97 protein-coding genes (2 of these 97 cut by a window edge) are annotated in these 115343 nt (G+C 66.2%); 48 read left to right on the top strand and 49 right to left on the bottom strand.

What is annotated here, in order from left to right; genetic code table 11:
* Positions 1 to 97, top strand: the final stretch of a protein-coding gene (locus ACZ1I2_RS22160; protein WP_465172027.1) for a pyridoxal phosphate-dependent decarboxylase family protein. Its footprint begins 1313 nt before the window's first position; only the last 97 of its 1410 coding nucleotides appear in the window; the start codon falls outside the window, past its left edge; it ends in the stop codon at positions 95 to 97.
* Positions 98 to 230: 133 nt separating this feature from the next.
* On the opposite strand, the gene ACZ1I2_RS22165 is transcribed toward ACZ1I2_RS22160, so the two are convergent.
* A complete protein-coding gene (locus ACZ1I2_RS22165; protein ID WP_465175823.1) occupies positions 231 to 2420 on the bottom strand; it encodes a penicillin acylase family protein in 2190 nt (729 codons plus the stop codon).
* 48 nt (positions 2421 to 2468) lie between these two features.
* On the opposite strand from ACZ1I2_RS22165, the gene ACZ1I2_RS22170 reads away from it, so the two are divergent.
* Entirely contained in the window at positions 2469 to 3725 is a 1257-nt protein-coding gene (locus ACZ1I2_RS22170; RefSeq protein ID WP_465175822.1) for a metal-dependent hydrolase family protein, read from the top strand.
* Positions 3726 to 4234: 509 nt separating this feature from the next.
* Here ACZ1I2_RS22170 and ACZ1I2_RS22175 read toward each other — a convergent pair.
* The 3 genes from ACZ1I2_RS22175 to ACZ1I2_RS22185 all read right to left on the bottom strand — a co-directional run bounded on the left by ACZ1I2_RS22175 (position 4235) and on the right by ACZ1I2_RS22185 (position 6379).
* Positions 4235 to 5050 (bottom strand): alpha/beta hydrolase family protein, encoded by an 816-nt coding sequence (locus ACZ1I2_RS22175; protein ID WP_465172024.1) that lies wholly within the window; start codon positions 5048 to 5050, stop codon positions 4235 to 4237.
* A gap of 101 nt (positions 5051 to 5151) precedes the next feature.
* Complete coding sequence (locus tag ACZ1I2_RS22180) at positions 5152 to 5580, bottom strand: GlcG/HbpS family heme-binding protein (protein ID WP_465175821.1); 429 nt, start codon at positions 5578 to 5580, stop codon at positions 5152 to 5154.
* A gap of 55 nt (positions 5581 to 5635) precedes the next feature.
* On the bottom strand, positions 5636 to 6379 hold the full coding sequence (locus tag ACZ1I2_RS22185) for a glycine zipper domain-containing protein (protein ID WP_465172022.1): 744 nt from the start codon (positions 6377 to 6379) through the stop codon (positions 5636 to 5638).
* A 326-nt stretch (positions 6380 to 6705) separates the two neighbouring features.
* Between ACZ1I2_RS22185 and ACZ1I2_RS22190 the strand changes: the two genes are divergently transcribed.
* From ACZ1I2_RS22190 to ACZ1I2_RS22210, 5 genes are all read left to right on the top strand, one after another.
* Positions 6706 to 7866 carry an aminotransferase class I/II-fold pyridoxal phosphate-dependent enzyme gene (locus ACZ1I2_RS22190; protein ID WP_465175820.1) on the top strand — a complete coding sequence of 387 codons (1161 nt, stop codon included), beginning with the start codon at positions 6706 to 6708 and terminating at the stop codon, positions 7864 to 7866.
* A gap of 20 nt (positions 7867 to 7886) precedes the next feature.
* On the top strand, positions 7887 to 7976 hold the full coding sequence (locus tag ACZ1I2_RS22195) for a hypothetical protein (protein WP_465181533.1): 90 nt from the start codon (positions 7887 to 7889) through the stop codon (positions 7974 to 7976).
* A gap of 15 nt (positions 7977 to 7991) precedes the next feature.
* Entirely contained in the window at positions 7992 to 8393 is a 402-nt protein-coding gene (locus ACZ1I2_RS22200; RefSeq protein WP_465175818.1) for a GFA family protein, read from the top strand.
* Between the two features lie 195 nt (positions 8394 to 8588).
* A complete protein-coding gene (locus tag ACZ1I2_RS22205) occupies positions 8589 to 9035 on the top strand; it encodes a hypothetical protein (RefSeq protein ID WP_465175817.1) in 447 nt (148 codons plus the stop codon).
* 153 nt (positions 9036 to 9188) lie between these two features.
* Entirely contained in the window at positions 9189 to 10772 is a 1584-nt protein-coding gene (locus ACZ1I2_RS22210; RefSeq protein ID WP_465175816.1) for an ABC-F family ATP-binding cassette domain-containing protein, read from the top strand.
* Between the two features lie 15 nt (positions 10773 to 10787).
* Here ACZ1I2_RS22210 and galE read toward each other — a convergent pair whose 3' ends face one another.
* The 9 genes from galE to ACZ1I2_RS22255 all read right to left on the bottom strand — a co-directional run bounded on the left by galE (position 10788) and on the right by ACZ1I2_RS22255 (position 25039).
* A complete protein-coding gene (galE, locus tag ACZ1I2_RS22215) occupies positions 10788 to 11789 on the bottom strand; it encodes a UDP-glucose 4-epimerase GalE (protein WP_465175815.1) in 1002 nt (333 codons plus the stop codon).
* 108 nt (positions 11790 to 11897) lie between these two features.
* A complete protein-coding gene (locus tag ACZ1I2_RS22220) occupies positions 11898 to 12275 on the bottom strand; it encodes a hypothetical protein (protein WP_465172015.1) in 378 nt (125 codons plus the stop codon).
* A gap of 397 nt (positions 12276 to 12672) precedes the next feature.
* Positions 12673 to 13914, bottom strand: coding sequence for an NHL repeat-containing protein (locus tag ACZ1I2_RS22225; protein ID WP_465175814.1), 1242 nt, complete (start codon positions 13912 to 13914; stop codon positions 12673 to 12675).
* Positions 13915 to 13952: 38 nt separating this feature from the next.
* A complete protein-coding gene (locus ACZ1I2_RS22230) occupies positions 13953 to 15134 on the bottom strand; it encodes a YncE family protein (RefSeq protein WP_465175813.1) in 1182 nt (393 codons plus the stop codon).
* A 13-nt stretch (positions 15135 to 15147) separates the two neighbouring features.
* Positions 15148 to 16017, bottom strand: a complete 870-nt coding sequence (locus tag ACZ1I2_RS22235) for a cupin domain-containing protein (RefSeq protein ID WP_465175812.1) — start codon at positions 16015 to 16017, stop codon at positions 15148 to 15150.
* A 75-nt stretch (positions 16018 to 16092) separates the two neighbouring features.
* The gene (locus ACZ1I2_RS22240) at positions 16093 to 19023 is read right to left on the bottom strand and encodes a TonB-dependent receptor domain-containing protein (protein WP_465175811.1); all 2931 of its coding nucleotides are present in this window, start codon (positions 19021 to 19023) and stop codon (positions 16093 to 16095) included.
* 602 nt (positions 19024 to 19625) lie between these two features.
* On the bottom strand, positions 19626 to 20735 hold the full coding sequence (locus ACZ1I2_RS22245; protein WP_465172010.1) for a hypothetical protein: 1110 nt from the start codon (positions 20733 to 20735) through the stop codon (positions 19626 to 19628).
* 83 nt (positions 20736 to 20818) lie between these two features.
* Positions 20819 to 21997, bottom strand: a complete 1179-nt coding sequence (locus ACZ1I2_RS22250) for a YncE family protein (protein WP_465172009.1) — start codon at positions 21995 to 21997, stop codon at positions 20819 to 20821.
* Between the two features lie 36 nt (positions 21998 to 22033).
* Entirely contained in the window at positions 22034 to 25039 is a 3006-nt protein-coding gene (locus ACZ1I2_RS22255) for a TonB-dependent receptor domain-containing protein (protein ID WP_465175810.1), read from the bottom strand.
* 807 nt (positions 25040 to 25846) lie between these two features.
* Between ACZ1I2_RS22255 and ACZ1I2_RS22260 the strand changes: the two genes are divergently transcribed.
* A complete protein-coding gene (locus tag ACZ1I2_RS22260; RefSeq protein ID WP_465172007.1) occupies positions 25847 to 26776 on the top strand; it encodes an RraA family protein in 930 nt (309 codons plus the stop codon).
* A gap of 231 nt (positions 26777 to 27007) precedes the next feature.
* On the opposite strand, the gene ACZ1I2_RS22265 is transcribed toward ACZ1I2_RS22260, so the two are convergent.
* Positions 27008 to 27883 carry a YncE family protein gene (locus tag ACZ1I2_RS22265; protein ID WP_465175809.1) on the bottom strand — a complete coding sequence of 292 codons (876 nt, stop codon included), beginning with the start codon at positions 27881 to 27883 and terminating at the stop codon, positions 27008 to 27010.
* Positions 27884 to 28340: 457 nt separating this feature from the next.
* Between ACZ1I2_RS22265 and ACZ1I2_RS22270 the strand changes: the two genes are divergently transcribed.
* From ACZ1I2_RS22270 to ACZ1I2_RS22305, 8 genes are all read left to right on the top strand, one after another.
* Positions 28341 to 28979: a GntR family transcriptional regulator gene (locus tag ACZ1I2_RS22270; protein WP_465181534.1), complete on the top strand. Its 639-nt coding sequence runs from the start codon at positions 28341 to 28343 to the stop codon at positions 28977 to 28979.
* 316 nt (positions 28980 to 29295) lie between these two features.
* Positions 29296 to 30438: a fumarylacetoacetate hydrolase family protein gene (locus tag ACZ1I2_RS22275; protein WP_465175808.1), complete on the top strand. Its 1143-nt coding sequence runs from the start codon at positions 29296 to 29298 to the stop codon at positions 30436 to 30438.
* Positions 30439 to 30506: 68 nt separating this feature from the next.
* Positions 30507 to 31892, top strand: a complete 1386-nt coding sequence (locus tag ACZ1I2_RS22280; protein WP_465175807.1) for an amidohydrolase family protein — start codon at positions 30507 to 30509, stop codon at positions 31890 to 31892.
* Positions 31889 to 33199, top strand: a complete 1311-nt coding sequence (locus tag ACZ1I2_RS22285; RefSeq protein WP_465175806.1) for an MFS transporter — start codon at positions 31889 to 31891, stop codon at positions 33197 to 33199. The genes ACZ1I2_RS22280 and ACZ1I2_RS22285 overlap by 4 nt, the downstream gene beginning before the upstream one ends.
* A gap of 185 nt (positions 33200 to 33384) precedes the next feature.
* Complete coding sequence (locus ACZ1I2_RS22290; protein ID WP_465172001.1) at positions 33385 to 34239, top strand: 4Fe-4S dicluster domain-containing protein; 855 nt, start codon at positions 33385 to 33387, stop codon at positions 34237 to 34239.
* Positions 34236 to 34919: a hypothetical protein gene (locus ACZ1I2_RS22295; protein ID WP_465175805.1), complete on the top strand. Its 684-nt coding sequence runs from the start codon at positions 34236 to 34238 to the stop codon at positions 34917 to 34919. Before ACZ1I2_RS22290 ends, ACZ1I2_RS22295 begins: the two co-directional genes overlap by 4 nt.
* Positions 34920 to 34936: 17 nt before the next feature.
* A complete protein-coding gene (locus ACZ1I2_RS22300) occupies positions 34937 to 35209 on the top strand; it encodes a hypothetical protein (RefSeq protein WP_465171999.1) in 273 nt (90 codons plus the stop codon).
* A 16-nt stretch (positions 35210 to 35225) separates the two neighbouring features.
* Positions 35226 to 36401 carry a cupin domain-containing protein gene (locus ACZ1I2_RS22305; RefSeq protein WP_465175804.1) on the top strand — a complete coding sequence of 392 codons (1176 nt, stop codon included), beginning with the start codon at positions 35226 to 35228 and terminating at the stop codon, positions 36399 to 36401.
* Positions 36402 to 36479: 78 nt separating this feature from the next.
* On the opposite strand, the gene ACZ1I2_RS22310 is transcribed toward ACZ1I2_RS22305, so the two are convergent.
* Positions 36480 to 37814, bottom strand: coding sequence for an FG-GAP repeat domain-containing protein (locus ACZ1I2_RS22310; RefSeq protein WP_465175803.1), 1335 nt, complete (start codon positions 37812 to 37814; stop codon positions 36480 to 36482).
* 256 nt (positions 37815 to 38070) lie between these two features.
* On the opposite strand from ACZ1I2_RS22310, the gene ACZ1I2_RS22315 reads away from it, so the two are divergent.
* On the top strand, positions 38071 to 38559 hold the full coding sequence (locus tag ACZ1I2_RS22315; RefSeq protein ID WP_465175801.1) for a cupin domain-containing protein: 489 nt from the start codon (positions 38071 to 38073) through the stop codon (positions 38557 to 38559).
* Here the strand turns inward: ACZ1I2_RS22315 and ACZ1I2_RS22320 are convergent.
* Positions 38553 to 39728: an acyl-CoA dehydrogenase family protein gene (locus tag ACZ1I2_RS22320; protein WP_465175800.1), complete on the bottom strand. Its 1176-nt coding sequence runs from the start codon at positions 39726 to 39728 to the stop codon at positions 38553 to 38555. The genes ACZ1I2_RS22315 and ACZ1I2_RS22320 overlap by 7 nt on opposite strands.
* A gap of 226 nt (positions 39729 to 39954) precedes the next feature.
* Between ACZ1I2_RS22320 and ACZ1I2_RS22325 the strand changes: the two genes are divergently transcribed.
* The 4 genes from ACZ1I2_RS22325 (at position 39955) to ACZ1I2_RS22340 (ending at position 43157) form a co-directional block, all read left to right on the top strand.
* Positions 39955 to 42153 (top strand): beta strand repeat-containing protein, encoded by a 2199-nt coding sequence (locus ACZ1I2_RS22325; protein WP_465175799.1) that lies wholly within the window; start codon positions 39955 to 39957, stop codon positions 42151 to 42153.
* A 178-nt stretch (positions 42154 to 42331) separates the two neighbouring features.
* Complete coding sequence (locus ACZ1I2_RS22330; protein ID WP_465171993.1) at positions 42332 to 42553, top strand: hypothetical protein; 222 nt, start codon at positions 42332 to 42334, stop codon at positions 42551 to 42553.
* A 40-nt stretch (positions 42554 to 42593) separates the two neighbouring features.
* Positions 42594 to 42860 carry a hypothetical protein gene (locus tag ACZ1I2_RS22335; RefSeq protein ID WP_465175798.1) on the top strand — a complete coding sequence of 89 codons (267 nt, stop codon included), beginning with the start codon at positions 42594 to 42596 and terminating at the stop codon, positions 42858 to 42860.
* A 45-nt stretch (positions 42861 to 42905) separates the two neighbouring features.
* The gene (locus ACZ1I2_RS22340; protein WP_465175797.1) at positions 42906 to 43157 is read left to right on the top strand and encodes a hypothetical protein; all 252 of its coding nucleotides are present in this window, start codon (positions 42906 to 42908) and stop codon (positions 43155 to 43157) included.
* Positions 43158 to 43175: 18 nt separating this feature from the next.
* Here ACZ1I2_RS22340 and ACZ1I2_RS22345 read toward each other — a convergent pair whose 3' ends face one another.
* The 3 genes from ACZ1I2_RS22345 to ACZ1I2_RS22355 form a co-directional block, all read right to left on the bottom strand.
* Positions 43176 to 44333: a tetratricopeptide repeat protein gene (locus ACZ1I2_RS22345; protein WP_465175796.1), complete on the bottom strand. Its 1158-nt coding sequence runs from the start codon at positions 44331 to 44333 to the stop codon at positions 43176 to 43178.
* Between the two features lie 168 nt (positions 44334 to 44501).
* Complete coding sequence (locus ACZ1I2_RS22350) at positions 44502 to 46259, bottom strand: vWA domain-containing protein (protein ID WP_465175795.1); 1758 nt, start codon at positions 46257 to 46259, stop codon at positions 44502 to 44504.
* A gap of 103 nt (positions 46260 to 46362) precedes the next feature.
* Positions 46363 to 46908, bottom strand: coding sequence for an RNA polymerase sigma factor (locus tag ACZ1I2_RS22355; RefSeq protein WP_465175794.1), 546 nt, complete (start codon positions 46906 to 46908; stop codon positions 46363 to 46365).
* A gap of 226 nt (positions 46909 to 47134) precedes the next feature.
* On the opposite strand from ACZ1I2_RS22355, the gene ACZ1I2_RS22360 reads away from it, so the two are divergent.
* On the top strand, positions 47135 to 47971 hold the full coding sequence (locus ACZ1I2_RS22360; RefSeq protein WP_465175793.1) for an HpcH/HpaI aldolase/citrate lyase family protein: 837 nt from the start codon (positions 47135 to 47137) through the stop codon (positions 47969 to 47971).
* A 50-nt stretch (positions 47972 to 48021) separates the two neighbouring features.
* Here the strand turns inward: ACZ1I2_RS22360 and ACZ1I2_RS22365 are convergent, their stop codons facing one another.
* A complete protein-coding gene (locus ACZ1I2_RS22365) occupies positions 48022 to 48417 on the bottom strand; it encodes a DUF3597 domain-containing protein (protein WP_465175792.1) in 396 nt (131 codons plus the stop codon).
* Between the two features lie 176 nt (positions 48418 to 48593).
* Between ACZ1I2_RS22365 and ACZ1I2_RS22370 the strand changes: the two genes are divergently transcribed.
* Positions 48594 to 49157, top strand: coding sequence for a DUF4142 domain-containing protein (locus tag ACZ1I2_RS22370; protein ID WP_465175791.1), 564 nt, complete (start codon positions 48594 to 48596; stop codon positions 49155 to 49157).
* A gap of 43 nt (positions 49158 to 49200) precedes the next feature.
* On the opposite strand, the gene ACZ1I2_RS22375 is transcribed toward ACZ1I2_RS22370, so the two are convergent.
* Positions 49201 to 50142 carry an alpha/beta hydrolase gene (locus ACZ1I2_RS22375; RefSeq protein ID WP_465171984.1) on the bottom strand — a complete coding sequence of 314 codons (942 nt, stop codon included), beginning with the start codon at positions 50140 to 50142 and terminating at the stop codon, positions 49201 to 49203.
* A gap of 130 nt (positions 50143 to 50272) precedes the next feature.
* On the opposite strand from ACZ1I2_RS22375, the gene aac(3) reads away from it, so the two are divergent.
* Both aac(3) and ACZ1I2_RS22385 read left to right on the top strand, forming a co-directional pair.
* Positions 50273 to 51085 (top strand): aminoglycoside 3-N-acetyltransferase, encoded by an 813-nt coding sequence (aac(3), locus tag ACZ1I2_RS22380; protein ID WP_465171983.1) that lies wholly within the window; start codon positions 50273 to 50275, stop codon positions 51083 to 51085.
* Positions 51082 to 51849 (top strand): hypothetical protein, encoded by a 768-nt coding sequence (locus tag ACZ1I2_RS22385; RefSeq protein WP_465171982.1) that lies wholly within the window; start codon positions 51082 to 51084, stop codon positions 51847 to 51849. The genes aac(3) and ACZ1I2_RS22385 overlap by 4 nt, the downstream gene beginning before the upstream one ends.
* A 16-nt stretch (positions 51850 to 51865) precedes the next feature.
* Here the strand turns inward: ACZ1I2_RS22385 and ACZ1I2_RS22390 are convergent, their stop codons facing one another.
* Positions 51866 to 53617 (bottom strand): DUF885 domain-containing protein, encoded by a 1752-nt coding sequence (locus ACZ1I2_RS22390; RefSeq protein ID WP_465175790.1) that lies wholly within the window; start codon positions 53615 to 53617, stop codon positions 51866 to 51868.
* Positions 53618 to 53741: 124 nt separating this feature from the next.
* Entirely contained in the window at positions 53742 to 54608 is an 867-nt protein-coding gene (locus ACZ1I2_RS22395) for an aldo/keto reductase family oxidoreductase (protein WP_465175789.1), read from the bottom strand.
* Positions 54609 to 54704: 96 nt separating this feature from the next.
* Here ACZ1I2_RS22395 and ACZ1I2_RS22400 point away from each other — a divergent pair, with 96 nt between their 5' ends.
* The 3 genes from ACZ1I2_RS22400 to ACZ1I2_RS22410 all read left to right on the top strand — a co-directional run bounded on the left by ACZ1I2_RS22400 (position 54705) and on the right by ACZ1I2_RS22410 (position 58270).
* Positions 54705 to 55607: a LysR family transcriptional regulator gene (locus tag ACZ1I2_RS22400; protein ID WP_465171977.1), complete on the top strand. Its 903-nt coding sequence runs from the start codon at positions 54705 to 54707 to the stop codon at positions 55605 to 55607.
* A 128-nt stretch (positions 55608 to 55735) separates the two neighbouring features.
* Positions 55736 to 57154 carry a succinylglutamate-semialdehyde dehydrogenase gene (gene astD, locus ACZ1I2_RS22405; RefSeq protein ID WP_465181535.1) on the top strand — a complete coding sequence of 473 codons (1419 nt, stop codon included), beginning with the start codon at positions 55736 to 55738 and terminating at the stop codon, positions 57152 to 57154.
* Between the two features lie 15 nt (positions 57155 to 57169).
* On the top strand, positions 57170 to 58270 hold the full coding sequence (locus ACZ1I2_RS22410) for a pyridoxal phosphate-dependent aminotransferase (RefSeq protein WP_465171976.1): 1101 nt from the start codon (positions 57170 to 57172) through the stop codon (positions 58268 to 58270).
* Positions 58271 to 58473: 203 nt separating this feature from the next.
* Here ACZ1I2_RS22410 and ACZ1I2_RS22415 read toward each other — a convergent pair whose 3' ends face one another.
* Both ACZ1I2_RS22415 and ACZ1I2_RS22420 read right to left on the bottom strand, forming a co-directional pair.
* Positions 58474 to 59022, bottom strand: coding sequence for a hypothetical protein (locus ACZ1I2_RS22415; protein WP_465171975.1), 549 nt, complete (start codon positions 59020 to 59022; stop codon positions 58474 to 58476).
* A gap of 117 nt (positions 59023 to 59139) precedes the next feature.
* Positions 59140 to 60441: an Hsp70 family protein gene (locus ACZ1I2_RS22420; protein WP_465175788.1), complete on the bottom strand. Its 1302-nt coding sequence runs from the start codon at positions 60439 to 60441 to the stop codon at positions 59140 to 59142.
* Between the two features lie 212 nt (positions 60442 to 60653).
* On the opposite strand from ACZ1I2_RS22420, the gene ACZ1I2_RS22425 reads away from it, so the two are divergent.
* The 4 genes from ACZ1I2_RS22425 (at position 60654) to ACZ1I2_RS22440 (ending at position 63655) form a co-directional block, all read left to right on the top strand.
* On the top strand, positions 60654 to 61289 hold the full coding sequence (locus ACZ1I2_RS22425; RefSeq protein ID WP_465175787.1) for a PepSY-associated TM helix domain-containing protein: 636 nt from the start codon (positions 60654 to 60656) through the stop codon (positions 61287 to 61289).
* A 19-nt stretch (positions 61290 to 61308) separates the two neighbouring features.
* Entirely contained in the window at positions 61309 to 61827 is a 519-nt protein-coding gene (locus ACZ1I2_RS22430; protein WP_465175786.1) for a DUF2271 domain-containing protein, read from the top strand.
* Positions 61828 to 61853: 26 nt separating this feature from the next.
* The gene (locus tag ACZ1I2_RS22435; protein WP_465175785.1) at positions 61854 to 62666 is read left to right on the top strand and encodes a DUF4198 domain-containing protein; all 813 of its coding nucleotides are present in this window, start codon (positions 61854 to 61856) and stop codon (positions 62664 to 62666) included.
* A 101-nt stretch (positions 62667 to 62767) separates the two neighbouring features.
* A complete protein-coding gene (locus tag ACZ1I2_RS22440) occupies positions 62768 to 63655 on the top strand; it encodes an FAD:protein FMN transferase (RefSeq protein WP_465177099.1) in 888 nt (295 codons plus the stop codon).
* Between the two features lie 301 nt (positions 63656 to 63956).
* Here the strand turns inward: ACZ1I2_RS22440 and hutU are convergent, their stop codons facing one another.
* From hutU to hutI, 4 genes are all read right to left on the bottom strand, one after another.
* Entirely contained in the window at positions 63957 to 65621 is a 1665-nt protein-coding gene (gene hutU, locus ACZ1I2_RS22445; RefSeq protein WP_465175784.1) for a urocanate hydratase, read from the bottom strand.
* A gap of 188 nt (positions 65622 to 65809) precedes the next feature.
* A complete protein-coding gene (gene hutG, locus ACZ1I2_RS22450) occupies positions 65810 to 66613 on the bottom strand; it encodes an N-formylglutamate deformylase (protein WP_465175783.1) in 804 nt (267 codons plus the stop codon).
* A 127-nt stretch (positions 66614 to 66740) separates the two neighbouring features.
* Positions 66741 to 68288: a histidine ammonia-lyase gene (gene hutH, locus ACZ1I2_RS22455; RefSeq protein ID WP_465175782.1), complete on the bottom strand. Its 1548-nt coding sequence runs from the start codon at positions 68286 to 68288 to the stop codon at positions 66741 to 66743.
* Complete coding sequence (gene hutI / locus ACZ1I2_RS22460; RefSeq protein ID WP_465175781.1) at positions 68285 to 69496, bottom strand: imidazolonepropionase; 1212 nt, start codon at positions 69494 to 69496, stop codon at positions 68285 to 68287. The genes hutH and hutI overlap by 4 nt, the downstream gene beginning before the upstream one ends.
* Before the next feature lie 58 nt (positions 69497 to 69554).
* On the opposite strand from hutI, the gene ACZ1I2_RS22465 reads away from it, so the two are divergent.
* From ACZ1I2_RS22465 to ACZ1I2_RS22475, 3 genes are read left to right on the top strand one after another with little or no spacing between them, the layout of a single operon-like run.
* Positions 69555 to 70898 carry a formimidoylglutamate deiminase gene (locus ACZ1I2_RS22465; protein ID WP_465171966.1) on the top strand — a complete coding sequence of 448 codons (1344 nt, stop codon included), beginning with the start codon at positions 69555 to 69557 and terminating at the stop codon, positions 70896 to 70898.
* Positions 70895 to 71584, top strand: coding sequence for a UTRA domain-containing protein (locus tag ACZ1I2_RS22470; RefSeq protein ID WP_465171965.1), 690 nt, complete (start codon positions 70895 to 70897; stop codon positions 71582 to 71584). The genes ACZ1I2_RS22465 and ACZ1I2_RS22470 overlap by 4 nt, the downstream gene beginning before the upstream one ends.
* Positions 71585 to 71615: 31 nt before the next feature.
* Positions 71616 to 72089 (top strand): low molecular weight protein-tyrosine-phosphatase, encoded by a 474-nt coding sequence (locus tag ACZ1I2_RS22475; protein ID WP_465171964.1) that lies wholly within the window; start codon positions 71616 to 71618, stop codon positions 72087 to 72089.
* Positions 72090 to 72149: 60 nt separating this feature from the next.
* On the opposite strand, the gene ACZ1I2_RS22480 is transcribed toward ACZ1I2_RS22475, so the two are convergent.
* Positions 72150 to 72422 (bottom strand): hypothetical protein, encoded by a 273-nt coding sequence (locus ACZ1I2_RS22480; protein ID WP_465171963.1) that lies wholly within the window; start codon positions 72420 to 72422, stop codon positions 72150 to 72152.
* Positions 72423 to 72509: 87 nt separating this feature from the next.
* Positions 72510 to 75611 carry a bifunctional proline dehydrogenase/L-glutamate gamma-semialdehyde dehydrogenase PutA gene (gene putA, locus ACZ1I2_RS22485; RefSeq protein WP_465175780.1) on the bottom strand — a complete coding sequence of 1034 codons (3102 nt, stop codon included), beginning with the start codon at positions 75609 to 75611 and terminating at the stop codon, positions 72510 to 72512.
* Between the two features lie 108 nt (positions 75612 to 75719).
* On the opposite strand from putA, the gene ACZ1I2_RS22490 reads away from it, so the two are divergent.
* Positions 75720 to 76199 carry an Lrp/AsnC ligand binding domain-containing protein gene (locus tag ACZ1I2_RS22490; protein WP_465175779.1) on the top strand — a complete coding sequence of 160 codons (480 nt, stop codon included), beginning with the start codon at positions 75720 to 75722 and terminating at the stop codon, positions 76197 to 76199.
* A 60-nt stretch (positions 76200 to 76259) separates the two neighbouring features.
* On the opposite strand, the gene ACZ1I2_RS22495 is transcribed toward ACZ1I2_RS22490, so the two are convergent.
* From ACZ1I2_RS22495 to ACZ1I2_RS22545, 11 genes are all read right to left on the bottom strand, one after another.
* Positions 76260 to 76712 carry a hypothetical protein gene (locus ACZ1I2_RS22495; RefSeq protein ID WP_465175778.1) on the bottom strand — a complete coding sequence of 151 codons (453 nt, stop codon included), beginning with the start codon at positions 76710 to 76712 and terminating at the stop codon, positions 76260 to 76262.
* A 64-nt stretch (positions 76713 to 76776) separates the two neighbouring features.
* A complete protein-coding gene (locus ACZ1I2_RS22500; protein ID WP_465175777.1) occupies positions 76777 to 77418 on the bottom strand; it encodes a hypothetical protein in 642 nt (213 codons plus the stop codon).
* 7 nt (positions 77419 to 77425) lie between these two features.
* Complete coding sequence (locus ACZ1I2_RS22505; RefSeq protein ID WP_465171958.1) at positions 77426 to 77626, bottom strand: hypothetical protein; 201 nt, start codon at positions 77624 to 77626, stop codon at positions 77426 to 77428.
* Positions 77627 to 77710: 84 nt separating this feature from the next.
* The gene (locus tag ACZ1I2_RS22510) at positions 77711 to 78049 is read right to left on the bottom strand and encodes a hypothetical protein (RefSeq protein ID WP_465181536.1); all 339 of its coding nucleotides are present in this window, start codon (positions 78047 to 78049) and stop codon (positions 77711 to 77713) included.
* A gap of 46 nt (positions 78050 to 78095) precedes the next feature.
* Positions 78096 to 78482: a GFA family protein gene (locus ACZ1I2_RS22515; RefSeq protein ID WP_465171956.1), complete on the bottom strand. Its 387-nt coding sequence runs from the start codon at positions 78480 to 78482 to the stop codon at positions 78096 to 78098.
* 83 nt (positions 78483 to 78565) lie between these two features.
* Positions 78566 to 81643, bottom strand: coding sequence for an efflux RND transporter permease subunit (locus ACZ1I2_RS22520; protein ID WP_465175775.1), 3078 nt, complete (start codon positions 81641 to 81643; stop codon positions 78566 to 78568).
* Positions 81640 to 82677 carry an efflux RND transporter periplasmic adaptor subunit gene (locus ACZ1I2_RS22525; protein WP_465175774.1) on the bottom strand — a complete coding sequence of 346 codons (1038 nt, stop codon included), beginning with the start codon at positions 82675 to 82677 and terminating at the stop codon, positions 81640 to 81642. The genes ACZ1I2_RS22520 and ACZ1I2_RS22525 overlap by 4 nt, the downstream gene beginning before the upstream one ends.
* Positions 82674 to 84020: a TolC family protein gene (locus ACZ1I2_RS22530; RefSeq protein WP_465175773.1), complete on the bottom strand. Its 1347-nt coding sequence runs from the start codon at positions 84018 to 84020 to the stop codon at positions 82674 to 82676. The genes ACZ1I2_RS22525 and ACZ1I2_RS22530 overlap by 4 nt, the downstream gene beginning before the upstream one ends.
* Positions 84017 to 85363 carry a HAMP domain-containing sensor histidine kinase gene (locus ACZ1I2_RS22535; protein ID WP_465175772.1) on the bottom strand — a complete coding sequence of 449 codons (1347 nt, stop codon included), beginning with the start codon at positions 85361 to 85363 and terminating at the stop codon, positions 84017 to 84019. Before ACZ1I2_RS22535 ends, ACZ1I2_RS22530 begins: the two co-directional genes overlap by 4 nt.
* On the bottom strand, positions 85356 to 86033 hold the full coding sequence (locus ACZ1I2_RS22540) for a response regulator transcription factor (RefSeq protein ID WP_465177098.1): 678 nt from the start codon (positions 86031 to 86033) through the stop codon (positions 85356 to 85358). Before ACZ1I2_RS22540 ends, ACZ1I2_RS22535 begins: the two co-directional genes overlap by 8 nt.
* Before the next feature lie 107 nt (positions 86034 to 86140).
* Complete coding sequence (locus tag ACZ1I2_RS22545) at positions 86141 to 87202, bottom strand: YncE family protein (protein ID WP_465175771.1); 1062 nt, start codon at positions 87200 to 87202, stop codon at positions 86141 to 86143.
* 281 nt (positions 87203 to 87483) lie between these two features.
* Here ACZ1I2_RS22545 and ACZ1I2_RS22550 point away from each other — a divergent pair, with 281 nt between their 5' ends.
* Entirely contained in the window at positions 87484 to 88635 is a 1152-nt protein-coding gene (locus ACZ1I2_RS22550; RefSeq protein WP_465175770.1) for a ComEC/Rec2 family competence protein, read from the top strand.
* Between the two features lie 103 nt (positions 88636 to 88738).
* Here ACZ1I2_RS22550 and ACZ1I2_RS22555 read toward each other — a convergent pair whose 3' ends face one another.
* Positions 88739 to 89986 carry a mandelate racemase/muconate lactonizing enzyme family protein gene (locus ACZ1I2_RS22555; RefSeq protein ID WP_465175769.1) on the bottom strand — a complete coding sequence of 416 codons (1248 nt, stop codon included), beginning with the start codon at positions 89984 to 89986 and terminating at the stop codon, positions 88739 to 88741.
* Between the two features lie 307 nt (positions 89987 to 90293).
* Between ACZ1I2_RS22555 and ACZ1I2_RS22560 the strand changes: the two genes are divergently transcribed.
* The 9 genes from ACZ1I2_RS22560 to ACZ1I2_RS22600 all read left to right on the top strand — a co-directional run bounded on the left by ACZ1I2_RS22560 (position 90294) and on the right by ACZ1I2_RS22600 (position 103910).
* Positions 90294 to 93044 (top strand): TonB-dependent receptor domain-containing protein, encoded by a 2751-nt coding sequence (locus ACZ1I2_RS22560; RefSeq protein ID WP_465171948.1) that lies wholly within the window; start codon positions 90294 to 90296, stop codon positions 93042 to 93044.
* A 134-nt stretch (positions 93045 to 93178) separates the two neighbouring features.
* Positions 93179 to 95839, top strand: coding sequence for an outer membrane protein assembly factor BamB family protein (locus tag ACZ1I2_RS22565; RefSeq protein ID WP_465175768.1), 2661 nt, complete (start codon positions 93179 to 93181; stop codon positions 95837 to 95839).
* Positions 95836 to 96801: an amidohydrolase family protein gene (locus tag ACZ1I2_RS22570; protein ID WP_465175767.1), complete on the top strand. Its 966-nt coding sequence runs from the start codon at positions 95836 to 95838 to the stop codon at positions 96799 to 96801. The genes ACZ1I2_RS22565 and ACZ1I2_RS22570 overlap by 4 nt, the downstream gene beginning before the upstream one ends.
* A 258-nt stretch (positions 96802 to 97059) precedes the next feature.
* Entirely contained in the window at positions 97060 to 98496 is a 1437-nt protein-coding gene (locus ACZ1I2_RS22575) for a class I SAM-dependent DNA methyltransferase (RefSeq protein WP_465175766.1), read from the top strand.
* On the top strand, positions 98496 to 100055 hold the full coding sequence (locus ACZ1I2_RS22580; protein ID WP_465177097.1) for a restriction endonuclease subunit S: 1560 nt from the start codon (positions 98496 to 98498) through the stop codon (positions 100053 to 100055). The genes ACZ1I2_RS22575 and ACZ1I2_RS22580 overlap by 1 nt, the downstream gene beginning before the upstream one ends.
* The gene (locus tag ACZ1I2_RS22585; RefSeq protein ID WP_465175765.1) at positions 100052 to 101653 is read left to right on the top strand and encodes a restriction system-associated AAA family ATPase; all 1602 of its coding nucleotides are present in this window, start codon (positions 100052 to 100054) and stop codon (positions 101651 to 101653) included. The genes ACZ1I2_RS22580 and ACZ1I2_RS22585 overlap by 4 nt, the downstream gene beginning before the upstream one ends.
* A gap of 62 nt (positions 101654 to 101715) precedes the next feature.
* Positions 101716 to 102738: a hypothetical protein gene (locus ACZ1I2_RS22590; RefSeq protein ID WP_465175764.1), complete on the top strand. Its 1023-nt coding sequence runs from the start codon at positions 101716 to 101718 to the stop codon at positions 102736 to 102738.
* A gap of 228 nt (positions 102739 to 102966) precedes the next feature.
* Positions 102967 to 103332, top strand: a complete 366-nt coding sequence (locus ACZ1I2_RS22595) for a PadR family transcriptional regulator (protein WP_465175763.1) — start codon at positions 102967 to 102969, stop codon at positions 103330 to 103332.
* On the top strand, positions 103329 to 103910 hold the full coding sequence (locus ACZ1I2_RS22600; protein ID WP_465175762.1) for a hypothetical protein: 582 nt from the start codon (positions 103329 to 103331) through the stop codon (positions 103908 to 103910). The genes ACZ1I2_RS22595 and ACZ1I2_RS22600 overlap by 4 nt, the downstream gene beginning before the upstream one ends.
* Positions 103911 to 104375: 465 nt before the next feature.
* Here ACZ1I2_RS22600 and ACZ1I2_RS22605 read toward each other — a convergent pair whose 3' ends face one another.
* The 6 genes from ACZ1I2_RS22605 to ACZ1I2_RS22630 form a co-directional block, all read right to left on the bottom strand.
* Positions 104376 to 105641 carry an MFS transporter gene (locus ACZ1I2_RS22605; protein WP_465171940.1) on the bottom strand — a complete coding sequence of 422 codons (1266 nt, stop codon included), beginning with the start codon at positions 105639 to 105641 and terminating at the stop codon, positions 104376 to 104378.
* A gap of 102 nt (positions 105642 to 105743) precedes the next feature.
* Positions 105744 to 106604, bottom strand: coding sequence for an IclR family transcriptional regulator (locus ACZ1I2_RS22610; protein ID WP_465171939.1), 861 nt, complete (start codon positions 106602 to 106604; stop codon positions 105744 to 105746).
* A gap of 54 nt (positions 106605 to 106658) precedes the next feature.
* The gene (locus ACZ1I2_RS22615; protein ID WP_465175761.1) at positions 106659 to 107573 is read right to left on the bottom strand and encodes an NHL repeat-containing protein; all 915 of its coding nucleotides are present in this window, start codon (positions 107571 to 107573) and stop codon (positions 106659 to 106661) included.
* The gene (gene dmpG / locus ACZ1I2_RS22620; RefSeq protein ID WP_465175760.1) at positions 107573 to 108631 is read right to left on the bottom strand and encodes a 4-hydroxy-2-oxovalerate aldolase; all 1059 of its coding nucleotides are present in this window, start codon (positions 108629 to 108631) and stop codon (positions 107573 to 107575) included. The genes ACZ1I2_RS22615 and dmpG overlap by 1 nt, the downstream gene beginning before the upstream one ends.
* A complete protein-coding gene (locus ACZ1I2_RS22625; RefSeq protein WP_465171936.1) occupies positions 108628 to 109557 on the bottom strand; it encodes an acetaldehyde dehydrogenase (acetylating) in 930 nt (309 codons plus the stop codon). The genes dmpG and ACZ1I2_RS22625 overlap by 4 nt, the downstream gene beginning before the upstream one ends.
* 66 nt (positions 109558 to 109623) lie before the next feature.
* Complete coding sequence (locus ACZ1I2_RS22630) at positions 109624 to 111654, bottom strand: outer membrane protein assembly factor BamB family protein (RefSeq protein ID WP_465175759.1); 2031 nt, start codon at positions 111652 to 111654, stop codon at positions 109624 to 109626.
* 322 nt (positions 111655 to 111976) lie between these two features.
* Here ACZ1I2_RS22630 and ACZ1I2_RS22635 point away from each other — a divergent pair, with 322 nt between their 5' ends.
* Together ACZ1I2_RS22635 and ACZ1I2_RS22640 are read left to right on the top strand one after the other, a co-directional pair.
* Positions 111977 to 112303: a hypothetical protein gene (locus tag ACZ1I2_RS22635; RefSeq protein ID WP_465171934.1), complete on the top strand. Its 327-nt coding sequence runs from the start codon at positions 111977 to 111979 to the stop codon at positions 112301 to 112303.
* A gap of 123 nt (positions 112304 to 112426) precedes the next feature.
* A protein-coding gene (locus tag ACZ1I2_RS22640; protein WP_465175758.1) for a TonB-dependent receptor domain-containing protein crosses the window boundary here: on the top strand, positions 112427 to 115343 show its 5' portion. Its footprint extends 8 nt past the window's final position; 2917 of the gene's 2925 nt are visible here — the first part of the coding sequence; the start codon lies at positions 112427 to 112429; its stop codon lies off the right edge, out of view.

Raw genomic sequence — 115343 nt, forward strand, 5'->3', positions numbered from 1 at the left:
TTCGGTCTCCTCGGTGGCGACGACGATGGCGGAGGCGGATGTCACGGTTGATGCGGTGGTGGATGCGTGGGAGCAGACCAGAGCGGGCGAGGCCTGAAAGGGTCTTCCCCGGCGAAGGCCGGGGTCCAGTTGGAGAGGTTGTAGTAACGAAGGGCACCTTCTCCAATCCAAGTCCCCCAACTGGACCCCGGCCTTCGCCGGGGAAGGAACATAATTGCTGACACCGCGCCTTACTCCCCCGGCTGGTATTTCCGCTCCACATGGCCGGTGAGGTCCTGCGGGTAGAAATAGACCGGTCGGAGATTGCCGTCGGCGTAGCGTTGGGCCTGGTCGTTGAAATGGGGTGACGCGGGGTTGCCGCTTTCGCCGCCCGCGGTGACCGCCCAGGCCTTGAGGCGCGGGCCGAATTCCACCACCGCGACGAAGCTGTTGCCGCTGGTGCCGTAATAATTCTTCGTGTTCGGATACGCCTTCGCCCCATAGCTCGCCAGCGACCCCCATTGGCCGGAGACGAATGGCACGGCGATGCTCGGCTTTGAATCGTCGAACCGGGCGTCGATCGAATCGTCGAGGCGCTGGAAGCGGTTGATCCGGCCCCAGGCCACGCGCCAGTCGCCAAAGTCGCGGGTCAGGCGGTCGACCGCCTGGACGAGCGCGTCGAGCTTCGCCCCGGGCGTCACTTTCGCGCCGATATAGTCGGGCACGTTCATGCGCTCGGCACGGGCGAAGCCGCCGACATCCTTCCACAGCGTATCGCCCCAGAAGATGGCGAGCGAGGTCGGTTCGGACGCGGCGCTCCAGCGATAGTCCCAGCCCATGAGCGCGGCGATCGGCGCGGCGAGTTTGGCGCGGCGGGCGTCGCCTGCGGGAAGCGCCTGCCAGGCGGACACCAGTTGCGGGATCAGCTTGGCGAAGGCGGGGAGATAGGAGTCATAGGCTGCGGCGCGCAGCCCTTCGGGCGTGAAGCCGGTCTTGCCGGTCAGCAGCAGATCGGAATGGGTGCCGCGCGCATTCGGCCCGGCCTGATCCATATATCTGGGATAGTCGGCCGCCTTCGGGCTGTCGGGGCCGGCCGACTGCCAGGGCCAGTCGTTCGAGTTCTTCGCCCAGCCGACCGGGGGGTTGATCGCATTGGGCAGGGTCGCGATGGCATGCAGCCCCTTCCAGTCCGTCGCGGGATCAGACCCGTCGACCGCGCGGGTATAATCGAAGCTGTCGTTGCGGATCGGCACGAATTGCGGGTGAAGATAGGCGATCGCGCCCTTGCTGTCCGCGAACAGCGTGTCGTTCGAGCTGTTCGCCTGGCGCTCCGCCACCGCCATGTAGGAAGCGAGATCGGTCGTCTTGGTGCGCAGCCAGCTTTGTTCGAGCGCGGGGATCGGTTTCCACATCAGCGACATGGCGATCCATTTTCCGTCGCGCTTGGCGACGATCGGGCCATGATGCGTGCGCTGCACGGTGAAGGCGCGGGTGCCCATCGTGCCGTCGGGCTGGCGATAGGAAATCGAGATGCGGCTGCGCTCGACCGGACGCAGCTTGTCGCCATAGCGATAGGAGAGCTTGCCCGACTGGAACACGAAGGTCTCGGCGAACTCGTCGACATTGTCGACGCCCGAGGAGGTGTGCATCCACCCGGCGTTCGCGTTGAAGCCCTGATAGATGAAGAACTGCCCCCAGGTGGAGGCGCCATAGGCGTTGAGCCCCTCCCCGCTGGTCATCTGCAGTTCGGAACGGAAATAGAAGCTGGTGTGCGGGTTGATCAGCAGCAGGGCATGGCCGTCGGCGGTGTTCTTCGGCGCGATGGCGATGCCGTTGGAACCGCGCGGCTCGCGGGGGATGCGGCCCAGCTCCTCGTCGGTCATCGCGACCTGGCGCGTGCCGTAGAGGCTCTCCAGTTCCGACAGCGAGATACGCTCGATATCGCCGCCGATGCTGCCTTCGGTGAAGGAGAGCGCCATCCACGGCTCGAAGCGCGTCAGCACCTTGGGGTGGGTGTCAGGGTGCGTGGCGAGATAATAGTTCAAGCCATCGGCCCAGGCCCGCATCAGGGTGCGCAGCCAGGCCGGACTTGCCTTGTACTGCTTCTGGAGGTCGACCGGATCGACATAGAGGCGCTGGCGCAGATCGGCCCAGATCGCCTTCTCACCCTGTGCCTCGGCGGTGCGGCCGAGCGCGGTGAGGTAATTGGCCTCGACCCGGCTGAAATCGTCCTCCGCCTGCGCATAGATCGCGCCGAACACGGCATCGGCGTCGCTCTTGCCGACGACATGGGCGATGCCCCAATCGTCGCGCGTGATGGTGACGCGGGCGGCCTGGGCCTTCCAGCCGGCCTTCTCGTCCGGCGCCGCATGGGCGATGCCGGGGACGAGCAGGACAAGCGCGAGGAGCGGGTTGCGAAGGCGGCGGCTGAGTCTATCCATGCGACAAGGGCTATCCGGCGCATCGTGGCGCGGCAAGGAGAACGGGCGATGAAGTGGTTGCTGGCGCTGACCTTGTCGATCGCCGGGCCGGTAGCAGCGGCCGAGCCATCCATCCTGCTCCGCCCCGCGCAGGTGTTCGACGGCGTCGATCCGAAGCCGCATGCGGGCTGGGACGTGCTGATCGAGGGCGGCAAGATCGTCGCGGTCGGGCCGAATCTGACCGCGCCCGCCAGCGCGCGCACGATCGACCTGCCGGGCCAGACCCTGATGCCGGGCATGATCGAGGGGCACGGCCATCTGTTCCTGCATCCCTATAACGAGACGAGCTGGGACGATCAGGTGCTGCACGAGCCGCTGGCGCTGCGCACTGCGCGCGCCGTGGCGCAGGCACGCGCGACGCTGATGGCGGGCTTCACCAGCGAGCGCGATCTCGGCACCGAGGGGGCGGGCTATGCCGATGTCGGGCTGCGTCAGGCGATCGAGCAGGGCGTGGTACCGGGGCCGCGCCTGAGCGTGGCGACGCGCGCGATCGTCGCGCTCGGGGCGTACGGCCCCAAGGGGTTCGAGCCGGGCGTCGTCATCCCGCAGGGCGCCGAGGAAGTGAGCGGCGTCGACGGCATGGTCCGCGCGGTGCGCAGCCAGATCGCGGCGGGCGCCGATGTGGTGAAGCTGTACGCCGATTACCGCTGGGGACCGGGCGAGCAGAGCCGGGCGACCCTGTCGCTGGCCGAGATCACCGCGGCGACCGAGGCGGCGCATGACGCGGGGCGCACCGTCGCGGTCCATGCCTCGACCGCCGAGGGCATGCGCCGGGCGATCGCGGCGGGGGTCGATACGATCGAGCATGGTTATGGCGGCACGGCCGAGATCTTCAAGGCGATGGCGGCGAAGGGGATCGCGCTGTGCCCGACGCTCGCTGCCGCGGATGCGGTGGCGCGCTATCGCGGCTGGAACGGCGCCGATCCCGCGCCGGCCAGCGTGAGCGAGAGCCGGAAGTCCTTCGCGCTGGCTCGCTCGGCTGGTGTGCCGATGTGCATGGGCGGCGATGTCGGCGTGTTCGCACATGGCGAGAATGCGCGCGAGATGGAATTGATGGCCGCGGGCGGCATGCCGGCGGCGCAGGTGCTGATCGCCGCGACGTCGGGCAATGCGCGGGCCTTCCATCTCGACGGCAGGGTCGGTGCGGTGAAGCGGGGGCTGCTCGCCGATCTGATCGCGGTGGGTGGCGACCCGACCCGGGACGTGGCGGCAGTGCGCGACGTGCGGCTGGTGATCAAGGGCGGCGTGGTGGTGAAGGGGCCCTGAGGCAGGGGGCTGCGACCACAAGTAATGGTGTTGGAGTCGCACGGAAACCGCCCAGTATTCGTCGAATTTTGCGACCCACCTGCGAAGGGGCGGAATCGCGGCGCTATTATGCGCTTGCAGCGGGTTTAGTTGGGGCGGCTGACGCGGTGTTGGAAGCGCAAGAAACGCGTCGCGAAAAATCGCGCGAGCCGCATTTGACGAATAGTTGCCGAATTCCGCGAGGGGTATCGGGAGTTGTTCGCGCTCTTCTTGGGGATAGTTGGGGTCTGGAATCTCTACTGCCACAGGTTGCGTCTCTCTCGGGCTTCGGCGTGGAGCGCCGGGCGTGAGACGATAGCGGGCGGTGCGAGAGATTGAATCGGGGCGCTAGGCGCCCTCACCCTCTTCCCTTCCCCGGCGAAGGCCGGGGCCCAGTTGGGGGACGCACATGGCTGGCGCTGCGCATAGTTACATCAGCCTTCCCGACTGGGCCCCGGCCTCCGCCGGGGAAGAAGATAGGGGGAGTCCCCCTACTGGCCGAACGGGTACAGATGCACGGTTTCCGGCAACGTCACCTTCACCGTCGCGCCATCCCCGTCGAGCTTCGCCACGATCGCCCGGAGGATCATCGCCACAACAGCGCCATCGGGCGCATGGCCCGCATCCTTGATGACGAAGGCAGCGCCGGGCTTGTGCGCCGCGCCGGCCGCCTTGGCGAGTTGTTCCCCCATCTGCCACGGCACGGTGTCGTCGGCGGTGCCCTGGATGAGGTAGAGCGGCTCGTCGAGCTTCGGGATCGCGGCCACATTGTCATACTCTTTGGGCACGGCGGCGCGGAGGAGTTTCGACACCATGTCGCGCAGGCGGGTGAAGGCGCCGATGGTGACCAGCGCATCGACATGCTGGCGCGTGGCGAGCCCGAAGGCGACACCGCCGCCCAGGCTGTGGCCGACAATGATCAGCTTGCCGCTGCCCGCCAGGCTACGGGCGCGGGCGTAAAAGGCATCGGCGTCGGCGGCGAGGCCGGCTTCGCTCGCCTTGCCCGGGTTGCCGCTATATTCGCGGTACTCCGCGGCGACGATGCCATAGCCTTCGGCGATCAGCGGGGCATACCATTCCACCGACCGCATCGCGCTCGAGCCGTTGCCGTGGAAAGCGAGCAGGGTCGGCTTGCCGTCACGCGGGGCGATCTCGATGCCCTTGAGCGACAGGCCATCGGCGGTTTGCACCGTATCGATCGTCGCGGTGGCAGGCAGGCCGGCGGTGCTCAGCGGCGCCTTGGGGGCGGGATAGATGCGGCCATGGACCTGCGCTGTCGCCGGGGTGGCGATGAGAAGGGCGGACAAGATTGCGGGAATCAGCGCGAAAAACAGCCTTTGGCCAGCGAGACGGGTCACTACTAATCCTCCCCAACTGGACCCCGGCCTTCGCCGGGGAAGCAGACTGATTATGATTGCGCGGTCAGCCCCGCGGCGGCGATGCCGGCCAGGGCGCAGGCCTCGTCATTGTCCGAACTGTCGCCCGTGATCCCGACCGCGCCGATCGGCAGGCCTTCCCCGTCCACCACGATCACCCCGCCCGCCGCGGGAATGATGCCGTGCGTCGCCAGCGCGCCGAGCGACGCGACGAAGCTCGGCCGGTCCGCTGCCATCTCGCCGATCTTGCGGCTCGAGACGCCGAGGGCGAGCGCGCCGGCCGCCTTGCCCGAGGCGATCCTTTCGCGCAGGCTCGACGCGCGGTCCTGGCGCTGAAAGGCGATCATGTGGCCGCCCGCATCGAGCACCGACACGCTCAGCGGCTTGAGGCCGAGTTCGGCACCCCGGGCCAACGCCGCCTCGATGATCCTGTTGGCCTGTTGCAGGGTGATCCGGGACATGGGCGTTCCTATTCATTGGCGTTGGGCACGCCTTTAGAGGGGACGGCCCCGGCCGTCACCAGCGGCGATGGCGATAATAGCCCCGGCCATAGCCGCGATACTGATAGGGCCGGGCATAGCCGTAGTGGCGGTAATACCAGGCGTGATAGGGATAGGGCCGATAGCTCCAGCGGCCTTCATAATAGACCCAGGGCCGGTACCAGCCCGGCGCGGCGTAAGTATAAGGGCCGTCATAATAAAAGGCCGGCGCGTCGTTGCGCACGACGAAGCCGGGCGGGCAGCCGGGGCTGGTGTCGTAGCGGCTCTGGTCGCCGAGCGCGGCACCGCCGGCGGCACCCGCGACGCCGCCGATGATGGCGCCCGCGCCGCGATCGTGCCGGCCGGCGATGCTCGACCCGAGCAGCGCGCCGAACACGCCGCCGATCACTGCGCCGGCAGTGGAGTTGCTGCGGGCCTGGATGCAGTTCCTCGCCGACCAGTCCTCGGCATAGGCCTCGTAGCGGCGGTCCTGGTCGTACTGCGCCGCGTCGGCCTGATCCGCCACATAGCCGGGCGGCGGCGGGGGCGGTTCGGACCCGTCATAGCCGGGCGGCGGCGCGTCATCCTGCTCGTCATAGCCCTGTTCGGGCGGCGGCGGCGGATCCCGATAACCTTGCTGCTGTGGCGGCGGGTCGCGATAGCTCGTCTGGGGCGGTGGCGGCGGATAATCCTGGGCGGAGGCCATCGAGGCCGAGATCGGGGAGATCGCCGTCACCAGAGCGACCAGGGCACAGGCAGTTCGCCGAATCGACCGGGACATTCAACCACATCCTTTTCACCACAGCGCCAGCGCCGATGCGCCTTTTCGGGTGAATGATTGCTGACCGGATGCCCGCATGGCGAGGTTCGGGACGATCGCGCATTTCGCCCTTCTCCCCTCCCGCTTGCGGGAGGGCCTGTAAGAAGGAATGCACCGTTTGCGGACACGCCCTCCCCTAACCCAGCGGGCGGTCTGACGAGGTCAATCATGCCCCCAGCATGATTGAGGGATTGCCGGGGGCAATCCCGGCCTCGCCGGACCGCCAGCTCGCAAGCGGGAGGGGAATTGTAGATTGTGCCCGCCCGCCCAGGCGCTAAGCGGGCAGCATGTCAGCCGAGATCGATCCCTTCCACGCCATCGCCGTCAGCCGCCTGGCGCACCGCCTGTCGGCCGAGGGCCGGTCGGTGATCCATATGGAGTTCGGCCAGCCCTCGACCGGCGCGCCGGCCGCGGCGATCGCGACGGCGCAGCATGTGCTCGCGACCGACGGCATGGGCTATTGGGAGAGCATGCCGCTCAAGGCGCGGATCGCGCGTCATTATGACGAGGCCTATGGCGTGGCGATCGACCCCGAACAGGTGGTGCTGACCTGCGGGGCCTCGCCCGCTTTCGTGCTGGCGCTGTCCTGCCTGTTCGCGCCGGGCGACCGAGTGGCCTTCGCGCGGCCGGGTTATGTCGCCTATCGCAACACGGTGAAGGCACTTCACCTGGAGCCGGTCGAGATCGGCTGCGGCGAGGCGGAGCGGTTCCAGATCACAGCCGCCGCGATCGAGCGACTCGACCCGGCGCCGCAGGGGCTGATCCTCGCCAGCCCGGCCAACCCGACCGGGACGATCATCGCGGCGGACGAACTGGCGGCGATCGTCGCGGTGTGCCGCAGGCGGGGCATCCGCATCGTCTCGGACGAGATCTATCACGGGCTGAGCTATGTCGGCCCGGCGCGGTCGGTGTTGCAGGAGGATTCCGACGCGCTGATCGTCAACAGCTTCTCCAAATATTTCAGCATGGCCGGTTGGCGGCTCGGCTGGCTGGTGGTGCCGCCGGCGCTGATCGATGCGGCGCGGGCGCGGATGGGCAATCTGTTCCTGACGCCGCCGTCGCTGGCGCAGCATGCCGGCCTGGTCGCGTTCGATTGCCGCGACGAGCTGGAGGGCCATGTCGAGAGCTATGCGCGCAACCGCGACCTGTTGCTCGCCGCCCTGCCCGCGCTCGGGCTGAAGCGGATCGCGCCGCCGGACGGGGCCTTTTATATCTGGGCCGATATCGGCCACCTGACCGATGACAGCATGGACTTCTGCGTGCGCCTGCTGGCCGAGACCGGGGTGGCGACGGCGCCGGGGATCGATTTCGATCCGGTGGAGGGGCGGCGGTTCATGCGGTTCAGCTTCGCGGTGTCGACCGACCGGGTCGAGGAGGCGCTGCGGCGGATCGAGCCGTGGTTCGCGGCGCAGGTGGGCGCCAGCGCTGGTGTGGCCAGCCTGAGCTAACCTATATGGCGTTGTTCGCGATGATCGGGAACGATGATGGCGGAGACGGTGAATCGACCTTCGCCGCGCCCGATCTGCGCGGCAAGGTGATCGTCGGCCCGGCCGGCTGACCATAGGAGCAGAGCATGACCGACGAGAGGATCGCCCAGTGCATGTGCGGTGCCCTGAGCGCGACCTGCCGCGGGGAGCCGGTGCGCGTTTCCATCTGCCATTGCCTTGACTGCAAGCGGCGGAGCGGCAGCGCGTTCGCGTATACCGCGACCTATGACGCAGCCCAGGTCTCGACGCATGGAGAGCATGGCACCTATCGCCGGACCGGCGACGAGGGCCGCTGGGCGGATTTCCATTTCTGCCGCGGGTGCGGGACATCGGTATTCTACGAGATCGAGGTGCGGCCGGGCATGGTCTCCGTGCCGGCGGGCGGCTTTGCCGACCGGGATTTCCCCGAGCCGTTCGTCGAGGTTTTCGCAGAGCGGCGGCCGGATTGGTGCGTCATCCGCCCGACGGGGTCGCTGGCGGAAGAGTGACCATACCCGAGGGAGCGAAGTGCTGAAATTCGCGGGTCGCCTGGCGATCGACGGGCATGGGAGCTATGCGGAGGGTGTCGCCAATCCTACCGGGGCCCGCGGCGGATAGCGTGCCGCTTCCGCCCTTCCTGCCGGATGCTGTCGCATGGTAGGGAAATCCGCTACCGCGTCGGAACGGAACAGGACCGATCACCGATGCTGAGCCAGCCCGAACAGGCCATACAGAATCTGGAAGAGGCGCGCGGCCTGCGCGCCGCCGGTACGCCTTATCGCGAGATCCGTCGCCGGCTCGGACTCAGCGCCGGCCAGCTCGGCCATATTCGCCGGGCGCTGAAGCGCGAAAAGGGCGCGCGCACCCGGCTGCGTTCGACCAGCCCGGAGTCGACCGACCGCGACCTGCCGGTCAGCCAATCCGTCCTGCCTCCCGGCTTGCGGCAAAGGCTGACCGCATCGGGATACCGAACGCTCGGCGACCTAGCGGACAGGCTGGCCGATCCCGACTTTCCCGGCCTGGAGACGATGCCCGGCATCGGCCCGCACCGGGCGCGGCTGTTGAAAGGGCTGCTGGATCATTTCGGCCTGCTCCCTGGCCCGAGTGACTTAAAGGCCGACATCGAGCGGCTTTTCCCGGAGTTCCGATAGGGCGACCGATACAAGGGGGCTTCTTGCAACGCGCCGCCACCGCCTTTACCTCAAGCCTATCAGGCCGCTGACACCGGCCCTCCGACCGGATGTGCGCCACGACCTTGTCCCCGACCGCAACGCCAGTTCGCCTTGCCCTCGGGGACCTTCATCATGCCTGCCATATCCATTTCCCATCTTTCCTGGTCGACGCCTGACAATCGTCCGGTCCTGACCGATCTCGACCTGAGCTTCGGTGCCGAGCGCGCCGGGCTGGTCGGGCGCAACGGCGTGGGCAAGTCCACGCTGCTCAGGCTGATCGCCGGGCAAATACCGGTCCAGTCGGGCCGCATCTCGGTCAGCGGCACGATCGGTGTGCTGCGCCAGACCGTGCAGCTCTCCGGCGAGACGGTCGCGGACCTGTTCGGTGCGACCGAAGCGCTCGCGCTGCTACGCCGTGCTGAACAGGGAATCGCCCGCATCGACGAGCTGGGCGAGGCCGACTGGACGCTGGAGGATCGCATCGCCGCGGCACTCGGCCGGGTCGGACTCGATACCGGGCCGGATACGGCGCTGACCGCGCTGTCCGGCGGGCAGCGCACGCGCGCGAGTCTGGCCGGCGCGATCTTCTCGGAACCCGATTTCCTGCTGCTCGACGAGCCGACCAACAATCTCGACCGGGAGGGGCGCGACGCGGTGATCGGCCTGCTCGCCGGGTGGCGGGCGGGGGCGATCGTCGTCAGCCATGACCGCGCGCTGCTCGAAACGATGGACGCGATCGTCGAGATGACCGGCCTGGGCGCGACGCGCTATGGCGGCAACTGGAGCCGCTATCGCGAACGCAAGGCGATCGAGCTGGCGGCGGCGGAACGCGACCTGGCCGAGGCCGAGCGCCACGTGACCGAAGTGGCGCGGGGCGCGCAGGAGACGGCCGAGCGCAAGGCACGCAAGGACGGTGCGGGCAAACGCAAGGGCGCGAAGGGCGACATGCCGCGCATCCTGATCGGCGCGCGCAAGGACCGGGCCGAGGATAGCGGCGGCGAGAACCGGCGGCTGGCGGCGCGGCAAAGGACCCAGGCCGCCGAGGCCGCGACGGCGGCGCGCGAGCGGGTGGAGGTGCTGCAGCCCTTTTTGGTCACGCTCGCCCCGACCGGGCTGCCGGCGAACCGGATCGTGCTGGAAATCGATCGCGTGACGGCGGGATATGCGCCGGGCAACCCGGTACTGCGCGACCAGTCGCTGACGATCAGCGGGCCGGAGTGGGTCGCGCTGACCGGGCCGAACGGATCGGGCAAGACGACCCTGCTCGCGCTGATCACCGGCACGCTGCAGCCGTGGCGCGGGACGGTGCGGGTGCCGGTCGATCTGGCGATGCTCGACCAGCGGGTGAGCCTGCTCGATCCGGACAGGTCGATCCGCGACAATTATGCGCGGATCAACCGATCGACCGACGAGAATGCGTGCCGGGCGGCGCTTGCCCGGTTCATGTTCCGGGCGGAGGCGGCGTTGCAGATCGTCTCGACGCTCAGCGGCGGACAGATGCTGCGCGCCGGGCTCGCCTGTGTGCTGGGCGGTCCGAAGCCCCCTTCCCTGCTGATCCTGGACGAACCGACCAACCATCTCGACCTGGAGTCGATCGAGGCGGTGGAGGCCGGATTACGCGCTTATGACGGCGCGCTGCTGGTGGTGAGCCATGACGACGCCTTTCTCGAGGCGATCGGCATCACGCGGTGGGTCGAACCGGGCGGACCGTCCTGACGCGCGGCGGCGGCGCTATTGCTGGCCGCGCTGTTCCAGCAAGCGCTCCCAGGCGAGCGCATCCTTCACGATCGTGTCGAGATCGTCGAGCGCCGGCTTCCAGTCGAGCGTGGCGAGGATCGCGCGGTTGTCGGCGACCAGTTCCGCCGGGTCGCCGGGGCGGCGGCCTTCGAGGCGGCGCTCGATCTTCATGTTGGTGACGCGGTCGACCGCATCGAGCACCTGCTGCACCGAGAAGCCGCGGCCATAGCCGGCGTTGAGGAAATGATTGCGCCCCGGCTCGGCGATAAGCAGGTCGAGCGCGGCGACATGCGCCGCCGCAAGATCGCTGACATGGATATAATCGCGCACGCCAGTCCCATCGGGCGTGGCGAAATCGGTGCCGAACACCGAGACCCCGTCGCGCTTGCCGGTCGCCGCCTCGACCGCGACCTTGATGAGATGGGTGGCGCCCGCGGTCGACTGGCCGCTGCGGCCCTTCGGGTCCGCGCCGGCGACGTTGAAATAGCGCAGCGCCGCGAAATTGATCGGGTGCGCGGCGGCGACGTCGCGCAACATCGCCTCGGTCATCAGCTTCGACATGCCATAGGGATTGATCGGCGATTGCGGATCGCCCTCGGCGATCGGCACTTTTTCGGGTGTGCCATAGGTCGCTGCGGTCGAGGAGAAGATGAAGTGGCGCACGCCGCACACCACCGCGCTTTCGAGCAGCGCGCGGCTGGCCGCGGTGTTGTTGCGATAATATTTGAGCGGATCGCTGACCGATTCGGGCACCACGACCGAGCCGGCGAAATGCATCACGGCGCGCACGTCATGCGCGCGCATCGCCGCGCGGACCGGGCCGTCCTCCTCGATACCGGCCCGGACCAGGGTGGCGCGGGGATCGACCGCCCAGTCGAAACCGGTGACGAGATTGTCGACGACCACCACGCGGTGTCCGGCGTCGAGCAGGGCGAGGACCGCGTGGCTCCCGATATAGCCTGCTCCACCCGTTACCAGCACCGCACCGTTCAGCATCATGATCTCCCGCAAGGACGGAAAATCGTTAGGGCCTGCCTCCGACCTCCGCAACATCAGGAGGCTGGAGGCAGGCCCTTGGTGCGACCCGACTTTGTTAGTGCGCGCTCAGCAGCGGGCGAGGAAATCCTCCATCGCCTCATAGGCGGTGGTGGTCAGGCGGAGATAGGAGCGTCGGCCGTCATAAGGATCGGCCTCCCGGACGACCAGCGAGCGCTCGATCAGCAGCTTGACCCAGCGCAGGCCGGTCGACATCGGCTTGCCCGAGCCGATCGCGGCGCTCGTCACCGAGACGCGCTTGCCGCTGGCCTGGGCGATGTAGAGATCGAGCATCAGGTCCCAGCCCGGATCGCCGAACAGCTCGTTGCCGAGCACTTCGTCGCGCAGACGGCGCTGGTTGTGAATGTGGCGCGCCTTTTCGATCAGACCGAATTCGGTACGCAGGCCGACCCGCATATGAGCGATCGGCAATTCCTGGATCAGCATATTGTTTTTCCCCGCTCCCCGGCGACCCGTCAACTATAAGGAACAATGCGGGAATACACGTTATGCCAAAGCCGGAACACCGTGTTCCACGGGGACATGTCATTCCCCTGGCGTGCGCCGGGCGTGAGGACGGGAAATCGGGCGCGGAAATAACGAAAATTGGCGGTAATAATCGGTGGAATTCCGCCATTTATTCAATATTGGCGCGGTAAATGCCGATACCGGGATGCGCCATCCCCGATGGTCGGGTGCGGTGGAACACCCAGGATGGAACACCTTCCGGGCAATGTGGAACACCGCGGGAGGCTGTTTGGAACACCTTCCGGCCGGGTGTTCCACGGGCCGGCGGCCTTGCCGGTCCGCCCGCGCCGCGCGCGGACGGACCGGCCCAGCCGCTTTACTTCGCGATGCGGGTCACGCGGCCGACGCTGGTGTCGCCCGCCCACATGTTGTTCTGCTTGTCGAACACCCAATAGCTCGCCTCGATGAACTGGCCCTTGCCGATGCCCATGCCGTTGCCGGTGGCGCCGACGACCTTGCCGGTCTTGCGATCGAGCTTGAGGAACTGGCCGTCCTGGCCGCTCGCCATCCAGGGTTCGCCATTATGGTCGAACTGGATCGCGCAGACCAGATTCTCGGTCGCGATCTGGCGGAGATACTCGCCTTTGCTATTGAAGATGATGATGCGGTAATCCTCGCGGTCGCCGACCCAGACATCGCCGGTCCTGGGATCGACGCCCAGCCCGTGCGCGTTCTGGAACTTGCCGCGGCCGGTGTTGTGGCCGAACCACTGGCCGATATAATTGCCGGCCTTGTCGAGGTGAAGGACGCGGGCCGCGCCGATATTGTTGGTGGGATCGTCCGAATCCACCACGTTCGGGCTTTCGTTGCCATGGCCCTGCGCGATGTACATGTCGCCATTGGGGCCGAAGGCGATCATCACCGGCTCCCACAGCAGCCGCTGGCCCTTGCCTTCGTCCCAGTCGCCCGGATGGCCGGAGGTCCCGATCGTCTGGAGCAGCTTGCCGTCCGGGCTGACCTTCTTGACCGTCGCATTGGCGGTATCGATGACATAGACATTGTCCTCGGCATCGATCGCCATGCCATGCGCCTTGTCGGCATGGCCGATCACGTCGTCACCGACCGTCATGGTCAGCTTGCCGGCGGGCGAATAGCGCATCAGCTGCGGGCTGCCGGCGGGCTTGCGCTGGAACACCCAGAGATTGTTCTTCGAATCGAGCGCGACCGCCGGCACGCCGCCAATGCCCGGCGGCAGCTGGATCGGATAGCTGAACTTGTAGCCGAGCTTCTGTTCCCACTGGACACGCTGCAGCTGGCCGCGCTGCGGGCCGTTGCGGTTCTGGCAGGCGGTCGAGTGCCGGCAGCCCTGGATCGTGTTGGGCCGCGCGCCCGCCGCGAAGGGCGCCCCCTCCGGCCGCGGCAGCACCGTCACCACGCCGTTCGCGTCGACCGAGGTGCGGCCGCCCGGATCGGGGGCGGACCCTTGCAGGAACCAGGCCGGCGTCGCGCCGTCGGCCGGGCCCCGGGTCGGCGGCACGGTCTGCGCAAACGCACCCGTGACGAGCAGGATGGCGCCAAGCGTCGCGCTGGCGATCACGGGCAGGGTAGGTCGGATCATGTCACTCTCCTGGGTAGAAACGGGTGTTGACGAAAGATTTAGCGGCTTTGCGCGGTGCTGATCGCGCCGGGGCGGGTATCGAACTTCAGGGTGGCTCCCATATCCCGCTTCAGCGACGTGCCGTCGAAGCGATACACCTCGATCTCGCGTGCGACGGCGCCCTGCAATAGGATTGTTCGGCTATCCTTGCTCCAGGTCGCGCCCTGCCCCCATTGGCCGGTCTGCGCCTGGGCGACGAGCGTCAGCATGGGGCCGTTCAGGCGATAGACCTGCAACAGGCCGAACGGGCTGAACTGCGCCGAGGTCGGGTTGGCGGAGGAGCCGTTGACCACCGTCACCTCGAGATAGCGCCCGTCAGGCGAGATCGCGACATGCTCGGGGGTCGGGCCGACCTCGACCCGGTTGACGACCTTGTCGGTCTTGAGGTCGATCACGCTGACCGTGCCGATCCGCGGTCCGCGCTGCGGCGGCGTGCCCTCGGGCGGGAGCGTGCCGAGCAGGTTGGTGTTATAGGCGTAGCGCCCGTCGCGGCTGAACACCGATGCGTAGGGGTTGCCGCCGGTCGCATACATCGTGCCGGTGTCGGTGACCTTGGTGCCGTCGATCGCGAGGCGCCAGATGCCGTTGCCGCGCCGCTGCGTGACGAGCGCGGTCTTGCCGTCGGGCGAGATCGCGACGTCGACCGGCCCGGCCCTGGCGTCGAGCTGAAGCTTGCCGACGAGCGTCAGCGTCTTGTTCGCGATCGAATAGACCGAGATCGTCCCCTCCCCCGTCGCCGCGACCAGCGCGAGCGTGCCCGCGCGGTTGATCGCCACGCCCGAGGCGCCGTCGCCGGCCTTGATCGTCTGGATCACCCTGGGATTGGTCGGGTCCTTCAGGTCGATGACCGAGACGGTGTCGTCGAGGACAAACTTCGAATTGTCGGCCGGATCGAACTTCTGGCCGTTGGTGACGATCGCGAAGCTCGCATCGCGGGCGACGCCGACGATGGTCGGCGGGCCGATCATGCTCACCGGCACCTCGACCTTGCCGATCACCCTGGGCGGATAGCTGTTCAGGTCGATGACGGTGACATTGTCGGGCTTCACGTCGCCCGGCTTCTGGCCGAGGCGGGGCTGCTTGCCGTCATTGGCGGAGATCGCGAGCTGCGCGCGCGCGCCGCTCGCACCAAGGCCGAGCGCGAGCCCGGCCAGAGTCAGTGCGATGGAAGGTCGTTTCATCATTTCGGCTCCATCACTTGGGCGGGGGCATGTTGGAGCGCACGGCGAGGATGCGCGCCGGTTTCGGGCTGGGCGCCTTGTCGTTGTAGAAACCGACCGTCGTATTCGCCCGGTAGTAATAAGCGTCGCCGGGTTTCGCCGGGAACTTGCCCTCGATCCCGTCCATCCCGCTGCCCGCGACCATCTGCCCCTTGCCGTCGAGCATGAGGTAGATCTCCTCCTGCGTCTCGTGATGGTGCGGGAAGTTGGTGGCGCCGGGCGCGAACTCCATGACGAACAGGCTGATCATGACATGCCCGGTCGAGAGCTTGTCGCGCGTGCTCTTGGTGTCGCCCATCATCAGCCGGTAGAGCGTGTCGAGCGGATGGCCGCCGACATTGACCAGGGGCACATCGGCGATGTTCGCGATCTTCAGCGTGTCGGGGATGGTCAGCGGCATCGCCTCGGGGATCCTGAAGCCCATGAAGGCGGCCTTCACGCCCTTTGGCCCGCCGTTCAGGCCGAACGCGACGGTCGGCGGCAGATAGAGGAAATCCTCCTTCTTCACCGGGAAGGTCTTGCCGCCGTACGAGATGGTGCCCTCGCCATCGAGGATCACGAACATATGCTCCTCGCGCGGATAGCGGACGAGGCTGCTCCTGCCGTTCGGATCGACGCTGAGCTCGCCGAAGCGGCTCATCGCGCGGAGCAGCTTGGCGTTGGCATCGCCCTCCCCGAACAGCGCCTTATAATGCGCGGTGGGGCTGCTGATCGGCACCGTCACCGGCTTCACATCCGGCACGAAGCGGTGGAGGAAGGTCGGATCGACGGTGCGATGGGGATCGGTCTGCGAGACCGCCGGCGTCGCGCACAACAGCAATAGTGGAACCCAGATCTTCTTCATGACTATTTCCCGAGATTCGGAGAAAACCGGCGCCCTCCCGCGAGAGGGGATGCGGGAGGGCGCCGCGGGGGGACCTCAATATTTCATGCGCAGGCCGACGCTGATGACGCGGCCGAGCGGGTTGGACCCGAACGGATCATAGCCATTGGCGGTGTTCGTGAAGGGCGGCGCCTTGTCGAAGATGTTGTTGACGTCGACATAGATCTCGCTGTCGCCGAGCATGCCGCCCTTCGAGAATTTATAACCGGCGTGGCCATCGAAGGTGGTCCAGGACTTCACGATATCGCCGCCGCCCGCGACGTTGCCGGCGGCGTCGAGGACCAGCGGGTTGACCGTGCCGCTTGCCCAGTTCTTGTAGGATCCGACATGGTTGGCGAAGAATTCGAGCGACGCGCCCTCATAGTTCCAGCCCATATTGAACCGCGCCTGGCGTGCGATCGACGGGAAGGTCGAATTGACGCCCACGGTGTTCAGGATGTCGAACTTCGCCCCGCCGACATAGCCCTGCTTGAACTTCAGGAACTCGGTCCACGAACCGCCGAGGTCGAACTTGCCGATCCCGGTATTGAACGCGTAGCTCGCCGAGATATCGAGGCCGGTGAGATCGAGATCGAGCGCATTCGATTGCGGACGGCGGAAGACATAATAGGTCGTACTTGGCAGCGCGGTGGTGATCGGCACGTTGTTGAACTGCGCGGCGAGCTGCGCCGGTGTGGCGCCGGTCGGATAGATCGTCAGCAGATAGTTCAGCGCGCCATTGTTCAGGATGCAGCCCGGCGCGCAGGGTGAGGTGATGCCGCCGCGCAACTGGTTGTTGAACAGGGTGACCGACGCCCGGAAGCCAGGCAGGAAGGTCGGTGCGAGATCGATACCGTACGACCAGGTCGTGCCTTTTTGCGGGCCGACATTCGGGTTGCCGGTATCGACCACCACGCCCTGGATGTTGCTGCCGCCGATCGTGCAGAAGCCGTTCGAGCAGGGGATGCCCGGGATATTGGCAATCGTCGGGAAACGGGCGACCGACACCTGGGCGGTCGCGTTGGTCAGCGATACGGTCGAGTTGCTGTAGGTGCCGAACTGGTCGCCGACCGAGCGCATCGACGGCGCCACGAACGAACGGGCCCAGTTGGCGCGCAGCTTGATGCCCTGGACGATCTCCACATTGGCCGCGAATTTCGGGTTAAAGGTGCCACCGAAATCGCTGTAATGATCGTACCGGCCCGATGCGCTGAGGTCGATCCGGTAGACGAAACTGTCCATGTCCGGCGAGACGACCGGGACCAGAAGCTCGCCATAAACCGACTGCACCTGACGATCGAGCGGGAAATAGCGCTGAGTCGATCCCAGGCTGGCCGGTCCCGAATTGAGCGGCCGGACGACGGTCGTGTTCAGCACCCAGTTCTGCAACTCGCCGCCGACCGCGATCTTCACCGCACCGGCGGGCAGATTGAACAGTGACCCATCGATGCCGGCGCGGAATTGCCGGATCGTGCTGACATGGCTGGTCGAGCTGCGGCTGTCGGTAAGCAGGGCGCGCACCGCCGCCGATGTGCGGTTGGTCGCCGCGGGGTTCCACACGTCCAGCGCATTGGCCGTGGTGAGCGGCAGGTTCAGCGGGATCAAATTGGTGCCCGCAACCGGCGTCGTCATGCTGCCGTTGGTCTGCACCGTGCCGTTGAGGGCGAGCGTCGCGCAGCTCGTGCACAGGCTGCCGTCCTGCACCTGCGCCGTGCGATCCTCGCCGAACAGCGCCATGGCGGTGAAGCGGAAATTCTCGGTGAAATTCCATTCCGCATTGGCCGTCGCGATATAGGTCTTGGCGCTGTTGTCGGTATAGGCGCCCGGCCCGAGCAGATCGTCGGCATTCCAGCGGATCGTCTGGGTCGTAGCGGCGCCGGTATAGCCCGTCTGGGGGACGTAGAAGGGATTGGCCTGCGGACCCGTGCTGAACACCGTGGCCTGGATGCCGCCGCGGGCATTGTTGGTGAAAGTATCGCGATCCGAATAGACGAAGTCCCCGGACAGGGTCAGCGTGTCGGTGATGTCCTGCGACACCTTGATCATCGCATTATAGCGCCGTTCCCGGCCAAGGCGGTCGCCATAAGGCTGATTGTCGCACGGCGCATTGGCGGTCGTGTTGGCGACCGACGTCGCCGAGCCCGGCGCGAGGTAGATATTGCCGCTGCCGCCCGGCTGGATGGTCGCGGGCGAGCAGTTGTAGCTCTGAAAATTGGTACCACCCTCATCGATGTGGTTGGGCTGCAGATAGGGGCGGTTGTTATAGTCGTACGGCACCGCGCTCGAGCGCGAGAAGCCGAGCCCCAGCGTGATATATCCGCTGTCCCAGCTCTTCCCGCCCAGCAGGCCGAGGGCCACGGTGCGGTAACTATGGCCGAAGCCGACCTGCGCCGTGCCCATCACGCCGTCATAGCGTTTGCGGGTGATGAAGTTGACCACGCCGGCGACCGCGTCCGACCCGTAGGTCGCGGACGAGCCCTCGGCGAGGACCTCGACGCGTTCGATCATGATCGGCGGGACGATCGACGGATCGGGCAGCGCCAGCGAGGTATGGCCGAGCGGGATGCGATGGCCGTCGATCAGCACCAGCGTCGAGTTCGATGCCGAGGAACCGAGGCTGTGGATGGTCGGCGCATAATAGGAATTGCCGGCATTCTGGCCGACGCCGCCGCTGCCGATGCCGGTGATCGCGGGCACGGTCTTGAGGATCTGCTGCACGTTGATCGCGCCGGTCTGATCGATCGCCTCGCGACCGACCGAGACCAGATTGCCGCCGACCGGGGGCGCGCCGCGGATACTGGTGCCGGTGACGATGATGTCTTCCGGGTTCGAATCCGATGTGGATGGGTCTGCCGCCTGCTCGGTCTGGATGGTTTCCGGCGTGGTCGCCGGTGTCACCTGCGCCCAGGCCGTGGCGGACCACGACGTCGCTGTCAGAAGGATGAGTTTGGATGCGCCAAACAACAGGCCGCTATAGGTTTTCGCCATTTTCAGTCTCCCCTTTTAGATTTTTCCGGGCCATTTTTAGCCTCGGATTCGGTGGTAAATTCTCCGTGTTATCCGCGCCCTACCGTCGCGTATGGATGAATTCTGCCGGCCCTCATCGGCAGCTCTGTCATAATGCATACAGATTGAGTTGCGTGCATGCATCTTCCCATTCGCCAAAGCTGTCAATGGGATTCCTGGGCCCGTTACGAGGTGGGAAGGGGGCGGCTCTCACCATCGGAGCGACGCGCGCTTTGGCGCCGGTAAAAGGCGTTTGTTCGATGTACGGATGCGCCCCTCAGCCTCGGATAACCGCCCTTGCCGCGCTGCCTCCCGGCCCGACGCGTCCCCACAATAATCGGAACTGACCGCCGATCGCGGCGTCATTGTTCCGGCGGTCGCTCCATTTTCGCGAGCCGGGCTTTGGCGTCGGGGTTGGCCGGGTTCAGACGGAGCGCATGGCGATACATTTTGCTGGCAGGTCTGAACACTCATCCGAACGCGCGGGGATTCGGCGCCGGCCGCCCGCGTTCGAATCGATGCAGCCCAAAAAATAGGGCCGCCCGTTACGGGCGGCCCCTTCAGGCACGTTCGAGGCCGATCGCTCAGACCGGCATTTTGCGCTTGGTGAATTCGCGGCCCATGATCGCGACGTCCTCTCCGCCCTGACCCGCCGCCACGACCATGCAGCCGTCCTTGATCTGCTGGATCACATTGTTGTGGCCCGGCTCGGTCTCGGCGGCGTTGAGGAACATGACCTTGTTCTTCTTGCACTCGGCCAGCACCTTGGCGCGGACCGCCTCCATATTGGGGAGCGCCGAGACGTCCTCGACTACCTTGCCGGCGGCGTCGCGGACCACCGGATGGCCCGACAGGCCGCCATCCTCGACACCGTGATAGCCGTTCAGCCAGAGATTATGGTCGCCCGGGCCCCATTCGGCCATCGCCATGCCGGGGATCGCGAGGGTCTGCGCGACGGTCTCGTCGGCATAGGTATCCTCGATCTTCACCCCGAACATGATCTCGCCGCGCGGGTTAAGCGGCCAGAGATCGGCGATATGCTGGTAGGTGCCGCCCGACACGCCCCATATATCCGCGGCATAGCTGGCGCTGTTGCCGCGCAGGCCCCGCATCTTCACCTTGGGTGTGTTGGGAAAATCGGGGAAAGGATAGCGCGCGCCCATATGCATATAGGTCTCGATCGCCTTGGGGTCGCGCGCATGGCAGATGTGGATGCCCATCACGCCGCAGCACAGCAGCTGCTCGATCACCCAAGTGTTGGCGCGGGCATAGGGCTCGTCGAGGCCGATGATCGGCGGCGAGACGAAGACGGTGGGGAGGCGATGGCCGGATTTGGTGCCGCCGCCGTCCTTCAGCCCGCGCATGAATTCGCGCAGTTCCTTCAGGTCGAAACAGCCATGCTCCATCTCATAGCTGATCGCGTCCGCCCAGGTCTTGCACATCTTCTTGCCCTGTTCGTACGGATCGACGTTCGGGCCGACGCCTGAGCCGGTGTAATAGATGGGCTGGCCGTCTTCCCACAGCTCGATGCATTTGTTCAGCCGGCGCGGCTTGTAGTTCATGTCGACCGAGGAGGGCTGCTTGCCGGTGTTGATCGGGCGGGCGGCGCGCGTCTGCGCCACGGCCTGAGTGGCGGCGATGCCGACGCCGACGGCGGCACCGGCCATCAGGAGTTCGCGCTTGTTGATATCCATGAGCTTCCCCTTTGTTGCTGGAGGTGGATCGGAAAGGGCGTGTCCAGCGGCGCCGCCCCCCCGAATCTTCAGTGCATCTCTGGTCAGCGGCTGGTCGCGACCGCGATCGCGCCTGGCCGGGCATCGAACTTCAGGGTCGCGGCGGCATCCTGAGTCAGGCCGGCCTTGCCGTCGAAGCGATAGACCTCGATCGCCCGGGTCATCGCGCATTGCAGCAGCACGGTGCGGTTGTTCGCGCTGAACACCGCGCCCTGGCACCAGGCGCCGCTATGCGCCTCGGCGACCCGGGTCAGGCTGGTGCCCCGCACGCTGTAGATCTGGAGCAGGCCGTAGGGATGATAGCCCGGTGCGGTCGCCTGCGCCGCCGAACCGTTGGCCACGACGACCGCGAGATATTGGCCGTCGGCCGACAGCGCGACATGTTCGGGCGTCTGGCCGACATCGACATTGACGACCGTGCCGGTCTTCAGGTCGACCGCCGCGACGGTGCCAATCCGGGGTGATCCGTCGCGCGCGGGCGGCGCGGCGCCGGGCGCGAGCGGCCGCCCGCCGAGATTGGTGTTGTAGGTGTAACGGCCATCGGGGCTGTAAACGACGCCGTAGGGCTGTTGCCCCGCGTCGATCGTCGCGCCGGCCAGCCCGACCTTTTTGCCGAGGACCGAAAGCAGGATCAGCTTGTTCGCCCCCTGGCCGACGACCATCGCGGTCTTGCCGTCGGGTGCGAAAGCGACATCGGTGGGCCGGGTCTTGGCCTCGAGCTGGAGCTTGCCTTCCGGCGTCAGCCGATTGCCGGCGATCGAGTAGATCGAGATGGTGTCGTCGCCGGTGCTCGCGACCAAAGCGAGCGTGCCGGCATGGTTGATCGCCACCCCGCTCGCGCCCGGCCCCGCCTGCACGGTCTGCACCACGCGCGGCGAGGCCGGTCTGGCGAGATCGATCACCGATACCTGATCGTTCAGCTCGATATCGGCCGCCGCGTTCAGCCGCTGCGCCGCCGTCACCAGCGCGAAGCGGCCACTCCGGGCGACCGCCACCGCCGCCGGCGGGCCGATCATGCTCGCCGGCACGGGGATGGTCGCCAACGTCTTCGGCGCCGCCCCGCGCAGATCGATGATCGACACCGTATCGGGCGTGCGCGTTTCCTTGCCCTCGTTCGGACGGAGTTGCTTGCCGTCATTGGCGGAGACGGCGATCTGGGCGTGAAGTGGAGGGGCGCCCGCCAGCAACAGTGCGGCGACGATCAGGCTGGATGCGGACTTCATTGGCTCCCCTCTTCCTTTCATGACGTGGATGCGTGCTTAGAAGTTCGCGCGGAACCCGACCGAGACGAGGCGGCCGAGCAGGTTCGAGGTGAAGCCGTTGAAGCCCCACGCGCCGACGCCGCCGGCGCCGGTGGTGTTGCCGTTGTAGAAGGGCGGATTCCGGTCGAAGAGGTTCTTCACATCGACATAGATCTGGCTGCCGTTCAGGAAGCTGCCGTTGAAATTATAGGCAGCGTGCAGATCGACCGTGAAGTCGGGCTTCACCCGGTCGCCACCGCCGGTCGGGTTGCCGTTGGAGCCGAGCGTCACCGGCTTGACCGAGGTCTGGATCCAGTTGCGATAGGCGCCGGTGTAATTGCCGAACAGATCGAGCGAGAAAGCGCCCATCTCCCAGCCGAGCTGGCCGCGTCCCTTGGTCTGGATAGACGGGAACTGGGAATTATAGCCCGAGGTATTCAGGATGCTGAACGGCTGATCGCCGAAATCCTGCATGAAGCGGGTGAAATAGGTGATCGACCCGCCGATGCTGAAGGTGCCGGCGCCCGCTGTCGGCAGGCGATAGTTGAACTGCGCGTCGATGCCCTGGACGTTGAGGTTGAGCACGTTGCCGACGTCGCGGTTGATTAGGAAATAGACCGTCGACGGCAAGGTCGCCGCGGTGGTCGCGCCGTTCGCCACATTGGTGAAGGTGCGGATCTGGTCGGCGGTGCAGCTGGTCGGGCAGATCGTCAGCCGGTCGTGCAGCGCAGCCGAGTTGATGATCAGCGGCTGGGCCGGGGATGCGACGCCGCCCTTGAACACGTTCGCCCAATAGGTGACGTTCGCGGTGAAGCCGGGGATGAAATCCGGATTCAGGTCGACGCCCACCGACCAGCTGCTGCCGGTCTGCGGCACGACCCCGGCGAAGCCCGCGCCGAGCGAACGATCGAGACCCTCGCGACCCGTATTGGCGCCGACCCGGCAGGTGACCGTCGCGGTCTCGCAACCCGGCAGCTGCTTGACCTCGGGATAGGCCGCGACGGGCACGTCGAGCACGGCACTGGCGCCGGTGCCGGTCGCCCCGCGCAGATAGCCCTGGCGCGCGTCGCCGATCTGGTTGAGCGGCGGCGCGACGAAGGATTCCGCCCAGTTGCCGCGGATCTTGATCCAGTCGTTGATCTGCCAGTTGGCCGCGACCTTCGGGTTGGTGGTCGATCCGAAGTCGCTGTAATGGTCGATACGGCCGGAGATGCTGAGGTCGAACTTCTTGACCAGCGGGACATCCATGTCCTCGCCGACCACAGGCACGTACAGCTCGATATAGCCCGACTTCACGTTGCGCGGGCCGAGGTTCATGATGAAATTGGTGTAGCCCGTGCCCGTGCTGTTCGGGTTGAGGCCGTACACGTCCTGCGTGACGTGCATGAATTCGCCGCCGGCCGCCATGCGCAGCGCGCCGCCGGGCAGGTCGAACAGTTCGCCCTGCGCCTCCAGCTTGAGCTGGTACATGTTGTTCTGGTGTTCGTTGTTGGTGTTGTTCGTATAGAGATATTGCCACACCGCCGCCGAGGTGCGGTTGTTGCCGAGCCCATTCCAGACGTCGAGCGCGTTGGCGGTGGTCAGCGCCTGGCTGACCGTGGCGGCCTGGCCCGGCTGTGGCAGGACGCTCGATATCGTGCCGTTCAGCGCCGGCGATCCGTTGAGCGCCAGGGTGGCGCAGGTGCTGCAGAAGGTGTTCTTGCCGCGCTGATAGCTGTTGGACCGCGCAAGCGCGCCACTGGCCGTGATCGACCATTTGTCGGTGACCTTATAGTCGACCACGCCCGTCGTGTAGAAAGTGGTGTTCTGGTAATTGTTGGTGCCGTAATTCCCGTCGGGCGTGAGGGCGAGCCAGTTGACCAGTTCCTGGGTGAAGCCCGATCCGGCCGGCGCGCGGAAGAACGGGTTGATCTGCGTGCCCTTGCCCGACCCGGCGCCGAAGGTCTGCGCATTCGACAGCGTGCCGGGCGTGCCGGTCGAGAAATGCTGCAGATGATTGAACACGAACTTGCCGGTAAAGGTGATCCGGTCGCCCAGTTCCTGGTTGACCACGACGAGCACGCCCTCGCGCTGCACGCCCGGCACCGCGCTGCCATAGATCGAGGTATTGCACATGCCGTTCGCCGCCTGGTTGTTCGGCAGGGTCGTGGTGGCATCGGCGCTGGGATAGATGACGGTCGCGGCGGAGCTGCCACGGATCGTGGCGGGTGAGCAGTTATAGGTGTTGGTGTTGCTGCCGCCGATGTCGCGATAATCGCCGCGGCTCAGGAACGAGCGTTTGTCGTTGGTGATCTCCTGCTGCTTCAGGAACTGGCCGGCGATATAGACGCCGCCGGTATCCCATTTGGTGCCCCAGATGCCGTTGAGGTCATAGCTGCGATATTCATCCGCGAAGCCGACGCGGCCATTGACCTGAAGGCCCTCGAACGTCTTGCGAGTGATGAAGTTGACCACGCCGGCGACCGCGTCCGAGCCATAGATCGACGACGCACCGTCGGCCAGGACCTCGACCCGCTGCAGCGCCGGAGTCGGGATGATGTTCGGATCGGTCTGGGCATATTGCAGGCCGCCGCCGGGCATGCGCAGCCCGTCGATCAGCGCAAGCGTGGTGTTGCTGCCGGAGCCCGCGAGGCTGTGGATCTGCGGCGCGTAATAGGAATAGGAGCTCTGCGCCTGCGGCGTCGAGCCGGCGGTGGTGATCGCTGGGACCGTGTTGACCAGTTCGGTGGTCGAGGTTGCCGCGGTCTTGGCGAGCGCCTCCTGCCCGACCGAGACGAGGTTCGAGCCGACCGGCGCGACGCCGCGGATCGCCGAGCCGGTGACCACGATGTCGGCGGCCGGATCGGCGGCATCCTCGTCAGGCGTCTCCTGGCCCGAACCGGCCGAGGGCGGCACCGGTGAGTTCTGCGCCACTGCCGCCGCCGAGGCCTGTTCCTGCGCTTCGGCCACCGGACCGAACATGAACATGGCTGCAAGGGCGATCGTCGAACCGCTCAGCTTGAGCGTGGGCAACAATTTGGTCACTGTCTCTTCTCCCCGGTTAATTCTTGTGGGTCGCGATCAGGACGCTCCGGCACAGCGCGGCGCGGCAATGAGGGCGGCATGGGAGGTGTCGTGGCTGAACGGCGCAGCGTCGCGGCCTTCGGATTCCCGGCAAGCGGGCACGAGGCTCCGGCAACGGGTCGCGATGCGACTCCCGGTCAAGGCATTCTCCCCTTTTATGTCGCCGCGGCTTTTGCCGTTGACGTCGCTGGCACGGTCGTCCCGTTACCCGCCTGCCTCCCGAGTCCGGGCGGCAGTACACTTGGATACAATTCTGATCGTTGAATACAAGATGATATTTTGTGCTGCGTTGCGACACGAAAAATACGATTTATTTGGCGGCTATTGGTCTCGGCTAGTTCGACTGCGGTCCATTGCAGCTAGAGGCGCGTGAGCGATCCGACGGCATTCGCGATTTTCGCTTTAACCTTGCGCAACTTACTGGATCAGGTCTTGAGCGCTTCAATCCGCGGGCGCCGCTCGTCGGTGGCGTAGGCGACAGCCCAAATAGCCGATTCATGCGGTGATCGTTCACGCAATAAAGTACAACCGGATTCAACGGCTTATTTCAATCGACATGCTGAGCCTGAACTCGGCCTGATCGCTCACCAAATGTATTGAACTCCTGATAATTGTATGCAAATTTTGCCGGGTGCCCGAGCTGGTACGACCATCGCTCCGGGCCGAGGCAAAGGGGGAATCGAAGCAGCGGAAAATGCGTGCCCCGCCGAGCACGGACGAGCACAGCTCCGGCGAATGCGACAATCACAAGAACAAGGGAGAGATGCAGTGAGAAAGCTATTACTGGCCCTCGCGATGGGCGCGTCCGCGCTTGCGATGGCGATGCCGGCCCAGGCCCAGACCCAGGCGACGAAGGAAGAAATCCTGTTCTACACCTCGGACTGGACCGGGGAGCGTTTCCCGGACGGCCGGCCCAGGGTATCCGACGCCATCCTCAAGCGCCTGCTCGACGTGAACACGGAGGAAGCCTGGGGCATCCTGCGCCAGGCCGGGTACAACAACCAGTTCGAGGGCGGCTTCCAGATGGTGCATAACGACCGGCCGTTCGTCGGCCGGGCGCTGACCGTCCAGTATCTGCCGATGCGCCCCGACATGAACAAGGCGATCAGCGCGCTCGGCGTGAAGGAGAAGCGTTCCGGCGGCCATAACAGCTGGCCGATCGACATGCTCCAGGTCGGCGACGTCTATGTCGGTGACGGCTATGGCAAGATCGTCGACGGGACGCTGATCGGCGACAATCTGGGCAATTCGATCTACGCCAAGTCGAAGACCGGCGTAGTGTTCGATGCGGGCGTGCGGGACGTGGCCGGGCTCGCCGCGATCGACGGGTTCAACGCCTTTACCCGCGGCTACGACCCCTCGGCGATCCGCGAGATGGAGATGGTCCGGATCAACGGCCCGATCCGCATCGGCCGCGCCACCGTCCTTCCGGGCGACCTGATCCTCGCCAAGCGCGAAGGCGTGGTGTTCATCCCCGCGATCATGGCCGAGAAGGTCGTGAAGGGCGCCGAATATATCGCGATGCGCGACGGCTTCGGTCACCAGATGTTGCGCGAGCAGCGTTTCACCCCGGGGGAGATCGACCAGAAATGGACGCCGGCGATCAATGCCGCCTTCCTCAAATGGGTCGACGAGCATCCCGACCAGATGAAGATGACCAAGGCCGAACTCGCCGAGATGATGAAGGGGCGCGAATAGCCCGAACGGCATTCTGCGAAAGAAAAGGGGCGGCCTCGCGGCCGCCCCTTTTTCGTTACACTGCCGTTCGTCCTGAGTAGCCGCTGAGCTTGTCGAAGCGGCGTATCGAAGGACACGCGCGCCCGCATTCCAACATGCTTCGATACGGGCCTTCGATACGGCTTCGCCTACTCAGTCCCTACTCAGCACGAACGGACGGGTGTCGGTCCGCCCGACACCCCGCTTGGCGCCTCAGATAAACTCAACCCGGAAGATCTTCCCGCTCGATCTGCTCGCCCGGTCCGGCCAGCCGGGATGGATGCCGGCGTCGCAGCCATACATCACCCCGTCCTTGAAGGTCAGGCCGTGCGGATCGGCGCTGCCGGGCACGAACTCGGCGGTCTCGAGCAGCCGCCCGGTGGCGAGCTCATATTTGGCGAGGCCCGGCTTGAAGTTGGGATCGGTGTTCGAATCGCCGGTGACGATCCAGATCGCGTCGCCGTTCACCGCGAGCCCATGCAGGCGCGGTGCCTGGCAGGGGATGAACAGCTCGGGCGCCCAGCTCTTCGGGTCGACCCTGAGGATGCCGCGCATGCGCAGCGCGGTGATGTAGAGCTTGCCGCCGGCATAAGCGACGCCGTGGCAGCCCCCGCCATTGTCGGCCGGCCCCAGCGGGATCTGGCGATGACTGACGGTGCGCCCGTCCAGATCGGTTTCGTAGATGCCGTTGGGCGCGGCGTTGGCGCCCATCCAGAGATGCCCGCCGCCGAACGCCATGCCGCTGGTGTTCTTTGACTCGGTCTTCACCTTGCGCAGTATCTTGCCGTTCCAGTCGACCAGATAGCAGTCGTTCGACACGCCGACGCCCTCGGCGGTCAGCTGTTCGGCGACCCATAGCCCCTCGGGCTGCGAATCGATCGCATTGGGATAGCCTTCCGGGCTGGAGAACAGGTCGGTGGTGCGGACCTTGCGGTGGGGCACGGTGGGCGCCGGGCGCGTCTCGCGCGCGATGCGGGCGGCGTCCCGTTCCTTCCTCGCCTGATCATTGTCCTGTGCCGAGGCGATCCCGCCCAGCCCCAGGCCGAGCCCGACACCCAGGCCCGCCCGCAGGAATGCGCGTTTGTCCATCAATCCTCTCCCCTTTTTTCGTGTACGCACGGTGCGTACCGATCGTTCACCCCCGACTTTAGTCGTGTCTTTTTTTATCGAATTTGCATGTAAAATATAGCGTTACATACAACTTGCATGCAAGTTGCGTTAGAGCGCTGATCGGGTTAGGTTATTTGTACAACCAGAAAAAGACGAGGGGGAAGGATGACGGGATCGTCCGCAAAATCCGATCGGGAAACCGGGTCCAGGGCCGGGCACATCAGCTTGATAAGTCCGATTCCGGCCTTTAGGTAAACGCTGTCTCACGACGTTACCCCCCAAAAAATCACAATTAGGCGCTGAGATGATGAGCCGACCTGTAAAAACTGGCCCCAAGACCAAAGCCGTTCGAGCCAAGGCTCCGGCAAAGAACGCCGCCAGTGCTGGACCCCGCAAGGGCAGGCTTCGTCTTGATGCGGTGAAGACAATTCGGAAAATGATTCTGCTCGGCGAATTGCCGCCGGGCGAACGCCTGCGCGAAGTCGCGTTGAGCGAAGCGCTGGGCATGTCGCGCACCCCGATCCGCGAAGCATTCCGTACGCTCGCCGCCGAGGGGCTGATCGATCTGTTGCCCAATCGCAGCGTGGTGGTCAGCGTGCCGGACAAGTCGGAAGCCGCCGACGTGTTCACGGTGCTCGGCGTGCTGGAAGGCCTGGCCGGGCAACTCGCCTGCCGGCGCATGACGCCCGAGCAGATCGAGATCCTCGACGAGCTCCAGGCTGATCTCGCCGCCTATTTCGAAAAGTCGGACCGGCTGAGCTATCTCGAGGCGAATCGTCTGATCCACGAACATATCGTGCAGGCGGCGGAGAGCCCGTCGCTGATGCTCGCCTGGCGGCTGCTGCTGCCCCGCGCCGAGCGCGCGCGCCACGTCACCACGCTCGACCATGATCGCTGGGCCGAGGCGTTCGCCGAGCACCAGGAAATCAACGCGGCGATCCAGGCACGCGACGAGAAGCTGCTCAAGCAACTGCTCGAAAGCCATTTCGCCAAGGGCGTCGAGAGCATGAAGAAGAACGAAGCCCGCGAACGCGCCAGCCGCCGCGCCGAGATCTATGCGGGCGTTACGAGCTAGGCGCGGCTGGCATCGCACCACATCCGTTCGTCCTGAGGAGCCATTGAGCTTGTCGAAATGGCGTATCGAAGGACAGGCGTCACGCGCTCCAACTGTCCTTCGATACGGGTCTTCGTCTTCGCGCAGCCTCTACTCAGGACGAACGGATGGGCAGGCCTCCTCACGGCGTGAGTGGCCTGACACTGGTCGGCTGGCGCGGCAAACCCCGACATGGGTATAAAATCCAGCGATACCCGGTTGTCTGTATGCAAGATGGTTGATATGCATACAGGAAATCGGGCGCATTCACGCGACCCGGAGTCGGGGAGAATGACGAGTGCGCGACCTGCTTCCAACAGACAGCCAGGACGCGATACTGGTCGGACGATTGGCGACCGATCAGGGCCCGATACCCATCTCCATCATCGACGGCCACGTCTTCGACCTGTCGGCTGACGCGAGCACCGTCTCGGGCCTGCTCGAGTCGATTGCGCCCGGCGGCGCACTGCCCGCGGGCCGCGCCATGGGCCCGATCGAAGCGCTCGACCTGACAGCGGCCTGGGAAGGCGGCCCCGGCCGCCTGCTCGCACCGATCGACCTGCACTGCGTCAAGGCATCGGGCGTCACCTTCGCCGTCTCCGCGCTGGAGCGGGTGATCGAGGAGCGCGCGCGCGGCGACTCGGCGGGCGCGGCGCAGTTCCGCGCGGAGATCCAGGAAAAGATCGGCGGCGACATCCAGTCGGTCCGTCCCGGCTCGCCCGAGGCGATGAACCTCAAGGAAATGCTGATCGCGAGCGGCGCCTGGTCGCAATATCTCGAGGTCGCGATCGGGCCTGACGCGGAGATCTTCACCAAGGCGCCGGTGCTCTCCGCGGTCGGATCGGGCGCCTGGGTCGGCATCCGCAGCGATTCGCACTGGAACAATCCCGAGCCCGAAGTGGTGATCATCGTCGATTCCGCCGGCAATGCGCGCGGCGCGGCGCTGGGCAACGACGTCAATCTGCGTGACATCGAGGGGCGCAGCGCACTGCTGCTGGGCAAGGCGAAGGACAATAACGCGTCCTGCGCGCTGGGGCCGTTCATCCGCCTGTTCGACGACAATTTCACCATGGACGATATCCGCGGCGCCGAAGTCTCGCTGCTGATCGAGGGCGAGGACAATTATCGGCTCGAAGGGCGGTCCAACATGCGGCTGATCAGCCGCGATCCGCTCGATCTGGTCGGCCAGACGCTCAACAAGAGCCACCAATATCCCGATGGCTTTGCGCTGTTCCTCGGCACGATGTTCGCGCCGGGCGACGATCGCGGCGAGCCCGGCCGGGGCTTCACCCACAAGATCGGCGATACCGTGAAGGTGTCGACGCCAAAGCTCGGCACGCTGACCAACAAGGTGTGCCACTGCGAGGATGCGCCGCCCTGGACCTATGGCATTTCGTCGCTGATGCGCGATCTCGCCCGCCGCGGCGCGATCCGCGCCTGATCGATCGAAGACTGACCGTCAGCACGACGCGCCCGCTTCAGACGGGACGGTCCAACAGGAGAGTGATTATGGGGAACGCCTTTTCGCCGAAAACCGACACCGCCACGCGGCGCCGCCGCAAGGCGCGGCTGACCGGCCGCCTGATGGCCGCGACCGCCGGCGCGATCGGCCTGTTCGCCGCCCTGCCCTCGCTGGCGGAGACGCTGGTGGTGAAGAATTTCACCCTGATCGACGGCCGCGGCGGCGCCGCCGAGCCCAATTCCGCGATGGTAGTCGAGGATGGCCGCATCGTCTGGGTCGGCCCGTCCGCCCAGGCGCCGGCCGCCGCCGACGCGGTCGACCTGACCGGCAAGTACGTGATCCCCGGCCTGATCGACACCCATATCCATATGGGCAACGTCCATGACCTGACTCAGGACGAGCGTTTCTACACCACCGAGAATGTCGAGGCCGACCTGAAGACCTATGCGTCCTACGGCTTCACCACCGTCGCGGTGATGGGCACCGACAAGGATTCGGTCTTCGCCGTGCGCAATGCCGAGCGGGCCGGACGCCCGACCATGACCCGGCTGTTCACCGCCGGCCAGGGCATCGTGTTCCGCGGCGGCTATGGCGGCGTGCCGGGCATCAACCGCCCGGTGACCAACGCGAAGGAAGCGGCGATCGAAGTCGATGCCCAGGCAGCCAAGGGCGCCGATTACATCAAATTCTGGCTCGACGACGAGCTTGGCACCATGCCCAAGATGCCGCCCGAGATCAGCAAGGCGGTGATCGACGCGGCGCACCGCAACGGGCTGAAGGTCTTTGCCCATATCTTCTATCTCGAGGACGCCAAGCGGCTTGCCGCTCAGGGCGTCGACGGGTTCGTGCACAGCGTGCGCGACCAGCCGATCGACAAGGCGCTGACCGATGCCATGAAGGAAAAAGGCATCGTGCAGGTCGCGGCGACGCTGAGCCGCGAGGCAGCGATGTTCGCTTATGGCAAGCCCGCGCCGCAGCTGGGCGATCCCTTCTTCCAGCAATCCCTGTCGCCCGAGGCGCTGCGGCTGCTGGCCAGCCCGGAGCGGCAGAAGGCCGTCGCGTCCGCGCCAGCCTTTCCCAAACTGCCGAGCTTCTTCGAAACCGCGATGGGCAATCTCAAGCGTGAATCGGCGGCGGGCGTGCATTACGGCCTCGGCACCGATTCGGGCCCTCCGGGACGCGTCGCCGGCTATTCGGGCCATTGGGAAATGGAGCTGATGGTCAAGGACGGCTTCACCCCCGGCCAGGCGATCCAGGCAGCGACTGAATATGGCGCCGAAGTTCTCGGCGCGAAGGATCTGGGCACGCTGGAACGGGCCAAATGGGCCGATTTCGTCGTGCTTGACGCCAACCCGCTTCAGGACATCAAGAACACCCGCAAGATCAATTCGGTCTATATCGCGGGCCGCAAGGTGCGCTCGGTCGCGCAATGACCATGGCCGCGAACGACACGATACCGGCGCGGCGGCGGCCGACCCGCGTCCGCCACGCCGTGCTGTGGCTGACGGTGCTCGCCTATATGATCACCTATATGGACCGGGTGGTGATCTCGACCGCGGCGCCGTCGATCCAGCAGGAGTTCGGCTTTTCCGCGATCACCATGGGCTGGATCTTCAGCACCTTCCAGATCACCTATGCGATCTTCCAGATCCCGGGCGGCTGGCTCGGCGACCGGTTCGGGCCACGCCGCGCGCTGACCTGGATCGTGGTGTGGTGGTCGAGCTTCACGGCATTGACCGCGATGACCTGGTCGGCCGGATCGATGCTGGTGTGCCGCGCCCTGTTCGGCGCGGGCGAGGCCGGCGCCTTCCCGATCGCGACCCGGTCGCTGTCGCGCTGGATGCTGCCCGCGGAGCGCGGCTTCGCGCAGGGCGTCACCCATGCCGGCGCGCGGCTCGGCGGCGCGGTCACCCCGGTGTTCGTCGTGCTGCTGATCGCCGATTTCGGCTGGCGCGCGCCCTTTTTCGTGTTCGCCTGTGTCGGCCTGCTCTGGGCGGGGTTCTGGTTCTTCTTCTACCGCGATCTGCCGAGCGAGCATACAAGCGTGAACGCCGCCGAGCTGGCGCTGATCACCGACGCGCTCGGCTCCGCGCCGAAGCCGAGCCGCGCGGTCAAGGTGCCGTGGTCGAAGCTGCTCGGCAACCGCCAGATCTGGACGCTGTCGGCGATGTATTTCTGCTACGCCTACAGCATCGGCATCTTCCTCACCTGGTTCCCGACCTATCTGAAGGAAGCGCACGAATTCAACCTGACCAAGATGGGTCTCTATGCCAGCCTGCCGCTGATGGCGGGCGTGGCGGGCGACATCGCCGGCGGCTGGATCTCGGACCGGATGGCGCACAAGTCGGGCAACCTCGCCATGTCGCGGCGGGTCGTCGCGATGACGGGCTTCCTGATCGCCGCGGCGACCATCCCGATGGCGGTGCTGTCGGCCGATCCGATGACCAGCGTCGCCTGGTTCTGCCTCGCCGTGTTCGGGCTGGAGCTGACGGTCGGCGTGTCCTGGGCGGTGACGCTCGACATTGGCGGCAATTATGCCGGGTCGGTCTCGGCGGTGATGAACAGTTGCGGCAATATCGGCGGCGCGATCGCGTCGTTCGCGACGGGCTATATCGTCACCTATGCCGGCTGGAACCCGGCCTTTTTCGTGCTGGCGGTGCTGTGCTTCGCGGCGGCGCTGCTGTTCCTCGGGATCGACGCGTCCAAACCGCTGTACCGGGGCGATCCGGTGCCGGCGTGACGACGCGGTTTCGTCTCCCAATTTGAGAGCTTTGGTCGGAATTGGAACATGAAGACCTTGACACATTCGGCCAATGGCTTGATGCATACAAACGAGTATTTTAGTATGCAACATGCAGCGAGAGCGGTGGGCAAAACATCGGGGGAAGCAATTTCACCCGGGTGTCTGGGGAGGTCAGGCAGGGCATGAAAATCAGTGAGGAAAAATGCGTCGGGTGCGGCAATTGCACCTACGCCTGCACGATGGGGGCGATCTATATCGACCCGAAGACACGCAAGGCGACCGTCAACAGCGACGAATGCGTGGAATGCTATGCCTGCTATAACGGGCTGAGCAAGGAGCATCTGCCGCCCAAGACCGTGCGCTTCACGCGGCGCATGATGTCCAAGCTGTGGCTCCGGTTCGAGCCAGATCCCGATATCTGCCCGACCGATGCGCTCGTACCCGACGAACTGAGCTGGCCGCGCGTCGTGCGCCGCGCTTTCTCCGATCCGCGCGTGCCGCACGAATCGACCGGCGTCACCGGCCGCGGCACCGAGGAAGTGAAGACCAACGAAATCTCCAACCGCATCGCGGTCGGCATGGTCGGCTTCACCATCGAATTCGGCCGGCCGGGCGTTGGCGTGCGTTTCCACCAGATCCAGGAAATGAGCATGGCGCTCTCCGCCCTGGGCGTGAAGATCCAGCCCAAGAACCCGGTCACCGCGATGATGAGCGATGTCGAGACCGGCAAGATCCGCGACGACATCCTGAACGAGAAAGTGCTCTCCGCGATCCTCGAGATCACTGTGCCGGTGGAGCGGACCGAGGAAATCATCCGCACCGTCTGGGCGGTCGAGAAGAAGATCGACACCATCGTCGTGCTCGGCGTCGGCACGCGCTGCGACGAGGATGGCGAGGAACGCGTCGTCGCCCCAATCCTGGAAAGCCTCGGCTACACGCTGAAGCGCGCCAAGACCAATCTCGGCCTGGGCAAGCTGCAGATTCGAGAACTCTCCCATGAACCCGCAGCGTCGACCAAGGAGGCGGTGACAGCATGACCAACACCCTGCATCGCTACGGCACAGCCGAGAGCTTCAAGGACGATTATGTGATCTTCGCGCTGCCGGCCAAGGGCGGCGCGCAAAAGGGCGATCCGAAGCCGGCGCTCAAGCGCTTCCTCGAGATCGCGATGGAATATAATCCCGTGAACATCGGCGACGCGATGCACGGCGGCGCCACCCGCCCGACCGAGCACACGCACGCGCTGGAGCATTTCGCCAAGCGCCCGACCAACCCCGATTTCCAGCAGGTGATCGACGGCGCTGGCGATCCGACGACCTTCTCCGCCGTGTTCGCCACGCGCGAGGATGCCGAGGCGTTCGTCACGCGCATCGTCGAGGAGGATCTGGGCCTGAGCATCAACATCTCCTCCTCGATCGGCAATGCGCTGAACTGCTGCAAGGCGGCCGGCATCACCCGGCACAGCGTCGGCTATTCGCTGGGGTTCGAGGGCATCCAGGACAATGCGCCCAACCGGCACGTCCTGTCGCTGTCGACCATGTGCGGGCACGGCATGATCAGCCAGTCGCTCGCCAAGAAGATGATCGACATGGTCAAGGAGAACCGCCTCTCGCCCGACAAGGCGACGGCATCGCTCAGCCGCTTCTGTTCATGCGGCATCTTCAACCCCGTACGCGCCAAGCGGATCATCGAAGAGGCGCGCGGGAAGATCTTCTAGCCCCACGGAGCAAATTTGTGAGCATCTCAGCAATGGACCGCCGGCCCGACACCAAATCCCCGCTCGGAGAAGGCATGATCCCCGCCGGCCGCTCGGGCCGGGCGCAGCTTTGCTACGTCCATCCCGACCTGGTCCGCAACGCCCGCGACCGGCTGCGCGCGCAGACCGCGGATTGCGTGATGGAGACCTTCGGCATCAGCGTGAACACCTGGGTCAAGATGCGCGACGGCAAGCCGATCCGCATGTCGGTCGCCGAGCGCTTCGTGCAGCGCGTGGGCACCGCGCGCTGACCAGCCTGCTCCCGGCATGACCTTCGACGACGTCATCGCCCCGCTGACACGACAGGCATTCCTGTCCGACCATTGGGGCAAGGGCTTCACGCGTATGAAGGGTGAAGCCGGGCGCTTCACCGGCCTGCTGACCTGGGACGACCTCAACGCGATCCTCGAACGGCACCGGCTTTCCCCGCCCCGCTTCAAGCTCGCCCAGGACGGCCGCTCGCTCGACCCCGCCCGCTACCTCTCGCCCGGCCTGGGCGGCACGCCGCGGCTCGATTCGGGCAAGTTCGCGGCCTGCCTGGCCGGCGGCGCCACCCTGATCCTCGACGCGGTGGAAGAGCTCGCGCCGCGCGTGCGCGACCTGTCGGACTCGTTTCGCGAAGTGCTGCGATCGGGCAATTACGTCAATCTCTATGCCGGCTGGCACAGCCAGAACGGCTTCGACCTGCACTGGGACAGCCAGGATACGGTGATCCTGCAATTGTCGGGCAGGAAGCGCTGGCAGGTCTACCAGCCGAGCCGGCTCCATCCGCTGCAGGATGATATCGAGGCAACGCCGCGCCCGACCGGCCCGCCCGTGTGGGACGGCCTGCTGGAGGATGGCGACGCCATCTATATCCCGCGCGGCTGGTGGCACATGGCCTATCCGGTCAACGAACCGAGCCTGCACCTGACCGTCGCGACGATCCCGCCCACCGGCATGGACCTGCTGCGCTGGATGATCGCCAAGCTCCCGCGGCACGAGGCCGTTCGCCAGGATCTGCCCGCGCTCGACGATGAAGCCGGCCAGACGGCCCATCTCGAGACGCTGCGCGCCTTGCTCGCCGACGCCATGGACGAGGACCTGATCGCTGCCTTCCGGCGCGAATGGGAGGGCGACAGCTTCCCCCGCCCGCACATCAACCTGCCGGGCGCGCCCTATGCGCAATTGGGGCCGATCACCGATAACAGCGTGATCCGGCTGACCGCCGGCCACCGGCTGGCCTTCGCCGCCGCCGGCACCAATGTGGAATTCAAGGCGAACGGCAAGCTCTACGTCCTGCCCGCCGATCTGGTGCCCGCGCTGGAATTGCTGCGCGACACGCAAGCGGTGCCGGTATCGGAACTAACCGCGCGCCTGACCGGCGATACCGCCATCGCCAATCTCAGGAAGAGCCTCGCGGTGCTGGCGAAGGCCGGCATCCTGCTGGTGGAAAGAGGCTAATGGCCTGGAACTGAAGGTCGCTTGATCAATATTTGAATGACGGCAGATTTGTAAAGGAACCAACGTCCGGCCGCACCGTCATTTCCCGACATATTCATACCAGGTCAGGTTGTTCGGCGCCGTTCCGCTCAGGCAGATCACGTCGCGCTTCCTGCCGTCGCCCTTCAGGTCGGCGGTGACGCAGTCCTGCACCGCCATGCTGGTGTCCATCAGCATCTTGCTCCAGGTCCGTCCGCTCGGGTCGGTCGCCTTGTACAGGAAGGTGTTGGCCAGGCTGCTGCCGCCGCCCGCGACGATCTCGGTCATGCCGTCGCTATCGACGTCGACCATGGTGATGCCGTGGCCGCGCTTCAGCTCGTTGTCGATCACATTGCGCTGGTATCTGCCCTGCGCGTCCTGCGTATAGACCACGACGAGATTGCCGTGGAACGGTTCGATCGCGGCGAAATAGGGCCTGGCGCCGAGCTTGCCGAAACCGACATCGCTCGCCCCGTTATCGGGCCAGGGCGCTGGATTGCCCCTGGCGATCAGGAAGCGTTTCCACTTCCCGTCCTTGCCATAGCTATGGCCGTAAATGCCGCTCTGCCCGCCGGTGATTGCCTCCTGCCGGCCGTCGCCGTCCCAGTCGAACGGGCGCAGCGCATGGACCTCGCCGATATTCTCCGCGCTGACCAGCTCCCGCTTCCAGTCGGGCGCGTAATAGGCATAAAGCGGGGTCGGCAGGCGATCGGGATCGTTGCTCGGCACCGGCTGTGCCCTGGCGTTGAGGATCGGCGCGACCAGCAACGCCAGCGTGCCGCTCCCGTCGAGATCGGCGAAGCGCACGCGATGCGGCGCCGGCACCTGATCGACCAGCTTCATCGTCCAGGGCGCGGTCGCATCGCCGCCGCTATGGTGCAGGATGGCGATGTTGCCGATGCTGAGCTTCGGGTCGGCGTTGAACGCATAGGTCACGGCGATCTCCGGGATGCCGTCGCCGTCCATATCCGCCGCATCCATATTGACCATCTGCCCCAGCGGAACGGGCGTGCGGATCTCGTGCGGCGTCCAATAGGGGTTCTCGTACCAGACCAGATACTCCTCGCGCTGGCCGAGCGCGATGACGTCGGTCTTGCCGTCCCTGTTCATGTCGGCCGCGAGGACGACATACGCGCCGCGGATATTCTGCGCGATGATGTGCCGCGCAAAGGGCGCGGTGATCAGCGGCGCCGGCGCGGGCGACGCTGGAGCGGCCGGCGTCGCGCTGGGCATTGGCGTCACCGAGGGCGGCGCGAAGCCGACATAGCTGGCGGGGTCGGTGATCGGCGGCAAATCCCGCGGCGCGACCTGCGCCGGTAACGACGCCGCCAGCGCAAAGGCCGCCGCCATGGCGGACGCGGTGGCGCACAGCACGGTGCGCGATGCACTTCGCATGATCATCCTCCCCCGGCTTTCCCGACGGACGATGTCAGCGAGAGAAGCGGCCCATCACTCGACCTCACCATCGTTCCGCGCCCGAACGGGTACCGGTCCCGCGCGGGTTATGCTGGTCCGGATACACCAGCCGGCGGCCCGCCACAACAAGTTGTATACATCTTGGCTGTTTGTGTGCAATAAAGTGCACGGCACAAAGGCGCTGGTCCGGGTGCGTCATTCTCCCGGCAATGGACGCCAGGCCAGGGGAGGATCCATGAACCGTCATTTCTGCGCGGGCATCGCGCTGCTCACGCTCGCCGCACCCGCCTTCGCGCAAACCGCGCCCGCACCCGACAGGACCTATGTGCCCGCCGCCGAGATCGCGGCGATGATCGCCAGGGCCGAAAGCGACCCGCGCGCCGCGACCACCGTCATCACGCAGCCGCTGCTGCAACTCACGCCCTATCGCCCGATCATCCACCGGCGCATGGCCCAGGCGGGTGCCGACATCCATGAGAAGCAGGCCGAGTTCTTCTTCGTGATCCGGGGCAGCGGCACCCTGACCACCGGCGGCAGGATGGTCCGGCCTGCCGCCGCGCCCGGTGCACCGCCGCCGCCCGCGACGATCGAGGGCGGCACCGAGCAGAAGGTCGCGAAGGGCGATTTCTTCGTCGTGCCCGAGAACACGCCGCACCAGTTCACCGCGATCGACGGCGAGCTGGTGCTGATCTCGATGCACGTTCCCCGCGCACCCGCTCAATAGGAGCGCGGCATCCCGAGCACATGTTCGGCGAGATAGGACAGGATCATGTTCGTCGAGACCGGCGCGACCTGGTACAGCCGCGTCTCGCGGAACTTGCGTTCCACGTCATATTCCTCGGCAAAGGCAAAGCCGCCGAATGTCTGGACGCAGGCTTCGGCCGCGGCCCAGCTCGCCTCCGCGGCGAGCAGCTTGGCCATATTCGCCTCCGCCCCGGCATTGGCCCCCGACTGGTGGAGCGTGGCCGCCTCATGCACCATCAGCTCGGCCGCGCGCATCTGCGCATAAGCGCGTGCGATCGGGAACTGCACGCCCTGGTTCTGCCCGATCGGCCGGCCGAACACTTCACGCTCGCCGGCATAGGCCACCGCCTTTTCGATGAACCATTTGGCGTCGCCGACGCATTCGGCGCCGATCAGGATGCGTTCCGCGTTCATGCCCGACAGGATGTAGCGGAACCCCTGCCCTTCCTCGCCGATCAGACTCGAGGCGGGAATGGCGAGCCGGTCGAAGAAGATCTCGGTCGTGCCATGGTTCATCATCGTGCGGATCGGACGGATCGTCATGCCGTTGCCCAGCGCCTCGCGCATATCGACCAGGAAGACCGACAGCCCTTCGGTCTTCTTCGTCACCTCGTCACGCGGCGTGGTGCGGGCGAGCAGCAGCATCAGGTCGGAATGCTCCGCGCGCGACGTCCAGATCTTCTGTCCGTCGACAATGTAGCGGTCACCCTCGCGCACCGCCTTGGTGCGCAGCGCCAGCGTGTCGGTGCCCGACTCCGGCTCGGTCACGGCGAACGCCTGGAGACGGAGGTCGCCCGCCGCGATCCCGGGCAGATACGCCGCCTTCTGCGCCGCGCTGCCATGGCGCAGGATCATGCTCATCACATAGATTTGCGCGTGGCAGGCCGAACCATTGCAGCCCGCTGCCTGGATCTCCTCCAGAATTACCGCCGCGTCAGCGAGCGTCAGCCCCGATCCTCCGAGCTCTTCGGGAATCAGCGCGGCAAGGAATCCCGCCCGGGTGAGCGCCGCGACGAACTCGGTCGGGTAGGCCCGGTCGCGGTCCCTGGCGCGCCAATAGTCGCCGGGGAATCCGGCGCAGAGCCTGCGCACCGCGCGGCGGATTTCGCTCTGCTCGCGCGAATCGCGCGCGCCCCGTTCGAACAGCATCCGTCTCTCCGTTTTCCCGGTCATAGCACCGGAAGCGGCGCGGGCGATCGCCGGGCGGGATCGGTTCCGCCAGGGAATCGAAAGAACCGCCGATTCCGCACCGCAAAAAAGGCGATCTACTGATTTACAACAAGGTGCGAATCATTATCACTCGCTATAATGCTGCGGCGCACATGACATAGTCGATCGGACCATGGGGGGCCGGTTGAACCGGGGGGACATTAGCATGGCCAACACGGGTCCGACACTCGACCTCAACGGCGCCGAGAGCGGCGCGAATATCACCACTTATTATGCGGCGGGCTATGCGCCGACGGTGATCGTGCCGGCCGGGCTCGTGACCGATCCGGACTCGGCCGATTTCGACACCGGAAGGTTGACGATTCAGCCCCTGAGCGGACAGACCAGCGACCAATACGGCATCCTCAACCAGGGCAATGGCCTCGGCCAGATCGGCGTGTCGGGCAACGCGGTCAGCTATGGCGGCGTCCAGATCGGCACCTTCAGCGGCGGCACCGGGCCGAGTGCGTTCATCGTCACGTTCAACGCCAGCGCGACGCCCGTCGCGGTCCAGGCGCTGTTGCACGCGATCACCTTCTTCAATCCCAACGCCGCCCCGGCGACCGTGACTCGTATTTCCCAGTGGACGCTCACCGATGGCGACGGCGGGAGCAGCGCCACGCCCAACATGACCTTGACGCTCGATCACGCGGCAGTGGCCGATCTCAATAGCGGCACGGCGGGAACGGGCGACTCGCTCTTTTTTACCGAAGGTCAGGCCTCGATCCCGATCGGCACCGCGATCACGATCACGGACAGTGATGGGGGCGACAGCGTCCATGGCGCCCGGATCACCATCACGGACGCGGCGGCAGGCGATGCGCTGCTGACGACCCTGCCCTTGCCGCCCGGCATCACCATCGACCCGGCGAGCACCGCAACGACGATCATCCTGACCGGTACCGCCAGCGCGGCGAATTATGCCGCGGCCCTCGCTCTGATCGGCTTCACCAACAGCGGCGACAATCCGACCGAGTTCGACACGCATCTCACCCGCACGGTCACGGTCACCGTCAATGACGGCCATGTCGACGGCCCCCTGGCGACGGCGACGATCCAGATTTCGGCTGACGACGATCCGTCGTCGAACGTCGTGCCCGTGTCGGTCTCGGGCACGGAGGACACCGCGCTGGTGTTCGCCGGCGCCACCAGGATCTCGGTCCATAATGACGATCCGGGCGCGGTATCGATGACGCTGGACGTCTCGCACGGCACCTTGACGCTGTCCGGCGTCACCGGGCTCACCGTCACCGGCAATGGCACGGCGAACGTCACGCTGGCCGGCTCCCTGACGGACATCAACGCCGCGCTCGACGGGCTCACCTATCTCGGCGATCCCAATTATCACGGCACCGACGAGCTCTATGTCCACCATCAAAGCGGCGTGACCGCCGATACCGACGTCATCCCGATCACGCTCGCCGCCGATGGCCATGTCGATGGCCGCGCCGGCGACGACATACTGACCGGCACCGGCGGGGCCGACATGATCCTGGTCAGCCAAGGCGGGGCCGACCATGTCACCGCGGGCAATGGCAACGACTTCATCTTCTACGGCGACGCGTTCGACGGCAACGACACCAATGACGGCGGCGCGGGCACCGACACGGTCGGGCTTCTGGGAAATTACGACCTGACCTTCGGTGCCGACAGCATGGTCGGCATCGAGCGGCTGGCGCTCTATGCCGGCAATTACAACGATCCCGCCGGGGGCCTGGTCAATTACCGGATCACCACCATCGACGCGACCGTGGAAGGCACGGACCTGCTGGCGGTGAACGCCAGATCGCTGCGCGCGGGCGAGACATTGACCTTTATCGGAGTCGCGGAGACCACCGGGTCCTTCCATGTCGAAGGCGGCGCGGGCGACGACATCATCGCGGGCGGCGCAGGCAACGACATGCTGATCGGCGGAGCGGGCAATGACGCCCTGTACGGTCAGGGCGGCCGGGACATTCTGAACGGCGGGCTCGGGGCTGACCAGTTGCGCGGCGGCGCGGGTATCGATCAGTTCTTCTACGCGTCGGCCGCCGACTCCACCTCGTTCAACTATGATACGATCGCCGTCTTCGATGCGCGCGAGGACAAGATCGACCTTGCCGAAACCGTTGCCGGGTGGAGCGGCACCATCACGCATGGCGCGCTCTCGACCGCCAGTTTCGATATCGACATGGCCAGCGCCGTCGACGCGACATTGCAGGCGCACTCCGCGGTGTTGTTCACCGCCGATTCGGGCACGCTGGCCGGCACGACCTTCGCCATCGTCGATGCCAATGGCGACGGCGCCTATACGGCGGGCAACGACTATGTCTTCGCGATGAGCGGGCTGTTCATCGCGCCGACCGGATACGACATCTTCGTCTGAGGTGACCTGCGGGCAGCGATCATGGCGGCATCGCAACTGGTAAAGCGGCGACGGGCACCCCATATCCTGTCCATCGCCCCGCTTCATCACGAGCACGGACGCGACTGAGAGATGCTTCATGCTCCCGCTCTGACCGGGAGCCCGCGTCGGTGGCGCGGCCCGTAATGGAGAGCACATCATGTCTCGCGCCATCAATGTCGACGCAACGCACGACGAAGTCGTGGCCATGGCCGCCAAGCACGGTGCCGTCATCAGCGCGATCGAAAAGCTGCAACCGAGCGGGACTCGCGTCGTGTTCATGAACGCGGACGGAAGCGCCCTGATCGCAAAGGCGTTTGGATCGCGGGTGATCAAGGGCCCGGTGACCCGCACACCCTGGGGCAGCGCCTCGTCGCGCTGAGCCGCGCCGGTACGCGACAAGCTCTCTGAAAGGACGATATATGCAGCCCACCGCCCTGTTCTGCCGGACCCAGGAAGCGCAGCAGCATTCGCGCGCGGCCGAGGCCCGTCTCGACAATGTTCGGCATATCGCCACCAGCGCCGCGAACGCATGGGGCAAGGAAGCAGTCCTGGCCGAGCGTCGCGAGGCGCGACAGCTTGCGGGAACAGTCCCCGCCATCGACCCGGATATCGGGTCCCTTTCCTCGGATCGAACGTTGAGCGAAAACCCGGACCGGGGATTTGCGGGGCAGCCCGGTCGCGCATGATCGGTTGGTCCGCGGTGGAACTGCCGGTTGAACAGGGAGAGCGCCATGGATCGAAGCGTACCATCGGACACCGTGGAGCAATGGATGACTCATCTCCGCCTGCAGCGCACCCGCGCGCGTGACATGGTGTGGCTGATCGAGGGCGGCGCCACCTTGCATGACGGGCGTGAAGGCGATCCGATGACTGACGCCACCCAGCGGTGGCTGACCGAGCAGAAGGAGGTCATCACTGAAACCGACCGCCTTCTCGCGCTCTATGAGAGCATCAATCTCCGCGATCATATTATCGGCCGATAGCGCCCGGCCATCCGCTGCCTATTCGATCACCGCCTCATAGCGCGCATCCAGATCGAGCGCGCGCTCCGCATCGGCATCGGCGCGGCGGGCATCGCCGCGCTGTCGAAACAACAGGCTGCGATTGTAATAAACCCGCGCCGTGCCCGGCGCATAGCGCACTGCCTTGTCGAGATCGGCCATGGCATGCGGAAGGTCACCCTTGCGCTCATGGGCAAGGCCCCGGTTGAGCCACGCGATGGCGAGTTTCGGCGCGATCCCGATCGCCTGATCGAACGCCGCGATCGCGCCGTCGGTGTCGCCCCGCCAGGCCAGGGACAGACCGTCGGCGACATGCGCTGACGCGCGCCCGGTAGAGCCCGGCGCGGCGGGGTCGACCAGCTTCCGGCAGGCAGCGAGGTCGCGGCCGGGGTCGTTGATGGTGCAGGCGTTCCAGTCGCCCCGTCCGCTCGCGTTGCGCGCACGTCGCAAGGCCGCGGGCGAGCGCATTGCCGTGCCCGTCACGACGATGTCGTCGCGGGCGGACGCGCGCTGCTCCGCCATTGCCGCCGGCGCGGCCATCATGGGCACCGGCTCAGGCGGCGGCGGAGGAGGTGGTGGCGGCGGTGCTGGCGCCTCGGCGCGATCGAACGATGCGACCCGGCCGGCCACGCTCCCCATCTGCTTCATCTGCATCGCCTGAGGCGACGCATCGTTCTGCGTCGATTCCGCTGCACGAGACGCCGCGATCTCTTCCGTCCGGCCATCGGCCTTGTCGGCATTGCTCCTCGCAGCCGTGGCGGTCGCGGGGAGAAGCGCAGTCCCCGGCGTCGGCGCGACCGGCGGCAGCGATGCCGGACGCGGAGTCGCCGCCGGCTGCGGCAAGCTCGGCTGACCGGCCACCGCTCCGGGCGTCGCGGGAGCCGGCGCCTGCCGTTCGGGCGCGGCGAGACGGTCGCTGGTGGCCATCCAGACCGGCAGGCCGATCGCCGCGACCAAGGCCGCGGTGACCAGCGCGCCCATCTGCGGACGGCCGATGCGCCACGGGGCCGCCCTGGCCGCGCGAGGCCGCTCGGCGCCTGCCGGGTCAGCCGCGCCGTCGAAGCGCCGCATCGCCGCCTCGATCGCTGCCTCGCGCCGGTCGGGCCGGGGCGGCGGCGGATCGGGCAGCGATACCGAGAGGTCGCTATCGCTGGCCATTCACGGCGCCCCGTCGGCGGAGCGGATCACGCGGCAATCCGGCAGGAGCCTGAAGCAAGGGGACGAAGGGAACATCTGCCGGCCTTATAGCCTCAATTGCGGGCTGGTCGAATGCACGATCGCCCACGGCCTGGCGGGTGCGGCGGGCGTCGCCGCACCCGCCGGGTCCTAGCGGTCGAGCCGGGCGAGCGCCCCGGCCGACTTCGCCGTGCGGACCATCTGGACGAACTCGGCGCGATAGCCGAAATCATCCTCGCCGCGCGTCGCGGTGACGATGCGCAGCACATCGTCATAGGTCATCGACCCATTATTCTTGCCGCCGCGCAGCAGCTCGGCAAAGGCGGCAACGCCGGTCGCGAAGCGCGCATCGCGTGGCGCGTCCTCGAACCGCAATGCCTCGGTCGTGCGGTCGATCGGCGTCGAGATCAGCCGGCTCGTGTCCGACTTGGGCAGCTTGTAGCGGATCTTGACGAAGCCATATTCGCTGCCCCGCGACGGCGCCGCCACCGGCGCGGGACGGGCATAGCGCAGGTCGCCGATGCTGCGCGGGCCGCCGACCGGCACGATCTCGTAGATCGCGGTCACCGTCTGGCCCGATCCGACATCGCCCGCATCGACCTTGTCATTGTCGAAATCCTCGCGGGCGAGCATGCGCGTCTCGTATCCGATCAGGCGATATTCGGCGACGGTCGCCGGGTTGAACTCGACCTGGATCTTCACATCCTTGGCGATCGGGAACAGCGTCGAGCTCGCTTCGTCGACTAAAGTCTTCCGCGCTTCGCTGACCGTGTCGATATAGGCGGCGGCGCCATTGCCGTTCTGCGCCAGCGCCTGCATCAGCGCGTCGTTGTAATTGCCCATGCCGAAGCCGAGCACGGACAGGAACACGCCCTTGCCGCGCTCCCGCTCGATATAGCCCTTCAGCTCGTCCTGGTTGGTGATGCCGACATTGAAATCGCCGTCGGTCGCCAGGATGACGCGGTTGACGCCCCTGGGATCGAGATTGGCCTCGGCCAGCGCATAGGCCTGGCGGATGCCTTCCGCCCCCGCGGTGCTGCCGCCCGCGCCGAGCCGCTCGATCACCGCCAGGATCCGGCCCTTCTCGCTTGCCGGGGTCGGCTCCAGCGCGGTACCGGCCGATCCGGCATAAGTGACGATGGAGACCTTGTCGTTGGCGTCGAGTTGTTCCAGCAGCATGGCCAGCGACTGCTTGACCAGCGGCAATTTATTGGGGGCGTTCATTGATCCCGAGGTGTCGATCAGGAAGACGAGATTGGCGCGCGGCCGGGTCGCGCGCTGGATCTCATAGCCGCGGATGCCGATCCGGACGAGCTTGCGACCCTCCGTCCACGGGCTCGGGAAAACGGCGACATTGGTGCTGAACGGCTGGTCCGCGGAGCGCGCGCTCGCATAGCTATAGGGGAAATAATTGACCATCTCCTCGGTCCGCACTGCCGCCGGCTGGGGCAGGACGTTGCGATTGAGCGACGCGCGGACGAAGGAATAGGACGCGGTGTCGACGTCGATCGAGAAGGTCGAGACCGGCTCCTCGCGCACGACCTTGAAGGGATTCTCCGTCGTCGCGGTGAATTTGTCGCGGCCGACATCCTGATAATAGGAAGGCATGCGAACACGCTCCTCCGCCATCGGGGCATAAGCGCGCGCGGCCATCATCTTGCCCGCCATGAACGGCACCGGCTCGGGAGGCGGCGGCGGCGGGGCCGGCGGTGCGTTCACCATGGACCGATCGGCCATCATGACCGGGCCCTGCTGGGCGAGCGAGGGGGCGTCGGAGCGCGTGCCGGTGACGACGATATCATTGGGCGGAGGCGGAGGCGGCGCTGCCTCCTCGATGCCTGACCTGGCGCAGGACGCGAGGAGCATGGCGGTCAGGCCGATGGTGGCGGCCGGGTGAAGGCGGGGCATGGAAACTCTCCCTGATGACAGCGGCGCACGATCGTCCGCATGTCCCTTCGACGCCGGTCGCCGGGATATCCTTGGGAGCCGCTGAAAATATTTCTCGAGGGGGTCAGCCGCCTTCCGCGCCGTCGGACGCGAGCAGCCGGCGGACTTCATGCATCCGCCAGGAAATGGTCGATTCCGCCACGCCCAATATCTCGGCCGCCTCGGCATGGCTGAGCTGCTGGCCGGCGACCAGCACCACGGCATCGCGGTACGCCGGTTTCAGGCGCGCGACCGCGCTCTTCACCCACATCGCATCGTGAAGGTCGCGTCCGTCCGGGCCGCGCGTCAGCCCGGTCAGCACGCCGAGCCGTTCGGTGAAACCCAGGAACGACCGCCGCCGCCGCTTCTGGTCGCGACAGGCATTGACCACGATGCCGCACAGCCAGGTGGTGAACTTCGCCTCGCCCCGGAAGCCGCCGATCTTCTCGACCAGGGTGCAGCACACATCCTGCGCGATGTCGTCGGCATCGGCGCGCGATCCGGTCAGCTGCCAGGCGAGGCCATGGATTCTGTCATAGTGGCGACGGAGCAAGGTGCCGAACGCGTCGCGGTCGCCGGCCATGGCGGCGGCGACCAGCTCATTGTCCGGATCATCCGCGATATCCGCCACGGATCAGCGCCGACCGCAGCGGGAGCGGACGCGACCGCGCGTCGCCCCTGGCCAGACTGTCGCCCTGTCTCCCACAGCGGCTATGTGCATCATTCATGCTGCGGATGCCATCGCGGAGCGGGCCGAAGCGTACCGCAATCGACCGTTTCGTGACTCAAGCCGCGGTGGACGGGATCGTCACGCCTGTGCCAGAGCGTCAGCGAGGATGTGTCGGGAAGGTGAGACAATGAAGCTCCGGTCGCTGCTGTTCGTCCCCGGTGATCGCCCCGACCGCTTCGCCAAGGCGGCGGCAAGCGGGGCCGACGCGCTGATCCTCGATCTCGAGGATTCGGTCGCGGTCGAGAAGAAGCCCGAGGCGCGAACGGCGATCGCCGCCTGGCTGAAGGACGGGCGCACCCTGCCCTGCTTCGTGCGGGTCAATCCGCTCGGTGGCAACGAGGTCCGCGCCGATCTCGACACGATCCTGCCCGCCGGACCCGACGGGATCGTGCTGCCAAAAGCCGAAGGCGCCGCTTCGGTCCGTGCGCTGATCGAGCTGGCCGGCGGCTCGATTCCGCCGATCCTGCCGATCGCCAGCGAAACCCCCGCCGCGGTGTTTCAGCTCGCCACCTATGGTGAGGTCGCGGCTCATCTGGCCGGACTGACCTGGGGCGCGGAAGATCTGCCCGCCGCGATCGGTGCGACCAGTTCGCGCAACGAGGACGGCAGTTACACGGCGCCGTACGAGATGGTCCGTGCGCTGACCCTGTTCGGCGCGCACGCCGCCGCCGTGCCGGCGATCGAGACGGTCTATCCCGACATCGCCGATACTGGTGGCCTGGCCGCCTATGTTGGGCGGGGGCGTCGCGACGGCTTTACCGGCATGATGGCGATCCATCCGGCCCAGGTCGCCGCAATCAATGCCGGCTTCAGTCCGAGCGAGGCGGAGATCGCCCATGCCCACGCGGTGGTCGAGGCATTTGCCGCGAACCCGGGGGCGGGCGCGCTGAAGCTCGACGGCAGGATGATCGACCGCCCGCATCTCGCTCAGGCACGCAGGCTGCTTTTGCTGGCGGAGGGCTGACTCCGTCGGGACGATAGCCGGCAGCGATCCCGCCGCCGGCCATCTATGGCTTAGTTGCGCAGGCTGTCCGGCACGACGCCGCCATTTTCGGCGAGCTTGGCCATCACTGCCTTGTGAAGCGCGATATTCTTCTCGGCGCTGCCATCCTCGCCGCTCACGCCGAGTTCCGTCGCCAGTTCCTTTCTGGCGGCAAGGCTCGAATCGAGATCGAGCAGCTTCAACAGGTCGACGATCGATGTCTGGTAGTTGCCGCCGCCGCCCTTCATCGACGCCATCTCCGAAAGCACGGCACCCACATCGACACTCTGCGGCGCCGCAGCGGCCGGCGCGGCGGGAGCCTGGGCCGGAGCGGCGGCGGGCGCTGCGGCGGGCGCGGCAGTCGCAGCCGGCGCGGCGGCCGGCTTGTGATGAAAGATCTTGTCCATGATGCTGCCGAAAATGCCCATAGCTCTTCTCCTGGTTGCTGTGTTTCGCCCCGCCGGAAGGACGTGTCGGTAGAACGGCAGGCGGCCCGAAAAGGTCCGCCACGGTCCGTCCGATAATCGACATGGCGCGGAACGTTCGGCCTCTGCCGGCAGTTTGTGCGCGGGGCGCCTTCTGGCGCGATCAACAGGAGAGGTTTATGCGCTACACACTCATCGCGCTGCTGTCGGGAAGCGCGCTCGCGCTCGCGGCATGCGGGCCGAAGACCGAAACCACCACGACGACCAACAGCGTCACGACCGAGGAAAGTTCCACCAACGTGACCGTGCCCGCGCTGAGCCCGGGCCAGGCCTTCGCCAACGCCGCCGCATCCAGCGATGCGTTCGAGATCGCGGAATCGCAGCTTGCCCAGACCGTCTCGAAATCCGCGGCGATCAAGGCGTTCGCGCAGAAGATGATCGACGCGCATACCGGATCGACGACCAAGCTGAAGGCCGCGGCCGCCAGCGCCACGCCGGCGATCACGCCCGATGCGACCCTGACGGCCGAACAGCAGCAGAAGCTCGACGCGCTCAAGCTGAAGACGGGCGCCGATTTCGACACCGGCTATGCGGCTGACCAGGTCGCGGCGCACCAGGCGACGCTGGATGCGCTGAAAAGCTATTCGGTGGCGGGCGACGTGCCCGAGCTGAAGACCTTCGCGACCGGGCTGATCCCGACCGTGACGGCCCATCTCAACATGGCCAAGGGCCTGAAGCCCTGACCGGATAGCGGGGCGGCACCGCCGCCCCGTTTTTCCGCGCCGATCAGTCGATCCACTGCCTGATCGCCCGCGCCACGTCCGCGACCGCATCCCGCGCGATCGCCACGTCGCGTGTCATCTGCAGGAAGCCGTGCACTGCCCCGGGCCACAGCGTGAGCGTCGCCGGCACTCCAGCCTGCTCCAGCCGCTCCAGCAGCAACCGGCTGTCGTCCGCCACCGGATCGGCCTCCGCGACGCCCAGGAATATCGGCCCCAGCCCCGCCAGATCGGCATGGAGCGGGGCTGCCTCCGCCGGCGGCGGGTCCCCCGCCGCGCCGAGATATTTTTCCCAATACCAGGCCATGCGCTCGCTCGTCAGTCCCTGCGGCCCAGCGCCAAAGACCCGCGCGCTTTCGGTATCGAGCCCCGGCGCAAAACAGCCATAGATCAGGGCACATCCGGCCGGCAGCACGCGCCCCGCATCGCGTAGCCGGATCGCCAGCGCCAGCGCCAGGTTCGCCCCGGCGCTGTCCCCGGCAAAGGCGAAACGGGCGGGATTGAGCGCGTATCGGCTGGCGCGGCGCTCGATCCAGTCCCATGCCGCGAGGCAATCGTCGAGCGCCGCGGGATAAGGATGCTCCGGCGCCAGGCGATAATCGACGCCGAACAACACCGCGCCGCTCTGCTCCGCCAGCAGCCGCAACAGGCGATCATGCGTATCGACATTGCCGGCGAACCAGCCGCCGCCGTGCAGATAAAGGATCGCGCCCCGCGCCGTCGCAGCGATCGGCGTATGGATGCGCAGCCGGATCAGGCCGTCCGCGCTCTGGATCCGGCAATCCTCCACCCCGCCCATCTCGGGCAGGCCATCGTTGAGCCAGACCGACGCGGCGTCCATCCGCGCCCGCGCCTCGGCTGGCGGCAATGCGGTGAGGTCGAACGCCGGGAAGCGCGCGGCCTGGACCGCACGGGTGACGAGGATTTCCGGGTCGATGGGTGCCGCCATGGCGCGCGACTATCATGTGGCGCGTTCTTCGCAACAAGAACGAACTGCCCTGTGTCCCCAAACATGGCACCAACAGTTTTTGGGCCGGGCAGGCGTTGACCGTGCATCGTCGAAACGCGACGATGGCCGAATGGACGAACCGCCGGCGTTCCTGACCCGCGCGCATCTGCGCGACGATCTCAAGCGTCTCGGCCTTCGTGCCGGCGACACCGTGATGGTGCACGCCGCGATGAGCAGGGTCGGGCCGTTGCTGAACGGACCGGATGCGCTGATCCAGGCGCTGACCGATGCGCTCGGCCCGGACGGTACCCTGCTGGTCTATACGAGCTGGGACAGCCGCCACGACGACCTGCTCGACGCGCATGGCCGCGTTCTGCCCGAATGGCGCGATCATGTGCCGGGGTTCGACGCGGCCCGATCGCGGGCGGTCAGGATGAACGGCATCATCGCCGAGTTCGTCCGCACCACCCCGGGCGCCCGGCGCAGCGCCAATCCCGGCGCGTCGGTCGCCGCGCTCGGCAGGCTGGCCGACTGGATCACCGCCGACCATCTGCAGGATTATGGCTATGGCGAGAATTCGCCGCTGGCCAGGCTGGTCGAGGTCGGCGGGCGGGTCCTGATGGTCGGCGCACCCTGGGACACGATGACGCTGCTGCACCTTGCCGATCATCGCGCGCGCCTGCCGGGCAAGCGCGTCCTCCGTTATGAGGTGCCGTTCGCGACGCGCGGCGCGACCGAATGGCGGTTCATCGAGGAGTTCGATACCAGCGAGCCGGTTCTCGACGCGATCCCGGACAATTACATCGAACGGATCGTGGGGGATTTCGTCGCGGCCGGCGGCGGGCGACAGGGATTGGTGGGCCGGGCGCCGTCGTTGCTGGTCGATGCCGGCCCCGTCCTCACCCATGGCATCGCATGGCTCGAGCGGGGCGGCTGGACATGACGTCGCCCCTGCCGAGGGACGATCGACCAACGCTCTGGTCGATCGGCGCGGCGGTCGCGATGGTCGCGTCGCTTGCCCATGAAGTGTTGGGGCATGGGCTCGGCTGCCTCGCCGATGGCGGCTCGATCACGCTGGTGACGTTTCTCGTCTTTCGCTGCGCCGGGGCGGGCGTGCTGGGCGACGGCGCCGGGCCCTTTGGTGCGTTGCTGATCGCTGTGGTCGCGCTGGCGCTGTTCCGGCTCTCCCGGCCGAAGGTCTCGGCGTGGCGGCTGTTCCTGCTGACCCTGGGAATCCTCATCCTGTTCTGGGTCTGCGCGCAGATGGTGCGCGAGGCGCTGGACCAGAGTGACGACTGGGGACATGTCGCGCGCGATCTCGCCTGGCCGCCGCTGTGGCGCCCGGTCATCGGTGCGATCGGCATCGCCGGCTATATAATTGCCTTCCGCATCGCCGCGCGCCTGACCCGGGGCTTTGCCGATGCGAACCCGGCGCGGCTGGCGATCCCCTGGCTCGCCTGCACCGTCTCGGCGGTCTTTCTCGGCGCCCTGTGGCACGGCGACCGGGCCGGATCGGCGCTGGACGCGTTCATGACCTTCGGCCTCGCACCCCTGGGCTATCTTCCGGTCATTCTCGCGCTCGGTCGTCAGCCACCGTCACGGGACCAGGAATGGATCAAACGGAGCCCCGCCTGGCTGGCCGTCACGATCGCGTTGTTCGTCCTTTTCGCCATCACCATTGCGCCCGGTATTGGTCCGCTGGCCTGACGGTTTCGGCTTCTCGTCACTTCGCCAGTTGCGCCGGCACGAACTGCTCCGCCACGGCCTTGGCCAGCAGGTCCGGCGGCAACAGACCCTGATCGAGCAGGAAATTGTTGAACGCCAGCCGGTCGAACTTCGCGCCCAGCGCCAGCTCGGTGTCCATGCGGATGCGCAGGATGCGGGTGTAACCGTAGAAATAACTGCCCGCCTGGCCCGGCGCGCGCGAGGTGTAGCGTTCGATCTCCTGCTTCGCCATCGCTGGCGAGGAGACGATCTGTTCGAGCAGGATGCGCCGCGCGTCCTCCTTCGAAATCAGGCCGAGATTGAGCATCGGGTCGAGCATCGCCCGCCCTGCCCGCAGCAACCGCGCCTGCAATGCCATCAACTGCCCGTCGAGCGGGTGATAGGGCAGCGCCTCGGCTTCGGCATAGAGCGCCCAGCCCTCCACATTGACGCTGTTGAACGCGAAATAGATGCGCGCCTGCGACACGCCGCGCTCGACCAACGCGGTGAATTGCAGCTCATGCCCCGGCCGTCCCTCATGTGCGGCGACGGTCCACTGCGCCGAGGGGAAGTTGAAATCGTCATAGGCCGAGTCCGGCCCCGAGGACGCCACGCTCAGCGGCAGCACGAAGGTGCCGCGCTCGCCCTTGTTGCCGATCAGCGGCGGCGGCTCCATGTGCGGCGCGGGCGATGCGGCGGACTCGGCCTCGCTCGCCAGCCGCATCTGCATTGGCCGGTCGGGCAGGTCGACGATATGCTCGCGCTTGATCGCGGCCTCATTGGCGCGGATCACCGCGGCATAGCTCGCCTCGAGCTTGTCGTTGGGGATCGTCGCCTGCTTGAGCTGGCGGATGACATCGGCATAGCTGCCGGCCTTCAGCCCCTTTTCCTTCGCGACCAGAGGCGCGAGCGCGGTCATTGCCGCGCGCGTCTCGGCGAATTCGATCTGGGCTTGCTGGATCAGCAGGCGCGGGTCGATATCGATGCCGAACTGCTTCAGCCGGTACGCATAGACTTCGGGCGGCAGGCGGAAATCGGTGCGGGCCAGCGGCAGCACTTCCGCGCGCTCCCACGCCGTATAATCCGCGATCTGCTTGTCGAGCTTCGCGAGCGCCGCGTCGGCACCGGTGATCTTGTATTTGGCGAACAGCTTGCGGATGCCCTCGGCATAGGTCCCGGCATTGCTCAGCGCATTGTCCAGAGCGACCTTGTCCGGCCCGAGCAGCCCGGCCTTGCGCGTCTCGGCGAAGCGCGCCCGGGCGAGATCGGTCAGCGACGTGGTGCCGGGATAATCCCCGACATAGCGGCGCAGCAGCTCGACTGCCTTTTGCCGCCGCTCCGGCACGACCTGGTCGTCGAGCAAGCCCTTGATCCCGCCGAAGATCGCGCGCGGCGCGTCGCTCCAGGACAGGAAATATTTGCGCCGCAGGCGCGTCCCCTCGAGATCGGACTCGATCGACCGGATCAGTATCTCCAGGTCCTGCCGGACATTGGCATCCTTCTCCGCCGCCAGCCGTCCACGGAGATCGACAAGAACCTTGCCCATCGCCTCGGCGGTGCGCTCGTCGAGCCTGGGCCCGAGATCGGTCGCCAGCCCGTCATAGGCGGTCATGCCGTTCTGCGAGGCCGATTCCGGATCGAATTTCGCCTGCGCCTCGGCCACCAGCTTCGCATTCCGGTCGCTGACCGCGACCCAGCTCTTGTCGGGCATGGCGGCCGACAGGGGTGACGCCGCAACCAGCATCAGGGACAGGAGCACGAAACGGCGCATAAGCTCTTTTCCGGAAAAATGGCCGCTGAACCCCCCCGCGGCCTTCCGCACCGTCTAGGCCCGGTACGGCGCCGGCCGCAAGCCGGCGCGTCACGGGAAGCGCTCCCGCGACGCGCCTTCGCCATCACGCCGTGGTCGTGCCGATCCGATTCAGCTCGGCAATCACCTCATCCGACAGCACCAGGTCAGCTGCGGCAAGGTTTTCGCGCAGATGCCCGGTCGAGGAAGTGCCCGGGATCAGCAGGATGTTCGGCGCCCGCTGCAGCAGCCAGGCCAGCGCCACCTGCATCGGCGTCGCGCCCAGTCGCGCCGCGACATCCGACAGCGAGGAGGATTGCAGCGGCGAGAAGCCGCCCAGCGGGAAGAAGGGCACATAGGCGATGCCCTTGGCCGCCAGCTCGTCGACCAGCGCATCGTCCTCGCGGTGGACCAGATTATACTGGTTCTGAACGCACACCACCGGCGCGATCGCCTGCGCCTCGGCGACCTGGGCCGATGTCACGTTGCTCAGGCCGAGATGCCGGATCAGCCCCTGGCGCTGCAGCTCGGCCAGCGCGCTGAACTGCTCGGCGATTGAGCCCTCGCTCGGCCCATGGATCGCCCCCATCGCGCGCAGATTGACGACATCGATCGCCTCGACGCCAAGGTTGCGCAGATTGTCGTGCACGCCCTGAGTCAGCTCGGCTGGCGACATCGCGGGCAGCCATGAGCCATCCGCGCCGCGCACCGCGCCGACCTTGGTCACGATCGTCAGCCCCTCGGGATAGGGATGCAGCGCCTCGCGGATGATCTGGTTGGTGACGTGCGGGCCGTAGAAATCGCTGGTGTCGATATGGTTCACGCCGCGCGCAATGGCTTCGCGCAGCACGGCAAGCGCTGCGTCATGGTCCCTGGGCGGGCCGAACACGCCCGGGCCGGCGAGCTGCATCGCGCCATAGCCCATGCGGTTCACGCTGCGGTCGCCGAGGTGGAAGGTCGTGGGAATCGGCATGTCGGGTCTCCGGGGTTTCAGTGCGCAGGATATGCGTCCGCCGGCATCGCGCGATAAGATATGGCAATCGGCACAGGTCGTGCGTTATTATGCACAATGGCCACGGAACTCGACGATCTCGCGACCTTCGCCGCCGTGGTCCGCGCAGGCGGCTTTCGCGACGCGGCGCGCGCCGGCAATGCCTCGGCCTCGGGCCTGAGCGAAGCGGTGCGCCGGCTCGAAACGCGTCTCGGCGTCCGCCTGCTCAACCGCACCACGCGCAGCGTCACCCCCACCGAAGCCGGCGCGCGCCTGTTCGAACGCCTCGGCCCGGCGCTGGGTGAGGTCGAGGCGGCGGTGGATGTGGTCAACGCCTTTCGCGACCGGCCCGCCGGCACCTTGCGCCTCAACGTGCCCGCCAATGTCTCGCGCGCGGTGCTGCGGCCGATCGTCGTGCCCTTTCTGAAGGCCTATCCCGATATCCGCCTCGAAGTAACCGTCGAGGACGGTTTCGTCGACGTGCTGGCGGCGGGCTTCGATGCCGGCATCCGCTATGACGAACGGCTCGAGCAGGACATGATCGCGGTGCCGATCGGCCCGCGCACCCAGTGCCTCGCGACCGGCGCCTCGCCCGCCTATCTCGCCGCTTATGGCCGGCCGGAACATCCGCGCGACCTGCTCGACCATGCCTGTCTGCGTGGCCGCTTTTCGAGCGGCAGGACTCCGATCTGGGAGTTCGAGCGCGACGATGAGATCATCCGCATCGATCCGGCCGGCCCGCTGCTGATCCAGCCGGGCGCCGCGTTCGACCTGGCGGTGGACGCCGCTGTCGACGGGCTCGGCATCATCCATCTGTTCGAGGACTGGCTGAAGCCGCATTTCGACAGCGGCGCGCTGGTGCCGGTGCTCGAACCCTGGTGGCAGCGTTTCTCGGGGCCGTTCCTCTATTATGCCGGCCGCCGCTATCTCCCCGCGCCGCTGCGGGCGTTCATCGATTTCATCAGGAGTCAGCCGGGATGATGTCGCGGTGGCGGCGATAGCCACATCGGGCTATTGCCCATTTTCAACCTGCCGCGCGGAAGCGGACATCGCGCGGGAGCGCATGAACGAGACCCGCAACGCGATGCTGAGCGAAATGGCGACCTGACATGACCACCCTGTTCCACTCCCAAGATCCCGCCACCGGTGAGGTGATATGGTCCGGCCCCGAAGCAACGGCGGAGGACTGCGCCGCCGCGGTCGCCACGGCGCGCGCCGCCTTCGACACCTGGTCGGCGACGACGGTGGAAGAGCGCATCGCCTTCGTCCACCGCTACCGCGACGCGCTGAAGCAGGATGCCGAGCCCATCGCGACGGCGATCTCGCGCGAGACGGGCAAGCCCTTCTGGGAGACGAAGACCGAGCTCGCCTCGATGGTCGGCAAGGTCGACCTGTCGATCGCCGCGCATGCCGAACGCACCGGCAGCCGCGAGCAGGAGGCCCCGTTCGGCCGCGCCGTGCTGCGCCACCGCCCGCACGGCGTGATGGTCGTGCTCGGCCCGTATAATTTCCCGGGCCATCTGCCCAACGGCCATATCGTCCCCGCCCTGCTGGCGGGCAACACGGTCCTGTTCAAGCCGTCCGAGGAAACGCCTCTGGTCGGCGAGCTGATCGGCGCGGCGATGCGCAAGGCGGGCCTGCCCGAGGGCGTGTTCACGGTCGTCCAGGGCGGCCGCGACACCGGCGCCGCGCTGCTCGCCGAGGATATCGACGGCCTGTTGTTCACCGGATCGGCCGGCGCTGGCGCGCATTTCACGCGCATCTTCGCCGAACGCCCCAAGGTGATCCTCGCGCTCGAGCTGGGCGGCAACAATCCGCTCGTCGCGTGGGACGGCGATCCGCACGCGATCGCCTCGATCGTGGTCGGCTCGGCCTTCATCACCACTGGCCAGCGCTGCTCCTGCGCGCGCCGCCTGATCGTGCCCCGGGGCGCGAAGGGCGACGCGATCGTCGCCGCCGTCGCCGCCCTGTCCGACCGGATCACCATCGGCGCGTGGAACGATATGCCGGAGCCGTTCATGGGTCCTTTGATCTCCCCCGCCGCGGCGGCGCGCGTGTCCCTGCAGGCCGAGGAGCTGATGACGCTCGGCGCCCAGGCGATCCGCCGGTTCGAGGCACGCCCCGGCTCTTCGACCGCGTTCGTCGGCCCGACGATCCTCGACGTGACCGGCCTCGCCGTGCCTGACCAGGAGATTTTCGGCCCCGTGCTCCAAGTGACTCGCGTCGCCGATGTCGACGCCGCCATCGCCGCCGCCAACAACACGCGCTTCGGCTTGTCGGCCGGGCTGATCAGCGACGATGACGCGCTGTGGGACCAGTTCCAGCGCCGCATCCGCGCCGGCGTCGTCAACCGCAACCGCCCGACCACCGGTGCTGCCGGCTCGATGCCGTTCGGTGGTCTCGGCGCCTCGGGCAATCACCGCCCCAGCGCTTATTATGCCGCCGATTATTGCGCCTATCCGGTCGCCAGCTTCGAGGCCGACCGGGTCGCCGACCAGCTGCACGACCTGCGGGGTATCCGCGCCTGATCCAGGGAGAACCCGATGCGCTATGTCCGGATGCCGATCGAAGTCGAGTCGCCCGAGGAATTCGGCTATGGCCGCATCCGCTATAATCTTTCCGAAAGCTCGGTTGCCGACCGCAGCATCGCCGGCCTCGGCCTGACGATCCCCGATCTCACCCTGCTTTATGGCGAGCATCGCGGCGGCGCCGGGCTGCGCCGCCTGATCGCCGAGGCGAGCGGCGGCGTCGAGGCGGACGACGTGCTCGTCACCGTCGGCGCGGCCGGCGCGCTGTTCATCATCGCCACCACGCTGCTCGGCGCCGACGACCATCTCGTCGTGGTCCGCCCCAATTACGCGACCAATCTGGAGACGCCGCGCGCGATCGGCTGCGCGGTCACTCATATCGAGCTGGATTTCGAAAGCGGCTTCCGCATCGATCCCGCCGCCATCGCCGCCGCGGTTACGCCGCGGACCCGGCTCATCAGCATCACCACGCCGCACAACCCGACGGGCACGATGCTGGCCGAGGCGGAACTGCGCGCTCTGGTCGATCTCGCGAAGCAGCGCGGCTGCGTGCTGCTGGTCGACGAGACCTATCGCGACCTGTCGCTTAACGGCACGCTGCCGCTCGCCGCGTCGCTCGGCGAGCATGTCATCAGTGTCGCCTCCCTGTCCAAGGCGTACGGCGTGCCCGGCATCCGCATCGGCTGGATCATCAGCAGGGACCCGGCGCTGCAGGAGCGCTTCCTCGCCGCCAAGGAGCAGATCAGCATCTGCGGCAGCGTGATCGACGAATGGGTCGGCGAGCAGATCCTGTCACGCCGCGACGAGATCCTCCAGCCCGTCCTGGACGAGATGCGCCGCCGCCGCGCCCGGATCACGGCCTGGATGGCGGGCGAGGAGCTACTCGAATGGGTGGCCCCGATGGGCGGCGTCGTGTGCTTCCCCCGCATGCGCCGGGAACCGCCGGGCGGTACCCACGCCTTCTACAAGCGCCTGCTCGAGGACCATGGCTGCTATGTCGGGCCTGGCCACTGGTTCGAGCTGCCCGACAGCTATTTCCGCCTCGGCTATGGCTGGCCCACCACCGAGGAACTCGAGGGTGGGCTCAAGGCTATTTCGGCGGCACTGCGCGGTTAAAGCGTTTTTGAGCTGGATTGATATCCCCCGTTCGGCCCCGGACTTGATCCGGGGTTGTCGAAGCCCTGCCCTTCTCTTCCTCGGAAGAAAGAACAGCCCTTCGACAAGCTCAGGGCGAACGGGGAGAGGTAATTTCAGCCAACTAAGCTTCGCCCGGCACCTCCCCGCGCCTTGGCGGCGAGGACGACCGCCAGGCCGGCCAGTCACGCGTCGGCCAGCTCCCGCACGGCGGGGATTTCGGGAAACGCGACGACATGGTCGGCCGAATCGCCCGCGTCGAACCGATGACCGCTCGGGTCAAGCGTCAGCCTGGCTAGGCTGGCCAGCCGGGTTCCGCCAGCGTCCGTGTCCGCATCGGCTTCGACCGATGCGATCGACGGCAACCAGTCGATGCCGGTATCGTCGCCGAGGCGATCATGAACCTGATGGACATGGCCCTGCGCGACGAAGCGCAGATCATGACCATCGAACAACGCCTCGAGCGCGCGCCGCGTATCGCGGGACACGGCGCTGTCGGTCGCCTTGAACCAGGGCTTGTGCAGGAACAGGCCGACCGGGCCCGTGCAGCCGTCGAGCATGTCGCGCAGCCAGGCGACCTGCGGGCCGTCCGGATCGGTGTCGAACCACGCAGGGTTCACGCCGATCAGCGTCCAGCCGCTGGTGCGATGCGCCCAATGGTCCTGCCCGAAGGTGGCATGGAACCGGGTCAGCATGTGAGTCCGGTCAGCCGTCATTTCGCCGAGGTGAATCATGCGCTCGCTCCCGTACAGGTGATCGCGGCTTCGCACCTGACGAAGCGCTTGCGATCGACCCGGCGAGCGTACCGGCGGTCGGTGCAGCTTTGATGACGCTGATGTTGCGGTTCGGTGTCAGGCCGACCAGGCGGCGATATCGTCCTGCTGCCCGATCAGCGCGAGGCCGTGCGCGATCGAGGTGAGCTCGCCGCCCGAGCTGATCGCCGCCTCGCCGAAGCGGCGCGAGAAGAGCGCGCGCACCGCGGGGATCAGCGAGGAGCCGCCGGTCAGGAACACCCGGTCGATCCCGTCCGGCCCGAGCCCCGCGACCGACAGCGCGCGATCGACCGTCGCATCGATCCGGCGCAGATCGTCCGCGATCCATGTCTCGAACGCGCTCCGGGCAACCTCCGCCTCGATCTCGAGCCCCGCGCCCGAGAACTGGAAAGGCGCCTGCTCCCCGCTCGACAGCGCTCGCTTCAGGCGCCCGACCGCATCATAGAGCGGGAACCCAAGCTCATTCTCGATCAGCGCGATCATCCGCCCGATCGCGACGGGGTCGATCGCCGAGCGCTGCAGCCGGTGCAGCTCCTCCAGCGTCCGGCGATTGCGCATCAGTGCCAGCCGCGACCAGTCGGCGAAATCGGCGAAATAGCCGCCGGGAATATCGAGGATCTTGTCGAACGAGCGATAGCTGCCGCCCTTGCCGAGCATCGGCAATACCAGCCGGTCGACGATGCGCTGGTCGAAGCGATCCCCGGCAATGCCGATACCGGCATGGCCAAGCGGCACGCAGCGCTTCGCCGCACCCGGTTCGGCGACACGCACCACCGAGAAGTCGCTGGTGCCGCCGCCGAAGTCCGCGACCAGGATAGTGGCCGGCTCTTCCAGCCGCGTCGCATAGCTGAACGCGGCGCCCAGCGGCTCATAGACATAATGGATCTCGGCGCCGAACCTCGCGAACATCGCGTCGTAGCGCTGGCGCGCCAAAGCGGCATCGGGCCGCGCCCCGGCATATTCGACCGGCCGCCCGACGACGACCCGCTTCGGCCGCGCCTTCAGGCCCTCGCCGGCGTGGGCCGAGAGCTTGTCGAGGAACAGCCGGCCGAGATCCTCGAAGCGGTAGCGCTTCTCGAACACCGAGGCATGCTCGAATACCGGGCTGGCCGCGACTGACTTGAACGACTGGATGAACCGCGTGTCCTGCGGATAATCGAGATATTCGGCGATCGCCCAGGGCCCCGCCTCGACCGCCATGCCGCCGCGCACATCCTCGTCGTGCCAGAAGCACAGCGCCGACCGGAACACCGCGCCGCGTTCCTCCGGCCCGTCGAACTCGACCAGGGTCGCGCCGCCGTCCGCACCAGTGCGCGCCAGCACGCTGTTGGTGGTGCCGAAGTCGAGGCCGATCGCGGTGCCTGCGGCAACATCTTCCATTGCCGACCTCCGACACAGCTCAAGGGCGCGCGCTATGCCGCCTCGCGCCGCATCAGCGCAAGCCCTGTTCTCCAGGTTCTCCGGCGGCCTGGTTCGTTGGAGCCATGACTTCCTCGCCGACACCGGCGTATCGCCCGTTCATCGCGTTGCAATTGCGAATCGTTTGCGTTATCGCGAATCATTCTCACTTCTACCGGGGCCTTCCGCCAGCGATGACTAACCAGGCCGCGCGGCAAAAGCCTCGGCGCAAGACCTTCTGGCTCAAGCAGCTCCATACCTGGCACTGGATAAGCTCAGCGGTGAGCCTTGTCGGGCTGGTGCTGTTCGCCGTCACCGGCTTCACCCTGAACCATGCCGCCGACATCGAAGCCAAGCCCGCCGTCACGTCGAAAGCGGCGACGCTTCCCGCACCCCTGCTGAAGACGGTCGCGCCCGACGAGGCACCCGATACCAAGAAGCCCCTGCCGCCGCGGATCGCGACCTGGGTCGAGGCCAATTTCCCCCCCAGCGCGCGCGGCGATGCCGAATGGTCCGCCGACGAGATCTATCTGCCCCTGCCCCGTCCCGGCGGCGACGGCTGGGTGTCGATCGATCGCGCCTCGGGGGCGGTCACCTCGGAATTCACCGATCGCGGCTGGGTCTCCTACCTCAACGATCTCCACAAGGGCCGCAATTCGGGCGCCGTGTGGAAATGGTTCATCGACGTCTTTGCCTTTGCCTGCCTCGTCTTCGCGCTGACCGGGCTGTTCCTGCTCTGGCTCCATTCGGCCAAGCGCCCGACCACCTGGCCCATCGTCGCCCTCGGCCTCGCCATCCCGGCGGGGCTCGCCATCTTCTTCATCCATTGATCCACCGGGAGCCTAATCCATGCAGCTCAATCACCGCCTGATCCTCACCGGCCTGCCCATCGCCGGCCTGGCCGCGGGCACGCCCGCCTTCGCCCAGACGATGGACGTCGCGGTCACCGTGCCGCGCCTGTCGGTCGCCGAATATCACCGGCCCTATGTCGCGATCTTCGTCGAGGGCAATGGCGCGCCGGCCAAGACCCTGTCGGTCTGGTACGATGTGAAAAAGGCCAAGAACGAAGGCCGCAAATGGCTGAACGAAGTGCGGTCCTGGTGGCGCGCCTCGGGCCGGACCAATGCCTTTGTCGCCGACGGCACCTCGGGCGCGACGCGTGCGCCGGGCGTCCAGTCGCTGAGCTTCAGCAGCGCGAAGCTCGGGCTCAAGCCCGGCCAATATACGCTGGTCGTCGAGGCCGCGCGCGAGACCGGCGGGCGCGAAGTGCTCCGCGTGCCCTTCACCTGGCCGGCCAAGCCCGGCCAGAGCGCCCGCGCCGCCGGCAAGACCGAGCTCGGCCCGGTCGTCGTCACCTTCAAGCCCTGATCATTTTGCGCGAGAGGATCCGCCCCATGAAGACCCTTCACAAGCTGCTCGCCGCCGCGGTCTGCACCGCCGCTATCGCCGCTCCGCTCCACGCGCACCGCCTGTGGATGCTGCCCTCGACCACCATCGTGTCGGGCGATGACGACTGGATCACCTTCGACGCCGCCGCGTCGAACGACCTGTTCTTCCCCGACCACCAGCCGCTGCGCGCCGAGCCCGCCGTGGTCCAGCCCGACGGCACGCCGGGCAAGGTCGAGCATATGAACATCGGCCAGTACCGGGCGAACTTCGACCTGCACATGACGCAGAAGGGCACCTACAAGATCGTCATCCGCAATGGCGGCGTGATGGGCAGCTTCAAGGTGGGCGGCGTCGAGCAGCGCCTGCCGCGCGGCACGACCGCGGACAAGCTGGCGACCGCGATCCCCGCCGGCGCCACCGATGTGAAGCTGGGCGAAATGCTCAGCCGCAACGAAGTGTTCGTCACCTCCGGCGCGCCGACCGACACGGTGTTCAAGCCGACCGGCGAAGGCCTGGAGCTGTTGCCGGTCACCCACCCGAACGATCTGGTCGCGGGCGAAGCCGCGACCTTCAAGCTGATCGCCGACGGCAAGCCCGCCGCCAATATCGAGGTCACCGTGATCCCGGGCGGCAGCCGCTACCGCACCTCGGTCAACGAAATCGCGCTGAAGACCGATGCCCAGGGCCAGGTCTCGATCACCTGGCCAGGCGCCGGCATGTACTGGATGTCGGCCACGACCAGCGCGCCGAGCACGACCATCCCCAATGCCGAGAAGCGGATGAGCTACACCACCGTGCTGGAAGTCCTGCAACCCTGATGCCCGGGGCGCCTCGCGTCGCGGTGCCGCTGCACGTCTCGGTGGAATCGTTCCGGCGGCGTGACGCCGGGGCGACCGTCGAGCTGTTCGGTGGCGAGACGATGGGCACGAGCTGGTCGGCGCGGATCGTCTCCACCCGGCCGGCGGCTGAGGTGCGCGCGGCGATCAGGCGCGCGCTCGACGGTGTGATCGCCGAGATGAGCAACTGGGAGGCGGAATCCGATCTCTCCCGGTTCAATCGCGCCCCGCTGGGCGCGTGGCAGGACCTGCCCGCCGATCTTGCGCAGGTGCTGGATGCCGGGCTGGGTGTCGCGCGCGCCAGCGGTGGCGCGTTCGATCCGACGGCGGGCTCGCTGGTCGATCTCTGGGGCTTCGGCCCTTCCGGCCGGGGCGACCTGCCCGCTGAAGCCGATCTGACTGCCGCACCGGTCGGCTGGGCGAAGATCGAACGGTCCGGAACGCGTGCGCGGCGCACCGCCGATGTGCGGCTCGACCTGTCAGGTATCGCCAAGGGCTTCGGCGTCGACGCGGTGGCCCGCGCGCTGCGCGGCCTCGGCATCGACGATTTCCTCGCCGAGATCGGCGGCGAGCTGGTCGGCTCCGGGGTCAAGCCCGGTGGCGAACCCTGGTGGGTCGAGCTGGAGCCGCCGCCCGGCGCCCGGATCGCGCCCTTGCGGGTCGCGCTGCACGACCTCGCCGTCGCGACCTCGGGCGATTATCGCCGCTTCTTCGAAACGGGCGGTCGTCGCTATGCCCATACCATCGATCCACGGACGCGCCGCCCCGTGGCCAACGGCATCGCCGCCGTCACCGTGCTGCATCCGAGTTGCATGCTGGCCGACGCCTGGGCGACCGCGCTGACCGTGCTCGGGCCGGAAGAAGGTCTGGCGCTCGCTGCCGATCAAGGCCTTGCCGCGCGCATGGTCGTGCGCGACCGGTTCGGCTATCGCGAGATCCTGTCCCCCGCGCTCACCGGAATGCTCGGCTAGGATTTTTTCCAGCCGGAACGCCTTCGATTCAACAAAACGTCGAAACGCCTTAGGTCGCCCGGCGCGGAATCAGTGACGCTGTTTGACATTGTCGAGGATCGGTTCGCCCGGACAATTCCCTGTTCCGTCGGAAAACTTCGCTGTTATCGAAGAACAGGGAAACGCCATTAACAAATTGATATTAAACGATTAATTCAAGAACTCGAGGCAATTCGGGCTCAATAAAAAATATCTTCCCTGTTCTTCCCTGTTATCGCGACGGAACAGCGAAAAGCGCGACCGCTCATGGCCATCCTCTCCGTCACCGAAGCGATGGCAGATCGAGCCCCTTCTCGCGCGCGCAGTCGACCGCGATGTCATAGCCCGCATCGGCGTGGCGCATCACGCCGGTCGCCGGATCGTTCCACAGCACGCGTTCCAGCCGCCGCGCCGCCTCGTCGGTGCCGTCGGCGACGATCACCATGCCGGCATGCTGCGAATAGCCCATGCCCACCCCCCCGCCATGGTGCAGCGACACCCAGGTCGCGCCCGACGCGGTGTTGAGCAGGGCGTTGAGCAGCGGCCAGTCGGATACCGCATCCGACCCGTCCCGCATCGCTTCGGTCTCGCGGTTTGGGCTGGCCACCGAGCCGGAATCGAGATGGTCGCGGCCGATGACGATCGGCGCCTTGAGCTCGCCGCTCGCCACCATTTCGTTGAACGCCATGCCGAGCCGGTGGCGGTCGCCGAGCCCGACCCAGCAGATCCGCGCGGGCAGGCCCTGGAAGTGGATTCGCTCGCGCGCCATGTCGAGCCAGGTGTGGAGCGCCTTGTTGTCGGGCAGCAGCTCCTTCACCTTGACGTCGGTCCTGTAGATGTCCTCCGGATCGCCCGACAAAGCGACCCAGCGGAACGGGCCGATGCCGCGGCAGAAAAGCGGGCGGATATAGGCCGGGACGAAGCCGGGGAAATCGAACGCGTTGGCCACGCCTTCGTCCTTGGCGACCTGGCGGATATTGTTGCCGTAATCGACCGTCGGCACGCCCGCGGCCTGGAAATCGAGCATCGATCGCACATGCACCGCCATCGACGCTTTGGCCGCATCGATCACGGCCTGCGGATCGCGCTCGCGGCCCTGCGCCCACTCCTCCAGCGACCAGCCTTTGGGCAGGTACCCATTGAGCGGGTCATGCGCAGAGGTCTGGTCGGTCAGCAGATCGGGGCGCACGCCGCGGGCGAACAGCTCCGGCAGGATGTCCGCCGCGTTGCCGAGCAGACCGACCGAGACGGGTTTCCCAACGGCCTTTGCCTGGTCGATGATCGCCAGCGCCTCGTCGATCGTGTCGGCGGATCGATCGAGATAACCGGTGCGCAGCCGCATCTCGATCCGGCTCGGCTGGCATTCGATCGCGAGGCAGGAGGCGCCCGCCATGACCGCGGCGAGCGGCTGCGCGCCGCCCATGCCGCCGAGCCCGGCGGTCAGCAGCCAGCGGCCTTTCAGGTCGCCGCCATAATGCTGGCGGCCCATTTCGACGAAGGTCTCGTAGGTGCCCTGAACGATGCCCTGGGTGCCGATATAGATCCACGAACCGGCGGTCATCTGGCCGTACATCGCCAGGCCTTTGCGATCGAGCTCGTTGAAATGCTCCCAGGTCGCCCAGTGCGGCACGAGGTTCGAATTGGCGAGCAGCACGCGCGGCGCATCGCGGTGGGTGCGGAACACCCCGACCGGCTTGCCCGACTGGATCAGCAAGGTCTCGTCATCCTCCAGCCGGGTCAGCGCCGCGACGATCCGGTCATAGCTCTCCCAGTCGCGCGCGGCCCGGCCGATACCGCCATAGACGACCAGCTCCTCGGGCCGCTCGGCGACGTCGGGATGCAGGTTGTTCATCAGCATGCGCAGCGGCGCCTCGGTCAGCCAGCTCTTCGCAGTGAGCGTCGTGCCGGTGGCGGGGCGGATGATGCGGCTGTTGTCGAGGCGAGTCATGAATTGCGTCCTTGAGGGTGCGGTCGAGGATCCACCCTCCTTCCGTCGTCATGCTGAACTCGTTTCAGCATCCATGCGCGGTCGTCTGACTCAGGAGCGCGGCTCCTGCGGGTCCTGACCGCGCATGGACCCTGAAACGAGTTCAGGGTGACGGATTGGGAAGGGTGGCGTTACAAATCTCCAATCGTTCAGGTCGATTCGGCGAAGGCGAGGCACGCCTTCAGGATGCGAGCGAGCGGCACGCGGAGCGGCGCGGCGCGGTCGAGCGCGGTGGGCCAGTTGTCGGGCGTCGGCGCCTCGGGCTCGGCCATGTAACCACGCATCGCCAGCTCCATCTGGATCGCGTGCACGCCGTTGCTCGGTCGCCCATAATGGCGCGTCGTCCAGCCGCCCTTGAAGCGGCCGTCGCGGACATGGCTCAGGCCGGACGCCGCGCATTCCGCCGCGACCGCGTCGGCCAGCGCGGGGTCGCAGCTTGCGCCCGAGAAAGTCCCGATGTTGAACTGCGGCAGTTCGCCGTCGAACAATCGGGGGATGCGACTCCGGATCGAATGCGCGTCGTAGAGCACGACCCTGGGATGCGCGGCACGCAGCCGGTCGAGTTCAGCCGCGAGCGCCTGGTGATAGGGATCGAACCACAGCGCGCGGCGGCGGGCGATCTCTTCGCCATCGGGTTCCTGGCCGTTGCGGTAGAGCGGCTCGCCGTCGAAACTCGTGGTCGGGCACAGTTCGGTCGTCGCCTGCCCAGGATAGAGCGACGCGCCCGAGGGATCGCGATTCACGTCGATCGCGCTGCGGGAGATGGTGGTGCGGACGGTAGTTGCGCCGAGATCGGCGGCGATGTCGTAGAGTTGGTCGATCCACCAATCGGCATCGCGGCGCGCCAGCCAGGGGGAGACGAAGCCGGGTTCGATCTCGGCGGGGATGTCAGTGCCGGTATGGGGGAAACTCACCACCAACGGTGCGGTACCGCGCCGGACTTCTACGCTCATGCGCGCCCTCTCCATCCGTCATGCCGGACTTGTTCCGGCATCCATCGTGCGGCAGGCGACGACAGCGCATGTGGAGAAATGGACCCCGGAACAAGTCCGGGGTGACGGCAGGTGGTGGGCGCGGCACTCATGTCGCGACGCCTGGAAGAGCGACGTTCACCGCCTCGACCAAAGCCCCCGAGCGGATGATCGCGTTCGCCGCCTCCATCTCGGGATGCATATGGCGGTCATGGTCGAGCCAGGGCACGTCCTGCCGCAACCGTGCTCGCGCCGCCTCCAGCGCATCGGACGAGGTGAGCGGTGCGTGGAAGTCGCAGCCCTGCACCGCGGCGAGCAGTTCGATGCCGATCACTGCGCCGAGATTCTCCGCCATGTCGAGCAGGCGGCGGGCGCCGTGCGCGGCCATCGACACATGGTCTTCCTGATTGGCCGAGGTAGGGATCGAATCCACGCTCGCAGGATAGGCGCGCTGCTTGTTCTCCGAGACCAGCGCGGCCGCGGTGACTTGCGGGATCATGAAGCCGGAATTGAGCCCGGGCTGCGGGGTCAGGAAGGCCGGCAGCCCGGACAGCGCGGGATCGACCAGCATCGCGATGCGGCGCTCGGCGATCGAGCCGATCTCGCACAGGGCGAGCGCGATCATGTCGGCGGCGAAGGCAACGGGCTCGGCGTGGAAATTCCCGCCCGACAGCGCCTCGTCGGTTTCCGGGAAGATCAGCGGATTGTCGGAGACGCCGTTCGCTTCGTCCTCCAGCGTTACGGCGGCCTGGCGCAGCAGGTCGAGCACCGCGCCCATCACCTGGGGCTGGCAGCGCAGGCAATAGGGATCCTGCACGCGTTCGTCGCCCGTCGCGTGCGAGGCGCGGATCGCCGAGCCCGCCATCAGATTACGGAGCGCCGCCGCCGTCTCGATCTGACCGGCATGGCGGCGAAGCGCATGGATGCGCGGATCGAACGGCGTATCCGAACCCTTGGCCGCCTCGGTCGACAGCGCGCCGGTGACAAGGGCCGACTGGTGCAGCCGCTCCGCCTCGAACAGCCCGGCCAGGGCGTTGGCGGTGGAGAATTGCGTGCCGTTGAGCAGCGCCAGGCCCTCCTTCGGCCCGAGCGTCAGCGGGACGAGGCCGGCTACGGCGAGCGCGTCGGCCGCGGGCAAGCGCCGGCCATCGACGAGCATGTCGCCGACACCGATCATCGTCGCGGCCATGTGCGCGAGCGGGGCGAGATCGCCCGAGGCGCCGACCGAGCCTTGTCCAGGGATCACTGGCGTGAGCCCCTTCACCAGCATGGCCTCGAGCAGGGCGACCGTTTCCGGCCGCACGCCCGAGGCGCCCTGGGCGAGGCTGGCGAGCTTCAGCGCCAGCATCAGCCGGACGACCGGCACTGGCGACGGCCCGCCCGTCCCGGCCGAATGGCTCAGCACGATGTTGCGCTGGAGCGTCGCCAGATCGCATGCCTCGATCCGCACGCTGGCGAGCTTTCCGAAGCCGGTGTTGATGCCATAGACCGGCTCGCCCCGGGCGAGGATACGCTCGACCGCGGCGGCGCTCGCGGCGATCGTCCCGGCGGAGGCGGGATCGAGCCGAACGTCCGCGCCGCGATAGATCGCGCGCCACTCAGCCAGCGGCACGGCCCCAGGTTTCAAGGGGCCGGGCTTCAGGATGATCGCGCTCATTGGCCGCTCCAGATACGGGCATGGAGCGGGTTGAAGCCCATGCGATAGACGAGTTCGGAGGGGTGCCCCACATCCCAGATGGCCAGGTCGCAGGCCTTGCCTGCTTCGAGCGTGCCGACCTCGTCCTGCAGGCCGAGCGCGCGGGCGGCGTTGATCGTGACGCCGCGCAGGCATTCCGTGGCGGTGAGCCGGAACAGCGTCGCGCCCATGTTCATGACCAGCAGCAGCGACGTGAGCGGCGAGGTGCCGGGGTTGCAGTCGGTCGCCAGCGCGATGGGCACGCCGGCGGCACGGAGCGCCGCGATCGGCGGCAGCTTCGTCTCGCGCACGAAGTAGAAGGCGCCGGGCAACAGAGTCGCGACGGTGCCGCTCTGCGCCATCGCGGCGATGCCGGCTTCGTCGAGATATTCGAGATGATCCGCCGACAGCGCGCCGTAGCGCGCGGCGAGTGCGGCGCCGTGGAGATTAGACAATTGCTCGGCGTGGAGCTTGACCGGCAGGCCGTGCGCGGCTGCGGCGGCGAAGACGCGTTCAGTCTGCGTGGCGGTGAAACCGATGCCTTCGCAGAACGCGTCGACCGCATCAGCGATGCCGGCGATAGCGGGGATCATCGAGTCGCAGACCAGGTCGATATAGCTCTCGGGGTCGTCGGCATATTCGGGCGGAAGCGCGTGGGCGCCGAGGAAGGTGGTGCGGATGCGGACCCGGCGGGCCTCGCCCAAGGCCTTTGCCGCACGCAGCATCTTCAGTTCGTCGTCGAGCGTGAGGCCGTAGCCCGACTTGACCTCGACCGTCGTGGCACCCTCCGCGATCAGCGCATCGAGACGGGGCAGCGCGGTCGCGACCAGGTCGGCCTCGCTCGCGGCGCGGGTCGCCGCCATGGTCGATCGGATACCGCCACCGGCCCGGGCGATCTCCTCATAGGTCGCGCCGTCGAGCCGCATCTCGAATTCGCGCGCGCGGTCGCCGGCATGGACCAGATGGGTGTGGCAATCGATCAGGCCCGGGGTGATCCAACGACCCGCGCAGTCGTCCGTCTCGGCCGCGTCGAAGGCCAGGGCTCCGCTGGCGGGCCCGGCATAGGTGATCCGACCATCGCGCGCCGCGACCACGCCGTCCTCAACGATGCCGAGGCCCCCGTCGGCGCACGTCATCAGTCGGGCATTGTGCCACAGCCGATCGCAGCGGGGATGGTCCGGAGTCGTCATGCGATACAGACTTGGCCAAAGCGGTGAATATGTCTAGACATATTCGCAGGAGGTGCCGATGTCCGCTTTGTGGTTCGAGACCGCGCTGGTCGGCACCGACTGGGCCGATCATGTCCGGCTGGAGATAGTCGACGGGCTGGTCTCCGCCATCGCGACCGACGTCGACCCCGCGTCGGGCGACGAGCGCCACCGGATCGGCCTGCCCGGCCTGCCCAATCTCCACAGCCACGCGTTCCAGCGCGGCATGGCCGGCCTGGCGGAACAGCGCGGCACGACCGGCGACGATTTCTGGTCATGGCGCGACCTGATGTACCGCTTCCTCGACCGGCTCGGCCCGGAGGATGTCGAGGCGATCGCGGCGCTCGCTTATGTCGAGATGCTCGAGGCCGGGTTCACGCGCGTTGGCGAGTTCCACTATCTCCATCATGACGTGGACGGACGGCCCTATGCCGACCCCGCCGAGATGGCGGCACGGATCGCCGCGGCGGCCGAGACGAGCGGGATCGCCCTCACGCTGTTACCGGTCTTCTATGCCCATGGCGGTTTTGGCGGAGCGGTGCCCGGCGCGGCACAGCGGCGTTTCCTGAGCGACCCCGACAGTTTCGCGCGGCTGGTCGAGGGCGCGCGCCGCGTTGCTGGTCCGGACGCGGTGGTCGGCATCGCGCCGCACAGTCTGCGCGCGGCGATGCCCGAGGAGATCGCGGCGATCCTGCCGCTGGCGGCGGGCGGCCCGGTCCACATCCATATCGCCGAGCAGCTCAAGGAGGTGGCCGATTGTCTCGCCTGGAGCGGCAAGCGCCCGGTCGACTTGCTGTTCGACGCAATGCCGGTCGATGAACGCTGGTGCCTGGTCCATGCGACTCATGTCACCGATGCCGAACGCGCGGCCATCGCCGGGAGCGGCGCGGTCGCTGGCCTGTGCCCGATCACCGAGGCCAATCTCGGCGACGGGATCTTCCCGGCCGCCGCCTATCTTGCCGAAGGTGGCGCGTTCGGGATCGGCAGCGATTCCAATGTGCTGATCTCGGCGACCGAGGAACTGCGCCTGCTCGAATATGGCCAGCGGCTGACGCGGCGCGAACGCTGCGTGCTGGCGGGTGCGCGGGCGTCGATCGGCGCGACGCTGTTCAACGGAGCATTGGCGGGCGGATCGCGCGCGCTGGGCGTCGAAGGCGGGATCGCGATCGGCCGGTCCGCGGACCTGGTGTCGCTCGACGCGAACGATCCCGCCTTTGCCGCGCGATCGGGCGACCGGCTGCTCGACAGCTGGATCTTTGCGGCGCGAGACGGGATAGACTGTGTCTGGCGCCGGGGTATCCGGCTGGTGGAGGGCGGCAGGCATGTGCGGGGCGATGAGATCAGACGGCGCTATACGGCCGTGCTCGCCCGCCTGATCGGATGACGATCGAGGCGCGCATCCGGCGCGAGATCGAGGAGCGCATCCGCTCCGGCGAATGGGCGCCCGGCACGCGCATCCCGTTCGAGCATGAGCTGGTCGTGACCTATGGCTGCGCCCGCGCGACCGCGAACAAGGCACTGAGCCACCTCGCGCGCGAAGGCCTGATCGAGCGGCGGCGACGCGCCGGATCGTTCGTCGCGCATCCGCGCATCCGCTCCGCCGTGGTCGGCGTGCCCGATATCGGCGCGCTGATCGCGGCGCGCGGCGAAGCCTATCGCTGGGCGCTGGCGTCGCGCAGCATCGACACCAGCCCGCCGGACGAGGTCGAGACGCGCACCGCCGGGCGATGGCTGCGGCTGGGCGGCGTGCATCATGCCGGCGCGGATCCCTTTGGCTGGGAGGAGCGCTGGCTCGACCTCGGCACCGTACCCGAAGCGGAGGAGGTGGATTTCAGTGCGGTGGCGCCGGGCACCTGGCTGCTCGGCCATGTGCCCTGGACCGACGCGCGCCACCGGATCAGTGCGGTCGCCGCTGCCCCCGCCGTCGCGCGGCAACTCCACATCGCGACGCAGGCGCCGTGCCTGCAGATCGAGCGCTGGACCTGGCGCAACGGCCCGCCCGTGACCTTTGCGCGGCAGGTCTTCCCCGGCGACCGCTACGACCTGGTCGAGGATTTCACGCCGCGGTGACAAAGCCGGCGCCGCGCCCTATCCCGGCACGATGACCGACCGCCCCACGCCGCCAGCCATCCTGTTCGTCTGTCTCGGCAATATCTGCCGTTCCCCTCTCGCCGAAGCCGCGTTTCGTGCGGAAGCCGAGCGTACAGGGCTCGATGCGGCGGCGGATTCGGCCGGAACCGGCGACTGGCATATCGGCCATGCCCCGGACCGGCGCGCGCTGGCCACGGCGAAGCGCCACGGCATCGACATTTCCGGCTATCGCGGGCGGCAGGTGGAGGCGGAAGACTTTCGCCGGTTCAGCCATATCTTCGCGCTCGACGCCCAGAACCTCCGGGATTTGCGCGCGATCGCCCCGCATGATGCGACCGCCGAGCTCGACCTGTTGCTGAACCTGGTGAGCGGGCGCGAGGGCGAGGCGGTACAGGATCCTTATTACGGGACGGACGAGGGGTTCGAGACGACCTGGGCTGACGTTACCGCCGCGGCGCGTGCGCTGGTGGAGCGGCTGCGGTAGAGTCGAGACTCCCGCTTTCGCGGGAGCACAAGGAAGCGCGAGGCGAGGCCGAGAGCGCCCCTATTCCAGGTCGTTCTCGCTGATCACGATCAGGTCCTGGTCGCTGTTGCGCGCGAGCGCGACTAGACCCGCCTCGGCGATCGTGTCGCTGAAGCGGTTGAACATGTCGATCGCGTCGTCGTCCGGCGCGTCGCCGCTCAGAGCCTCGAGCACGGCATATTGCACTGCGAATTCATAGTCGTCGCCGTCCACTTCGCCGGTGAACTCGACCTGCTGCTCGTGTTCATTGTCGAGAAGCGTCGACAGGTCGATGTCCATCTTGTCAGCCGCCACGTCGTTTCCCTCTTTGCCGTTACGCGCCATCGGACGCCTCAGCGCCCGTCTATCCGTAACGCGCCGACCGCGGTCAAGCTCCGATGGTCACAGGTTGAGCAACGCGGGGTCGCCGCCCTGCGCCGTGATGTTGACCGAGACCGCCCGTTCCAGCGCATAACGCAGCAGCGCGTGCGGGCCGCCGGCCTTGGGGCCGGTGCCCGACAGGCCCTCTCCGCCGAACGGCTGGACGCCGACCACCGCGCCGATGATCGAGCGGTTTACGTACACGTTCCCGGCGGGCACTGCCGCGCGCACTTCCTCGGCGAAGAGGTCGATCCGGCTGTGCACGCCGAGCGTGAGGCCATAGCCGCGCGCCGCCAGCTTGCCCGCGACGGCCTCAAGATCATTCGGATCGTAACGATAGATGTGGAGGATCGGGCCGAACACCTCGCGTTCGAGGAAATCGGGGGTCGGCACCTCGGCGATGACCGGGCCGAAAAAGCTGCCGCTTCTGCCCAACGCGCCCGGATCGAGGCGGGCAAGGATTCGCGCTTCCTTTTCCAGCCGGACGACATGCTTCTCCAGCGCACTACGCGCTTCTTCGTCGATCACCGGGCCGATATCGGTTGCCGGGTCGCTCGGGTTGGCGAGGACCTGTGCCTCCAGCGCGCCGATCAGGGTGGCGATCGTCTCCTCGGCGGTGTCGTTGGGCAGATAGAGCAGGCGCAGCGCCGAGCAGCGCTGCCCGGCCGAGCCGAAGGCGGAGAGGATGACATCGTCGACCACCTGCTCGCGCAGCGCGGTCGAATCGACAAACATGCCGTTGAGCCCGCCGGTCTCGGCGATGAAGGGTACGATCGGGCCGGGGCGGGCCGCGAGCGTGCGGTTGATCGATCCCGCCGTGTCGGTGCCGCCGGTAAAGGCCACGCCGTCGATACCCGGATGCGCGACCAGCGCCGCGCCGACCACGGCGCCGTCACCCGGCACCAGGGCGAGCAAGGCGGGATCGAGCCCGGCCTTGTGGTAGATTCGCACGGCCTCGGCCGCGATCAGCGGGGTTTGCTCGGCGGGCTTGGCCAGCACGGCATTGCCGGCGGCGAGCGCGGCGGCGATCTGGCCGGTGAAGATCGCCAGCGGGAAATTCCACGGCGAGATACAGGCGAACACGCCGCGACCATGCAGTTCCAGGCTGTTCATTTCGCCGACCGGGCCGTCGAGGATGACGGCCGCGCCGAACTGGCGTTCCGCCAGAATGGCGTAATAACGGCAGAAATCGACTGCCTCGCGCACTTCGGCGACGCCGTCGTTGAGCGTCTTGCCCGCCTCCAGCGAAAGCAACGCGACGAGCCGGTCCTCCTCCGCCTCCAGCCCATCGGCCATGGCGCGCAGCACGATAGCGCGGCCAGTGCCGGTCAGCGCATTCCAGCGCGGCTGGGCTTTGCGCGCGAGCTTGATCGCAGCATCGATATCGGCGGGCACCGCGCTGCCGACCTGGCCGATCGTCGTGCTGCGGTCGGCGGGGTTGGTGACGGGTTCGACGGGGCGCTTGACCAGCTTGCCGCCGATGATCGGGCCGGCGCTGAGCTTCTCGGCACGCACCATGGCGAGTGCCTTGCCTGCGGTGTCGCGCGCTGCGACCAGCGAGAAGTCGCGCCCCTGCGAGTTGCGTCGGGCAGCGCCGTAGAGCCGCGACGGTACCGGGATCTTGGCATGCGCCTGGGGATGCGCCTCGACGATCGCGATCGGATCGCGAACGACGTCGGCCGCCGGGATTTCCTCGTCGAGCAGGGCATGGACGAAGCTGGTGTTCGCGCCATTCTCCAACAGGCGGCGGACGAGATAGGGCAGCAGCTCCTCATGCCCGCCGACGGGCGCATAGGCACGCAGGATGATGCCGCCATAACGCTGGTCGGCACCGGCATAGAGCGCCTCGCCCATGCCGTGCAGCCGCTGATGCTCGATGCGCACGCCGGCGGCATCGGCCATGTGGCGCACTGCGGCGAGGGTATGGGCATTGTGCGACGCGAATTGCGGATAGAGCGCGGGCGACGCGTCGATCAGTGCCTTGGCGCAGACCAGATAGCTCAGGTCGGTCGCGGCCTTGGTGGTGTAGACGGGGTAATCGGGGCGGCCGGCGACCTGGGCGCGCTTGATCTCGCTGTCCCAATAAGCGCCCTTGACCAGGCGGATCATGATCCTGCGCCCGCTGTCCTTCGCCAGATCGGCGAGCGCGGCGATCACCAGCGGGGCGCGCTTCTGATAGGCCTGGACGACGACGCCGAGCCCCTGCCAGTCGCCGAGCTCGGGTTCGCGCACCAGCCGGTCGACCAGCTTGAGCGAGAGCACGAGGCGATCGGCCTCTTCCGCGTCGATCGCGAAGTTCAGGTCATGGCGCGCGGCGATCAGCGCGAGGCGCTTCACGCGCGGATACAGCTCGTCCCAGACGCGCGCTTCCTGCACCGCTTCGTAGCGCGGGTGGAGCGCCGAGAGCTTGACCGACACGCCGTGGCCAAGCTCCGGCCCGGCACCGGCCGCGGCCTTGCCCACCGTCTCGATCGCCTCGGCATAGATCTGTTCGAAGCGGGCGGCATCGACTTCGGTACGGGCGCCCTCGCCGAGCATGTCGAAGGAGCAGAGCGTGTCTTCCTTCTTCGCTCGCGCGAGCGCTGCCTCGATCGTGCGGCCGAGCACGAACTGCTCGCCCATGATGCGCACGGCGGCGGCCACGGCCTGGCGGATCACCGGCTCGCCGATGCGCGCGGCGATGCGCTTGATATAGCCACCGATATCCTTTTTCGCCGTCTCGTCGGCCTCGACCAGCTTGCCGGTGAGCAGCAGGCCCCAGGTCGAGGCATTGACGAACAGGCTGTCGGACTTGCCGACATGGCTGGCCCAGTCGGCCGAGCCGATCTTCTCCGCGATCAGCCGGTCGCGCGTCTCGGCATCGGGCACGCGCAGCAGCGCCTCGGCGAGGCACATCAGCGCGAGCCCTTCGCGCGTGCCCAGCGAGAATTGCTGGAGGAAATCCTCGACCACACCCTGCTTCTTCGCCGCCGACCGCGCCGATTCCACCAGCGCGATCGCCTCGGCCACGACGGCCTTGCGCTCGGGGAAGGACAAAGGCTGGTGCGCGAGCAGATCGGCGATGGCCTCCGCCTCGTCGCGATATTTGGCGTCGTCGATCATGTCCCAGGGCGAGCGTGGCATCGGGTTTCCTTGGCGGGTTGGCGGAGATGAGTGGACATCTTCGTCATACCGCTTTCCGACGTGAACGTGCTTCGTTATATCGGCGCCAGTGCCGAAGGAATTTTACGGATGAGTGCCCGTTCCATCGAATCTTCGGTTGACGCCGTCGACCTCCGAATCCTGCGCATCCTGCAGGAGGACGGGCGCATCACCAACCAGGAGCTGGCGAGCCGCGCCGGCCTGTCCCCGGCGGCCTGTTTCGACCGGGTGAAGCGGCTGCGGGCAAGCGGCGTGATCGCGGGCTATACCGCGTTGCTCGATCCGGTGAAGCTGGGCCAGGCGCTGCTGATCTTCGTCGAAGTGGTGCTCGACCGGACGACCGACGACGTGTTCACGGCCTTCGCGGCGCAGGTCGGCGACATCCCCGAAGTGCTGGAATGCCATATGGTCGCGGGCGGGTTCGACTATCTGCTCAAGGTGCGGGTGGCGGACATGGCCGCCTATCGCCGCTTCCTCGGCGAGATCCTGACCAGCATCCCCGGCGTGCGCGAGACGCGGACCTATGCGGTACTGGAAGAGGTGAAGGCGACGACGCGGCTGCCGATCTGAGGGGCTATTCGGTTCGGGCTGCATCAGATCACGAATGCCTGTTGGTGCCAGCTAACGGACCTACCGATATCGTGCCCGCATGATCGCAGCTTCTTCCGGACCCAACTCGCCAATCCCTGGCGCGTTGGTAGAAATGATATCGAAGCAATGCCTCTCGGCATTCAAGAACCAATGGGTCAGAGGGCCGGGATATTCATCATCGGCAAATGTTGAAGCGGCAACATAGGCTCGAAAATGCGAGTGAGCCTTTATCCCGAGGCCATATCCGATGGGCGCCCCCTCTTCCGGGAGGGCGAAGCTCTCGTTTCTCACCGCGAATGCAACATAATCGCTCCACGTCACCGTGAATACCGCACTGCTGTCGTCCGGGTAGATCGGATGCGCTGGGCCAACTTCAGTGTGCACGAGCTCGGAGGAGACTTTGGCCTCGATGAGGATGATCGTCAGCTCATTTTCGTCGGTCTCGCCATATTCGACGACCCACAGCGCGTGCTCGGTTGGAAGCTGAAGCATGGCGCCACGAGTGCCAGTGATGGAAAGACGCCGCAATGCCCGCAAAAATGGGCCAGCAGCGAATCTAGGCCCTCCCCCGCGAAAGAAACGTCGACAATTCCCTCAAACCGGCGGGCGCATCCTTCCAGAACCCCGATAGCTGGCCTGGAACCCGCTCCCTCAAATCTGCCAGGACTGGCGCCGCGAAGGGCTCTTGCAAACGGACGAGCCATCGATCGAGGGAAAAGCCTGCTCGTGCAGCTCCGCAGAGCACGCTTTCAACCTCACCACCGATCCAATAGTCGTCACCGCCCGCCAGATCCTGCGACAGCGCCCGTTCGAACCATGCGTCAACGAGCCCTTCGATCGCCCGCCGCTCGCGGGAGGACCATGTCTGCCAGTTTGCCAGTCCCAGCTTTCCCAGCACGATCTCGGCGCCGTTGGCGTTTCCCGGATCGTTGACCGATATGTCCAGAATACGCGGCCAGAAATACCGGAAATCCTGCACGCTACCTACCGTGTAGAACACGCCTGAGACGTACCGCCAAAGCGCCTGGCCGGTAAGGTCACGCAACGGCGTCGTCAGCAAAATATCGACGCCGCGTGTAGCGATGCAGCAGGGGCACCCTTCGATCGTTGACGGCACCGGAACCTCGAAAGCGTGGTAGACGGCCTCAAGCGCGTTGACGATGCCCACGTCGGTGGGGGCTGATGACGCGTCGCCCATCTTCCACTCAGCGCTGAAGCCCGCCTTCGTCCCCGCCCCGCTTCAGGCGCGGCAGCACCGGCCGCCGCGCTTCCCGGATCGCGACCCCGGTGACCACCGCGCCAGCCAGGACGATGGCGGCGATCGACAGCAGGCCGACAGGCGAGATCTGCACCCGCAACTCCACCACCGCATTCCGGTTCAGGACGGGACCGACTTCGTTCGACATTGCCCACTCCCCAAAACGCCCGCAATGGCCGGATGCTGCCGGGACGAAAGGCGGCTGGCAAGGCGTCGCAGCGCCTGGCCGCCATCAGCGGCAAATATAACCGCGCCCGCCGTCGCCGCACACCATGTAGGTACCGTCATCATCGCGGCGAAGATGGAAGCGCAGTTCGCTGTCTTCCGGCAAATTGGTGTGCGCGATATAGCGGATCATCAGAACCGGCGACGAGACGTGTCCGCGAACCACGCGCGATACGCGAAGACGGGCTGTCATCCGGCCATTGAGGCCGAACTCGTCGAGCGCCTGATAGTCCAGGTTTTCCAGCTTGCCGAACAGGACAAGGTCACCCGTCTTGCCGCCGTCGCGCCGCGCGCTCGCGGCAGGGGCAAGCCCCAGGGCGAGGATCAGTGCCAGCAAGCTCAGCATGGGTCTCATGCCACCGATTCATAACCTCAAGCCGGAGGTCCGCAACCTATGCCTCGAACCGCCCCACGCCTCGATCACGCTCATATCCCCTTAGCGGAAAGGCCGGCAGCCAAGCCTCGCGGCGGACAGTCCAGAGTTCATAGCTCGGCATCAGCTGGTCGGGCGCGTCCAGCGCGCCCAGATTCACCCCGATCTCGTCCTCGCTCCGCGCGAAGACGGGAGAGCCGCAGCGGGGGCAGAAGCATCGCCCGCCATAGTCGCGCGTCTCGCCTTCGATCGTCACCGCGTCCTCGGGAAATATCGCTGATGCGTGGAACAGGGCGCCGTGATGTTTGCGGCAGTCGAGACAATGGCAAAGCCCGACCCGATAGGGTCGCCCCGACGCCTCGATCCGAACATCGCCACACAGGCATCCGCCAGTATATCGGTCCATGCGGCATCTCCTCCAGCGTCAGGTGACCTGCACTGCGCGATGTGCAGGGTCGGAGCGCAGATGTCACGATCCGTCGGCCGCCTTCAGGCAGGCACCGCGACCGGGCCGTCATCGGGCGCCTCCTTCCGCCGCCGACGCTTCGTCAGCACCAGCACCAGGGTCGGCAGGATCGTCAGGACCAAAGGCGCGCCGATGGCGAGACCGAAGATGATCGCGGTCGCCAGCGGTTTCTGCAGGCCCGATCCCCGGCCGATGCCGAGCGCCAGCGGCAACAGCGTCAGGATCGCGATCAGCGCCGACATCACGATCGGGCGAAGCCGCGCCTTGCCCGCTTCGAGCAGGCTCGCCGCGTCGACCGGCGCATCGGGGACCAGCTCGGCCAGGTAGAAGATCGCCAGCTCGGTGATCATGCCGATCACCATGGTCAGTCCCATCAGCGCGGAGATGTCGAGCTCGGTCCCGGTCAGCCACAGGCCGAAAAACACCGCCGTGGTCGACAGCAGCACCGTCCCGATCACCGCCGCGGTGAAGGCCCATTGCTCGTAGAGCAGGGTCAGCAACAGCGCGGAGAGCAGCAGGGCGGCGACGAACACCGTGGTCAGATCGCTGAACGACTGTTTCTGCTGGGCGTAGAGGCCGCCATAATCGACCCGGATGGTCGAGGGCAGGTGAAGCCCGGCGACCGCCGCCTGTACTTCCTTGATGCCGGAGCCGAGATCCTTGCCCTCGAGCCGTGCGGTGACGGGGATGAAGGGCGCGAGATCCTCGCGGGTGATCTGGCGCTGGCCGGCGGCGATGCTGACTTGCGCGATGGCACGGAGTGCCACCGCCCGGCCGTCGGCGGCGCGCACCGTGAGCGCGTTCAACGCATCGGCGCGCTGGCGCAGTTCCTGCGGCAGGCGGACGCGCACGTCGATGACCTGCTCGCCCGACAGGATCTGAGTGGCGACGGTGCCACCGATCTGAGTCTCGATCTGCTTCGCCACCGCATCGGGATCCAGCCCCGCCAGCGCCGCCGCGGCCCGGTCGACCTTGATGATGATCGCGTCGCCGGCGACGCGCAGGCCGTCCTGCACCTCGACCACGCCGCTGATCTTGCCGATCGTCTCGGCGACCTTGCCCGCTGCGTCCGCGAGCTGAGTCTGGTCGTCGCCGAACAGCTTGACCTCGATCGGCTGGGGCACGGCAGTGAGATCGCCGATCAGATCCTCCATCAACTGCACCGTCTCGATCTGGAGCCCCGGCACGCTTGCCTGCGCCTTGTCGCGGATCTCGGTCATCACTTCGTCGATCGGCCGGCGCGATCCGGATTTCAGGCGGATGAAGAAATCGCCTTCATCGGCCTCGGTCAGGCCGCCGCCGAGCTGCACGCCGGTCCGCCTGGAATAGCCGGTGACCTCGGGCGTCTCGCGGATGATCTTTTCGAGCTGGCGGAGCAGCCGGTCGGTGTCGGACAGCGCCGCGCCCGACTTCGCCTTATAGTCGAGCACGAAGCCGCCCTCGTCCATCACTGGCATGAAGCCCGATTGCAGGTGAGTCCAGGCGAAGGCGCCGATCACGATCAGCGCGGCGACGCCGATCCCGGTGAACAGGCCGGGGCGGGCAAAGGCGCGGGTCGCGACCTTCTCGTACCGGCTGCCGAGCGCGCCGGTGAAGCGATCCGCCTTCTCGGCCGCCTCGGCATCCTTTTCGGTGAGCCAGCGATCGGCGATGATCGGCAGCACGAACCGGGCATAGAGCAGCGACACGACCAGCGCCGCGGTCATCGTCACCGCCAGTGCCTTGAAGAAGCCGCCGGTGACGCCCGAGATGAAGGCGAGCGGCAGGAACACGACGATCGTCGCCGCGGTCGAGCCGAACAGCGGCTTGGCCATTTCGCGCGCCGCCGCCAGCATCGACGGGCGCTCGTCCTTGTCCTCCGCTTCCTGCAGGCGCCGCATGAGATGCTCCAGCATCACCACCGCGTCGTCGACCACCAGGCCGACTGCAGCCGCCATGCCGCCGAGCGTCATCATGTTGAAGCTCATGTGCAGCGCGTAGAGCGCGAGGCAGGTCGCTGCGAGCACCGCCGGCAGCAGCGCCGCGGTGATGACCATCAGGCGCCAGCTGCGCAGGAACAGGAACAGCACCACGCCGGCCAGCACCGCACCGAGCAGGATGGCGTCGCGCACGGCATTGGCAGCACCCGTCACCAGTTCCGACTGGTCGTAGAAGACGCTGACCTTCACATCGGCGGGCAGCGACGCGCCCTTCAGCCGTTCATCGACCTGTTGCACCAGCTTCACCGCGTCGGCGGTGGGCGTCTGGCGGATATTGACCAGCACGGCGTCAGTGCCGTTCGAGGTGACCTTGGTCCAGGCGGGCGCGGGCGCGCGGCGGATCGTCGCGATCTGACCGAGCGTGGCGACGCCCGCGCCGGGGGTCGTGCCGGCCTTGACCGGGATCGCGGCGATATCGGCTTCGTTGACCAGCCGGTCCTCGACCAGAGCGAGGTAGAGCCGGTGGCGATCCTCGATCTTGCCGACCGCGGCCACGCTGTTCGCGCTGCCAAGCGCGGTGGTGACGTCGGTTATGGTCAGGCCGAGCGTCTGGAGCCGCGCCGGATCGACCTCGACCTCGACCTCGGGGGTCGAGCCGCCCAGCACGTCCACGCCCGCCACGCCGGGCACGGTCGACAGGATGGGCCGAAGCTTGAGCTGGGCGAGCTGCTCGAGCGACACGCCGTCGCGCTTGCTCGACGTCAGCGAGATGCCGAGCACGGGAAAGATCGTGGGGTCCGATCGGCGCACGCTGAAGCGCGTGCCCGCCGGCAGATCGGGCGCGATCGTCGCGAGCGCACCCTGCGTGGCGAGCGTCGCCGCGACCATGTCGTCGCCCCAGCCGAAGCTGATCGCGACCTCGGCCGAGCCGCGGCTGGTGGTCGATCGGATCTGGGTGACGCCGGGGATCGCGCGCAGCGCGATCTCGGCAGGACGGGTGATGTCGGCCGCCATCTGCGCCGCGTCGCGCTCGCCGGCATCGATCGAGACGACGACGCGCGGATAATCGATATGCGGGAACAGGGTGACGGGCAGCCGCGTCGCCGCGACCAGGCCGGCAAGCGTGACCAGGAAGACGCAGAGCCAGATCGACCGGCGATGGCGGTTCAGGACCTCTCTCACTTTGCCGCTCCGCCCTGTTCGGTGACTTTCATGCCGTCCTCGAGCGCGGTGCCGCCCTCGGTCACGACCTTCTCGCCGGGCTGAAGGCCCTTCAGGATCTGGATGCGATCGCCCGCCGAATTGCCGGGCGAAACGTCGCGGCTCTTCGCCACGCCGTTCTTCACGACGAACACATAGCTGCGGCCGCCGTCATCGAGCAGCGCCGCATAGGGGATGGTGATGCCGGTGCTGCTTGCACCGACCTGAAGCGTCGCGCGGAGCGGCTCGCCCGCGCCGAGATGCAGCGCGGCGGGAATGCGGACATAGACCGAGGCGAGTCGGGTGGTCGGATCGATTTGCGGATCGACGCCGACCACGGCCACCCTGGCGGGTGCGCTGCCGTTGATCGTATCGATGCTGATCGGCTGCCCGGGATGGACGCGCTGGGCAAGCACCGGATCCATGCCGAAACGCGCGCGCAGATCACCCTGCGCGGCGACGGTTGCGACGGTCGCGCCTGCCGCAAGCTGGTCGCCCGGCTTGGCGGTCAGGTTGCGCACGGTGCCGGCGATCGGCGCGCGCAGCGCCAGTGCGCCGCCCTTGATGCCCAGATTGGCGCGCGTCGCATTGGCGGTCGCGGCCGCTGCCCGGGCGGTCTCGACATCGGCATCGCTGACCAGGCCGTCGGCGCGCAGCCGCCGTGCACGGGCATAGGCAGCCCCGGCCGCCGCCGCGTCGCTGCTTGCCTTGGCGATGTCGAGCCGGGTGGTCGGGCTCGGCCGCAGCAGCGCGATGGTCTGCCCGGCGCCTACCGCCGTGCCGGTCGGCGCGACGATCGAGGCGATGATCGCCTCGGCCGGTACCACGACCGACTGTTCGCCGCCGGGACCGGGCTCGGTCGCGCCATAGACGCTGACGGTGTCGCTCGACGCGCCGGACTCGGCGATGCCGGTGCGGACCTGGGCGACGGTGTCCGGCGCGGCCGCCTCGGGCGCGGCGCCCCCGCCGCACCCGGCGAGCAGGATCAGGGGGAGGAGCGGCGCACAGAACTTCATTTGGTCCATCCTTCGGCGGGGCCGCCCGAGAGCAATTCGAGCGCGATGGTCTGCTCGGCGATCTGCTGGTCGAGCTGGCGGAGGGTGAGGCGACGGTCGCGCAGGGCCTGCGCGGCGGTATCGGCGGTGGCGGGGGCAAGGTCACCGCGTTTCGCGGCACGCTCGGTGCTGGCGGCGAAGCGTTCCAGCGCGGGCATCTGCGCGATCAGTTCGGCCTTTTGCCGGCGCACGGTGACGAGCGCGCTGATCGCCGCGTCGATCTCGGCGCGAGTCTGGAACAGCCGCGCATCATATTCGGCGTGGAGCTGCTCGCGAGTCGCCTTGGCGATGGCGATGCCGCCGCGATTGCGGTTCCACAACGGCAGGGTGAAGCCCACCGCCGGGCCGACGGTATAATTGTCGGCCGTGTCGCGCGCGCCCGCCACGGTGAGCGAGAGGTTGGGGAACTGGTCGAGTACGGCCTTGTGCAGATCGGCCTCGGCCACGCCGTACCCGGCACGCAATGCCCGGAGATCGAGCCGGCGCCCGATCGCCTGGGCGACGAGCGTGGCGCTGTCGGGCGGCACGACCGGATCGGCGGGCGCGGCGAGGTGCAGCTCCGTCTCGGGCGGCAGGCCGAGCATCTTGTTGAGATCGCCCTTCGCCGCGGCGAGATCGCGCTCGGCGACGCGCAGCTTGTCGGTCATATCGAGCAATGCCTGGCGCCGGCTGTCCAGGTCGCTCGCGGCGATATCGCCGCGGCCGGTGGCGCGCCGAGTCGCCTGGAACAGCTTCTCCGCCGCGGCGGCGCTGGTCCGGGCGATGGCGAGCTGGTCGGTCAGCGCAAGCACGCGCACGCCCTGCAATCGCGCCTGCCCCGCCGTCTGCCATTCGGCCCAGGCGAGATCGAGCCGCACCTGGCGCTTGCTCGCCTCACCCGCTTCGCGCGTGACCCGCGCCGTGCGGAGCTGGCCAATGTCGAGCGCGAGCTGCCCGCCGAACGCGTTGAACACGTCCGGCCCCGACAGGATCTTGTCGAAATTCGCCTGGAAGCTCGGATCGGGCAGCAGCCGCGCGGCAAAGGCCTGGGCGTCGGTCACGCCAGATTTGGCCCGCTGCGCCTTGAGATCGGGATTCTCCAGCACTGCGATCACTGCCAGCGCGTTGGGCGTCAGGGGTTGCGACAGGTCGATCGGTTGCGGCGTCAGGAACGGCCGGTCGATTGTCGCGGCATCGGCCGAGAGGATCGCGGGGTCGGGCGGCGCAAGTACGTCGGACGGCGCAGACAGCGGCGCGGCCCGATAGGTCTGGCAGCCCGAGAGCAGGCTACCCGCCAACAACAGACCAAGCGAGGCACGCTTCATCGCAGCCTCCGCGGCAGGGTCACCATGAATGTCACTCCGGGATGATTGTCCTCGAGACGCACGGTGCCGCCGTGCGCCCTGGCAATGGCCGCCACCAGGCTGAGGCCCAGGCCGTGGCCGGGCGTGGTGCGGCTGCTCTCCAGCCGCGCGAACCGGGCGAATACGCGCTCGCGTTCCGTTTCGGGAATACCGGGCCCATGATCGCTGACCGCCAGACGCACGCTGTCCTGGTCGGCGGACAGCGCGATGCCGATCGCGGTGCCGGGCGGCGTGTGGCGCAGGGCATTGTCGAGCAGGTTCACGACCAGCTGCGCGATCAGTTCGCGATTGGCCTCGAGGGTGATGTCGGGCGCGATATCGCGCGAAAAGGGCCGCCCGGCATCCTCGGCCGAAAACTGATAGGAATCGGCGAGATCGATCATCAGCCCGCTCAGGTCCAGCGGCGCCATGCGCACGACCGCGCCGCCCGCCTCGACCTCCGAAATGCTGAGGATCGCCGCGAACAGGTCGAGCATGTCCTCGCTCTGCTCGATCGCCTGCCGCATCGCGGTGCGCAGCGCAGGTGCATCGGCATTGCCGGTCAGCGCGATGTCGAGCTTCTGGCGCAGTCGCGCGAGCGGGGTCCGCAGGTCGTGCGCGATATCGCCCGAGACCTGGCGCAGATTGTCGAGCAGCCCGGCGATCCGGTCGAGCATCTGGTTGAGCGTCTCGGAGAGGCGGTCGAACTCGTCGCCGGTGCCCGACAGCCGCATGCGCTGCGAAAGATCACCACCGATGATCGCATCGGCCGTCCGGTTGATCGCACCGAGCCGGCGACCGAGCGCACCGCTCAGAAGGAAAGCGCCGAGCACGCCGATCGCCGAGATCAGGCCGAAGGCGACCGCGAACAGCGGGATGATCCGGCCGTCCAGCTCCTCGATCGCCTCGGGATCGGCACCGACGATCAGCGTGCCGCCATCGGCGGTGCGCGAGGTATAAGCGCGGGTATCGTCGAGCTCGCCGTGCCAGAAGAACGTCATGTTGGACCAGCCCAGGGCGGGGATCGCGGCGACCCTCCACCCGGCCCGCAGCCGGCCGGCCCGGTCGAGCAGGGCATAGCGCATGTCGCCCCGTTCCCGCGCGGTGCGATCGGCGATGACGTCGATCAGCCCGCCGGCTCCGGGCGTGGCGGCCTCGCGCAGCACCGCGATGCGTTCCGTAACCACGCGCTGCTCGAGCTCATAGCGCAGCTCCTGCCGGATCGCCCAGTACATCGCCGTGCCCAGCGCCAGGATCAGGATGGTGAAGGCGAGACTGTAAAAGGCCGCGAACCGGAAAGCGGTCGAGGAGGGCAGCCTAAGCATCGGCGTCGAACAGATAGCCGGCGCCGCGCACCGTAAGGATCCGGTCGCGGTCCGACCCGGCATTCAGTTTCGAGCGGAGCCGGCTGATATGGGTTTCGACGATGTTGGTCTTGGGATCGAAGTGAAAGCTCCAGACTCGTTCGAGCAGCATGGTGCGCGTCACCACCCGGCCGGCATTGCGGATCAGTTCCTCGAGCAACGCGAATTCGCGCGCCTGGACATCGATGCGCTGGCCGCTGCGGCGTACCTCGCGCTTCAGCAGGTCCATCTCGACATCGCCCGCGCGCAGCACCGTCTCCGCCGCCACTGCCGCGGGCCGGCGCGCCAGCGCGTTCAGGCGCGCGGTCAGCTCGGTAAAGGCGAAGGGCTTGACCAGATAATCGTCGGCACCAGCCTCGAGCCCTTCGACTCGATCCTCGACCCGGGCCAGCGCCGTCAGCAGCAGCACCGGCGTGGAGATGCCGGCGGAGCGCATCGACCGCAGGATCGTCATGCCGTCGATCACCGGCAGCATGCGATCGAGGATGATCGCGTCGAACGGTTCCCCGGTCGCCAGGAACATCGCGTCACGGCCATCGGCCGCCACGGTCACGACATGGCCAAGCTCGCGCAGGCCACGCTTGATATAGGCGCGCGTATCGTCGTCATCTTCCGCGACCAGGATCTTCAGCACTGGCTCCTCCTGCTTCGGCCATCGCCCTTTTGCACCGTGCGGGATTGGTCGCCCTTTTCCCAAACTATACAATGAGCCAATGTTCGGGCGCGGCGGAGGAAAGTCTATTTTTCCGCGACCACCATCAGCCGGAACGTGCCCGGCTTCGGCGTGGGTGAAGGCTTGCCGCCGGCGACGGCCGCCGGCCAGACCAGATCGGCGGTCGAGCTGAAGGCGCGGTGAGTCCTGGGGTCGACCGCCACCGTCTTGGCATAGTCGTCGATCGGGAGGGTCTGGTCGCGCGCGTAATGCGTCTTGTCGATCTGGTCGAGGATGGTCCAGCCGCCCTTGCGGTTGGCGACGAAGATCCGGTCCTTCGCGTCGTCATAGGCAATGCCGTCCGGGTCTTCGCCGACCTTCGCCGTCGCGACGATCTTGCCGCTGTCGGCATCGACCACCGCAAGCAGCGAATTGCCGGCGCAGCCGCTGAAAAGCAGCCGATCGGTCGGGTCGAACGCCAGCGGACCGGGGCCCTCGCACCCGTCAAGCTTGATCGTCCGCGTCAGTGTCAGGGTTCTCGTATCGATCTCCGCGATGGCATTGCCCTTCTCGAGATTGACCCAGACCTTTCCCTGGCCGTCGGCCTGGGAGAATTCGGGTCCGTTGGGCAGCTTGATCGTCTTGATGACGACTGCCTTGGCGGGGTCGATCACGCTGACGTCAGCCGAATCGCCGTTGAAGGCGAAGATCATGCCCGATGCCGTATCGTGCACGATCGAATCCGGCTTCTGGCCGGCGGGGATGGCCTTGATCGTCTTGCCCGTCGCCAGATCGAACATGATCACCGCATTCTGTCCGCCATCGGTAACGAAGCCATGGCCACGTGCCGGATCGAGCGCGACGCCGTGCGCCGTCTTCAGCCCGCTCACCGCGAATAGCGGCTTCAGCGTGGCGAGATCGAGCACATGCACCGCGGCCGAATGCGTAACATAGAGGCGGTTCGCGTCGCTATCGACCAGCAGGTAATCGCCGCGACCGTCCCCGGGCAGCGGGACCTTGTCGATCTTGAACGCGGTGGGGGCAGCCTGTGTCGCCGCATTGCCCGCGGGCGCGGAGTCGTTGCCGACCGGTGGGTGGCAGCCGGCAAGGGTGATCGCAGCGAGCGAACAAGCAAATAAACTACGCATCAAGCCTCCAGATTCCAGTATAGATACTTTACCCAACGAATGATTACTGCGTCCCGAAACAGTAGAAGCAAGCGACATCGACCATTTCACCCGCGTGCTACCTCCATCATCTCGTATTCCACGAAATGCTGCCGCCTTTTCGGCCCATCCCGGGGAATATCAAGTTACATATATGTAATGTTTTTTCTGTAATCTGGCTGTCATCTAAGGGCGGCACGGCCCGGCGCCGCCGCGATGGAATACCTTCCGGACACGGTGATGGTCCCGCCACCTCTCGCCTGTTGAGCGAGGCGAATTGGGATCCGGAAACGACGCGCTATCATCCGGCGCGACAAGCGGAGGATGACGTGCAAGGGCTGAAGACCGGAGCCATCATGGCGATTGCGGCGCTCTGCGGCAGCGCGAGCCCTGCCGCGCGCCAATCCGGAGCCCCCTTGCGGATGGTGCTGATCGACATGGAGGGCGGCGGCGGCGCGCTCTACGTCACGCCAGAGGGCAAATCGCTGCTGATCGATGCCGGCTGGACCGCCGGCATGCCCGACGAAGCCCCCGCATCGCCGACCAGCGCGGCGCGCGTGGTGAAGGCGGCGCGGGCGCTGGGCGTGCGCAGGATCGACATGCTGATCGTCAGCCATTTCCATGCCGACCATGTCGGCGGCGTTGCCGAATTGCTGCGCAGCATGCCGGTCGGCACGATCATCGATTATGGCGCGAGCCTGGAGCCGAAACGCCCCCGCAGCAATCCGCGCGTCACGCCGGACGACTTGTTCAAGGAATATCTCCCGGTGGTCGCCGGGCGAAGGCGCGTGCTGGCGAAACCCGGCGATCATTTCCAGCTCGGCAGCCTGCGGATCGACATCGTCAACGCCGCGGGACGGGTGATGGCCGGGGCGCTCCCGGGTGGCGGCCAGTCCGTGCCGGGCTGCGCGACGATGCCCGATCGCGGCGGCCCGGCCACCAACGAGAACGACGCCTCGATCGGCGTGGTGGCGAGCTTCGGCAAGGCGCGCATCCTCAACCTGTCCGACTCGACCTGGAAGATCGAGAAACGGCTCGTCTGCCCCGTCAACAGGCTTGGCCGCGTCGACCTGATGCTGGTGTCGCACCACGGATCGTCGCTCAGCAACAGCCCGCAACTCTACGAGGCGGTGCGCCCGCGCGTGGCGCTGCTCGGCAATGGCGAGACCAAGGGCGGCGACCGCCAGGTGCTGGAGACGCTCGCCGCCGCGCCCTCGCGGCCGGCGGTGTGGCAGCTGCACAGCGCGACGCGCTCGCCCGAGCTGGACGTTCCGACGGCGCGGATCGCCAATCCTGCGGGGCGGCCGGATGGCGCTTATGGCCTGGAGGCGCGCATTTCGGCGAACGGGACGATCCGGGTGACGAACCAGGGGTCCGGGTTCGGCGTTACGTATTCCCCTTCTTCGTCACCCTGAACTCGTTTCAGGGTCCAGGCGCGGTCAGGACTCACAAGCGCGTCATCCTTTGGATCAACTGACCGCGCCTGGATGCTGAAACAAGTTCAGCATGACGACCTCGCTACCAGTTGGTATACGACCCGTCCGTCCGCTCGCGCACCGGGATCGGTGTGTAGCGTTCCTTATATTCGGCCATCATCTCCAGCCTGGTGAAATCCGCCTCGCAGCCATGGCCGGGCCGGTCGTTGATCAGCATGCGGCCCTTGTCGAAGTCGTAATAGCTTTTGAGATAGGGCCAGCCGCGCCGCCCGGCCGCGCTCATCTCCATCAGCGCCGGCACTGACAGCGCGGCATTGCAATGCACCAGGGTCGCGGTCGCGATCGGGCCGGTGAAGTGCGGGATCATGCCGATATGGTGCGTCTCGCACATCGCGGCGATCTTCATATATTCCGTCACGCCGCCGACATTGGGGATCGTCACCCGGCCATAGTCGATCAGGTCGCCCTCGATCAGATGCGCCCAGTCCCATTTGTTGCCGAGCACTTCGCCTACCGCGATCGGCACGTTCACTTTCTGGCGGATGAGCTTGTAGGTATCGAGATTGTCGCTGCGGACCAGATCCTCGACGAAATAGGGGCGCAGCGGCTCGATCATGTTGGCCAGCGCGATCGCGTCGTTCTGGTCGAACTCGCCGTGAAAATCGATCGCCCAGCCGCCGTCGCGGCCGCAGCCCTCGCGCGCCTCGCGGCACAACCCGGCCATGCGCGGGACCTGCTCGAACCGGTCGAACACCGGGCCCTGCGCCGGATCATGGATGCGATAGGTGTGGAAGCCCGCTTCCATACAGGCGCGAGCGCGTTCCTTGTTGGTCGCATTGGGCTGGCCGGGAATGGTGAAGCCGGTCGCATAGCATTCGATATGGTCGCGCGATCGACCGCCGAGCAGCTGGTAGAGCGGTACGCCCAGCGCCTTGGCCTTGATGTCCCACAAGGCCATGTCGAGCGCGCCCAGCGCATGAGTCTTTTCGCGCCCGGCGGGGTAGAAATAGGCGCGGTGCATGGTCTGCCACAGCCGTTCGGTGCGGAACGGATCCTCGCCGATCAGCTGCCCGGCGAGCTGCTCCATCACGTCCGGGGCGCCGCCCTCGCCGATGCCGGAGATGCCGGCGTCGGTCTCGATCTGCACGATGTGCGTGCTCTGATTGAAGGTCGGCTGATGGACGTTCGGCCGCCCCGCCGCGTCGGTCGGCGTGCGGAAATAACGGATGCGGGTGATCTTCGCCCCGGGCAGCGCCGCGAGCGCGGGAATGGGAAAGGCCGCCGCGCCGATCGCCCCGGCCGCCGCCATGATGAATTGCCGCTTGTCCACACCATCCTCCGGAACCGCTTGTTATCGGCAAGGTGATGCCCCCAAGGGCGCGCGGGCACAAATGGGAGCGGTGCTTGCCGCCGCGCGATGCTCAACAGGTGAGACCTGCCGCCTCCCGTCTCATTTCCTGAGAGCCATCACCGGGGCTCGTTTGACACCGGGAGGCCATGTTTCCCATTCGTGAGAGGCCAAGAACAAACAGGCCGTCCAGGAAAAAAGCGGGTTCGCCACGGGTGAGCGCCCCTCTGAGGCGGTCATGGGGGACCGGAATAGACCGCAAGACGCGGCCGACATTTGGGGAGGATTTATGTCTAGAAGTTCCACTGCCACGACGCGTTTCGCCGTCTCGCTGCTGTCAGGCGCCGCCCTGCTGGCGCTCGCGACGCCTGCTTTCGCCCAGACCATAGCGGCACCCGCCGATACGTCGCCCGAGGCGGGCGCGCAGGATGACAGCCTGCCCGAGGACATCGTCGTCACCGGCTCCAGCATCCGCGGCGTGCCGCCGACGGGGTCCAACCTGATCCAGGTCGGCGCCGAGGAAGTCGTCAACACCGGCGCCTCGACCACGCAGGAGCTGCTCGCGACCATTCCGCAGCTCAGCACCTTCAACACCGCGCCGCGCCCCGACCAGCGCTCGAACGGCATCATCTCGACCGCGCCGAACATCCGCGGCATCGGCCAGGCGCAGACCCTGGTGCTGATCAACGGCCACCGCCTGGTCGGCGTCGGCCATCTGCAGAACATCCCCGATCCCTCGATCATCCCGCCCTCGGCGATCCAGCGCGTCGAGGTCGTCGCTGACGGCGCTTCCTCGGTCTATGGCTCGGACGGCATCGCCGGCGTGGTCAACGTCATCACCCGCAAGGATTATGACGGGCTCGAAGGCACGTTCCGCGTCGGCTATGGCGACAGCTACAACACGATGAACGCCAATGCGGTCGCCGGCACCAAATGGGATGGCGGCGGCGTGATGATCGCGGGCGAATATTCCAAGACCAGCCGGCTGCGCGCGGTCGACCGCGATTATCTGACGCAGGATTTCACGTCGACCGGCGGCCGCGACAACCGCGCGACGGGCAATGCCTGCCTCTCGCCGACCTACCGCGTCAACACCACGGCGACCGGCGGCCCGACCGGCAACTTCATCCAGCCGGCGACCGGCGCGGTCAGCCCGCGCTGCGACAATATCCGCGATCTCGATCTCTATCCGAGCCAGGAGCGGCTGAGCTTCCTCGCGGCGGGCCATCACCAGGCGGCCGACAATATCGAGCTGTTCTTCGACGCCTTCTATTCGCGCACCCAGACCGACGCCTATCGCGAGTCGCTCTACACCACCAATGTGATGACGCGGAACAACCCCTATTTCCCGACCTTCGTCGCGGCGAACGTGCCGTCGATCAGCGTGACCTATAACGTCAACGCGCTGGACGGCGTGCGCGAGCGCGATACCCAGGATCTGAGCGTCTATGGCGGCACCGTCGGCGCGGGCGTGGATTTCGGCCGGTTCAAATGGACCACCTATGTCACCGGTTCGCGGTCCTCGACTGATCTGCGCGAAGGCAGCTTCAGCCCGGTCGCGGCCGGTGCGCTGATCCAGTCGAGCGATCCGAATACAGCGATCGACCCGTTCGGCGGCCGCACCAGCCAGCAGACCAAGATCACCCTGGCCGACTGGGAGCAGAGCTACCGCTCCAAGCAATATATCTGGGAGGTCAACACCAAGGTCGACGGCCCGCTGTTCCACCTGCCCGGCGGCGACGTGAAGATCGCGGTCGGCGGCGTGCACCGCCAGGAATGGTTCGACGGCCTGTTCACCAACGGCCGCATCAACGCGCTCGAGGGCGTCGGCGCGCAGACCGGCCTGCGCAAGGTCTGGTCGGGCTTCGGCGAATTGTTCGTGCCGATCTTCAGCGGCGACAATGCGATGGGCGGCTTCCAGCGGCTCGATCTCTCGCTGTCGGCGCGTCACGACAGCTATAGCGACTTCGGCAGCACCACCAATCCGAAGGTCGGCGTGAACTGGGAACCGCTCAAGGGCTTCACCCTGCGCGGCAGCTTCGGCACCTCGTTCCACGCCCCGGCATTGCCCGATCTCTATGGTCCGGACACGCGGGCGGGTTATCTCAGCAACGGCCTCGCCCCTCCCGGCTTCCAGTCGGCCGACGTCCCGGGCGGCATCTTCATCGCCGGCGGCAACCCCAATCTCGACGCCGAAAAGGCGACCACCTGGTCGCTCGGCGTGGATTTCCAGCCGACCTTCCTGCCCGGCTTCAAGGCGAGCGGCACCTATTATAATGTGAAGTTCAAGGGCCGCGTCGCCTTCCCGTCCTCGTCCTTCTTCTACCGGGATCCGGCGTTCAACCAGTTCTTCGTGTCGAACAATGTCTGCACCACCGGCACCTACAACCCGGCCGCGCCCGACACGGTCAATTGCCGTCCGCAGCCGATCCCTTCGGCGCAGGTCTGGTCGATCGTCAAGGATCTGCCGCTGCAGAACTTCCCGACCACGGTGACCGGCCCGAACGACCTGCCGCCGATCTACAGCATCACCATCCTGCGGCGCGCCAACCTGGCCGAGATCGATACCGACGGCATCGATTTCGACATGAGCTATCGCTGGAGCATGTCGGACGTTCAGCTGAGCGCCTCGGTTTCGGGCAATTACGTCCTCAGCTACGACCAGAAGGCGATCGAGGGCGCCGTGCCGATCGACCAGTTCCCGTTCGGCCAGGCCAAGTTCCGCGTCCGCGGCCAGCTCGGCGCGGTGACGGGCCCGGTCACCGCCGTCGCGATGCTCAACTATAGCGACAAGTACAAGAACCAGTATTTCCTGCCGACCAACGTGCAGGCGACCGAGACGATCGACGCCTACACCACGCTCGACCTGCACTTCGGCTACAAGCTGCCGGCGGTGAGCGTGCTGGAGGGGACCGAGCTGGTGCTCGATATCGACAATCTGTTCGATGCCGATCCGCCCTTCGCCCGCGCCGGCAACGGTTACGGCAACGGCAATGTGCTCGGCCGGGTGTTCACCTTCGGCGTGCGCAAGAAGTTCTGATCCCGCCCGCTCCCTCTTCCCGGGGAGCGGTACCTTCCGGCCGGCGGGACGATCGCACGCTGCGATCCTCCTGCCGGCCTTTTTATCCTTGTTGCACCCTGCCGCCACCGGCATGGTGATGGGCGGAGAGTGACATGGGTCCTACGGCGTTGCGGCGTTTCTTCGGGCCCTCGGCAGTGTTTGCCGCCGCCCTGCTGGTTGCCTCCGCGTCGATCGGGGCGCGCATCGCGGCGCCGACCGCGTCACCCGCTCCGGCTGGCTCGACCAACCCCTCCCCGTTCGCCCTGAGCTTGTCGAAGGGCTGTTCTTTCTTCTGCGGAAGCGAAGAGCAGGGCTTCGACAAGCTCAGCCCGAACGGTGGTGGGGGGACGGCTCAGCCCGAGAGCGCCTCGGCCCAGGCCGCGCCACCTGCGGACCTGACCGCGACCGCCGCGAAATTCGAACGGACCTGTGCCGGCTGCCACGGCGCCGGCGGCATCAGCGGCGACCGCGCACCCGCGCTGGCCAACAGCGCCAGGCTGCGCGCGCTGAGCGATGCCGAGATCGGCGCGATCATCCGCAACGGCACCGCCGGCGGCATGCCGCCCTTCGGCTTCGACGATGCCGAGCTGGGGCGCTTCGTCGCGCTGATCCGGTCGAAGAACCAGGTCGCCAAATCCGACGCGACCGCCGAGCAGATCGCAGCCGGCGAGGCGCTGTTCCACGGCGAAGGCGATTGCGCGAGCTGCCACATGGTGCGTGGCAGCGGGGGCAGCACCGGCCCCGATCTCAGCATGGTCGCCGATCGCTCGACCGTCGCCGATATGGGCCGGATGCTCGACGATCCCAGCGCGATGATGGGCGCGCGCACCACCGCCTCCTGCCCCGGCTGGGCCTTTTGCCCCGATTTCCAATGGTCTGTCGTCAACGTGAAAATGAAGGACGGCGCCACCCTGCGCGGCTTTGCCCGCAACGAGGCGGAGCACAGCCTTCAGCTGCAGACGCTCGACGGTCGGATGCTCGCGCTGAGCGACGCGCAATACACCTCCTATGCCCGCGAGCCGCGATCCTTCATGCCGGCGTTCAAGGGCAGCGCGGCGCAGCGCACAGCGGTGCTCGCCTATCTCTCGACCCTGAAGGGCCAGCGGCTCGGGCCGATCGCGCGCCCGACCATGGCGGCGCCCTCCCCGGCCGAGATCGCCGCGGTGCTGCAACCGGCGCGCGGCGAATGGCCGTCCTATAACGGCACGCCGACCAGCAACCGCCACAGCCCGATCGACCAGATCGACACGGCCAATGTCGGCCAGCTCAAGCTCGCCTGGAGCTTCGCGCCGGGCGGCGTCGGACTGGAGACCACCCCCGTCGTGATGGACGGCGTGATGTACGTGACGGGCGCCAAGCTGGTCTGCGCGCTCGATGCGAAGACCGGCCGCAGCTTCTGGTGCGCCGCGCGCAACGCCCGCCAGCCACTCCCCGCGGGTGGCATCGCCGAGCAACAGCGCACCGGCACCAACGAGCCCTCCGCCGCGGTCGGCCCGGCCAATGCCGCGCGTCCTTCGGCCGGCGTGGCGAGCGGCAACGGCCCCAATCGCGGCGTCTCGGTGGTCGGCAACCGGGTGATCTTCACCTCGGACGATGGCTATCTCATCGCGGTCAACCGGCTGACCGGCGGCGTGATGTGGACGGTGCCACTGACCGACCCGAAATTCGGCGGGCGCTATTATGCGACCCCGGCCCCGCTGGTGATCGGCGACCTGGTGATCTCCGGCGTGTCGGGCGGCGATTCCCCGACGCGCGGCTTCCTGGCGGCGTTCAAGGTCACCACTGGCGAGCTCGCCTGGCGCTTCTGGACCGTGCCCGCGCCCGGCGATGCCGCGGCCAAGACCTGGCAGGGCCCGGACATGGCAACCGGCGGCGCCGCGACCTGGATGACCGGCTCGTACGACAAGGCGACCGATACGGTGTTCTGGGGCGTCGGCAACCCCTATCCCTCGACGGACGGATCGGGCCGGCTGGGCGACAATCTCTACGCCAATTCGATGATCGCGCTCGACGCGAAGACGGGCAAGCTGCGCTGGCATTACCAGTTCACCCCGCATGACGTGCATGACTGGGATGCGACCGCGCCGCTGCTGCTGGTCGACGAGGTGTATCAGGGCAAGCCGCGCAAGCTGGTGATGCAGGCCAATCGCAACGGCTTCTTCTATGTGCTCGATCGCGTCACCGGCCAGTTCCTGTTCGCCAAGCCGTTCGTCGATAAGATGAACTGGGCGAGCGGCATCGATGCCAAGGGCCGCCCGATCCTGATCCCGGGCCGCGAGCCGACCGAAGCGGGCGTGTTCGCCTGCCCGGCGGTGCGTGGTGCTACCAACTGGTTCTCGACCGCGTACAGCCCGCAGACGAAGCTGTTCTACCTGATGGCGGCCGAGGATTGCGGCGTGTTCCGCACCAAGGGGCGGATCTACGGCGCCAATGTCGATGTGAAGAGCCCCGGCCAGCGCTTCCTCCGCGCGATCGACCCGCAGACCGGCCGGATCGTGTGGGAAAAGCCGCTGACCGGATCGCACGAGGCCAATTATTCGGGCGTGCTCTCGACTGCTGGCGGGCTCGTCTTCCACGGCGAGACCGCGGGCGGCTTCGCGGCGGTCGATGCGAAGACGGGCAAGACCCTGTGGTATTTCCCGACCAACGACGCATGGCGCGCCTCGCCGATGACGTACATGGTGGACGGCCGACAATATGTCGCGGTGGCGGCGGGGTCGAATATCATCGCCCTGACATTGCCCGACTCTGGGCCGGAGCGCGCGCCGCAATGAGCCAGGACCTTAGCCGCCGCACCCTGATCGGGGGCGCCCTCGCCGCCGCTGCTGCCTCCAGCCTGGAGGCCGCCGCACCCAAGGCAATGCCGATGGTGGACACGCATATCCATCTGTTCGACCCCAACCGCCCCCAAGGCGCGCCCTATCGCGGGCCGAAGACCAGCCCGGTGTCGAAGACCGGATCCTTCCCCGCGACCTATCGCAAGGCGCTGCACCGCCATCCGATCGTCGCCGCGATCCATGTCGATGCGAGCCCGTGGATCGAGGACAATCTCTGGGCGCTGCAGACCGCCGAGACCGACCCGATCATGGTCGGCGTGATCGGCAATTTCCGGATCGAATCCCCCGACTTCCCGGAGATCTTCACGCGCCACGCCAAGAACCCGCTGCTGCGCGGCCTGCGCTATGGCAATCTGTGGCGCTACGACATCGTCGCACAATCACAGCGGCCGGAGTTCATCGCGGGGCTGAAGCTGGTGTCGGATGCGGGGCTCGCGCTGGATACGGCCAATCCACGGGTCGACCTGCTCCAGGCGGTGGTGCGGATCAGCGACCGGCTGCCCGATCTGCGCATCGTGATCGACCATCTGTGCAAGCTCGATCCGAAGCCCGAGGAACAGGCGGCGTATGATGCGGTGCTGCGCGAAATCGCTGGGCGGCCGAATATTTTCGTGAAGCTCTCGTCCAGCCTGCATGAGGGCAATGTCAGCCCGCTTCTGGCCGATCACAAGGCGCGGCTTGATCTGCTGTTCGGAACGTTCGGGGCGGACCGGGTGCTGTTTGCGAGCGACTGGCCGAATGTGGAGGGGGATGGGCCGGTGGATGTCGCGGTGGCGATTTTGCAGGAGTATTTTGCGGGGAAGACGCTGGTGGAGCGGGAGAAGTTCTTCTGGCGGAATTCGATTGCGGCTTATCGATGGGTTGCGCGGACTGGGGCGCAGCGGGTGTTGGTGAGGTGAGCCGCGCGACGGCAGGCGGGGCGGGCGAGGATGGCAGAAGTTGACGATTGGTTGAACGAGGCGCGCGCGCCAGATACAACCGACAGCGATGTTGATTTACGATGCCTCTGCCAGCAACGCCCCGTCCGTGCCCTTCGGCGGCCGGCTCCCCATTCACGCCTCCAAACACGGTAATAAGGCGCTCATACTTCGCAGCTTTAGCCGCGCAGTGCCGGATAATCAGCCTTGGCGTACTGCCTCACTGCCAGTTCTGCGCAAATGAAAAACGAAGCGATCGTTCGGAAAATCTGGAGCCTTTGCCATATTCTCCGAGGAGATGGCGTGAGCTACCATCAATATGTGTCGGAACTAACATATCTCCTCTTCCTAAAGATCGCGGAGGAAAACGGCGCAGAAAAATTACTGCCGAAGGGCTACCGCTGGAATGACCTTGTCAGCGCGCCCGACGATGGACTCCTCGCCTTCTATCAGGCGATGCTTACGCATTTGGGAAGTCATGCAAAGAGCGAGATTATTCGCGACATTTACATGTTCCCGACGACGGTCTTTTCTCACGATGAAAATCTTCGCGCTGTCATAACTGGCATCGCACAGATTGATTGGAAGTCGGTATCCGAGGACGGTTTCGGAGTCATCTACGAAGGACTGCTGCAGCATAGCGCAGATGTCCGATCGGGTGCCGGACAGTATTTTACGCCGCGTGCGCTCGTCAATGCACTTGTGGAGGTTACCCGCCCGTCGCTGGGTGAAATTATACAGGATCCAGCGACCGGGAGTGGGGGATTTCTAGTCGCGGCAGATCGCTTCGTCCGAGCTTCCTCAACTCGTACCGAATATGAGAAGAAAAAACCAATCTACCAAGGCGTTGAGATTGAGAAGAATACGCGCCGAATTTGCCAGATGAACACATTTCTCAATGGCTTGAATGCGGAAGTTGTTCTGGGCGATGCGCTTACCCATGATGCTGATTTCCTCGATCCGGCGGACTTAATCTTAGCCAACCCTCCGTTCGGTTCGAAGTCCGGCACACGGAGAAAGTTTCGCAGCGACCTCCCCTATCCGAACGTCAATAAGCAACTCGCCTTTCTTCAACACATATATCTCAATCTAAAAATTGGCGGGCGCGCAGCCGTCGTCCTTCCCGACAATGTGCTCTTCGAAGGAGGGGTGGCGGCGCAGGTTCGCGGTGATCTGATGGACAAGTGCAACCTGCACACCGTACTCAAACTGCCATCGGGTATCTTCGCCAGCGCAGGCGTGAAGACGAATGTTCTATTCTTTTCGAAGATCGAGGCACGTTGCTCGGAAGCAACGCAGGCCGTGTGGGTATATGATATGCGCTCGCAAGTTCGAGTCTTCGGAAAGACGCGCGCTCTTACCCACGAGCATTTTGAGAATTTCATAACAGCCTACGGCCCTGACCCGCTAGGTGCGACTAAACGCCAAGATGAGGGCGGATCAGGTCGGTTCCGGGTCTTCACGCGCGAAGAGGTCGCTGAACGCGACGACAGCCTCGACATAGGCTGGCTACGAGACGACGAGGCCGATGATGAGGGCGGCCTCGAAGAGCTCGACGTCATCGCTGCGGCGATCCTTCGCCACTTACAAGCTGCCATTGAGGGCGTGGAGGGCTTGACGGATGACCTTGCCGAAACGGCGCCGAGTGAACCGACGCTCAAGTCGCGTGGCCAGTGATGCTTCCGGAAGGCTGGGCGGATCTCTCAATCAGCGACATTGCCGCGGTGAACCCGCGCAAGTCAGTGACGCTGGGGCCAGACCAAGGCGTCTCGTTCGTACCGATGGCAGCCGTAGACGAGGTCAGCGGCCTTATCACTGCGGCGTCGGCGCGCCCGTACGGAGAGGTAGCGCAGGGATTTACTCATTTCAGAGACAACGACGTGATCGTGGCGAAGATCACGCCATCGATGGAAAATGGTAAAGCAGCTGTGGCGAGAGGTATGCTCAATGGCACCGGCGTAGGCTCAACCGAGTTTCACGTGCTGAGAAGCAATGGCGCGGTAGATCCTGACTTCCTTTGGCACTTCGTTCGACAAAAGTCCTTCCGGAACAATGCGCAGCTAGCGATGACTGGCGCTGTCGGACAACAGCGTGTACCGGCAGACTATCTAAAAAAACATCGTATCCTCGTCCCACCTTTGAACGAGCAGCGAAGGATCGTCGAGAGGCTAGACGCACTGCTTGCAGCTACGGCGGGGGCGGCGGAAGATCTGAATCAGATTCCAGATCTTGTTGATTTGTACAAACGTCGGCTGCTGGCGCTTGCCTGCTCGGGTGACTTGACCGCTGACTGGCGCAAGAGAACGGGCATACCAGCGGGGAGAATGGTGAAACTGGCCGAGGTCGCGGAGAGCGTTGCCTATGGATCGTCTGCAAAATCAGCCAGAGAGGGCAAGGTGCCCGTCCTGAGGATGGGTAACATTCAGGACGGTCGACTGGACTGGACCGATCTCGCATACACATCCGACCCCGAGGAAATCTCGAAATATCTTCTGCGACCAGGTGACGTACTGTTCAACCGCACCAATAGCCCGGCGCTGGTTGGAAAGACGGCGGTATTTCACGGCGAGCGGGACGCCGTCTTTGCAGGATACCTTATACGCGTCCGCTGTGGACCCGAGTTGATTTCGGACTATCTGGGATACTGCCTCAACAGCCCCGCAGGGCGCGCGTATAGCTGGAAAGTTAAATCCGACGGTGTGAGCCAATCCAACATTAACGCGAAAAAGCTAGCGGCATTCCGCTTTCTTCTGCCATCACTGGAAGAACAGGCTGAGATCAATCGCCGAATTGCATCCAGCATCGACTGGCTAGATCACATTAGCATGGAGCGCATAACTGCGTCTCGCCTCCTTCCCGCAATCGACGCCAAAATGCAGTCCAGGGCCTTTCGTGGAGAGTTGCTCGCCCAGCGATCAAGCGATGAGCCGATCAAAGTTTTGCTCGAGCGGCTGAACACCACGTCAACCATGGGTGCATCGGCAACCAGAACTGTCAAAGCGAAAGTTCCATCTATGAACGCTAAGCGCGGCACCATACGGGATCGACTGTTGGCAGATGCCGCGAGCTGGCCGGCCAAGGGACTTACATTTCCTGAAATTGCGGAGCGGATGTCGCGACCACATGACGAAATGCGGGATGCGCTGTTCGATCTCTTGAGCGCCTCTCCGCCGCAGATAGTCCAGCACTTCGACAAGACTCAAGAGCGGATGGTGTTTCTACGAGGTGTGGAATGAGACTCTCTCGTCTCGTCATCATCGACAGCTTCGGCACGGGTGGACCGCTCAAAGGACTCGACGTCTGGATGGGTGGGCGCGCTGACAGCGGCGAACGTATCGCGCCGCTCTGCATTTTAGGGCCTAACGGCTCAGGAAAATCGCAGTTTCTGCAGCTGGTCGCCGAAATCTTCCAAGCCGCCTGGCACGAGCATCGTCCCAGCGAAGAACGACAGTCCGCCAATCAAGCGATCCTTTTCGATCTAGAGTATAGCGTTCGCAGAACCGTCGACGGTGAGAAAGCTAACGTCAGACTATCGCGCCATGCCCGTGGAAAGAGCGTCGGCACGATCAACATGGAGGTGGAACGCAATGGCGGATGGCACGCGGTGGATCCGCATTCTCCTGCTTTCGGCCAGCACCTTCCTTCGCTCGTTGTAGGCTACACATCAGGCGACAATGAGACACTGAGCCTGCCATTCTTATTCAGCCGTTCTGGGTATGCTGATGATGTTGCAAATGCCGCACTACGAGAAGGCAGTCTGCCAAACGACAATCGCATGCTCCTCATCGACTATGGTACGAACTTGGAGGTTCTGTTCGCGAACCTTATGCTCGCGACCTTAGAGCAGCGGGACGCGATTCTCACGCACGCGAATCTACAGGATATCGCGTCCTGTCGATGCATAATCCGGCTAAACCACTCTGCCGCGCCAAAAGCACCTGCGGGCGCAGTAAAGCGGTCGGGCCGAAAGGGTATCCAACTTACACCGGAACTGGAACTTATTCTAGATCAAATGAAGCGGTCTGCTACGTGTTGGTCGGAAGATGAGAAGCTAGAAGTCTACACTTTTGACTTCTTTGTAACTGAAGAGACGCGTAGCGCGTTCAATCACTTCTTTACTAACTCCCTGAATCTATATCGGTCTCTACACAAGTTCTCGCTTCTCAACGATCTTGCGATTCCGCGGGACTCTCGCCGAAGATTGGCGAGAGCGGTACGCGAACGGCGCTTCGCATCGCGACTTCCGGAGCCTCAGCAGGAGGACTTAGTTTTCGGATTCGAGGAAGTCCGCTTTCACACTATTCCAAATGGGGCACAGTCTCAAGCGGTAGACTATGTGTCGTTGTCCGATGGTGAGCATCAGCAGGCCTTGATACTTGGACTATTCACTATGATTACAGAAGACAATGCACTCTTCATTCTAGATGAGCCGGAATCGCACTTCAATCCGCAATGGCGCATCAAGTTCGCTCAACGAATTTTGGATTTACCCGGTGCGCGCGGAGAGCAGGAGGTTCTCCTTACATCTCATGCCCCATTCGTTCCAGCCGATCTTCCACGTGAACAGGTTCTGATATTCTCGCGTGACGGTTCTAGCTTACACGTCTCTCATCCAAAAATGGAAACCTTCGGCGCGAACTTTGACCGCATTCTCGAGCATTGCTTCGGAATCCAACCGCCCATTTCGCAACTTGCGAGAGATAGAATCGAGGAACTCCTCGACAGTACGGACATCCAGGAGATCGAGGAGGGTTTGCCGCGATTGGGGGCGTCCGTCGAGAAGTCCTTCGTTGCCGACAGGCTGCGGCAACTGAGAAGCGGAGCGGACGAATAGTGCTGTTTTCCTACTCATCGCTAGGTTATCAAGACAATTGGCTGCATGAGATAATTCTGCAGATGTTGAACGACGATTTCGTCAGGATCGACACCGAGCAAGCGCAGATGACGTGGCCAGCCTGCGTTTCGGATGACCATCGCGAAACGCTGAGATACCGAAGAAGTCTGCGTGACCGTCGGATCACACTGCTAAAGGCCTACCGGGCCCTTGATGACGTTGGACGAGAGTCCATCAAGACAGCCATCGCTGAGCAGAATGCCATACCCGCCCTATTCGACGAGGACACCCCATGCCTCACACTCAACGATCTACCAGAGACGGCACGAAAGCCGATCAAAGATTTCTTCGAGTGCGCCTTCGGCCTCCTGTCGAAATTAGGACTGCGCGATACGAACTACAAGAAAGTCTATGACGAACTGGCATACAAGGTGTGCGCATTCTGCGGCGTAGAAATTCTGGATGCACCCGAGCAGAAGCGCGAATCTCTCGACCACTATCTTTCAATTGCAACCTATCCTTTTGCGGGAGCAAATTTTCGTAACCTTTCTCCGATGGGCTCAAAGTGTAATTCTCGGTATAAGCTGCAACAGAACATCCTTCTTGATCCTGTCAGTGGCAACAGACGTCACTGTAACGATCCCTATAATAGCCCCCCGCTGACATTGTCGCTAGACGAGAGTCAACCTTTTGCTGGCAATCGCGTTAAGCTTAGTGTTTGCCCGAGGTGGGTCGTTCGATGGCAAGGCGGCGATCCCCAGAAACTACAGACCTGGGAGGAGGTATTCGCGGTATCGAGCCGATACACCTCGTCCTCGCTAGATCCTAACTTCCGCGATTGGATTGACCACTTCTGTCAGTGGGCAGCCCGTCAGCCCGGATCGACGGCTGACAGGCAAGCGCTTTGTGGCTGCCTGCGAGAGTTTGCAGAAGTTATTATTCCAGAAGGGCTTTCAGATTCTGCGTTCCTCAAGCGTGCTACCATTTTAATGCTTGCACATCATTGCAACGAAACTGATCATGGTATTCGCGTTTTCATGTGGCTTGAGGGCCAGATAGAAGAGAACCGACTATTGGTTGCGTGATCGCGGCGCGCACCAATATTTCTGTCTCTTTCGGGTGTGTCCGAACTTCTCCAAGAGCCAATCTTGACGATCGAACTAGGTCGATAGCGATTCTGGGATAGCAGGCTGATAAGCGGAGCTTCGGCTGCCGCGAAGGCTTCTGCGTCGTGATCGAAGGGGCGGGCCCTCCGCACTCTCGCCTCAACGAAACCCTTGCATAACATACCTCCGGCTGCCACATACCCTTGCATGACAAGGCAATCACCCGAACTCGAGGAAGCGATCGGCCGATGGGAGGTCCAGCTGCGCAAGGGCGTGCTGGAGTTCGTCATCCTGGTATCGCTGCGCGAGCGGGAGCAATATGGGTTCGAGCTGATCTCCGGCGTTGCGCGGCGCGCGGCGCTCGATGTGCCGGAGGGTACGCTCTATCCCCTGCTGCTGCGGCTGGCGCGGGACGGGCTGGTCGCGTCCCGCCTCGCCGAGGGCGATGGCGGGGCGCCGCGCAAATATTACGCGCTGACCGCGCAGGGGCGCGACCTCATCGACGCCATGGTGCCCGCCTGGCTGCGCCTTGTCGCGTCCGTCGACCGCATGCTGACAGGAGAGCCCGCATGATCCCCGCCTTCACCGACCCCGCCGCGCGCCGCCACTGGGATGCCTATTTCGCCGAGGTCGACCGGCTGCTCGCCAAGGCGAGCGACGATGCGGCGAGCCTCTGCGAGGATCTGGAACGGCACGTCATCGACAGCCTGGCCGCGCAGCCATCCGGCGGCAGCGAGGTCGAGCGCCTGTCCGCGGCGCTGGGCCGGCTGGGGCGGCCGATCGATTATCTCCGCCCGCTCATCGCCGACCAGCTGCTCGATCGCGGCATGCGCACCTATCGCCCGTCGCTGATCGCGCGTGGCCTGTTCCATGCGGTGCGGGCGGGCTCCACCCGGGCGATGGCGGCTTTCGCCTTCGGCCTCGGCTACCTTTTGCTGGCCGCCTTTACCGCGATCGCGGTGCTGAAGCCGTTCTGGAGCGACCATGTCGGCCTGTTCCGCCGCGCCGACGGGACGATCAGCGCCGGCATCGTCGGGCACACCGCCGGGTCGCGCGAGTTGCTGGGGCTCTGGTCTGTCCCGATTGCGCTGGTGATTGCGGGGGTTCTGTATGTGGTGCTGACCAAGGGGCTGCGGGCGGTTCGGCGATAAGGCAGCACGCGATCGACCAGATCATCTCTCACCGTTCGGGCTGAGCCTGTCGAAGCCTTGTCCTTCTCTTCGGCAGAAGAAAACAACGGCCGTTGATCTGCGCGCCACGCCCCGAGAAAGGCGTCGACCGGATGTGCCTTTTGCGCGGCTTGATTCAAACCTGCCTGAAGCGCCGCTACCGTCCACCATGGCCATGCTGAACAGAACGCGTCTCGCCAGTCCGGAAACGGCTCGGAGTACCACCCCCGCCGCCCGCGAGCGATCGAGGCGATTTCCCTGTTCCGCTCGACCCGATTCGCTGTTCCGCGCCGCGAAATTCCCTGTTCCGGGGTATCAGGGAACTGGTCTCCAAGCTGTTGATTTCCAGCAGAAAAATCGCACGAAAAACGCTCATGAGCTCCCGAAAAAAGTAAAATTCCCTGTTAATTCGCTGTTATTGCCGCAGGAACAGGGAAATTCGGTCGCTCACGCCACCTTCCGCGATGCATCCACCTTGAGACACAGGAGCGCGCCAACCACCGCCAGCCCGGAGATCACGAAGAACGCGCTGTTCCACCCGCTATGCGCAACGATATACCCCGTCGCCACCGCGGCGATCGCGCCGGCCAGGTTGCCGAAGGTGTTCATCACCGCCGAGACCGATCCGGCATATTCGCCGCCGATGTCGAGCGTGATCGCCCAGGCGACGCCGACCACCAGTTCCAGCCCGAACACCGCCAGCCCGAACCAGGCGATCGCGACGATCGGGTCGGCGCTGAGCGCGGCGAGCGGCACCGCCACCGCGGCGATGGTGAAACCCACGAAGATCACCACCCGCCGCGCCCAGGTGATCTTGCCGCTGCGGTGGAGCAGCCGGTCCGAAATCCAGCCGCCGGCCAGGTCGCCCGCCACGCCGGCGATCAGCGGCATGCTGGCGCCCAGGCCCATCGCCGCCAGCTCGAAGCCGCGCGCATCGTGCAGATAGGTCGGGAACCATTGGAGGAAGGTGACGATGCCCCAGCCGTAGCAAAAGTACATCAGCGACAGCAGCCACATCTGCGGCGAGCGCAGGATCCTGGCCCAGGGCACCGCGCCGCGCTCGCGCTTCGCCGCACCCACCGCGCCTTCGATCAGCGCCAGTTCCGCCGCGTTGACGCCCTGATGCTCGCTCGGCGAGTTGCGGTAGAACAGCCACCACGCGGCGGCCCAGCCCAGCCCGACCAGCGCGAACAGCAGGAACGGCGCGCGCCAGCCGAAGCTCGCGATCAGTAGCGCGACCAGCACGGGCGTGACGGCCCCGCCGAAGCGCGATCCGGCATGAGTCACGCCCTGCGCCCAGCCGCGCTCCGAGGGGAGGATCCAGCGCGACAGCGATCGCGTCGCGATCGGGAAGGCGCCCGCCTCGCCCATGCCGAACAGGAATCGGCAGACGATCAGCGACCCGGCATTCCAGGTCAGCACCGTGGCGGCGGTGAAGGCCGACCACCAGGCGACCACCCCGGTCAGCGCCGCGCGCGGCCCGAATTTGTCGCCCAGCCACCCGCCGGGAATCTGGAACAGCGCATAGGAGATCTGGAAGGCGCCGAGGATCCAGCCCATCGTCTCCTTGCTCAGGTCGAACTCGGCGCGGATCGAGGGCGCCGCGGTGGAGATGACCACCCGGTCCATATAGGTGATCATGTACGCGAGCACGGTCATCCACAGCACGGCATGGCGAACCCGGGTGGGGCGCTGCGCCGTCGCTGCCGTCATTCCGGATGTCGCCATGTCGTCATGCACCGTTCGATCGAGCTTCGGGAAAATCCCGCCCTGGCCCCGGTTGGAGGGGCAGGGCGGTGGCAGATCAGTGTCGGATCAGTGCGCGCGGCTGCTGCCCACGACCTCGTAATATTTGCGCGCGCGCGGCGGCGTCACTGCCGCCGGCCCGGCCGCGGGAAGGCGAAAGGGCGATGGGCCGCTGGTGCGGAACACCTGGGTGCCGATCGCCTCGGCGGCGAAGGTCAGCGCCTCGCGAATCTCGGCGACGCGCTCCTCGCTCATCAGGCCGGCGCAGTCGGACGAGGAGATCGCGGCGATCGTGCGGCCGGTGGAATCGCGCACCGGCACCGCGACGCAGCGCAGGTCGCTGTCGATCTCGCAATTGTCGATCGCCCAGCCCCGCCGCCGCACGCGCTCGATCTCGGCGCGGAAGGCATTGGGCTCGGTGATGGTGTTCGGGGTCAGCGCGACCAGATCGCCCTCGACGATGAACGCTTCGAGCTCGCGCAGCGGCAGCGAGGCGAGCAGCACCTTGCCCAGGCCCGAGCAATAGGCCTCGAGTTGGGTGCCGACCTTGGTGTGCACGTTGAAGCGCTCGTTGCGCCCGGCCTTGGCGACATAGGTCACCATGCCGTCCTCCAGCACGCCCATATGGACGATCAGGTCGAGCTCGGCGGCGAGGTCCTCCAGGATCGCGCTCGCGGCGCTTTGCAGCAGCCGGTCATGCGCGACATAGCGCGACAGCGAGATCAGCAGCATGCCCGGGCCGTAGCGCCCGCGCCCGTCCTGGATCACCGCGCCGATCTCCAGCAGGGTCTGGATCAGGCGATAGCCCGACGCCTCGGGAAAGCCCGCGCGGCGGCTGAGCTCCGCGCTGGTGAGCCATTCGTCAGGCTCGTGAAAGGCCCTGAGCATCTTGAAGGCTTTTTGCACCGACTTGTTCTTTGGCGTTGCCATAATCTCTCTCCTTGGGGCGCCGAGGGGCCTCTGGCGGGCCCCTTCGGCAGGCACTCAGAACCGCACGCGATTCATCCACCCGACATCGTCGCACATGTACATATACCCATTATGGAGCTTCGCGCCGTGAATGATCGGAGAGCCCGCGGGAAGGTTGACGCGCTCCAGGATCCGGCCCGTCGCCGCATCGTGCAGGAAAAAGGCGTTGAGGTTGGAATCGGAGCACCACAGCTTCGTCTTTTCCGCATTCGCCCACGCCATGTCGTGCGGCCGGTCGCCGGCCGTCGGGAAACTCAGCTGCACTTCCCATGTCGTCTTGTCGATGGCGAAGATCGCGCGGGCGGGCGGTACGTCGACATAGAGCAGATTGCCCTTGGGCAATGGGCAATGCGCGCCGGTGCCGACCGGGCCTTCGGCCGCGGTGATATCCTGCTTGCCGGCGCCGCGACGGCCCGACGGGCCCGCCGGCGGGGGCGGCGGCCAGGCGGGCTTGAGCGGGGTGCGCGCGCCTTTCACATCGCCCTTTTGCGAATAGATCTGACCCGCGCCGGGCGTGCTGTACTTGGCGATCGCCTTGCCCGTCTTCGCATCGCAGGCGACGATCAGGCGGTTATAGGTCGATCCGATCCACATCACGCCTTCATCGTCGATGCAGATGCCGCTGGAGCGGAACACGCCCTCGCACTGAATCTCGCGCAGCACCTTGCCGGTGTCGACATCGATCAGGGTCGCGTAATTCTCGTCGATCTGATGGATGATCCACATGCCTTCGGGGCTCATCCACAGGCCGTTCGGGCCGTAATGCGGCGCCTTGTAGATCATCGCCTCGACCGGGCCGGTGGTGCGCGTCTTGACCTTCGACAGGTCAGGCGCGGGCATCGCCATCAGGTCGCGCGGCAGCGCGGCCATCGCCGCCATCAACGCGGCGCCGCCCAGCATCTGCCGGCGCCCCAACATCATGTGATTCATCAGACCTCTCCTGTCTTTATCGTTGAATCGGGCGCCAGCCCGGCGCGTTTCTGCAGATCGAGCGCGACGTCGACGATCATGTCCTCCTGCCCGCCGACCATCTTGCGGCGGCCCAGCTCCATCAGGATGTCGCGCGTGTCGATGCCGTAATCGCGCGAAGCCCGCTCGGCATGGCGCAGGAAGGAGGAATAGACCCCGGCAAAGCCGAGCATCAGCGTCTCGCGGTCGACCTGGACCGGGCGGTCCTGCAGCGGTCGGACCAGCGTTTCGGCCGCGTCCATCAGCTTGAACAGGTCGGTGCCGTGCTGCCAGCCCTTGCGCTCGGCCGCGGCGATGAACACCTCGAGCGGTGCATTGCCCGCCCCTGCCCCCATGCCGGCCAGGCTAGCATCGACGCGCAGCGCGCCGGTCTGCACCGCGACGATCGAATTGGCGACGCCGAGCGAGAGATTGTGATGCGCATGCACCCCGCGCTCGGTCTCGGGCTTGAGCACGCGGTCATAGGCCAGCAGCCGCTCGCGATAGCCGTCCATGTCGAGCGCGCCGCCGCTGTCGGTGACGTACACGCAGTGCGCGCCATAATCCTCCATCAGCTTGGCTTGCGCGGCGAGCGCATCGGGCTCGCTCATATGGCTCATCATCAGGAAGCCGGACACGTCCATGCCCATGTCGCGCGCCGCCATGATATGCTGGCGGGAGATGTCCGCCTCGGTGCAATGCGTGGCGATCCGCACCGAGGTCACGCCGAGCTTGTGTGCGTGGCGCAGCTCCTCGATCGTGCCGATGCCGGGGATCAGCAGCGTGGTCAGCCGCGCATGCCTGACGACATCGGCCGCCGCCTCGATCCATTCCCAGTCGGTATGTGCGCCCAGGCCATAGTTGAAGCTCGAGCCGTTGAGGCCGTCGCCATGCGCGACCTCGATCGCATCGACCTTCGCATCCTCGAGCGCCGCCGCGATCGCGCGGACATGGTCGATGCTGTAGCGATGGCGGATGGCATGCATGCCGTCGCGCAGGGTGACGTCCTGGATATAGAGCTTTTTGCCGCCCGGGGTCATGCCGCCACTCCCGTCAGGCGCCGCTCGGCGATCTTCTCGGCGGTGCGCAGCGCGGCCGAGGTCATGATGTCCAGATTGCCGGCATAGGCAGGCAGATAATGCGCCGCGCCCTCCACCTCGATGAAGATCGAGGTCTTCAGCCCCTCGAAACTGCCATAGCCGGGGATGACCACCGGGTTGTTCGACCCGAACCGTTCGAACTGGACCTTCTGCTTCAGCCGGTAGCCCGGCACATAGGACTGGACCTTCGCGACCATCGCTTCGACCGCCTCGGTGATCTCCGCCTCGGTCCCGCCACTCGACAGGGTGAAGATCGTGTCGCGCATGATCATCGGCGGTTCGGCGGGATTGAGGATGATGATCGCCTTGCCGCGCGCCGCGCCGCCGACCTGCTCGATGCCGCTCGACGTCGTCTCGGTGAATTCGTCGATATTGGCGCGCGTGCCGGGGCCGGCGGACTTGGAGGCGATCGACGCGACGATCTCGGCATAATGGACCGTCGCGACCGAAGAGACCGCCGCGACCATCGGGATCGTCGCCTGCCCGCCGCACGTCACCATGTTGACGTTGGGCGCGTCGAGATGATCCTCGCCGTTGACGACCGGGATGACATAGGGGCCGATCGCCGCCGGGGTCAGGTCGACCATCACCTTGCCCGCGGCGCCGGTGATCTCGTTATGGCGCTGGTGCGCGCCCGCCGAGGTGGCGTCGAACACGATCCCGATCTCGGGCCAGACCGGCAATTGGGTCAGGCCGTCCATGCCTTCATGCGTGATCGCTACGCCCATGCGCTCGGCGCGCTTGAGACCGTCCGATTCCGGATCGATCCCGACAAACGCACCCATTTCCAATATGTCCGATGTTCGCATGATCTTGATCATCAGATCGGTGCCGATATTGCCCGATCCGATGATGGCCACTTTCATTTTCGGTCTGGTTGAAGCCATCGTCCTCAGTTCCTGGTGCCGCCGACAGAGCCGGCGCGATTTCGGTTATCCGGGCAGGCGATACGCCACGAGTTCGCCCGGCTCGCCCGGGTTGGTCGTCGCGATCACGAGATATTGCTTGCTGCCCATCGAATAGGTCATCGGCGATCCGGTCGCCCGCTTCGCCATGCGAACGCGGCCGACCTCGGCACCGGTCTTCTTGTCATAGGCCTTGAGCCAGGCGCCCTTGACGCCGTTCAGCGTCGTCGCGGTGCCGTCGCCGGCGATCACCAGCGTCTTGGTCACCAGCGTGCCGACCTTGCCGATGCTGCCCGTGGTCGGGATCGTCAGGCCCTTGAGATCGGGGTGGTTGCGCACCTCGTCAGGCGTCTCGCCATGCGGCACCTGCCAGGCGATCTCCCCCTTGTTGAGGTCGATCGCGGTGATCCGGCCATAAGGCGGCTTGAGCAGCGGCAGGCCCCTTATGGTGAGCCGGGTCGGCCGCCGCCCTGCCTCGTCGGGGGCGGAGACCATGCCCGGTACCATCGCCTGATCGGTCACCCTGGGGTCGGCCGGCTTGTTGGCCAGGCCGCCATAGGACAGGTTCGAAAAGACGTAGAGCATGTTGGTTTCGGGATCGAGCGCCCCGCCCGGCCATTGCCCCGCCCCGTCGCCATACGGCGTGACGAGCGACGCGCGCGGCCGCGGCCACTGGCTGAAGGTCGGCGGCAGGAACGGCCCGCCCTCGCCATAGCGGTAATCCTGGATCAGCTTGGTCGCCTCGGCGCGCAGCTCGGGCGTGAAGTCGATCAGCTCGTCCACCGTCACCGTCTGGCGATCGAACGCCGGCGGCTTGGTGACATGGGGCTGAGTCGGCGCATACCATTCGGTCGGCACGTCGCCCTTGGGCACCTTGCGTTCGGGGATCGGCCAGACCGGCTTGCCCGTCACCCGGTCGAGCACATAGACCCAGGCCTGTTTGCTCGGCTGGGCGATCGCCTTGATCTTGCGGCCGTTGACATTGATGTCGGCCAGGATCGACGCGCAGGGCACGTCATAATCCCACATGCCGTGATGGACGAACTGGAAGTGCCAGCGCCGCACGCCCGTCTTGACGTCGAGCGCGACCAGGCTTTCGCCGAACAGGCCCGCGCCGGGCCGCGACCCGCCATACCAGTCGCCGGTCGGCAGCTCGACGCCGACATAGACCAGGCCGAGTTCGGGATCGGCGCTCATCTGCGCCCAGCTGCCGGCATTGCCGGTGAACACTTCGGACCCGTTCAGCCAGGTGTCGTTGCCGAACTCGCCCTTTTGCGGGATGGTGTGGAAGATCCACAGCCGCTTGCCGGTGCGAATGTCATAGCCGCGGATCGCGCCCTTGATGTGCTTCTTCATCGGCGTCGAGGACGGCAGATGCGCCGCGCCGACGACGATGATGTCGCCCACCACCAAAGGCGTCGCATGAAGCCCGATATCGGCGCCGACCAGGTCGACATCGTCCTGGTCGAGCCCCGTCTTCAGGTCGACCACGCCCTGATCGCCAAAGCCCGGGATCGGATCGCCGGTCGCGGCATCGAGCGCGATCAGCCGGTATCCCGGCGTCACGTACAGGATCCGCTTCTCCCTGCCGTCGGTCCAGTAGCTGAGGCCACGGCCGCTGCCCGGGCGCACGGCCTTCTCGCCGCGCGCGCCCTCGTCGATATTGTACTTCCACAGCATCTCGCCCGTCCGCGCATTGAGCGCGACCGCGGCGCGGCGCGATCCGGCGGTGAGGTACAGCACCCCGTCCACCATCAGCGGCGTCGCCTGGAGATTGGGGTCGGGCGATGGGCCGAGATTGTCCGGGCGGAAGCGCCAGGCGACTTCGAGCTTCGAGAAATTGGCCGCACTGATCTGGTCGAGCGGCGCATAGCGCGTGCTCGACAGGCCACCGCCATAGGTGCGCCATTCGCCCTTGTCGGTACCGGCGGACAGATCGGGGTTGCCGGGTACCAGCGGCGCGCCGAGACCCTGCGCCAGCACGGCCGGCGCCCGCGCCGCCAGGACGAGCGCGATCCCGGTCTGGCAAAGCTGGCGGCGGGTGAACCCCTGCGTCATGCGATCCGTCTCTCCTCGGCCCCAGGCCGTTTTTTCGTTCTTCACGGGTGAATGAACCTGTCGTCAGCACGGCTTCGCCTCGCCGACATCATCCCCCCGGGGCGCTGCTTCACGCCGTCGTCATGCCCCCAAGCGTCCGGTCGAGCGCCCAAAGTGTCAACGCAACCATGGCATATCCTCTCATGTATTGAGAGCGAACCATGCCCGTTCATTGGAGCGCCAGCGGGGCTGGGATAGCTGCCGCATCACGAAAAGCCGTTCAGGCCCGGTGCACCCGCCCGAGGCCAGAAGAGGCGAAGAACCAGTGAATAGGAAGAGTTGGATGCAGGGTATCGGTCGCAAGACATTCACGGCTTCAGCCGGCCTGCTGGCGTTCGCCGTGCTCGGCACCGGGGCGCTGGCCCAGGCCGATCCCGCACCGGCGGCAGAACCGGCGATCAAGCCCGTGGTCGAGAAGACCTGTGCGAGCTGCCATGTCTTCACCCAGGTGAGCGCGCAGCGGAAGACGCCCGATCAATGGGCCCTCACGGTCGATCAGATGATCGGTTACGGCGCGACGGTGTCGGACGAGGATTACCCCAAGTTCGTCGACTATCTGAGCAAGACCTATCCCGCCCAAAGCGGTGGCGAGAAGCCCGCCGGGCGCTGACGCTCAACAGTTGAGAGGCAATTGAGCGCCCTTCTCATTGCTTGAGAAGCCGGGCGCCACTGACTTTGACGCGTAAAGCTCAATACTATCCTCTCCCCCTCATAACAAAAAGGGGAGCGGATCATGGTGACTTCGCGAATCACGGCGACATGGCGGGCCTATCTATTGGCGCTTGCCACCGGTCTTTCGATTATTTCAATGCCGGCTCTTGCCCAACAGACCGCGCCGCCGGCGCCGCTTCCCTTCGAGACTGCCGATGCGGCCGAGCAGGAAGACATCGTCGTCACCGGCACCAGCATCCGCGGTGCCGCGCCGGTCGGGTCGAACGTCGTCGCGGTCGGCCGCAAGGATATCGAATCGACCTCCGCCCAGACCGTGCAGCAGATCCTGCGCACCATTCCCTCGATCACTGGCTCCGGCGCGACGCCGCAGGGCGGCAATCCGGGCAATTCCTTCTACGCCCCGACCATCCACAGCCTCGGGTCGAGCTCATCCAACTCCACCCTGGTACTGATCGACGGGCACCGCATCTCGCCGGGCAGCCAGCAACAGACGCTGACCGATCCCAATATCGTCCCGCCGATCGCGCTGGAACGAGTCGAGGTGCTCGCCGAGGGTGCCTCCTCGGTCTACGGCTCGGACGCGGTCGCCGGCGTGGTCAACTTCATCACGCGACGCAACTACAAGGGCTTCGAAGTCACCGGCCAGGCCGGTTTCGGCGACGGCTATCGCACCTATAATGCCGGGGCGCTGTGGGGCACGCGCTGGGACGGCGGCTGGGCGATGCTCGCCTATAATTATTCCAACCGCAGCGCGCTCCAGTTCGCCGATCGCGATTTCCTCAACCGCGACCATCGTCCGCAGGGCGGCACCAATTTAGGCTCCTTCTTCTGCTCGCCGGCATCGATCCAGCCCTCGGGCGTGTCGGGCATCTATGTCTCGCCGACCTCGGCCGCGCCGATCGCCAACACCGCCGCGAACTCGCCCTGCCAGCTCACCGCGCTCGGCGACATCTTCCCGCGCGAGGAACGCCATAATGCGATGGTCAAGTTCAACCAGGAGATCGGCGACAAGCTGACGGTCGGGCTGGACATGGTCTATTCGCGTGTCACCAACCGCCAGCAGACCTCGCGCGGGACGATCACCTCGACCGTGTCGCGCACCGGCGCCCAGGCCAATCCCTTTTACGTGAACCCTCCCGGCGCGCTGCCGGGCACGACCGCGGGCGACAAGCAGACCATCCGCTTCAACGCCGACGATCTGCTCGGCCCGGGCGCCTATAACGACAATAACGCGACCGATTATTACGGCGCGCTCAACCTGGAATATAAGCTCGACGGCAATTTCCGGATCACCGCACTCGGCCTGTACGGCCGCGAGGACAGCTTTGTCGGCAACAAGGGGCAGATCTGCGCGAGCTGCGCCAATCTCGCGCTCAACGGCACCACCAACAGCAGCGGCGGCCTGACCACGCCATCGATCCCCGGCACCAACATCATCGTCACCGAGCTGCCGCTGACCGCGGACAACGCTCTCGACGTCTGGAATGTCGGTTCGGCCAACCGCACTTCGGCGGCAGTGCGGGCGCGGCTGATCGACAACGAGACCCGCTCGATGTGGTATTATTCGCTCGCCCAGGCGCGGCTCGGCATCGACGGCACGCTCTTCTCGATCGGCGGCGGCGACGTGCGCATGGCGATCGGCGGCGAGTTCGCCCGCTACGGGCTGGAGATGAACCGCAACCGGCCGAACAATACCGGCCCCTCGTCACGTGGCTCGGAAGCCTTTTACCTGTTCCTCGAGCGCAACGTGAAATCGGCCTATGCCGAACTCAACATCCCGCTGGTCGGTGCGGGCAACGAGATGCCCTTTGTCCGCCGCTTCGACATCAGCCTGTCGGGCCGGGTCGACGATTACAGCGAGATCGGCACCACGACCAATCCGCGCGTCGCGCTGGGCTGGGAACCGACCCAGGGCATCCGCTTTCGCGGCAATTACTCCCGCTCCTTCGTCGCCCCGCAGCTGACCAGCGTCGGCGACGTGACCCGCAACGGCCTGACCAGCTTTTCGGGTTATGGCGGGTCGAACCAGTCGCTGATCAACATCCCGGTGTCGCGTTTCCCGCAGGTCGCGCTGGTGCCCGGCGTCACCTGCTCCGGCGGCTTCTGCACCGTGCCGAGCACGGTCAACGGCATCACCGTAAACGGCGGCCCGCCCAATCCGGAACCAGGCCGCGGCATCAGCTGGTCGATCGGCTTCGACCTCACGCCGCCCTGGCTGCCGGGCTTCCGGGCGGGCTTCACCCTGTTCAACACCAAGCTGATCAACCAGATCACCGGCACCAGCGCCTCGAACGCGATCAGCAGCGACGCGCTGGCCGACCGGCTGCAATTCTTCCCGAACGGCGCGACTCAGGCGGATATCACGGGCGTCGTCGGCGATTTCCCGCTGTCCGCGCCGGTCAACACGCCGACCTATTACATCTTGTCGGTGCGCCAGGGGAATGTGCTCAACCTCGACATCCAGGGCATCGACGCGAATATCGACTACAGGCTGGAAACGGGATCGGCCGGCGCTTTCCGCCTCGGCGGATCGATTTCCTATTTCACCCGGTTCGACCAGAAGTTGCGCGGCGGCAAGACCTTCAGCGTGCTCAACACCACCGGCTTCAACAACACCTTTCCGTCGATCCAGACTCAGGCGCGCGCCAATCTCGGCTGGGATATCGGGCCGGTCTCGACCACGATCTTCGCCAATCATGTCGGCAGCTATCGCAACTGGTCGGGCTCGACCGTCGCGCCGATCGTTACGGTGGACGGCCTGCCCTCCAGCGGCGGCGACAAGGTGCGCTCGAACACGACCTTCGACCTCAACCTTACCTATACTCTGCCCGGCTCGGGATCGCTCGGCGGCAGCCAGATCTTCGTCGACGCAACCAATCTCTTCGATCGCGAACCGGCCTTCTACAATGGCGCCAATGGCTATGACCAATATTCGGGCAACCCGATCGGCCGGGTGATCACGATCGGGCTCCGCGCGA

Source organism: Sphingomonas sp. BL-S-29 (genome assembly GCF_055521495.1).

Coding starts and splice junctions, on each gene's coding strand:
- ACZ1I2_RS22190 (WP_465175820.1), top strand. CDS start 6,706: ATGTCAGCCGAGATCGATCCCTTCCACGCCATCGCCGTCAGCCGCCTG.
- ACZ1I2_RS22570 (WP_465175767.1), top strand. CDS start 95,836: ATGAGCCAGGACCTTAGCCGCCGCACCCTGATCGGGGGCGCCCTCGCC.
- ACZ1I2_RS22205 (WP_465175817.1), top strand. CDS start 8,589: ATGCTGAGCCAGCCCGAACAGGCCATACAGAATCTGGAAGAGGCGCGC.
- ACZ1I2_RS22510 (WP_465181536.1), bottom strand. CDS start 78,049: ATGCTGAGCTTGCTGGCACTGATCCTCGCCCTGGGGCTTGCCCCTGCC.
- ACZ1I2_RS22330 (WP_465171993.1), top strand. CDS start 42,332: ATGTCTCGCGCCATCAATGTCGACGCAACGCACGACGAAGTCGTGGCC.
- ACZ1I2_RS22575 (WP_465175766.1), top strand. CDS start 97,060: ATGAAAAACGAAGCGATCGTTCGGAAAATCTGGAGCCTTTGCCATATT.
- ACZ1I2_RS22250 (WP_465172009.1), bottom strand. CDS start 21,997: ATGAAGTCCGCATCCAGCCTGATCGTCGCCGCACTGTTGCTGGCGGGC.
- ACZ1I2_RS22560 (WP_465171948.1), top strand. CDS start 90,294: ATGTCTAGAAGTTCCACTGCCACGACGCGTTTCGCCGTCTCGCTGCTG.
- hutI (WP_465175781.1), bottom strand. CDS start 69,496: ATGACGACTCCGGACCATCCCCGCTGCGATCGGCTGTGGCACAATGCC.
- ACZ1I2_RS22465 (WP_465171966.1), top strand. CDS start 69,555: ATGTCCGCTTTGTGGTTCGAGACCGCGCTGGTCGGCACCGACTGGGCC.
- ACZ1I2_RS22495 (WP_465175778.1), bottom strand. CDS start 76,712: ATGCTTCAGCTTCCAACCGAGCACGCGCTGTGGGTCGTCGAATATGGC.
- ACZ1I2_RS22340 (WP_465175797.1), top strand. CDS start 42,906: ATGGATCGAAGCGTACCATCGGACACCGTGGAGCAATGGATGACTCAT.
- astD (WP_465181535.1), top strand. CDS start 55,736: ATGACCACCCTGTTCCACTCCCAAGATCCCGCCACCGGTGAGGTGATA.
- hutG (WP_465175783.1), bottom strand. CDS start 66,613: ATGAGCGTAGAAGTCCGGCGCGGTACCGCACCGTTGGTGGTGAGTTTC.
- ACZ1I2_RS22370 (WP_465175791.1), top strand. CDS start 48,594: ATGCGCTACACACTCATCGCGCTGCTGTCGGGAAGCGCGCTCGCGCTC.
- galE (WP_465175815.1), bottom strand. CDS start 11,789: ATGCTGAACGGTGCGGTGCTGGTAACGGGTGGAGCAGGCTATATCGGG.
- ACZ1I2_RS22210 (WP_465175816.1), top strand. CDS start 9,189: ATGCCTGCCATATCCATTTCCCATCTTTCCTGGTCGACGCCTGACAAT.
- ACZ1I2_RS22245 (WP_465172010.1), bottom strand. CDS start 20,735: ATGGATATCAACAAGCGCGAACTCCTGATGGCCGGTGCCGCCGTCGGC.
- ACZ1I2_RS22545 (WP_465175771.1), bottom strand. CDS start 87,202: ATGCGTAGTTTATTTGCTTGTTCGCTCGCTGCGATCACCCTTGCCGGC.
- ACZ1I2_RS22240 (WP_465175811.1), bottom strand. CDS start 19,023: ATGGCGAAAACCTATAGCGGCCTGTTGTTTGGCGCATCCAAACTCATC.
- ACZ1I2_RS22420 (WP_465175788.1), bottom strand. CDS start 60,441: ATGGAAGATGTTGCCGCAGGCACCGCGATCGGCCTCGACTTCGGCACC.
- ACZ1I2_RS22350 (WP_465175795.1), bottom strand. CDS start 46,259: ATGCCCCGCCTTCACCCGGCCGCCACCATCGGCCTGACCGCCATGCTC.
- dmpG (WP_465175760.1), bottom strand. CDS start 108,631: ATGACCCCGGGCGGCAAAAAGCTCTATATCCAGGACGTCACCCTGCGC.
- ACZ1I2_RS22395 (WP_465175789.1), bottom strand. CDS start 54,608: ATGCCGATTCCCACGACCTTCCACCTCGGCGACCGCAGCGTGAACCGC.
- ACZ1I2_RS22585 (WP_465175765.1), top strand. CDS start 100,052: ATGAGACTCTCTCGTCTCGTCATCATCGACAGCTTCGGCACGGGTGGA.
- ACZ1I2_RS22165 (WP_465175823.1), bottom strand. CDS start 2,420: ATGGATAGACTCAGCCGCCGCCTTCGCAACCCGCTCCTCGCGCTTGTC.
- ACZ1I2_RS22605 (WP_465171940.1), bottom strand. CDS start 105,641: ATGACGGCAGCGACGGCGCAGCGCCCCACCCGGGTTCGCCATGCCGTG.
- ACZ1I2_RS22345 (WP_465175796.1), bottom strand. CDS start 44,333: ATGGCCAGCGATAGCGACCTCTCGGTATCGCTGCCCGATCCGCCGCCG.
- ACZ1I2_RS22490 (WP_465175779.1), top strand. CDS start 75,720: ATGAGTGCCCGTTCCATCGAATCTTCGGTTGACGCCGTCGACCTCCGA.
- ACZ1I2_RS22185 (WP_465172022.1), bottom strand. CDS start 6,379: ATGTCCCGGTCGATTCGGCGAACTGCCTGTGCCCTGGTCGCTCTGGTG.
- ACZ1I2_RS22530 (WP_465175773.1), bottom strand. CDS start 84,020: ATGAAGCGTGCCTCGCTTGGTCTGTTGTTGGCGGGTAGCCTGCTCTCG.
- ACZ1I2_RS22410 (WP_465171976.1), top strand. CDS start 57,170: ATGCGCTATGTCCGGATGCCGATCGAAGTCGAGTCGCCCGAGGAATTC.
- ACZ1I2_RS22375 (WP_465171984.1), bottom strand. CDS start 50,142: ATGGCGGCACCCATCGACCCGGAAATCCTCGTCACCCGTGCGGTCCAG.
- putA (WP_465175780.1), bottom strand. CDS start 75,611: ATGCCACGCTCGCCCTGGGACATGATCGACGACGCCAAATATCGCGAC.
- ACZ1I2_RS22515 (WP_465171956.1), bottom strand. CDS start 78,482: ATGGACCGATATACTGGCGGATGCCTGTGTGGCGATGTTCGGATCGAG.
- ACZ1I2_RS22230 (WP_465175813.1), bottom strand. CDS start 15,134: ATGAAACGACCTTCCATCGCACTGACTCTGGCCGGGCTCGCGCTCGGC.
- ACZ1I2_RS22295 (WP_465175805.1), top strand. CDS start 34,236: ATGACCAACACCCTGCATCGCTACGGCACAGCCGAGAGCTTCAAGGAC.
- ACZ1I2_RS22315 (WP_465175801.1), top strand. CDS start 38,071: ATGAACCGTCATTTCTGCGCGGGCATCGCGCTGCTCACGCTCGCCGCA.
- ACZ1I2_RS22475 (WP_465171964.1), top strand. CDS start 71,616: ATGACCGACCGCCCCACGCCGCCAGCCATCCTGTTCGTCTGTCTCGGC.
- ACZ1I2_RS22195 (WP_465181533.1), top strand. CDS start 7,887: ATGATCGGGAACGATGATGGCGGAGACGGTGAATCGACCTTCGCCGCG.
- ACZ1I2_RS22580 (WP_465177097.1), top strand. CDS start 98,496: ATGCTTCCGGAAGGCTGGGCGGATCTCTCAATCAGCGACATTGCCGCG.
- ACZ1I2_RS22200 (WP_465175818.1), top strand. CDS start 7,992: ATGACCGACGAGAGGATCGCCCAGTGCATGTGCGGTGCCCTGAGCGCG.
- ACZ1I2_RS22325 (WP_465175799.1), top strand. CDS start 39,955: ATGGCCAACACGGGTCCGACACTCGACCTCAACGGCGCCGAGAGCGGC.
- ACZ1I2_RS22595 (WP_465175763.1), top strand. CDS start 102,967: ATGACAAGGCAATCACCCGAACTCGAGGAAGCGATCGGCCGATGGGAG.
- ACZ1I2_RS22310 (WP_465175803.1), bottom strand. CDS start 37,814: ATGCGAAGTGCATCGCGCACCGTGCTGTGCGCCACCGCGTCCGCCATG.
- ACZ1I2_RS22470 (WP_465171965.1), top strand. CDS start 70,895: ATGACGATCGAGGCGCGCATCCGGCGCGAGATCGAGGAGCGCATCCGC.
- ACZ1I2_RS22180 (WP_465175821.1), bottom strand. CDS start 5,580: ATGTCCCGGATCACCCTGCAACAGGCCAACAGGATCATCGAGGCGGCG.
- hutH (WP_465175782.1), bottom strand. CDS start 68,288: ATGAGCGCGATCATCCTGAAGCCCGGCCCCTTGAAACCTGGGGCCGTG.
- ACZ1I2_RS22305 (WP_465175804.1), top strand. CDS start 35,226: ATGACCTTCGACGACGTCATCGCCCCGCTGACACGACAGGCATTCCTG.
- hutU (WP_465175784.1), bottom strand. CDS start 65,621: ATGACTCGCCTCGACAACAGCCGCATCATCCGCCCCGCCACCGGCACG.
- ACZ1I2_RS22600 (WP_465175762.1), top strand. CDS start 103,329: ATGATCCCCGCCTTCACCGACCCCGCCGCGCGCCGCCACTGGGATGCC.
- ACZ1I2_RS22625 (WP_465171936.1), bottom strand. CDS start 109,557: ATGAAAGTGGCCATCATCGGATCGGGCAATATCGGCACCGATCTGATG.
- ACZ1I2_RS22435 (WP_465175785.1), top strand. CDS start 61,854: ATGAAGACCCTTCACAAGCTGCTCGCCGCCGCGGTCTGCACCGCCGCT.
- ACZ1I2_RS22280 (WP_465175807.1), top strand. CDS start 30,507: ATGGGGAACGCCTTTTCGCCGAAAACCGACACCGCCACGCGGCGCCGC.
- ACZ1I2_RS22320 (WP_465175800.1), bottom strand. CDS start 39,728: ATGCTGTTCGAACGGGGCGCGCGCGATTCGCGCGAGCAGAGCGAAATC.
- ACZ1I2_RS22440 (WP_465177099.1), top strand. CDS start 62,768: ATGGGCACGAGCTGGTCGGCGCGGATCGTCTCCACCCGGCCGGCGGCT.
- ACZ1I2_RS22525 (WP_465175774.1), bottom strand. CDS start 82,677: ATGAAGTTCTGTGCGCCGCTCCTCCCCCTGATCCTGCTCGCCGGGTGC.
- ACZ1I2_RS22285 (WP_465175806.1), top strand. CDS start 31,889: ATGACCATGGCCGCGAACGACACGATACCGGCGCGGCGGCGGCCGACC.
- ACZ1I2_RS22360 (WP_465175793.1), top strand. CDS start 47,135: ATGAAGCTCCGGTCGCTGCTGTTCGTCCCCGGTGATCGCCCCGACCGC.
- ACZ1I2_RS22265 (WP_465175809.1), bottom strand. CDS start 27,883: ATGGACAAACGCGCATTCCTGCGGGCGGGCCTGGGTGTCGGGCTCGGC.
- ACZ1I2_RS22535 (WP_465175772.1), bottom strand. CDS start 85,363: ATGCTTAGGCTGCCCTCCTCGACCGCTTTCCGGTTCGCGGCCTTTTAC.
- ACZ1I2_RS22615 (WP_465175761.1), bottom strand. CDS start 107,573: ATGAATCACATGATGTTGGGGCGCCGGCAGATGCTGGGCGGCGCCGCG.
- ACZ1I2_RS22505 (WP_465171958.1), bottom strand. CDS start 77,626: ATGTCGAACGAAGTCGGTCCCGTCCTGAACCGGAATGCGGTGGTGGAG.
- ACZ1I2_RS22290 (WP_465172001.1), top strand. CDS start 33,385: ATGAAAATCAGTGAGGAAAAATGCGTCGGGTGCGGCAATTGCACCTAC.
- ACZ1I2_RS22430 (WP_465175786.1), top strand. CDS start 61,309: ATGCAGCTCAATCACCGCCTGATCCTCACCGGCCTGCCCATCGCCGGC.
- ACZ1I2_RS22500 (WP_465175777.1), bottom strand. CDS start 77,418: ATGGGCGACGCGTCATCAGCCCCCACCGACGTGGGCATCGTCAACGCG.
- ACZ1I2_RS22425 (WP_465175787.1), top strand. CDS start 60,654: ATGACTAACCAGGCCGCGCGGCAAAAGCCTCGGCGCAAGACCTTCTGG.
- ACZ1I2_RS22565 (WP_465175768.1), top strand. CDS start 93,179: ATGGGTCCTACGGCGTTGCGGCGTTTCTTCGGGCCCTCGGCAGTGTTT.
- ACZ1I2_RS22170 (WP_465175822.1), top strand. CDS start 2,469: ATGAAGTGGTTGCTGGCGCTGACCTTGTCGATCGCCGGGCCGGTAGCA.
- ACZ1I2_RS22220 (WP_465172015.1), bottom strand. CDS start 12,275: ATGCTGATCCAGGAATTGCCGATCGCTCATATGCGGGTCGGCCTGCGT.
- ACZ1I2_RS22385 (WP_465171982.1), top strand. CDS start 51,082: ATGACGTCGCCCCTGCCGAGGGACGATCGACCAACGCTCTGGTCGATC.
- ACZ1I2_RS22390 (WP_465175790.1), bottom strand. CDS start 53,617: ATGCGCCGTTTCGTGCTCCTGTCCCTGATGCTGGTTGCGGCGTCACCC.
- ACZ1I2_RS22590 (WP_465175764.1), top strand. CDS start 101,716: ATGTTGAACGACGATTTCGTCAGGATCGACACCGAGCAAGCGCAGATG.
- ACZ1I2_RS22335 (WP_465175798.1), top strand. CDS start 42,594: ATGCAGCCCACCGCCCTGTTCTGCCGGACCCAGGAAGCGCAGCAGCAT.
- ACZ1I2_RS22225 (WP_465175814.1), bottom strand. CDS start 13,914: ATGATCCGACCTACCCTGCCCGTGATCGCCAGCGCGACGCTTGGCGCC.
- ACZ1I2_RS22235 (WP_465175812.1), bottom strand. CDS start 16,017: ATGAAGAAGATCTGGGTTCCACTATTGCTGTTGTGCGCGACGCCGGCG.
- ACZ1I2_RS22270 (WP_465181534.1), top strand. CDS start 28,341: ATGATTCTGCTCGGCGAATTGCCGCCGGGCGAACGCCTGCGCGAAGTC.
- ACZ1I2_RS22365 (WP_465175792.1), bottom strand. CDS start 48,417: ATGGGCATTTTCGGCAGCATCATGGACAAGATCTTTCATCACAAGCCG.
- ACZ1I2_RS22610 (WP_465171939.1), bottom strand. CDS start 106,604: ATGGCAACGCCAAAGAACAAGTCGGTGCAAAAAGCCTTCAAGATGCTC.
- ACZ1I2_RS22415 (WP_465171975.1), bottom strand. CDS start 59,022: ATGATTCACCTCGGCGAAATGACGGCTGACCGGACTCACATGCTGACC.
- ACZ1I2_RS22630 (WP_465175759.1), bottom strand. CDS start 111,654: ATGACGCAGGGGTTCACCCGCCGCCAGCTTTGCCAGACCGGGATCGCG.
- ACZ1I2_RS22400 (WP_465171977.1), top strand. CDS start 54,705: ATGGCCACGGAACTCGACGATCTCGCGACCTTCGCCGCCGTGGTCCGC.
- ACZ1I2_RS22635 (WP_465171934.1), top strand. CDS start 111,977: ATGCAGGGTATCGGTCGCAAGACATTCACGGCTTCAGCCGGCCTGCTG.